We start from the raw sequence: 114,505 nt of genomic DNA on the forward strand, positions 1-114,505 counted from the left end.
CTCCGCCGTGGCCTTCGCCACCATCCTCGCCGTGGTTGCCGGCCTGGCGTTGTCGGGAGCTTCGGCCGTATCTCACGACCTGTATGCCTGCGTAATACGCCAGGGCCAGGCCAGCGAACAGGAGGAAATGCGCGTGTCGCGCCTGGCCACCCTGCTGATCGGTCTGCTGGCGGTGATCCTCGGCCTGCTGTTCGAGTCGCAGAACATCGCCTTCCTCTCCGGGCTGGTACTGGCGGTGGCCGCCTCGGTCAACTTCCCGGTACTGCTGCTCTCGATGTTCTGGAAAGGCCTGACCACCCGTGGCGCGGTGTGCGGCAGCATGGCCGGGCTGCTCTCGGCGGTGCTGCTGGTCGTCCTGGGGCCGGCGGTGTGGGTCAACGTGCTGCATCACGAACGCGCGCTGTTCCCATACAGCAACCCGGCGTTGTTCTCCATGAGCCTGGCGTTCCTCGGCGCCTGGGTGTTTTCGGTCACCGACAGCTCCGAACGGGCCAGCCAGGAACGTGGCCGCTACCTGGCGCAGTTCATCCGCTCCATGACCGGAATCGGCGCTGCTGGCGCCAGCAAGCACTGACTCCAAGGAAGAACAACCATGTCGGCTAGAACAACAACAATGAACCGCACACACTTGCTGTCGGCCGCCTGGCTGGCGAGCCTCACCCTGCCGTTGCCGGCGCTGGCGGACTTCGTCGGTGACAGCCACGCCCGCCTGGAGCTGCGCAACCACTACCTCAACCGCGACTTCCGCCAGAGCAACGCAGCGCAGGCCAAGGCCGAGGAATGGGGCCAGGGCTTCACCGCCAAGCTGGAGTCGGGTTTCACCGAGGGCCCGCTTGGCGTTGGCCTCGACGCCATGGGGCAGTTGGGGATCAAGCTCGACTCCAGCCGCGACCGCCGCAACACTGGCCTGCTACCCTTTGGCCCGAACAGCCATGAACCGGTCGACAACTACAGTGAATTGGGCCTGACCGGCAAGCTGCGGCTGGCCAAGAGCACCCTGCGTGTAGGCACCCTGCAACCGATCCTGCCGGTGGTGGTGTACAACGATACCCGCCTGCTGGCCTCCACCTTCCAGGGCGGGCTGTTGAACAGCCAGGACCTCGCCGGCCTGACCCTCAATGCCGGCCGCCTGACCCAGGCCAACCTGCGTGACTCCTCAGGCCGCGATGACATCGGCTACGGCGCCGCCAGCAGCGACCACCTGGACTTCGGCGGCGGCAGCTATGCCATTACCGCTGGAACCAGCGTCAGCTACTACTACGCCAAGCTCGAGGACATCTACCGCCAGCAGTTCGTAGGCCTGGTCGATACCCGGCCGCTGGGCGAGGGCCTGAGCCTGCGCACCGACCTGCGCTATTTCGATAGCCGCGAAGACGGCGCCGAACGTGCCGGCACCATCGATAACCGCAACTTCAACGCCATGTTCACCCTCGGCGTGCGGGCCCACAAGTTCACCGCCACGTGGCAACAGATGTCCGGCGACAGCGCATTCCCGTTCGTCAACGGCGGCGATCCGTTCACCGTCAACCTGGTTACCTACAACACCTTCACCCGCGCCGGGCTGGACTCCTGGCAGCTGCGCTACGACTACGACTTCGTCGCCATGGGCATTCCCGGCCTGAGCTTCATGACCCGCTACACCGACGGCCGCCACGCCGAAACCGCCACGCTCAGCAACGGCCGTGAGCGCGAGCGTGACACCGACATCACCTACGTCATCCAGAGCGGCCCGTTCAAGGACGTCAGCCTGCGTTGGCGCAACGTCACCTTCCGCTCCGGCAATGGCCTGACCAACGCCGTGGACGAAAACCGCCTGATCATCGGCTACACCCTGGCGCTGTGGTAACAGCGCCCCTTACCTCTGTACAGCATGGAGAACAGCATGTCTGCCGCCCCTACCCTGCAAAGCTTCATCGCCGGCCGCTGGCTCGGCCAGCACGGCGCCCAGGCCTTGCGCAGCGCCCTCGACGGCCACGTGCTTGCCTATAGCCACGAGGAACGCCCGGACTTCGCCGAGGCCGTGGATTTCGCCCGGGCCCGCGGCATCGCCAGCCTGATGGCCATGGACTTCCAGCAACGCGCCGCGCGCCTGAAAGCCCTGGCCCTGTACCTGGCCGAGCGCAAGGAGCAGCTCTACGCCCTGTCCCACCACAGCGGCGCCACCCGTGCCGACAGCTGGATCGACATCGAAGGTGGCAATGCCACGCTGTTCTCCTATGCCGGCTTCGGCAGCCGCGAGTTGCCCTCGGGCAACCTGGTCCACGAAGGCCCGGCCATCCCGCTGGGCAAGCAAAGTCACTTTGCCGGCAGCCACATCCTGGTGCCGCGCGCCGGCGTGGCGGTGCATATCAATGCCTTCAACTTCCCCATCTGGGGCATGCTGGAGAAGTTCGCGCCAACGTTCCTGGCCGGCATGCCCTGCATCGTCAAGCCAGCGACCTCGACCAGCTACCTGACCGAGGCCGTGGTGCGCCTGATGCACGCCTCCGGCCTGTTGCCGGAGGGCAGCCTGCAACTGGTGGTCGGCAGTACCGGCGACCTGCTCGACCGCCTGCAAGGCCAGGATGTGGTGACCTTCACCGGCTCTGCCGACACCGCCGCCAAGCTGCGTGTCACGCCGAACCTGGTGCGCAATTCGGTGCCGTTCACCGCTGAAGCCGACTCGCTGAACTGCGCCATTCTCGGCCCGGACGTGACCCCGGACAGCGAGGAATTCGAGCTGTACATCAAGGAAGTGGTGCGGGAAATGACCACCAAGGCCGGGCAGAAGTGCACCGCCATCCGCCGTGCCATCGTACCGGCCAGACACATCGATGCCGTTGCCACGCGCCTGCGCGAGCGGCTCGCCAAGGTGGTGGTCGGCGATCCTTCGCTGGAAGGCGTGCGCATGGGCGCCCTGGCCTCTCATGACCAGCAGCACGATGTCGCCGAGCGCGTGCGCAGCCTGTTGCAGAGTTGCGACCAGCTGTTCGGCGCCAGTGACGGTTTTGCGCCGCGTGGCGAAGGCGTGGCCGAAGGTGCGTTCTTCGCCCCGACCCTGCTGCAGGCGCGCGACCCGCATGCCGAGGGTGGGGCCCACGATATCGAAGCGTTCGGCCCGGTCAGTACGCTGATGGCCTATGACGACCTCGACGAAGCCCTGGTGCTGGCCGCCCGTGGCAAAGGCAGCCTGGTGGCCACCCTGGTCACCGCTGACCGTGGCGTCGCCGCCAAGGCCATCCCGGTCGCTGCTGCCTGGCATGGCCGCCTGCTGGTGCTCGACCGCGAAGCGGCCAAGGAGTCCACCGGCCACGGCTCGCCACTGCCGCAACTCAAGCACGGTGGCCCGGGGCGTGCCGGTGGCGGTGAAGAGCTGGGCGGCCTGCGCGCAGTCAAGCACTACCTGCAGCGCGCGGCGGTGCAGGGTTCGCCGAGCATGCTCACGGCAGTTACCGGCGAGTACGTGCGCGGTGGCGCAGTGATCGAAAGCGAAGTACACCCGTTCCGCCGTTACTTCGAGCAGCTGCGCATCGGCGAATCGCTGCTCACCCACCGCCGTACCGTGACCGAAGCCGACCTGGTCAACTTCGGCTGCCTGTCGGGCGACCACTTCTACATGCATTTCGACGAAATCGCCGCCAGGCAGTCGCAGTTCGGCAAGCGCATCGCCCATGGTTACTTCGTGTTGTCGGCGGCCGCCGGGCTGTTCGTGTCCCCGGGTGCGGGGCCGGTATTGGCCAACTACGGCCTGGATACCCTGCGCTTCATCAACCCGGTAGGCATCGGCGATACCATCCAGGCACGCCTGACCTGCAAGCGCAAGATCGACCAGGGCAAGACCAGCCCGCTGGGGCAACCGCAAGGCGTGGTGGCATGGGACGTGGAGGTGACCAACCAGCTGGGTGAGCTGGTGGCGAGCTACGACATTCTGACCCTGGTGTTGAAACAGCCGGCAGCATGATCGCTGCCACTGGTCGGCATCTGCCTCGATGCGAACGATCGTCCCCCGCGTCATCGGGTTCTGATGGCATGAGGGGTGGTCAATGGCTTCGCCTCTCACTCCTGTGTTGGCCCGCCGGCCTGGCGGGCCTTTTTTACTGCAATGGAGAAGGGCATGAACGACAAGCAGTGGCTGGGCGGCGGGAATGTGCAGGATGACTGGCCGGAACTGGCGCCGGACGAGCGCAGTGACAAAGTGGACGATCCCGATACCGACCCCAATCTGACGGATGACGAGCAGAATCGGCCTGGGGTACCCGCCAGCGATCCCGAATCCGGGGCTTGAACGGCCGGTGTATCGGCGAGCCGGTCTCAGGCGGTAGTGACAGGGTCTTGCAGCGGCTGGCCAGGCTTGCTGCCGGAGGCCCGCCAGCTCACATCCGTCACCCCATAGCGCTCGGCCATGGGTTTGCTTACCTTGCGGATCTTTTCGCGGCCGAACTTGGGAATGATGCCGATACCGGCGTCGCAGCTGGCCCAATGCCAGGCTTCGGCATTGTCCATCCGTTCCAGGCGGATGATGAAGCTGCGCTGCTTGCCATGTAACCGGTAGTCGATGATGTACAACTGCGGATTAGGCATCGCGTGGCCCTCCTCTTTTCCATGGATGACTTCGTGTTGAGTCGAGCGCGCCGCGAAGATTCAAAAAGATTGTGAAACGCTTCGCATGAAAGATGGCCCGGCGCAACGTGCGCCGGGCCATCGCTGCTGTTGCCAGCCGCTGCGCTACTGGTTGCGACCGCCGCCGTGGCTGTTCTGCCCACCTTTGCGGCCTGCTTCCGAGGCGCGTTCGCGGTCATTGGCGAAGTTGCCGCCGGAGGCCTGGCCACCTTTCTGCCCGGCGCGGGACGCTTTTTCGCGGTCGTTGGCGAAGTTGCCCGGGTTGGTTTCCTTGGTGCCGCCACGTTGGCTGGTTTGATCTTGATCGCGAGCCATGTCGTTTCTCCTTGCGGTTGGAATGGAAGTCACGGTCCGTTTACCGTGCCTTTACTCCGAACCCAAGCGGCGCTGTGCGGTCATTCCAGTTGCGGGTTTGCGGACGAGTGGCGCCAAATGACCGGTAGGTCGCAAATTGGCGCACTGCCTTTTAATCCTCTGTCCACCCCCTCGCGATTGCCGCGCCAGGCTGCCTATAATGGCATCTCACAAGCCCGGCGATGCGTCGATGGGCCTTCTGTCAGGTCTGTACAAGGCACCGCCATGAAGTCGACTGCTAACCAGCCCGCCTCGCCGCAAAATCCCAACCTGAGCCCCAGCCACCTGGACTTTCCCGTGGTCGGCATAGGCGCCTCGGCAGGTGGCCTCGAGGCCTTGTGCACGTTGTTCCGGCAAATGCCGACCGATTCGGGCATGGCATTCGTCATCGTCCTGCACCTGTCGCCCGACCACCAGAGCGTGGCCGATCGCATCCTCCAGGAAACCACCACTATGCCGGTGCGCCAGGTGACCGAGCCGGTGCCGATCGAGCGCAACCATGTTTACGTGATATCGCCCGCCAACTGCTTGTCGACCAACGACGGTTACCTGCGGGTAACGCCGGCCAATCGGCGGCGCGGTGACCATGTGGCCATCGACCTGTTCTTTCGTGACCTGGCTGACGTGCACAAGGACCATGCTTTCTGTGTGGTGCTGTCCGGTAGCGGAGCCGATGGCGCGGTCGGGCTGTCGCGCATCAAGGAACAAGGCGGCGTCACGCTGGTACAGGCGCCCGATGACGCGCAGTACGACAGCATGCCGCGGGCGGCCATCGACACGGGTATGGTCGATATCATCCTGCCGGTTGCGGAAATTCCACAGAAACTGCTGGAGCTATGGCAGAACGCTTCTCGGGTGAAGCTGCCGCGGATCGATGACGATACCCTGCCGCCGGCGCTGGGCACCCGGGCAGGCGACGCGCAGGCGTCCGAGCCGTTGCTCGAGGAGATTCTCCTGCAACTGCGCAGTGTCACCGGGCATGACTTCCAGCATTACAAGCGTGCCACCGTGCTCCGGCGTATCGAGCGCCGCCTGCACGTGACCGGGCAAGCCGACCTTGGCGCTTACCTGCGCTTTTTGGAACAGCATCGCGAAGAGGCGACTGCGCTGTTGGCCGACATGCTGATCGGTGTCACCAACTTCTTCCGCGACCGCGAGGCCTTCGAGGCGCTGGAACGCCATGTGCTGCCGCAGCTGGTCAGCCAGCCCGAGCCCGCCGAGGGCGCGAGCGAAATACGCATCTGGTCTGCTGGATGCTCCACCGGCGAAGAGGCCTACAGCCTGGCCATGCTCGCCTGCGAGCAACTGGCCATGGAGCAGCGCGACAGCCAGGTCCAGGTATTTGCCACCGACCTGGATGAGCGGGCGATCGGTGTCGCCCGCGCCGGTTCCTATCCGGAGGCGATCGTCACCGACGTTCCGCCTTCGCGACTGCGCCAGTTCTTCGTCAAGGAAGACCAGCACTACCGGGTACGCAAGGAAATTCGCGAGAAGGTCCTGTTCGCCCGGCACAACCTGTTGTCCGATCCGCCGTTCTCGCAAATCGGCCTGATCGTCTGCCGTAACCTGCTGATCTATCTCGACCGCGAGATCCAGGAGGACATCCTGCAGATGTTCCATTACGCCTTGCGGCCGGGGGGATATCTGTTCCTGGGCTCGGCAGAGTCCGCCGACCTGGCAGGTGAACTGTTCGCCGTGGTCGACAAGCGCAACCGTATCTACCGTGCCCGCGACGTGAGTGCGTTGGGTCGCCGCTCAGGCCGCCAGTTGCCGGGGCCGGACATCAACCGCCTGCCCCAGGCTGCCGGCAGGCAGGACAAACCCGGGCGCAAACCCGCCTACGCCGAGGTGCACCACCGGGCGTTGGCCCGTCGGACACCGCCCAGCCTCATCATCGACGGCGAAGGTACCATCCTGCACCTGAGCGAGGGTGTCGGGCGCTTCATGCAACTGGCGGGCGGCGAACTCAGCCGCAACCTGTTGAACCTGGTGCTGCCAAGCTTGCGCCTGGCCCTGCGCAGCACCTTGTTCCAGGCCCGCCAGGGGACTGAAGCAATAACCTCCCGGCCGGTGGAGCTGGACGAAAGTTCCGAGCGGGTGCAGGTGGAAATCACCGTGCAGCCGCACAAGGATGAAGTGAGCGCTGGCGAGTACCTGCTGGTGGTATTCGAAGCGCACGCCGCTGGCCCGTCGTTGCCCAACGCCGAGTCGATCCGCCAGACCGACAGCATGGTGTTGCACAACCTCGAGCGCGAGCTGCAGCGCACCCGCCTGCAGTTGCAGGAAACCATCGAACAATGGGAAATCTCCAGCCAGGAACTGACCGCCTCCAATGAAGAAATGCAGGCGATCAACGAGGAACTGCGCTCCGCCAGCGAAGAGCTGGGCACCAGCAAGGAAGAGCTGCAGTCGATCAACGAGGAACTGCTGACGGTCAACTTCGAGCTGAAGAACAAGGTCGAGGAAACCGACAAGGTCAACGACTATCTCAGCAACCTGATCGCCAGCACCGATATCGCCACGGTCTTCGTCGACCGCAACCTGCATATCCGCTGGTTCACCCCGCGCGCCACCGACCTGTTCAACATGCTGCCGGTCGACACCGGCCGCTCGCTGCTCGACATCACCCATCGGCTCGACTACCCCGCGCTGGCCAATGATGCCCGCACCGTGGCCCAGGGCGAACACATCATCGAACGCGAGGTCGGCGGCCATGACCAACGCTGGTACCTGGCGCGGTTGCTGCCGTACCGTTCGAGCGAGCAGGACATCGATGGCACGGTGCTGACCTTCATCGACATCAGCAAGAGCCGGGCGGCCGAGGAGCGCGTGCGCCTGGGTGAGGAGCGCATGCGCGTGGTGGCCGAGAGTACCCATGACTTCGCCATCATCCTGCTCGACGAACAGGGCCTGGTCACCGACTGGAACACCGGCGCCAGCCTGATGTTCGGCTACGGCAAGGCTGACGTGCTGGGCCAGCATTACCGCCTGATCTTCACCGAAGAGGACCGTGCCCACGGCGTTCCCGAACAGGAGCTGCATGCAGCCCGGGTCAACGAACGTGCCCAGGACGAGCGCTGGCACGTGCGCAAGGATGGCAGCCGGTTCTACTCCAGCGGCGAGATATCCCAGCTCAAGGGCAGTACCCTGCGCGGGTTCGTCAAGATCGCCCGCGACCTCACGGGGCACAAGCGCCTGCACGACGAGCAGAGCAAGCAGCTGGCCGAGTCGCAGAGCAACAGCCACATGAAGGACGAGTTCTTCGCCATCATGTCGCATGAACTCAAGCATCCGCTCAACCTGATCCAGCTCAACGCGGAAATCCTCCGGCGTTTGCCGACGGTCGCCCAGACTGCAGCGGCGAGCAAGGCAGTGAAGGCCATTCGCGAGGCCGTCAGCAGCCAGGCGCGAATCATCGATGACTTGCTCGATGTCGCACGCATTCGTACCGGCAAGCTGAAGCTGAAGACCGCGCCGGTGGATATCTGCGCCATTCTGCAGGGCATCCATGCGTTGGTGCAGAGCGAGCAACCTGCCTGTCATGTGGCGTTGGAGCTGCCGGCTGATGGTTTGCCCTTGTTCATCGACGGCGACAGCACACGGCTGGAACAGGTGGTCTGGAACCTGCTCAACAATGCGCTCAAGTTTAGCCCGGTGGGCGGGCTTATCCGCCTGGTGCTGAGCCATGATGAAGCACAGGTGTGGTTGCGCGTCATTGACCAGGGGGTTGGCCTGCCGGCGGACAGCCTGGAGCATATTTTCGACCTGTTCAGCCAGGCCACGCCGCAAATGGGCAACCACTCGCGTGAAGGCCTGGGCATCGGCCTGTCCCTGGTCCGCCAACTGGTCGAAGCACACGGAGGCAGTGTCCACGCGGATTCGGCGGGCATCGGCCAGGGCTGTACGTTCACCGTCAGCCTGCCGCTATTGGAAGCGGGTCGGCGGCCAGCCGCGGCGCCAGCGGATGCCGCAACCGACGGCCGCCTGAGTGGCATCCACGTATTGTTGGTGGATGACTCGCCGGACGTGCTGGAAGTGATGCAGCAGTTGCTGGAGATGGAGTGCGCCCAGGTCAGCGCCTTCACTGACCCGCGTCAGGCGCTGGAAGCGGCCGCGGCCAGCACCTACGACATCATCCTGTCGGACATCGGCATGCCGGTCATGGATGGCCACGCCTTGATCAAGGCCCTGCGCGGTCTCAGCCACCTGCAGACCACCCCGGCGATCGCGTTGACGGGCTATGGCGCCAGTGCCGACCAGCACAAATCACGCCAGTCGGGGTTCGACCGGCACTTGAACAAACCGGTCGGTTACGACGAGTTGGTCGAGGCGATCGAAACCTTGCATGGGTCCGAACCCTACTGACCATCCATCCTTTTTTGCCAGGGTAAACACAACGTTCATTGCGCTTCGGGTGACTAATTCCCTATAGGAATAGCGTCACCGAGGAGTGTGCATGAAACCGCTGAAAGCTCGCGCAACCGTTATTTGCCGCCACGCCAAGCACGCCCATAAATGGCTCTGGGTCAGGAAACCCAAGGCAGCGTGGACCCTGCCGGGCGGCAAGGTCGAACCGGGGGAAACGCCGCTACAGGCTGCCGAGCGCGAGCTGCTGGAAGAAACCGGCTTGCAGGCGCAGAGCTTGACCCTTTTGATGCGCCATGAAACCCCAGAACGCGTGCATTACGTATTCGAAGCCGAATTCGCCGACGCGCCGCACCCCACCGCCCAACGCGAAATCGCCGACTGTTGCTTCGCCCATATTGACCGGGTGCCGGTGCTCAAGGATGAGATCAGACTGCTGATCCGCTCGTTGCTGGCATGTGACCAGGCGACCGCCGCTTCCATTCGCTAGCACCTGGCACCGGCCTGGGCATGCTCAGGCGTGCACGCTCCACTGGCAGGCATCCGCCCCGATCGGCAATTCATCGATGGCGTGAATCATGCCGCTCTCCAGCGCCTCCTGCGGGCCCAGAATTCGTGGGTACGCCATCAGGTAGCGCGGCACGTCCAGCACCTCGCTGCTGCCCTCGGTACGCTCGGCGACAATCTGCGCATAAAGACGCAGGTCGTAATCCAGGCTCATGGCGTATTCGGCCATGCGCGAATGGTCCACCGAACCGTGCAGTGTCCAGTGGAACGGGTGGAACAGGAACTTGCTATGGGCGCAGGCAGTGCGGTGTTCGCCCGCCAGGAACAAGATGTTGCCCATCGACTCCACGGTTCCCAGGTTGTGCGTGTGCAGCGGGATCGGCAGCCCGCGCAGGAAATTGTACAAGGTGAAGCCATAGCTGCATTCACCGCCCATGGTGGCGATGTTCAGCTGCAACAGCTCGGCGCCCTGTTGCAGGGCTTTCGCACACGTGCTGATGAGGTTGCCGCAGGTGGAGGAGTTGATCGGGCCGGTAAAGTGAATGATGTGTCTGGGCATGCTTGCCTCCAGGAGTTAACGGTATTCATTCCAGTGAAATGGGCAGGCCGTCAGTCTGCGGGCGGGTCGTGTCGCTGGTCGCGGCCCTCTTCGCGCTCGCCCATGCGTTGGTATTGCTTGCGCAGTGCGTGCAGTTCGGCGGGATCCATGTCTTCCAGGTCGAGCAGCGCCTTGTGCGCGCGTCTGGTCGTGCGCAGCAGTTCGTCAATCTTGATGTGCAGCTCATCGTTGTCGCGGTTTTGCGTGTTCTGGATGAGGAACACCATCAGGAACGTGATGATGGTGGTCGACGTGTTGATGACCAGCTGCCAGGTGTCGTTGTAGTCGAACAGCGGCCCGGTCAGGGCCCAGGCCATTATCAGCAACAGGGCAATGGCGAAACTCAGCGGGCGGCCGGTCCAGTTCGCCAGCCATTGCGCGAAACGGTCGAATTTCATGGCATCGCTCCTCACCGTAACCACAGCTGTGGCAGCGTGCGCCACCTTCAGGCTGCTAAAGGGTGGAATCGCAAGGGGCGGCAAAGTTCAATCCCGGCGCTGGATACACCGCCGATCGATCCTGCTTGAACCCTCGTGCAACTGCGCCGGTCGCAATTGATGAACCGGTGCAACGAGCAATAAGGAGGCAGCGTGAGCGAAGTGCGCATTGGCATTTCAGGATGGCGCTACGGCCCCTGGCGAAAGGATTTCTACCCCAAGGGCTTACCCCAGGACGACGAGCTGGCGTTTGCTTCACGGGCGGTCAATACCATCGAAATCAACGGGTCGTTCTATAGCCTGCAGACACCAGAGCGCTATCGCAGCTGGGCCCAGGCCACCCCGGATGATTTCGTTTTCGCGGTCAAGGCGCCCCGCTACATCACCCATATACGGCGCCTGAAGAACATCGAACAGCCAATGGCCAACTTCTTCGCTTCCGGGCCCTTGCTGCTCGGGGACAAGCTGGGGCCGTTCCTGTGGCAGTTTCCGCCCAGCATGAAATTCGATGAGGCGCTGTTCCAGGCGTTCCTGCAGCTTCTTCCGCGTGACCGCGCCGCGGCGCGGCGCTGTGCCGAGGGGTGTGCCGAGCGCCTGCAGGGCAACGGCGGCACTGCCATCGAAGGCAATCAGCGCCTGCGCCATGCGGTGGAAATACGCCATGAGAGCTTCTTGTGTGAAGCCTTCGTCAAGCTCCTGCGCAAACATCAGGTGGCCCTGGTCGTCGCCGACAGCGCCGGTAAATGGCCCTATGTGGAAGACGTGACGGCCGACTTCGTCTACATGCGCCTGCATGGCGACGTAGAGTTGTACAGCAGCGGCTATACCTCGCGGGCACTGCGACGCTGGAAAGAGCGCATCCTGCTCTGGAGCGAAGGCCACCAGGCCGACGACGCCGAGCTGATCGTGCCAGGGCCGCCACCTGGTGCCGCGACACGTGACGTCTATTGCTACTTCGACAATGACCAGAAAGTCCATGCCCCCTACGACGCCCGGCGCCTGCTGGAAAAACTGCACCTGGATCACCACTTGATGACCGAACCCGGTGTGGAACCCGAGGTGGACCTGTGAACAAGACCTTGCCCACGCCCCGTTGCATCATCGACAAGATCACTGCCGTGCACCGGCTGAACGTGCTCACCCTCAACGTGCACAAGGGTTTCACCTTCTTCAACCGGCGCTTCATCCTGCCGGAACTGCGCGAGGCCGTCCGCGCCACCGGCGCCGACCTGGTATTCCTGCAGGAAGTGCATGGCAGCCACCAGCAGCATGCCGTGCGCCACCCGGAATGGCCGGACACGCCACAGTACGAATTCCTGGCCGACAGCATGTGGCCGCAGTTCGCGTATGGGCGCAACGCCGTGTATCCCCACGGCGACCATGGCAATGCCCTGCTCTCGAAGTTTCCCATCACCCGGTTCGACAACCTGGACGTTTCTGTCCACGGCAACGAACAACGCGGCCTGTTGCACTGTCAACTGGAGGTGCCCGGCCATGAGCAGGTGCATGCCGTATGCGTGCACCTTGGCCTGCGCGAGGCCCATCGACAAAGCCAGGTGAAGCTGCTGCTCGAGTTGCTGGACCGCTTGCCGGCCTACGCGCCGGTGATCATTGCCGGTGATTTCAATGACTGGCGGCTCAAGGCCGATGCGGTGCTTTCGCAGCGCCTGGTCGAGGCCTTTGGCGAGCGGTTCGGTACCCCCGCCCGCAGTTTCCCTGCGCGCATGCCGCTGTTGCGGCTGGACCGCATCTACCTGCGCAACGCCATGCCCGGCAAGGCGCAAGTGTTGTCCAACTATCCGTGGTCGCACCTGTCCGATCACGCCCCTCTGGCTGCGGAGATCACGCTGTGAAACGACCCTGGGTGGATGGCAACAGCGTAGAGCTGTTGATCAATGGCGAGGCGTTCTACCCCCGCGTATTCGAGGCCATCGGCCAGGCGCGCGAGGAGGTCCTGCTGGAAACCTTCATCATCTTCGATGACAAGGTCGGCCAACAGCTGCAACGGGTACTGATCGATGCGGCACGCCGCGGCGTGCGGGTGGAGGTGGTAGCCGACGGATACGGTACCGCAGACCTGCCAGCCAGCTTCATTGCGGCGATGACCGATGCCGGGGTGAGCTTTCACCTGTTCGACCCGCAGCCACGCCTGGTGGGCATGCGCACCAACCTGTTCCGGCGCCTGCACCGCAAGATCGTGGTCATCGACGGCGAACGGGCGTTTATCGGCGGTATCAACTATAGCGCAGATCATCTGGGCGATTTCGGGCCCATGGCCAAGCAGGACTATGCCGTGGAAGTCACCGGCCCGGTGGTGGCGCAGGTGCATGCCGTCAGCCGTCGCCTGATGTCGCCTGTGCTCGAACCGCCCAGCGAGGTACGCCCGGTCACCGCGCCGACTGGCGACATCACTGCCGTGCTCGTCGAGCGTGACAACGGCCAGCGCAGCACCGCCATCGAAGCGTATTACCTGGAAGCCTTGCGCAATGCCCGTAAACGCGTAATGGTGGCCAATGCCTACTTCTTCCCCGGTTATCGGCTATTGCGCGAGCTGCGCAATGCCGCCCGGCGCGGTGTCGAGGTTACCCTGATCCTGCAGGGCCAGCCGGACATGCGCTGGGTCCGGGCGCTTTCCCGGCTGCTGTACAACTACTTGCTGCGCGACGGTGTGCGCATTCACGAGTACTGCGAAAGGCCCCTGCACGGCAAGGTTGCCCTGGTGGACGATGAGTGGTCGACAGTCGGCTCGAGCAACCTCGACCCGTTGAGCCTGGCCTTCAACCTCGAAGCCAACCTGTTCATTCGCGACCGCCGCTTCAACCAGCAACTGCACCAGCACCTGAGTTCGCTGGCCAACCAGCAATGCAAGCCGGTGACACTCGAGCGCATGGTTCGCGGCTATTGGTGGCGGGCACCGCTGATATTCCTGTGCTTCCACGTGATCCGCCAGTTCCCGCGCATCGCCGGCTGGTTGCCTGCCCACCGCAAGCGCCTGAAATCGTTGCAGCCGGAGGTAGAGACGCAAGGCAACCTGCACGAGGGCAACACCTGATGGAGCGCAAGCGTTGGCAAACCTGGGCAAAGCGCCTGTTCACCCTGCTGTTCCTGGTTCTCATCCCGGTGCTGCTGTTCACCTTGGCACGCAACCTGGACTGGAACGAAGTGCGGCAGTCCTTGCTCGCCTACAAGCCTGGCAGCCTGGCGATCGGGCTGGCAATGGCGCTGTGCAGCTTCCTGATCTTTGCCAGCTACGACCTGCTGGCCCGCACCTATACCGGCCATAACCTGCCCGCGCGGCAGGTGCTACCGGTGGCCTTCGTGTGTTATGCCTTCAACCTCAATTTCACCACCTGGGTCGGCGGCGTGGCTTTGCGCTACCGGCTTTACAGTCGCCTCGGGCTGGACACGCCAACCATCACGCGCATTCTCACCCTCGGCCTGCTGACCAACTGGATGGGCTACATGCTGCTTGCCGGCGGTGTGTTCGCCTTGCGCCTGGTGGAGCTGCCGTCCAATTGGCCGGTCGGCACAGGCGGGCTGCAACTGATTGGCTTCCTGTTGCTGGCCATCACCGTCACCTACCTGCTGGCCTGTGGCATGGCCAAAAAGCGTACCTGGCAATGGCGCGACCATGAACTGACCTTGCCTTCCCTGCGCCTGGCGTCATGCCAGGTGGCGCTTGGAGCCAGCAACTGGGCGGTGATGGCGTTGCTGATCGACTGGCTATTGCCTGAACAGGCGTTCTACCCGGCGGTGCTTGGCGTACTGCTGATCAGTTGCGTGGCGGGCGTGGTGGCGCACATCCCGGCCGGGCTGGGTGTGCTGGAGACGGTTTTCCTCGGCTTGCTGCACGGCCAGTTCGGCCAAGGCAGCCTGGTGGCGGCCCTGCTGGCGTACCGTACGCTGTATTACTTGATCCCGCTGGTGTTGGCGGTGATGACCTACCTGATACTGGAAAAACGCGCCAAGGCCATGCGCCGGCGCGAAAAAACGGCTTGAATATCGACAACGGCCCAAGGCCGGGAGGTGATCATGCGAATTGCCTTGGTGACACTGATGCTCATGAGTCTGGTCAGTGGCAAGGTGCTGGCCGAAGCCTGCGATGTAATGACCCGCTCATCCAGCGCAGCGGTGCGGCCAGTGGAGCAGCACACCTGCTACACCTACGGCAATATGCCGCCTGAAGCGATCAACTGGTCCTGCAGCAACCAGAACAAGGACATGCTCAGTACGGAGAAGCGCAAAGTGGCGCGCTGCGCCGACGGCAGCGTGGGCAGCTGCATTGCCCCGCTGACCCAGGAAGCCTTGGCCAACCCCAAGGCCGCGGGGAATGACCAGCCTTCCACCCGCCCGACCTTGCCCAAGGATGCCCGGGTGGTGACCTACTACTATGACACGCCTAGCCTGGGCCAGGCGCGGACGGACTGCGAGCGCAGCAATGGTATCTGGCAGACCCATTGAAGCCACTAGCGGGCTGCTTGCAGCCCTTCGCGGGCGCACCCGCGAAGGAGCGGCAAACGGCCCTTTCAACGGCGCTCATCACGGCGAGATCGGATCACTCGCCGGGAAGGTTTCATCCAGCGCATTGTCGACATTGCTTTCGTTCGGCTGCGCTACCTGGGCGCAGTTGCAGCCCGGCATGCGGCAGGGTTCGCCGTTGCGATGCCCGGTAGCACAGGCCTCACAGCAGTAAGCCTTGCCATCCTGGGGCGCGGCATCGACGGTGCAGGTACATTCCTGGCAGGCACAACGTAATTCATTCATGGCTTGCCCTCCTCGTCTTCATCGATCACGTCGTCGGTCCACGGTTCGCCATCCAGCGGCGCGGAGCGGGCCAGCTCGGCCTCATCGAGACCGATACCGCCGCCGATCTCGTCGGCGTCAACGTGGCGCAGGGACTTGTCCGCCGGGCCGCCATGGCCAGGTTCGTACGGGTCACGTGCGCCCGACTCGTCGAACAGGGTATCCGGGCTGAGGTCGTCGTAGCTGACATTGTCTTCGTGCAAACTGTCGCCCAGCGTCTCGCCACCCGTCATGCCGCTTTGCGCAACGCGGCGGGCCGGGAATTCGTGGGCGACTTCCTGCGGCGGGCGCTCATCACCCGCCCGTCCTTCGCGGTCGTCGAGGCGATCATTGAAGTCCAGCTCATGCACGCTGCCCATGCGGTCTTCGGTATCGTCGATCTCGGTCGGCGTGTAGGGTTTGGGGTCTTCAGGTCTGGACATGGATTGTCTCCCTCCGTTGGCTTACTCATGGTCGACTACGCCAGGCGCCGGAAGATTCAGAGTTTCTTGCAAAACTGCAGCGGCTTTTTTGAACTCCCGCTGCCCCGGCTGCCTCCCAACGATAAGACAGCGAATCGCCCCGGAGCCTGCCATGGCCAAGCCCCTCGAGGAATACGCGCGCAAACGCGATTTCAACGCCACGCCCGAACCCAGCGGCGAGCAGAAGCGTACCCGGCGCGCCCATGCCCTGCAGTTCTGCATCCAGAAGCACGATGCCAGCCACCTGCATTACGATTTCCGCCTGGAACTGGATGGCACGTTGAAGAGCTGGGCCATCCCCAAAGGCCCATCGCTCGACCCCAAGGTGCGCCGCCTGGCCGTGCACGTCGAAGACCACCCGTTGGACTACGCCGATTTCGAAGGCCACATCCCCGAAGGGCATTATGGTGCAGGCGACGTGATTGTCTGGGATCGCGGCATCTGGGAGCCGGAGGGTGACGCCCGCGAGGCTTATGCCAAAGGCAAACTGCGTTTCCGCCTGCAGGGCGAAAAGCTCAGCGGTGTCTGGAACCTTTTCCGCACCCACCTGGCCGGGAAGAAGGAGCAGTGGATGCTGGTCAAGTCCCACGACAGCCAGGCGCGCAGCGAAAGCGAATACAGCATCGTCGACGCGCAGCCCGACAGCGTGCTCAGCGACCGTACCCTGCTGCCCAAGCGTGGCAGCGGCAAGCCGGCCAAGGCCAAGGCCAAGCCGGCAGCCGGCAAACGCTCGGCCACAGGTAAAACTGCGCCGTTGCCAGACCTGTTGCAACCGCAGCTGGCCACGCTGGTCGACTCGCCACCGGCAGGCGACTGGCGCTACGAAGTGAAGTTCGACGGCTACCGCATCCTGGCGCGCATCGACGGCGATGACATTCGCCTGTTTACTCGCAACGGTCATGACTGGAGCGAGAAAATGCCGCGCCAGGTGGCTGCCCTGCGTCAACTTGGGGTTGACTCGGCCTGGCTGGATGGCGAGATGGTGGTGAACAACGAGCACGGGGTGGCGGACTTCCAGGCCCTGCAGAACGCGTTCGACACCGCCCACGACGAACAGATCACCTATTACCTGTTCGACCTGCCGTTTCTCGGCGGCCGTGACCTGCGCCAGGTGCCGCTGCAGGACCGGCGCGAAACGCTTCGCCAGTTGCTGGAAGCCAATGAGTCGGACAACCTGCTGTTCTCGGCCGATTTCGACCAGCCGGTGGAGTCACTTCTGGACAGTGCCTGCCGCCTGGACCTGGAGGGGCTGATCGGCAAACGCGTGGACAGCACCTACGTCGGGCGGCGCAGCGCCGACTGGGTCAAGCTCAAGTGCAAGAAACGCCAGGAATTCGTGATCGTCGGCTTTACCGAGCCGAAAGGCAGCCGCAATGGCTTCGGTGCCCTGCTGCTGGCACTGCATGACAACGACAGCGGTGAGTTGCGTTACGCCGGCAAGGTCGGCACCGGCTTCAGCGCCACGACGCTGGAGAGCATCCATGCGCGGCTCAAACCGCTCGAAATCGCCAAGCCCGCCCTGCCCAAGCCTCCTACCGGGGCTGAGGCCCGCGGCGTGCACTGGCTGAAGCCACACTTGCTGGCCGAAGTGGCCTACGCGCAGATGACCCGCGAAGGAATCGTGCGCCATTCGGTATTCCACGGCCTGCGCGACGACAAACCGGCCACCGCCATCGACCTGGAGCGCGCCATGCCCGGCAACACCTTGCCCAAAACCAAAGCCAAAGCCACAGCCAAGCCCGGCAAGACCCCGGAGCACATGGCAGACCTGCGCCTGACCCATCCCGAGCGCGTCATCGACGCCAGCAGCGGCGCCACCAAGCGTGACGTGGCGGAGTATTACGCCGAGGTCAGCCAGTGGATCCTGCCGCAGCTCAAGGACCGCCCGGTGGCTTTGGTACGCGCCCCTGACGGGCTGGCAGGCGAGTTGTTCTTCCAGAAAAACGCCGGCCAGCTGCACATCCCCAATGTGCTCAGCTATGACAAAGCCGAAGCCGGCCAGGCGGCGATGATCATCAATCGTCCCGATACCCTGCTGGGCGCCGTGCAGATGAACATGCTCGAATTGCACACCTGGAACGGCACCGACAAGGACTTCGACAAGCCCGACCGCTTCGTCCTCGATCTCGACCCGGACCCCGCGCTGCCCTGGAAAGCCATGCTGGAGGCCACCCAGCTGACCTTGACCCTGCTCGACGAGCTGGGCCTGAAGGTGTTTCTGAAAACCAGCGGCGGCAAAGGCATCCATGTGGTCGTGCCGCTGACCCGCAAAGCCAGCTGGGACGAGGTGAAAGACTTCAGCCACGCCATCGTCAATTACCTGGCCAGGCTGTTCCCCGAGCGCCTGAGTGCCGTGTCCGGGCCGAAGAACCGCGTGGGGCGCATCTTCATCGACTATCTGCGCAACGGCAAGGGCGCCACCACCGCCTGCGCCTACTCGATGCGGGCGCGCGAAGGGTTGCCGGTGTCGGTGCCGATCTGGCGGGAAGAGCTTGCCCAGCTGAAGGGCGCCAACCAATGGAACATCCACAATCTGCGAGAGCGCCTGGCGGAAGTCGACGACCCCTGGGCGGACATGGGCAAGATGCGTCAGTCGATCACCGCGCGCATGCGCAAGCTGCTGGGCCAGTAGGAAGCTGGCCTGGCAACTGGCTCGGTTGAGGAAAGTCAGGACGCCTTGCGCGTGCGCTTGGCGGGCTTCTTCTCTGCCGCCGGCTTTTTCTTGCCGGGCGCCCCGCCCTTGCCGCCAAGGCTGCGCTTGAGCAGCTCGGTAAGGTCGATGATATCGGCACCTTTTTCCGTGCCGGTTGCCTCGCCTGTTTCCACCGTTTCGATCTTGCCTTTGCTGGCCTTTTCTTCCACGAGGTCGAGGATGGTCTGGCGGAAGGCGTCATGATATTCATCTGGCGACCAGGCACCGCTCATGTCCTCGACCAGCCGCTTGGCCATCTCCAGCTCGCGCTTGTCCACCTTGGCTTCGGTGACGCTGCTGTCCAGCTCCAGCGTGTCCAGCCCACGCACCTCTTCCGGCCAGCGCAGGGTAATCATCACCAGCGCCTCGTCCAGCGGCCGCAGCAAGGCCAGGTGCTGGCGGGTATGCAACACCACCGTGGCCAACGCCACCTTGCCGGTGCTGGCCAGGGTTTCACGCAGCAATGCGTAGACCTTGCCGCCACGCCGGTCGGGGCTGAGGTAATAAGGCGTGTCGAAATGCTGCAGGGGAATATCACCGGCTTCGACGAAGGAAAAGATATCGATGGTCTGCGTCGCCTCGGGGCGGGCCTTGCGGATCTCTTCCTCGCTGATCACCACATAGCGGCCCTTTTCATACTCCACCCCTTTGACGATGTTTTCCTTGTCGATTTCCTTGCCGGTGACCTTGTTCACCCGCTTGTAGCCCACCGGTTCCATGCTGCGCTTGTCGAGCCAGTCGAAGTCCACACGCTCGGTGCGCACTGCGGTATTCAGGGCCACGGGGATGTGCACGAGGCCAAAGCTGATGGCGCCTTTCCAGATTGCCCTTGCCATGAATCTGCCCCCCGGGTTGCCTTGTCGATACCACAAGTGACTGCACCCAGCCGCGAAGGTTTAGCCGGCCAGCCCTATGGCAGCGGATTGCCGCCGGTCACGCCGAACACCTCGCCGGTAATGTAGCTGGACTCCTGGCTGGCCAGCAGCACGTACACCGGCGCGCACTCGGCCGGCTGGCCAGGGCGCTTCATTGGCGTCTGTGCGCCGAATTCGGGGATTTTCTCCGGCGGCTGGCCGCCACTGGGCTGCAGTACCGTCCAGATCGGCCCCGGGGCCACGGCGTTGACCCGGATGCCGCGCTCGATCACTTGCTTGGCCAAGGCCTTGGTGAAGGCAACGATGGCGGCCTTGGTGGTGGCATAGTCGAGCAAGGTGGCCGATGGCTGGTAGGACTGGATCGAGGCCGTGTTGATGATGGTGGCGCCCGCCGGCATCAGCGGTACCGCAGCCTGGCACAGCCAGAACAGTGCGTAGACATTGGTTTTCAGGGTGTGGTCGAACTGCTCGTGGGTGATCTGGCTGATGTCCTTGCGCGCCTCCTGCTTGCCGGCGACATTGACCAGAATGTCCAGGCCACCGAGCTGTTCGTGAGCCTGCTCGACCAGTTCCTTGCAGAACTGCTCGTCCTTGAGGTCGCCGGCAATCGCAACCACCTTGCGGCCTTCGGCTTCGATCAGCTTGATCACCTCACGGGCATCGGGTTGCTCGATGGGCATGTAGTTCAGCGCGATGTCAGCCCCTTCGCGGGCAAAGGCGATCGCGACTGCGCGGCCGATACCAGAGTCTGCGCCGGTGATCAGCGCCTTGCGCCCGGCCAGGCGGCCGAACCCTTTGTAGCTGGCTTCGCCGTGGTCGGGCTTGGGCTGCATGTTGACGTCCAGGCCGGGCGCGGGTTGGCCCTGGGCCGGAAACGGTGGGTGCGGATACTGGGTCAGCGGGTTCTGCATGCTGAACTGGTCTTTGGGTTTGTTGGGCATGGGAGCCACTCCTCTGCTGAAATCGGGCTGGCCCGCAAAAGGGCCGATACCGGTTTCGAGGACAACCCCCGGTCGATGGTTTGCAAAACCTGGCGCTAGCGCCGACCAGCGGTCACACCTGGCTGAACAACACCCGCTTGAATGCCTGCGCCGCCAGGTGCACCTGCACCGCCCAGTCCCCGGCCGCATCGCTGCCGGCATCGTCGGAGATATATTTCAGGCAGACGAAGGGAATGCCTTCGCTGCGCGCGATCAAGGCCAGCACGTAGGCCTCCATGTCGACCACGTCGTACGGTGCGTCGCCGTGGTTGATCTCGAAACTGTCGCCACTACCGCAGGTTTCCAAGGGCAAGCCGGGGATCACCACGCCATGCTCCAGCAGTACCGGAATATCCGACAGCGGCGTTTCGTAACGGGCGAAGCCCAGCGGGGTCACATCCATGTCACGCTGCAAGAAGCGGTTGCAGCACACCACTTCGCCTTTGCCATGGCGCAGGCTGCCAGCAGACCCCAGGTTGACGATCAGCCTGGGTTTGCTGGTGGCGATGGCTCGTGTCAGGCTGATGGCGGCATTGACCTTGCCGATGCCGGTGAACAAGGTGTTCATCCCGGCGAACACGCTGCCCGCCTCGGCCTCGAGAGCGAAGACGAACAAGGTGTCAGCCAGTGAAATATCAGGGAATTGCTGGGTCAACATCATGCTTCGGGGTGTCCGGGTGGCTGGCAAAGGGCGCCGCCATTGTCGTTCAACCCTGCGCGATTGCAAGTGCCGTGGGGTTGCGAAGAGGGTATTTGCCGACCTCCGCCAGTACCTGGTCGACTACCAGGCGTAGCGCTTGCGACGCAGTCTTGCCGCTGCCGCGGGCGTGCTCGAAGCAGGCCAGCTGGCGGTCTGCACTGGTGCCATCGGCCACGATCCGGCGCGCATGCAGCATTGCGCGCTCGGCGTCTGCCGTGTCCACTGGAAATGCCTCTTGCAACTGGGCGAGCCAGCCGTGGGCGGAAACAGCCTGCTGTTGCCGCTGGCCGATGAAGGAACCGTGGCGGCCATGGCGCATGGCACGCCAGTAGTTTTCCTGCGCTACCCAGCGCAGCTCGCGGGTCAGTGGCTCGGGTTCGTGCCCCCTGTGCACACAGTGCTCGACGATATGCCGGAACAACCCGGCGATACACAGTGCATCTTCCAGGTCCGGGCACGCATCACAGATGCGCAGCTCAACGGTCGGGTAGCGCCGCGACGGGCGCACGGCCCACCAGAAGTCGCCATCCTTGGCCAGCGACCCGGTACGCTGCAGCAAGGCCCGGTAACGCTCATAGGCGGACCAGTCAGGCAACGGTTCGGGCAAGCCCATGTGTGGCCACTCGCCACAAATCACCCGGCGGTAACTGAGGTAACCCGTATCCTGGCCGCACCATAACGGCGACGAAGTGCTCAGCACCAGCAGCAGCGGCAGCCACGGCACCAGGCGATTGATCAGTTGCATTCGGTCGCACCCTTCCGGCACGCCGACATGCACATGCAAGCCATTGACCAGGCTGCGTCGCGCCACGTGCTGGTAGTCATCGAACAACTGCCGGTAATGCGCCGCGGTGGCCGGTTTCTGCTTCTGCCACTGGGCAAACGGGTGGCTGGCGGCGCCGTACAGGCCCATGCCGTCCTGCGCCAGGGCTTCGCCAAGGCGCTGCCGGCTGTGGGCAAGGAACTCCCGTGCCTGGTGAAGGTTGGCGAATACCGGGGACGCCACTTCGATCTGGCTGCGGAACATCTCCTGGGCAAACGACGTGCCCAGCCCTTCCCGGCAGCGCCTGGCCACAGCTGGTAGCGGCGCAACCGGAACGCGGCCGGTGGCAAGGTCTACCAGCAGGTATTCTTCTTCGATGCCGAAGGTGCAAGGCGCTGGCATAGCGGCTCAGCCATTGCGGGTGACGGTGAGGGTGACTGCGGCGATGCGCTCGACCTGTTCATAGCCGCGTTCGCCCAGTTGCTCGCCGAACACGTCCGGGTCGACCTCACGGTAGACCCAGGACCACTCAGGGCCCGCCAGGCGCAGGCGGATCGCTTCGAGCAACGGGTCCCGGCCTTCGATAATCGCCACCCCGGTATAGAGCAACAACGAGCCACCGGGGCCGAGCCGCTCGCGGGCCTGTTCGACGATGCGTAGCGATAGCTCGGCCCCCAGCGTCCCACCACCGTGACGGTAGGTGCGCTCCTGCACATCGAGCATGTACGGCGGGTTGGCGACGATCAGGTCGAACAGGCCGGTAATGCCGTCGAGCAGGTTGCTAGGCTCTACCGAGACATTGCTCAGCCCCGCCAGCGCCGCATTGATCGCGGTGTAGCGCAATGCGAGTGGGTTGATGTCCACCGCGGTGACCTGGGCGTGCGGCACGGCCTGGGCCACCAGCAAGGCACCCACACCAGTGCCGCAGCCAATGTCCACGGCATGCTCGACGCGCTTCGGGTTGCGTTGCAGGTGGTCATGGATCACCTGGGCGAAACGGTAGCTGTCCGGGCCGAAGAACACGGCGTCGCTGGCTTCGGTGGGGTAAGCCGAGTGCACCAGCAGCAAGTTTTCGATGGTGGACCAGCGCACAGTGCTCACCAACCACTCACCCCGCGTGGCCAGCACCTGAGCCTGGCGTAGCTGATCCAGCTCGTCGGCAGACACCAGCGACGCGGGAAACGGGCGGCTCCAGCCGAATACATCGCGCAGTGTCCTCGCCCGCTCCGCCCCCGGGCGAGCATTGACCCGGGCATGGGTGGCCGGGGTGACACAGGTGAAGCGGTAGCCGTCGGCACGCAGGCGCTTGCCCAACTGCAGCAAAGCCTGGTCTGCCTGGATCTGTCGTGGGTCAAGCTGCATCAGCGAGGTTCCTCCTGGGCCAGGCCGGTGGCCCGCAGGTAGCCCTGGGTCGCCAGCAATCCTTCCGGTGTGGCATGACGGTTACCGGCCATGCTGTCGATCAAGGCCTCGATGTCGGCCTCGATGTCGGTTTCCTGCGTTGTGCGCTCCAGTGGTGCATCAAGCTGCAATGACGCTTCCCAGCGGCCCGGCATCACCCGTGAGACAGGGGCTTGCCAGCCCGCCGCGATCCAGTCGTGCCACAGTTGTTTTTCGTAGGCGGTGAACACACCGTACATGGGCGCCGCCGGGCCGTCGATGAGGGCCCACCAGCGGCTGTTGCCTGGCGCCTCACCGCGGCGGATCCAGCCCTGCGCTTGCAACGCATCGAGGAACGCGGGCATGCAGCCTGGCTCGGCCAGCCACTGGTTGACGGTGCGCTTCTGCAGGCGGCAATGGTCGGAATGCATGAACTGCCCGAAGTGTCGCTTGTGCTCAAGTACTCGTAGCAGCTCGGCCTCCAGCTCGAAGCTGTTGATCAGGCTGGGCGTATCGACACCCAGGTCATTCAGGCGGTAGCCCAGGCGAACGCGTTGGTAGAAAGCGCCCACATCATCCGCCGGGCACAACTGGCGCAGCGCCTGGATGGACAGGTGCGCATGCCCGCTCGCGGCGTTGTCGATGGTCACGTGCAACTGGAAGTAATGGCCATCGATGCCCAGTTCCGCCAGTTCGTAGGTGGTGATCAGCAAATGCAGTGGCGGTTGTTCGTAGCCCAGGTTGTAGCCGATGAGCTCGGCAAGGAAGTCGTCGGCGTTCCGCCCCAGGGCCAGTTGCAAGACGCCTTGCAGGTAACGCTGGTCGTCCAGTTCAGGCAGGTCGAGACAGCCCAGCCGGCTCAGCAGGCGTTGGTAGATCAGTACGTGGTTGCAACGCGGATCGCCACCGCCCAATTCTTCCAGGTAGGTACGGATCAGGCCGTGATAACGCGGATCACGCCACTGCCGCAAGGTGCCATGCAGCCATGCCCCGTCCACTGCCTTGGTGGGGGCGACTTGCTGCAGGAACCACAATGCCTGGGCGCGATTGGCAAAGTAGCGCCGTGGGCTGCCCTGGCGGCGTTGCGCCAGATAGGCTGCGTAGGCTTCAGCGACCTGTGCAGCATGCCCGGCGCTCCAGGCTTCCAGGTGCTCAGGGTGGGCAGGCAGGCTATCCTGCATACCTTGCACCCGAGCCAATTGTTCGCGCAACCACGCGGCGCTCTCGGCGTCACTGCCGGCCAGCAATGCCTGGTAACGGGCGTGCAGGCTGGGCCATTTCGCCGAAGCCGGTACCTTCGCGGCGGTCTTGCGGGTCATCACCGTCATGCCGTATTCCTTTTGCGGGTGTTATTGGCTGGGTTTCTGCCCGGGCATCGGTTCAGGGTCTGGCGCAGGTTGCGTAGCCGGCTTGTCGCCAGGCTGCTGCATCTGCAGGGACGGTTTGCTCTGGTCGGCATCCTTCGCGGGGTGATCGCTGTCACGGTCGAAACAGCCGCCGACCAGTGTCAGGGCGCCCAGCAGGGCTATCAGGGAAGGCAATCGCATGGGGGCACTCCTTTTCGGCATAAATCGCAGTGCCAGGCTACCCCGGCACTGCGTAGCCTCACTTACGAACGGCCGCCCTTGCGGCTCGATTCACTGCTGCGGCCGCCACCGGAATGCTGGCCGCCCTTGCGCCCGGCTTCGGAGGCTTTCTCGCGGTCATTGGCAAAGTTGCCTGGGTTCTTGTTACCACCCTGGCTGCCTTGTTGATTGCCGCTACGGCTGTTCTCTTTGTTGGCCATGGTCTTAAACCTCATATGACTTTGGAATGCACAGCATTAGCTGCCGTACACCTGTTCGGAGTTCGGTCATATCGAGGGATTCGGTTTATTGCGAAGCGTTCGGACCAGCGGCATTAAATAAGCGGCAACGCCATATTTGGCGCGCCACAGAGTCGCATGGCGGGGCCTTCGGGATGGGCAGCCCAGCGGCAGCCTTGCGCGACCGCAGTGCCCCTGGTGAATGTACCAGGGGCGGGATGCCCGGCTGTCAGGCCGATAACAACAGGCGCAGGTCGACACCCGCTTCTGTCATGGGAGGGCACCAGTAATAGCCACCGCTCAGCGGCCGGCTGAAGCGGTACAGGCCGTCAATGATGCCGTCCTCCAGGCCGCTCATGCGCCGCAACTGCACCTCGAAGGCGTCGAAGCTGCGGCCCAGCGCGACGAACGCCAGGCCTGCTCCACGGGTGTCTGCCCAGGACACCGAGCGACGTACCATGAACGCCTCCGGCGCGAAGCTCTCCTGGGCGGTCCGCTTGACATGTGCAGATGCCGGCGCGTCATCCAGTTCTTCGTTGTCGCTCAGGCGGCGACCGATAATGTCGTCCTGCGCCTGCTGGGGCAGCGACTTGAAATACTCCAGGTCGTGCTTCCACAGCTGGAACGCAGCAAAGCACGAGCCGTCGAGGCCTGGCAGGCCGGCCTTGAGGATGGCGGCCTCGACCGCCGCCTCATCACGTGGGTTCTCGGTGCCGTCTTCATAACCGGTCAGGTCTCGGCCGCCCTGGTGGAGGAAGCCGTCCACGTGGTCCACCAGGCTGAACGCCGGGCTCAACAGCTGTTCCAGCGCCTGGGCGTGCAAGTACAGGTCGCCACGTTCCTCGCCGCGCAGCCACAGCCACAGGGCATGCTGGGTACTGGGGTTCTCCACCACAGCGTCCAGCTGCGGAAAAGGCCTCAAGCCATCGACAAGGCCGCCCAGGGCTTTAGCCAGTGGCGCACCGACGCCCAGCGACAGGCCCACGCCGTCAACCTGGCTGGCCAGCGCATCCAGCGCTGCCGGCACCGCTTCCAGTGTTTCGATGGCGAAGAACAGGTGACGGGCGTGAACCGGCACCGGTGTGGCAAGCAGACCTTGCTGAAACGGCATGACAGGCTAATCCTCGGTAAAACCGGGAATGCTACTGTGCCGACAGGCGTGCTGCAACGCGACATGCCGCCTCGCTGGGCGGCGGTAACGGCAACAAATGGTTACTAAAGCTGGCGCTTTGCGATTAGCTATCAATCACGGCCGGCCTACACTTCTGCAACCTATCGCCGCGGGGACCTGCCATGACTGCTTCACCGTTGCTCACTGCCGTTCTTCCGCTGGCCCTGGGCATCATCATGCTCGGCCTTGGCCTGTCGCTGACCCTGGCCGATTTCGCTCGCGTGGTGAAGTACCCCAGACCGGTGGTGGTGGGCCTGGCCTGCCAGCTCCTGCTGCTGCCGCTGGTGTGCTTCCTGATCGCCAACGGCTTCGCCCTCGAACCAGCACTGGCGGTCGGTCTGATGCTGCTGGCCGCCTCGCCGGGCGGCACCACGGCCAACCTGTTCAGCCACCTGGCCCATGGCGATGTGGCCTTGAACATCACCCTGACGGCGGTCAATTCGTTGATCGCGATCCTGACCATGCCGTTGCTGGTGAACCTGTCGCTGAGCTGGTTCATGGCGTCGGACCAGGCCATCCCGCTGCAGTTCGCCAAGGTCATGCAGGTGTTTGCCATCGTCCTGCTGCCGGTGGCGCTGGGCATGCTGGTTCGCCATTTTGCCCCCGCCTTTGCCGCCCGCATGGAGAAACCGATGAAGCTGCTGGCGGCGCTGTTCCTGGCCTTCACCATTGTCCTGGCCCTGGCCAAGGACTGGCAGACCGTGGTCGAATACGCACCGCTGGTGGGCCTGGCCGCGCTGCTGTTCAACCTGCTGAGCCTGGCCGTGGGCTACTGGGTGCCGCGCCTGCTGGCGATTCCCAAGCGCCAGGCGATTGCCATCGGCATGGAGATCGGCATTCACAACGGCACCTTGGCGATTGCCCTGGCGTTGAGCCCTTCGCTGCTGAACAACGCGACCATGGCAGTGCCGGCGGCGCTGTACAGCCTGATCATGTTCTTCACCGCGGCGGGGTTTGGCTGGTGGGTCAGCCGCGGGCTCGTGGCGCTGCAGGCCAACGGTGAGGCAGTGAACTGAAGACAGTGCCGGCGCCAGGGCCAGCCGCAATTGTCACGGCCGGCTGCGCCTGCTGCGCAACTGCCGTCTCAACTCCTGCAACGGCGGTGCGTAGAAGAACCCGAACGATACGCTCCCGGTGCGCCCCTTCACCGCATGGTGCAACCGGTGCGCGCGGTGCAGACGCTTGAGGTAGCGGTTGACCGGGCGTGGCTTGCGCGGCCAGTGCCGATGAAACAACCCGTCATGCGCCACGACATACAGCATCCCGTAGCCCGCCACGCCACCGCCAATCCACTGCAAGGGCGCATAACCGCTCTTGCCCAGGGCAACCAGCGCCGTGGCGACCAGCCCCAGGGCCAGCAGGTACAGGTCGTTGGTTTCGAGCATGCCCAGCTGTGGCTCATGGTGCGAGCGGTGCAGCCACCAGCCCCAGCCATGCATGATGTACTTGTGAGCCAGCGTGCCAACGCCCTCCATGGCCACCAGGGTGGCAAACAGCACGGCGAGATTGAACAGCATGGAACGATCCGGGTGGTGGCGAAGGGAGGCGCAAGGGTACCGATTGCCGGCATTTTTTTCCATGCAGGCTGGGCAGTTGCGAGCGTCAGGCTGATGACAACCTCTGTCACGTTTTCACCCTTGACCTCTTCTACCACGCGGCGTAAGGTCCGCAACGCAAATTTTGCATTGCCGAAACAGGAGACCGCCTTGGACAGTAGCCCCAGTGACATGCGACAGGCCCCCGTGGCCCAGTAGTCCGGCAGTGTCCGTCCCTGTCTGGCTGCCCTGGCTGGACGGTGGTTTCTCACCCCCTCTTCCCCTCCTCGTGGTCCTGCGCATTTTCTGGTTTTTCAACCGCGCCTGATGGTGGCGTTCATGCGGGCACGCGCCCGTGGAAGAGGTTTGCTATGGATTGGAAAGTATTTCTGCTGCGCGTCAGCACCGCTTTGCTGTTGGGGGCGCTGATTGGCGCCGAACGTCAACTGCGTCAACGTCTGACCGGGCTGCGCACCAATGCACTGGTCAGTACTGGCGCCTGCCTGTTCGTGCTCATGACCCAGGCGGTGCCAGGCATGGTGCCTGGTGACGCATCGCGAATCGCTGCCTATGTGGTGTCGGGCATCGGCTTTCTCGGCGGCGGCGTGATCATGCGCGATGGCTTCAACGTACGCGGCCTGAATACCGCAGCCACCTTGTGGTGCACCGCCGCCATCGGCGTGCTGTGCAGCCTGGGCTTGCTGCTAGAAGCAACGCTGGGCAGCCTGATGGTGCTGTGTGCCAACATCCTGCTGCGGGACATCGCTCAGCGCCTGGACCGCCAGGAAATGGTGCCGGCCAGCGAGGTGGAACAGCGCTTCGAAGTACGCATCGTTTGTCGCAACGAGGATGAGATCCAGGTTCGCAGCCTGATGCTGCACAGCCTGGGCGATCCGCAGTTGCGGTTGCAGTCACTCCACAGCGAAGACCTGAGCAACCCCGCCCGCCTGGAGGTACGTGCCGAACTGCTGGGCGCCGCGCAGGCGCCGGCGCAGCTCGAGCGCCTGGTCAGCCGGGTAAGCCTGGAAAAGGGGGTAAGCTCGGTGCGCTGGCAACTGCAACCCCAAGTGTCCGGGGCAGACTAGGACCTACCACTTTCGAAAGGACTGATTCATGCGTATCCGCCCTACTCTCGAGCACGATATCCAATGCCTGCCGGAGGTGGAACGCTCGGCTGCCCGGGCCTTCGCTGACTGGCCGACACTGGCGTGGCTGGCGCAGGCCGAGGTGCTGGGCGTTGATGCGCACCAAGCCTTCGTCACTGCGGGCACCAGTTGGGTTGCCGAAGACCCACAAGGGCGTGTGCTCGGTTTTGCCTGTGCCCGGCGCGAGCGGCATGCGTTGCACCTGTGCGAGGTTTCCGTGCGTCGGGAGGCCCAGGGGCAAGGTGTCGGGCGCGCCTTGTTGCGGCAGGTGGTGGACGCCGCGCGCCGGGAGGGTGCCCATGAGCTGACCTTGACCACGTTTGCCGATGTGCCGTGGAATGCGCCGTTCTATGCACGTTTCGGCTTTGAAAGGGTTGATGAGGAGCGGCTGGATACGCGCCTGCGAGACATCCTTGCCGTTGAACGTGCCCATGGCCTCGTCGGGCGCTGTGCCATGCGCCTGGCTTTAGGGCACTGACCCTTGGCGTGTAGTGCGCCGCCAGCCGCGGCGAGCAGGCTCAGGAATCCGCTTTTGCCCAGCTTTTTTCCGCCATGCAGTAGGTGTCCCGGCCCTGACGTTTGGCCTGATACAAAGCCGCATCCGCTGCCGCCATCAGCCGCTCGGCGGTGACTTCCTCCTGCGCCGGGTTCCCCGTGGCTATGCCGGCACTGCAAGATACCCGTCCAAGTGGGCTGCCGGCATGTTCCAGCATTTGCCGGCGCAACAGCTGCTGTACCTCCTGCACCAGCAGTTCCGCTCCTCGGGCGTCGGTGTCGGGCAGCAGCAGGGTGAATTCTTCGCCGCCATAGCGCACTGCCAGGTCGGCCGGGCGCTTTAGCGCCTGTTGCAGTACTTCGCCGATGCGCCGCAGGCATTGGTCGCCCGCCGGGTGGCCATAGCGGTCGTTGTAGGCCTTGAAGTAGTCCAGGTCGAGCATCACCAGGGTCAGCGAATAGCCTTGGCGCCGCGCCCGACGCAGCTCCGCTTCGAACACCGCATCCAGCCGCCGACGGTTGCCCAGCCCGGTCAGGCTATCGGTCAAGGCCAGCGACTTGAGGGTCTGGTGTGCCTGGTGCAGCGCTCGCTCGATGACGATCCGCTCGCGCAACTGGCGCAGTACCACGCCACCGAATGCCGCCAGCCCCAACAGCATGATCAGCAACACGACCATTGATTTGATTGCGTCGTGCCGCCAGGGCGCGACGATCGACTCTCGCGACAAGCCCGCCTCCACCACCAATGGGTAGCTCGACAGCGCACGATAGGCATATAGCCGCGGCGTGCCGTCTACCACCGCGACTGCCTCCACCAGGCCTTCTGCTGCGTAAGGCAGGTGGTTGCGGAATACCTCGCTGTTGGCCAGGCTGCGGCCGACCACCTGTTCGACGAAGGGCCGCCGGACCAGGATGGTGCCGTCGCGCATGGCCAGGACCAGCGCGCCACGTTCGTCGATCTTGAAGTCGCCGTAGTAATGCACGAACCAGTCGACTTTGATAGTGCCCAGCAACACCCCGGCGAAGCTGCCGTCGGCATGCTCCAGCCGCCGGGAAATGGGAATGATCAAGGCCCCCGTGGAGCGGCTGCGCACCACCGACCCGATGTGTACGTCTCGGTCGCTGTGGGCGCGGTGATAGATGAAGTAGCCGCGGTCGGCATTGTTGGCGTTGGGCGGTATCGCGGCCTGGTCGGTGACGATCCAGTTGCCCTGTGCGTCGTACACGAACAATCCATGCAGCTGGGGCATGATACTTTTCTGCTGTACCAGCAAGGCGTGCAAGCGCGGCCGGTCGATGTGGTCGAAACCATCTCCCTCCAGCCGCTCGGCCAGGGCTGCGGTGATGGCATCCACCTGGCGGATGGAGTCTTCGGCGTGTTGAGCCGTGGCCCTGGCCAGGTTGGTGACCATGTTCTCGGCATTGGTGAAGGCATACCGGTAATCGCGCCAGATGCGCCAGCTTTCGACCACGACGAAGGCCAGCATCACCAACAGCATGAACGCCAGCACCAGGCGGAACAGCGCCACGGCACGGCCCTCACCGGTTATGGCGAAAAGCCCGTCCTCGTCCTTATTCCTGGCTGCGCACATTGAAATCCCTGGCCACCCACGTTTGCCGCTGTTCACTATAGTTCACCAGCATATGGACACCGCCGGCCAGGAAAAAGATTAAACCTTTGCCCCGCATTCACCCTCAACCGTACGCGACACTGAGGTCGCGTCACGGTTTAAGGAGTGAGGCATGAGCAATCTCTTCATCAAGCGCGTCGGTTTTTCCATGGTGCTGGGCCTGGCATCGGTACATGCACTGGCGGCGAGTTCCGATGATTTTGTCGAAGCCGCCACCGAGTCCGGCATTGCCGAAGTGGTCACCGGTAAGCTGGCCCAGGAGAAAAGCCAGAACACCGAGATCAAGACATTTGCCCAGCAAATGGTCACTGACCACACCCAGGCCAACCAGAAACTCGCTGATATCGCCCGCAAGCTGGACATTTCCGTACCCGATGAGGCAGCGATCACTGACAAGGTCAAGAAAATGATCCTGGAATGGCGCGAAGAGTCCTTCGACAAGGCCTACATCAACAACCAGGTGGATGCTCACGAAAAGGCGGTGGAACTGTTCAAGAAAGAGGCTGCCTCGTCTGACAAGGCCGAGCTGAAGGCCTTCGCCAGCGAAACCCTGCCCAAGCTCGAGCAGCATCTGGAGCACGCCAAGGCACTTCAGGCCAAGCATGGCAAGTGAGGCCCGCCATGACTAACGATGCATTGAAGGCCGAGGTTCTGACCCGCCTGCTGCACGCCCACCCTCAAGGGCTCGGTAAGGAGGTGCTGGACAATTACCGCGGTGAGAAAGCGGTGGCCGGCATGCTCAAGACCTTGCAGGAAGCCGGCCTGATCCAGGACGGCAGCGTGACGGTCAGCAGCGACCACCAGATCAGCGTGAACTACCCGATCAAGCTGTCCGCGGCGGGCGTGGAGGCTGCCAGGCAAGCCGACACTTGAGTGTCGGCTTGCTCGGCCCTTGCTGTCGCCGGCAAGCCAGCGCCCTTTGGGTAGCTGGCTTGCCGGCAATTCGCCTTTAGCGCTTTTTCTCGATGTCTCTGGGGGGCTTGGCCGGCCCTTGAGGGTCGACTTGCGGGTCCTCGAGATCGGGTGAATCCGGGTCGAAGCCCAGGTCAGGCTTGTTGTCGGCCTGCTCGGACGAATGAGGCCCTTCTTTGCGTTCGGGTTGGGTTTCAGGCATGGCGCTATCTCCACCGGGAATGTATACGGAAGAAAGCCCCGGCCCGAAAAAGTTTGATCAATCTTCAACCTCGGCCAGTTGCGCCTTGCACTGCGCCAACGCTTCATCACGTTCCTCAAGCTGCTGGGCAAGCTGCTGCAACTGCCGCGCCTGTTCCGCGCACAGGTCGCGCTGTTGCTCCAAACGCTGCGCCTGAACATCCAGCTGCCGACGCATTTCCTCGCTGGCGCCCTGCGCCTGGGCCAGGATCGTGCGCAGGCCCTGGATCTGCGCGTCACGCTGCTCCAGCAATTCATCCTGCGCCCTGCAGGCGCTGGAGGCCTGGCGGTGTTCTCCCAGCAAACGCTCGTTATCACGGTGCAGGCGGGTCAGCTCGTCCTGTTTGACGATCATGCCCTGCTGCAACTGGCGCACTTCCACCTGCAGTTGCTGCAGTTGCGCTTCGTGACGGCGTTGTTCCTGCTCGCGCTGTTCGCGGCTGGCGGTGCGGTAGTGTTCCAGCGCGTCGCGGGCATGGCGGTGCTTGTCTTCCAGCGACTTGATCTGCTCGTCCTTGTCCGCCAGGCGCAGCTGCAGCTCGCCCAGTGACTGGTTGAGGCTGGCACTGCGCAGCTGTTCGGCTTGCAAGGTGCTTTGCGTAGAAAGCAGCTTTTCCGATTCGGCGGCCAATGCGGTTGCGTCGATCTGATGCTGTTGTTGCGCAGCAGCCAGCGCCTGCCTGGTGGTTGCCAACTGCGCTTCGAGCTGCTCGCGCTGTTCGCTGAAGCGGCGCTCGGCCTGCTCGACCTTCAGGTCCGCCTCATCCTGCAGTTGGTTGGCCAACTGCCCGACCATTCGGCTCAACACCTCGCTCAGCGCAAGGCCGCCAGCGGCGGCCACAGGTTGCTGACCGCTCAGCTCCTTCAGGTAGCGGTGAATGGTGGTCTTGGAACCGGTGTTGCCCAGCTCGATACGGATGGCATCGATGCTGGGGTTTTCGCCCCGGGCAATCAGCGCCTGACGCGCCTGCTGCACTACAACCTTGTTGATACCACCCCGGGCCATGTCTGCTCCTACAATTTTGTAATGTGATACGTACCATGTAATTACATAGCGATTATGCGGGCCAGCGGCCATTCCGGCAAACCATTGCTGACAAGTAATAATCACGGCTTATCGCATGTGAGTGGTAGAACAAGCGGTTTCTGGCCGCCAGCAAACGTACGCCGCGGCGCTTGCAAGACGCCTTGTGTCGGTTGTGCTTTGCATCCACCATGGTGCCTGGCACTCGACCCGCGACCGAAAATGACCCTGGAAAACTACAAGGCAATCGCCGACAGCATCGCGCTGCTGCTGTACCCGCACGCAGAAGTCATCATTCACGAACTGCGCAGCCAGACCGTCGTTCACATCGCCAACAATTTCTCCCAGCGTGAACTGGGCGACGATTCGGCGATCGACCACGAACTGGAAGACCTGCTGAACGGGGTCAACCTGGGCCCGTATGAAAAGCTCAACTGGAACGGCCAGAAGATCCGCTCCATCAGCAGTGTGCTGCGCAACCAGGCTGGTGAAGCCGAGCACCTGATGTGCATCAACCTGAATGTGTCGGTGCTGGAGCAAGCCCGCGCGGCGCTGGATGCGTTCTTCCAGATGAGCCGGTTGGTGCCGCAGCCCGATTCGCTGTTCCGCAACGACTGGCAGGAACGCATCAATACCTTCCTGCATGCCTGGCTCGGGGAACGCAACCTGTCCCTGCAGACATTGCGGGCCAAAGACAAGCGCAGCCTGGTGCAGGCATTGCATGCCGAGGGCGCGTTTGAGGGGCGTAGCGCTGCCGATTACATCGCCAAAGTGCTCAACATGGGCCGGGCGACGGTGTACAAATACCTGAAGGAACTGCGCACCTAGGCGGCAGGCAACGCCTTCAGTATTGTTCCAGGACGTTGCGAGCCAGGCAGTGGCGCGAGTGGCAGGTGCATCCCCTTGCCAGCCATGGACAATATGTCTATGGTGGACATACCTTCCATGCGCCTTCAGGAGTGCAGTCATGTTCCCCGCCACAGGTTCACCCACCGTCGATGCCACTGACCTCGACACGCTGTACCAGGCGATCAAGGATGCCCATGTGGCGCTGCGCCCAGCCGTCAGCATCACACCGCTGACCTACAGTGCCCGGCTCTCGGCCATCAGCGGCTGTCATGTGTTGCTCAAATGCGAGCATTTGCAACACACGGGCTCGTTCAAGTTTCGTGGGGCCAGCAACAAGATCCGCCTGTTGCCTGAGGAGCAGCGCTGCAAAGGGGTGATCGCCGCATCTTCCGGCAACCACGGGCAGGCGCTGGCACTGGCAGGTAAAGGCGCTGGGGTGCCGGTCACCGTGTACACCAGCAACGGCGCATCGGCCTACAAAGTACAGGCCATGCGCGCGCTTGGCGCTGAAGTGGTGGGTTTGCCCAGCGACCCGTTGGGGGCCGAACTGGAGGCTGCCAGGCAGGCCCAGGTCCAGGGCAAACCATTCGTCTCACCCTATAACGACCCGCAGGTCATTGCCGGGCAAGGCACCATCGGCTTCGAGCTGTTCGAACAGGCACCGGACCTGGACGCCGTGTTCGTGGCCGTCGGCGGTGGCGGGATGATCTCCGGTATAGCTGCGGCCCTGCGGGTACTCAAGCCAGGTACCGATATCATCGGCTGCTGGCCAGAAAACGACCCGGCGCTGGAGCAGTCGCTCAAGGCCGGCAAGATCATCGACGTGGCCGCGCGCGAAACGCTGTCCGATGGTACAGCCGGCGGCGTCGAGCCTGGCAGCATTACCTTCCCGCTGTGCCAGGCGTTGCTGACCGACACCGTGCTGGTCAGCGAGGCCGAAATCAAGGCCTCCATGCGCGAGATCGCCAGCAGTGAACGCTGGATCATCGAAGGTGCCGCGGCCGTCGCCGTCGCCGGCATGCAGAAGCTTGCCGAGCGTTACCGTGGCAAGCGCGTCGCGGTGATCCTGTGTGGTCGCAACATCGTGCTGGACGCGTTCCTCGGGGCTATCCAGTGAGGTGCTTCAGCAAGGCGCAAATCGTGGCCAGCCTCGACCCCGAGGTCGCACTGCGTGGCCTGGAACAAGGCTTCATCGCCTTCTCGGCGGGCAAGGTCCAGGTGCCACCGATCCAGGGCTTCAGCTTCCCAGGCGCGAACGGCGACTGCTGCGTTAAGTCGGCCTATATGGAGGGTAGTGCCACCTTCACGGTGAAAATCTCGGCTGGCTTCTATGACAACCCGGGCAAAGGCCTGCCGAGCAACGATGGCTTGATGCTGGTGCTGTCTGCGCAAACCGGGCAGCCCTTGGCGCTGCTGCATGACGAGGGTTGGCTGACCGGCATGCGCACCGCCCTGGCCGGGCGCATTGCCGCACGCTTGCTGGCACCGCCGCAGGTCACTGCCATCGGCATATTGGGCACGGGCATGCAGGCGCGGATGCAGCTTGAACAGCTGGGCGCCATTACCGATTGCCGTCAGGTCATGGTCTGGGGCCGGCAGGACAGCGGGCTGGCCACCTACCGTGCGTTTGCCCGCACGCTGGGTTATGAAGTGCACACCACGCAGGACGCCGCCGAGGTCGCTGGGGCGGCAAACCTGATTGTCTGCACCACCCCTTCCCGCCTGCCGCTGTTGCGCAGCGAGTGGGTCCGACCCGGCACGCACATTACCGCTGTGGGTGCCGACGGGCCCGGCAAGCAGGAGCTGGACCCGGCACTGGTGGCCAGGGCCGCGCGCATCGTCGTCGACTCGGTAACGCAGTGCAGCCAGTACGGCGAGGTTGCCCACGCCTTGCGCAGCGGCCAGATCGACACGACGCAACTGATCGAACTGGGTACCTTGCTGGCCAGCGGCGCCCCTGGGCGGGAGCACCCTGACCAGGTTACCCTGGCCGACCTGACCGGTGTGGCGGTACAGGATGCACAGATCTCAAGCTGTGCTCTGGCAGCGTTGACCGCCTGAGGCCACGCCGCCTCAGGCAAAACGCTGTACTTGCGCCGGTGTCCGCTGCATCAGCACCTTGCCATGGCGCACCGAGACCAGCGCATGCCCCTGGCTGCGTACCATTTCGTAATCGTCCGGCGCCGACAGCAGCAGCAGGTTCGCCGGCCGCCCCTTCGCGATGCCGTAGCCCTCCCCCAGGTTCAGGGTACGGGCGCTGTTGTCGGTGATCAGGTCCAGGCAGCGCTGCAGGTCTTCGTAACCGAGCATGTGGCAAATGTGCAGGCCGGCTTCGAGAATACGCAGGATGTTGCCGTTGCCCAACGGATACCACGGGTCGACGATGGAATCCTGACCAAAGCACACGTTCATCCCGGCACGATCGATCTCGGCCACGCGGGTGACGCCTCGGCGTTTCGGGTAGTTGTCGAAACGCCCTTGCAGATGAATGCTCTCGGTCGGGCAGGAGACGAAATTGATACCCGACAGCTTGAGCAGGCGAAACAGCTTGTAGCAGTAGGCATTGTCGTAGGAGCCCATGGCCACCGTGTGGCTGGCTGTAACCCGGGCCCCCATGCCGCGCACTCGGGCTTCCTCGGCCAGCACTTCCAGGAACCGCGACTGGGGGTCGTCGGTTTCGTCGCAATGCACGTCCACCAGGCAGCCGCTACGCTCGGCCAGGTCCATGAGGAACTTCAGCGAGGCCACGCCCTGGTCGCGGGTGTTCTCGAAATGCGGAATGCCGCCCACCACGTCGGCGCCGATGGCTACCGCCTCGGTCATCAGCGCCCGGCCGTTGGCATATGACTCGATGCCTTCCTGGGGAAAGGCCACGATCTGCAGGTCGACCAGGTGACGCACTTCGTCACGTACCTCGACCATGGCCTTGAGCGCGGTGAGCTTCGGGTCAGTAACATCGACATGGGTCCGCACATGCTGGATACCATGGTCCACCAGCATGCCGATGGTCTTTTTCGCGCGGCTCTTGATGTCGTCGTGGGTGGTGATTTCCTTGCGCTCGGCCCAGCGTTCAATACCTTCGAACAGGGTACCGCTCATGTTCCACTTCGGCTCGCCGGCCGTCAGCGTGGCATCGAGGTGGATGTGCGGTTCGACGAAAGGCGCCACCACCAGGTTCTGCCCGGCATCCAGGTCACTCGCGGGCGTGGGCGCCACCTCATTGGCCTGGGGCACGATGGCGGCAATGCGCGCGCCGTCCAGTTCGATGCGGAACAACCCAGGCTTGCCGCGCAGGCGTGCGTTGATAATGTTCATGCTGTTACTCCTTGCAGTGGTCTTCGCTCATACGCCAGATCAACAGGGCGACCGAAGCATTCATGCGGAAAAGCGGGTCGTCGAGCGACTGCCCGCAGAGTTGTTCGATGCGCACAATGCGCTGATTGATGGTATTACGGTGCAGCCCCAGGCGCTGCGCGGCCCTGAGCGCGTTGCCGTTTTCCATGAGCAAGGCATCCAGGGTGTGCACCAGCGCATGGGCGTGCTTGCGCCCCGGGGCAATCAGCGGCCCGAGGGTGCGGCTGACGAAGTCATCGATCAGCGAGCGGTCGAGAATTCCTTGCAGCAGGCGCAGTACACCCAGTTCGCTGAAATTGCAGTAGCCATTGGCCGGGCGCAAGTGCTGCGCCACATCCAGTGCCTGGCGCGCCTCGTTGAGGGCCTGGCGGTAGTGGGCGCAATCGTCGGCGAGGCTCGACAGGCCCATGTGCAGGCCCAGTTCACCGGTCGCGGCGCGCAACTGCCGGTACAACGCCGCCAATATATCGGGCAGGTCGTGCGTGTCGGCCAGCAACACCACGAACAGGTCGCCAGGTAATTGCGCGCTGACGCTGCCCGGGCGTTGCCGGCACCAGGCATCGAGCTGGTCCTCCAGGGCCTGGCGGGTCGCTTGCCAGGTCCGCTCGCCGCGGGCCAGCCCGTGCCGCTCGAACACGCCGTCCACGCCTGTCAGGCGTACTGCCAGCACGCGCCGCGGTGCATCCAGCGCCAATTGCAGGTGCGCTGCCCGCTGCCGGGCAATCGCCAGGCTCGGGTAGTCACCGGTGAGTAGCTGGCCGAGGATGTCATTGCGCGAGCGCCGGGCCTGGCTCATCTGCACCAGCGCCGTACCGATCAGGTGGGTGACCACCACCATCTTCAGCGCGTACGGCTGCTCGATCAGCGGCAAGCCGAGCTGCTCGGCACGGGCAATAACGGCGGGCGGGATGCTGCGTATGAAGCTGCCGCCGGTTAGAACCACCATTCCGGCAATGCCCACAGCCTCACCATCCTCCATCAGGCTCAGCAGGTTGGCCTCGCCGCGTGGATGGTTTATTCCGGTGACAAACACCAATTCACCCCCCATTACCCATTCGGCGATGCCTTCGTTCTCTGCCACATAAGGCCAGCGCACCCGCCGGTACAGGTTGCGCGCCCCGGCCAGCACGCGCAGTTCGTGCAGGCCGGGCAACTGCAGGATCTGCTCCAGCGCCAGGCTCACGGCTCGGTGCCTGCCTGGCCTGGTGCCCGGCACCGTGCGCCCAGCTCGACGAGGACGATGTAGCACAGGGCCGAGGCGCCAATACCGACCAGTGGGGCGATCCACGGCGAGGCGCAGGCCAGTGCCGCGCCCACGGCATAGGCCACCAGCCCGGTCAGGTTGTAGCGCGGCAGGCTTGCCGTGCCCAGTGCCGGGAACCTGCCGCGATGGCGATACCAGAAATCGGCCATGATCACCCCACCCACCGGCGGAATGATCGAGCCCAGCAGCACCAGGAACGGGATCAGCATTTCGTACATGCCGCCGATCGCCAGAACAATCCCGACCCCGGCTGCCGCCAGCGTTGCGCTGCGCCGACGCTCGCTGCGCAGCAGGTGGCAGGCGGCGGCCGAGACGTTGTAGATGGTCGGCCCCTGGATGGTCCACAGGTTCAGGCACAGCATGACCACCGCCGCGAACGACAGGCCCTGCAGCATCATCACCTCGACGATATCGGCCTGCTGGTAGACCATCGCGCACCAGGCTCCGGCCACCACCATCAAGCCGTTGCCCAGCAGGAATGCCACCACGCTGGCAATGACCGCCACCCGGCCGCTACGCGCCAGCCGAGTCCAATTGGTTGCCTGTGTGGCCCCACTGGCGAAGGTGCCGAAGACCATGGTCACAGCAGCCGAAAAGGTCATGGTCTCGTGCGGTAGCACCGCGGCCAGGCCGGCAAGGCCACCGGCATCGCGGGTGGCGATGTACATCGACACCAACAGCAGCACGAACATCAGCGGCACCGACACCCGCGACAGCACATCCAGCCCCTTGAAACCGATGATGGCCGTCATGCTGAAGCCCAGGCCGAACAGCACCATCAGCGGCATGCTGACGCCCTCCGCCAGCCCCAGCAGCCGGACCAGCACGATGGCCACCGTGGCCGTACCCCAGGCATACCAGCCCAGTTCGGCGAAACCCAGCAGGAAGTCGGAAAGCCGGCTACCCGCCTCGCCGAAGCAGAAGCGCCCCATCAGCACGGTGTTCAATCCGCTGCGCGAGGCGATGAACGCCAGGGCTGCGGCATACAGGGCCAGCAGGCTGTTGCCGATGGCGGCTACCCATAACATGTCGACAAAATTGAAGGCCATGCCGAGCTTGCCGCCGGCGAACATCGTGCCGGTAAAGAAAGTGAAGCTGAACAGGACCATCGCGATCGGCAGCAGGCCCTTGCGGGCGGACTGCGGGGCTTCGCTGAGCGGAAATTCGCTGGATGAGCTCATTGCACGGGGCTCCAGGTTGTAGTCGGGAGCAGGGAGAGCAAGATGCAGGCCGCTTTTACTGCGCCGGCCATGCTGCCCGGAGCAGGCGCGTCGCACTACAAGCGATGTGCAATGTGCACCTTAAAGCGCAGAACATGGGAATTGGAAGTGTGCCGCGTGACTTCATTTGAGGCGCAAGCGCACCAAAGCAGGACGGGGTTGTGTCGTTGCCGCCCAGCGAGACATGGCGTCTGGAAGCAGTCAGGCGCCATGCCCCAGACGTTGGGTAATGGGTGACCCGCGAGTGGGGGGCTATCCCCGTTTTTGACGCCGTGGCTGGCCACGCGCCCTGGACGCGCAACGGCCTGATTGCCAAGCGGTTATGTTCCTGGCACTTGGCACAAGCGTTGCTCGGGCCGTGGTAACCAGCAAAACGCCACGAAGCCGTGAGCGAGGCACAAGCCAATGAAAACACCTGTCGCGACCCGCCCTTCCAGGCATGTATTCCCGCTCTCCTCCGTCACTGCGCTGATGCTCGGCCTCGGGTTGGCCACGGCGGTAGGCGCCCCCATGGATGACAACAGCATGCCCCCGCCGACCGACCCGTCGGCCTATACCGACCAGCCAGCCGATCCGACCCAGACCTTGCTCGACCTCTACAGCATGCCAGAGGGCAACCAGGGCTCGCTCGAGTTGGCCAATGGCGCGTACGGCGATCGCAACACGGTGCTCGCCAACAATGTATTGCCACCGACCCTGCAAACTGCCAACAAGTACCCCACCAACGGCAAACCCAGCCCCTTGTTCGGGGCGCTGCCGTTTACCCAGCAGTTGCTCCTGTTCGAAGAGTTCGGCACGGAAAAACTCGACCCCACGCTGCCGCCTGCGCCCCTGACCTTCCCTGTACCCACCCTGGGTGCCGCACCGGCGCAGGACCCGGACGTGGTCGCCCGCAGCGGCCCCAGCGGCAGCGCACTGGAAGCCTTCCTCAAGCAACCGGGCCTGTACCCGTTCCCGACCCAGTATTCCAACGTGCTCGACCGCAACCCGTGGAAGGCGCAGATCGAGATGTTTCTCAACCGGCACCCTGTCGGCTCGCCGGCCGAAGGCCGGCCACCAGGAAAAGGCTGGTCGCACCAGCGCTGGAACGAGTTCTATCCGCAGGCGGGGTTCAAGACCGCCCAGGCTGGTGCGCGCATCAACCTCGGGTTGCGCGACCGTAAACAGTTGCACAACTATGCCGTTGGCGAGTTCGCCCCGGGCGGCCTGTATTACCAGACCTCCGAAATCCCGAACACGCAGGGTACCACCCGCGGCATCGACACCCGCTTCCACCCGAAAATGCCGCTGCAGAACCACAAGTCGGTGTGGACCTTCGACGGTACGTTCCCGCCCAAGTTGCTGATGGTGCGCTACGGCCAGCCAATCCTGATGCGCCACTACAATGCCTTGCCCATCGACCCTGCAGCGAACAACGGGTTTGGCCTGCACACCATTTCCACCCACGAGCACAACGGCCACTCACCCGCTGAAAGTGACGGTTTTGCCAACGCGTACTTCTTCCCGGGCCAGTACTACGACTACCGTTGGCCGTTGCAGCTGGCCGGGTATGACACCATCAACACCCGCGCCCAGGACCCACGGGCGGCGTTCCCCTGCTCGCCGGGCGACACCCTGTTTGTCAACGATGCCAGCCCAGGCCTGAAAACCTGCCAGAACGGCAGCATCAAGATTCGCGGTGACTGGCGCGAAACCATGAGTACCCACTGGTTCCACGACCACATGATGGATTTCACGGCGCAGAACGTCTACAAGGGCAACGCCGTGATGATGAACTACTACAGTGCCCTGGACCGTGGCAACGAAGCCTTGCAGGATGGCGTGAACCTGCGCTTCCCCAGCGGTTCCGGCATGCCATGGGGTAACCGCGACTACGACGTCAACCTGATGATCGCCGACAAGGCCTGGGATGCCAAAGGCCAGCTGTGGTTCAACCCGTTCAACACCGACGGTTTCCTTGGCGACCAGATCCTGGTCAACTGGCAGTTCCGGCCCACCCTCAAGGTACGTGCGCGCAGCTATCGCTTCCGTATCCTCAACGGCTCGGTGTCGCGCTACTTCAAGTTTGCCGTGGTTCGCGAAATCGCCGGCACCAGTGGCGAATTCAAAGGCCCGGTCGGCTCCAACGTGTCGTATGCACGGGTGCCGTTCCACATGATCGCCAATGACGGCAACATCATGGAACATGCTGTGCCGTTCGACGGCAGCATGGACCTCAACGGCGACGGCAACCTGCAGGACAACAACGGCATCCTGCCGCTGCAGGCCATCGCCGAGCGCTACGACATCATCATCAACTTCGCCAGGAACGGCATCAAGGTCGGCGACAAGCTGTACTTCGTCAATCTCCAGGAGCACCAGAGCGGCAAAGGCCCGGAAGGCGCCATTGCGCTGGCCGACGTGCTGTCGGAAAAGTACAAGGCGGTGATCAAGCAGACCAGCCAAGGCCCGCAGTGGGACAACGGCGACCCGGCGATCGGCAAGTTCCTGCAGCTGGTGGTTCAGCCCTACAGCGGCCAGGACCTGAGCATGAACCCGGCGGCCTACGAGCCGGCCAAGCCAGGCAAGGCTGCGGGCATGAAGATGCTGCCGCTGACGATTGACCGCAACTCGGCTACCGACCTGGCCAAGCTCAAGGATGCCCGCCACCGCGAATTCATCTTCGGGCGCTCCGACGGTACCGACAGCAAGCCCTGGACGATCAAGAGCGAAGGCGGCTTCGGCTACAGCATGGACCCCCGCCGCATAACTGCTGCGCCGCAACTGGCCAACCAGTCCACCGATGCTGGTTTCAGCGGCGACGGCACCCTGGAAGTGTGGAAAATCATCAATGGCGGCAATGGCTGGAGCCACCCGGTGCATGTGCACTTCGAGGAAGGCGTGATTCTCAGCCGCGACGGCAAGGCCCCGCCAGAGTGGGAAAAATGGGCCCGCAAGGACGTGTACCGCATCGGCCCGGAGGCCGACTCGTCGGAGGAAGTGGAAATGGCCATCCGCTTCCGCGAGTTTGCCGGTACCTACCTGGAGCATTGCCACAATACCCAGCATGAGGACACCTCGATGCTGCTGCGCTGGGACCTCGAGCACCCGGGCCAGTTCCAGGTCATGCCGACACCTTTACCGGGCTGGGACGGCGTGGAATACGTGGCTTCGGTTGGCCTGCCAACCTTCCGCACCAACAACACGGGCGACGACGATCCGGACAACAAACCGCCGGTTGCAGCCAACGACAGCGCCGCGACCACTGCCGGCAAGCCGCTGACCCTGAGCGTGCTGGCCAACGACACCGACCCGGAAAACAACCTGCCGTTGACAGTTGTCGGCCTCAGCCAGCCGGACTCCGGCCAGGGCAGTACCAGTACCGATGGCACCAAGGTGGTGTACACCCCACCGGCCGGCGTGACGACGCCGTTCACCGCCCGTTTCAACTACACGGCCCGCGACGCCAAGGGTGCCGAATCCGTGGCCCCGGCCACGGTCAGCATCGCGGTCAGCCCGGCTGCGGTGATGGACCAGATCCAGGTGACCAGCGCTACGGTGCAGGTGCTCAGCGCCAACCAGTTTACCTGGGAGGTCACCGGGACCACCACGGTGGCTGCAGGCAACAGCATCAGCGTGACCGCAGCCACCACCGCCGGCCCGTTGAACCTGGGCGTCGCCAGCATGACGGCCAGCGGCAGCGGGGCCACCTGGCGGTTGCTGGTGACCACCAGTGGCTATGGCCCGGCCACGCCAGCGACGGTGACCGTGAAATCGACACTCGGGCAGAGTGTGACAGCGCCGGTCAGGTACAAGTGATTTGCAGCCGGGCTACCGGTAACCGGAGGACCGTATCATGTCCGGCACATGGCGCATTCTGCTCGTGCTCTCGCTGTTCGCGGCCAGCATTCCCTTCTGGCCGCTACAGCCGCAACAGCCCAACGCAGCACAAACTGCATCGCCCTGGGGGGCCGACTATTTCCCCAACATTCCGTTGCTGACCCAGGACGGCGAGAAAGTGTATTTCTTCGACGACCTGATCAAGGACAAAGTGGTCGCCATCAATTTCATCTTTACCGGCTGCTCCGACTCCTGCCCGGTCGAAACCGCACGCCTGCGCCAGGTGCAGAAGATCCTCGGTGACCGGGTGGGCCAGGACATCTTTTTCTACTCCATCAGCATCGACCCCTTCAACGACACCCCCGCTACCCTCAAGCGCTACGCCGAAAAGTTCGGCATCGGCCCCGGCTGGACGCTGCTCACCGGCGAACCGGCCGAAATCGAACAATTGCGCCGCAGCCTGGGCCTGTATATCGAAGGCCTGGAAAACGGCCGCTCCAAGGATCACAACCTGAGCCTGATCATTGGCAACCAGGCCAGTGGCCGCTGGATGAAGGCTTCGCCTTTTGAAAGCCCGTACATCCTCGCTGACCGCCTGGGCAACAGCCTGCACAACTGGAAGCAGGCCATCGCCAAGCCGCTGGACTACGCCCAGGCGCCGGAGATTCGCCCGCTCAGCAGTGGCGAGCAGTTGTTCCGTACGCGTTGCTCGTCCTGCCATACCTTGGGTAACAGCGAGCCGGGGCAGCGCGGAATCGGCCCCGACCTGCTGGGCGTTACCCGCCAGCGTGACGCCGAATGGCTGGCCCGCTGGCTCAAGGAGCCCGACCAGATGCTGGCGCAAAAAGACCCCCTGGCCATGCTGCTGTATGAACAGTACAACCGCCTGGCCATGCCCAACCTGCGCCTCAGCGATGGCGAAGTCGGTGCGTTGATGCGTTACATGGAGGAGGAAACCGCGCGCCTGCAGGCTCCGCTGGCGGATAAGGGAAGTCCTTAAAGGCTATTGGCCATCAGTCATGAAGTTGTCACCTTACTGTCGTATTTTCAGGCCATTACCCAGGGTCGGGAACTGTCAGCAGTGATTCGCCGTTCGCTTTCCTCCGCCAGCCTATTGCAGCTGCTGATTCTCATGCTCTGCGCCGCGACCTTGGCCTTTCTCTGGGGGTTGCACCTTGCGCAGAAGGCTAGCGCAAGGCAGGACGCCTTGGCGGCCAAGGCTGCCGAGCACCTGAACCTGGCCAGCCTCGTTGGCGAAAGCCTGCGCCAGCTGGTCGACCGCGCCCAGGCTGTTGCTCGGGCCACCCAGGACGACATGAAGACGCTGCGCCTGGGCAATTCAGGCCTGGCGAAGCGGCTTGGCGAAGACCCGGTATTCGAGCGCATGGGCCTGTACGACCGCCAAGGCCGGCTGCTATCGGCCAGCCATGCCGACGTCGCCGCCGAGCTGCCCCAAGGCTGGTTGCAGCAGCTGCAACAACACGTCGCCGAGCACGGTTTCAAGCCGCTCCTGCCCAGCGTGCAGGCCCCCAGCCAGCCGGCCACCGCGCCCGACTGGCGGCTTTCCTTCGTGCTGCCGCTGACCAACCTGCAAGGTGATGCAATCGACACCATCCTGGTGGTGCAGCTGGACAGCGGCTACCTGGCGCGGCTGCTGCAGCACATCGACCTGAGCGGCAGCGGGCTGGTGTGCCTGCTGCAGGGCGATGGCCTGGAGCGGCTGCGCATCGACACCAGTGGCGTGATCGTGCCCGATGACGCGCTGCAGCCAGGGCTGCCAGGTAACACCAGCGAGGCCGGCATGCTCACCCAATACGCGACCGGCGTCCCGTACCAGAGCCTGTTCCGGCGCGTACCCGAGCGGGGTTTCAGCATCGTGGTCAGCCAGCGCCAGGACGAGATCCTGGCGCCTGCCACGCGGGCCGACGCCCGGCAGTTCTGGCTCACCCTGGGCATGACCCTGATGATTCTCGCCAGCCTGCTGTGGACCTTGCGCCTGCTGCGCAAGCGCCAGGAGGCCTTCAGTGCGCTGGAGCAAGCCCAGCAGGTCAACCGGCAACTGATCGAGCGCCTCGAGGACGAGCACCGGCGCAGCAGCCACGCCGCCGCCACCGACCACCTCAGTGGCTTGCACAACCGCCGCCAGTTCGTCGAGGTGGCCGGTCAGGTGCTGACTCGTCAGCGCGGCAGGCGCCGGCTGATGGCGATTCTGTTCATCGACATGGACCGTTTCAAATCGATCAACGACTCGCTGGGGCACAAGGTCGGTGACCTGCTGCTGCAAGCCGTGGCCGGGCGCATCCAGCGCCTGCTGGAGCCTGGCGACGAAGCGTCGCGCTTTGGTGGCGACGAGTTCGTGGTGCTGCTGGCCGGCGAACGCAGTGAAGCGCAGATCAATGCCTGGGTTCGTGAACTGGTGCAGAAACTCTCGGCCACTTACGCCCTGGATGGCCAGGAGGTCAATACCAGCCCCAGCGTTGGCGTCAGCATCTGCCCGCGCGATGGCCAGGACATCGACAGCCTGATCCGTAGCGCCGACGCGGCGATGTACTCGGCAAAGCAGGCCGGGCGCGCCCAGTACCGCTTTTTCGACCCGTCACTGAACCTGGCCGATATCCAGGCCTTCACCCTGGAACAGGCCTTTGGCAGCGCTTTGGCCGAGCGCCAGTTCGTGCTGCACTACCAACCGCAGATTCGTCTCGACACCCAGCAGGTGCTGGGCTACGAAGCGTTGGTGCGCTGGGACCACCCCGAGTTCGGCCTGCTCTACCCGGACCGCTTCATCGGCCTGGCCGAGCGCAGCGGTTTCATTGTCGAGCTGGGCTGGGAGGTGCTGCGCCTGGCCTGCGAAGCCTTGGCAGGTTGGGCCGCGCGGGGCGGCGAGACGCGGCTGGCGGTGAACGTATCCGCCCTGCAACTGCGTCAGGCGGGCTTTGCGGCCCAGCTGCTGGACCAGTTGCAGCAGTACGGCATCGCCCCACAGCGGCTGGAGCTGGAAATTACCGAAACCACCATTCTCGACCCCGAAGGCACGGCAGTGGCGCACCTGCACTGCCTGCGCAGTGCCGGCCTCGGTATCAGCCTGGACGACTTCGGCCGTGGTTATGCCGGCTTTGCCCACCTGCACACGCTACCGTTGAGCAAGCTGAAGATCGACCGCTCGCTGATCGCGCCGCTGTCCAACAGCCATGACGACAGCCCGATCGTGTCCTCTACCATCATCCTCGCCAAGCGCCTGGGCCTGGAGGTGGTGGCCGAGGGTGTGGAAACCCGTGAACAGGTGGTGTGCCTGAAGTTGGCCGGCTGCGATATTGCCCAGGGCTACCACTTCAGTCGGCCGTTGTCGCCAACGCAGCTGCGTGACTACCCGCCGTTCAAGCGCAGCGGGGCCCAGGCTTGCGTGTGATGCCGGTGCCTGCAGCGCAGGACAGGCACGGCGTTTCGGTTTATCGTGGTGTCCATCGCCAACCGACCCTCGCACCATGACCGACATCGAGCGCTACCTGCGCGCCGCCACCCGTGACAACACCCGGCGCAGCTACCAGGCCGCCATCGAGCACTTCGAAACCCACTGGGGCGGCTTCCTCCCGGCCACGGCCGAGACCATCGCCCGTTATCTGGCCGACCACGCCGAACAGCATGCCGTCAGCACCCTGCGCCAACGGCTCGCCGCGCTCAGCCAGTGGCACGTTGCCCAAGGCTTCCCCGACCCGACCAAGGCCCCATTGGTACGCCAGGTGCTGCGCGGCATCCGCTCCTTGCACCCGAACCCGCCCAGGCAGGCCGCGCCGTTGTTGCTGCAGCACCTGCAAAGCGCCGTGCAGTACTTCGAAGCGGAGGCCCACCAGGCCCGGGAACGGCATGACCTGGCCGCCCTGCGTCGGGCCCGCCGCGACGCGGCCCTGCTGTTGCTGGGCTTCTGGCGCGGTTTTCGTGGCGATGAACTGGCGCGGCTGCGCGTCGAGCACATCCAGGCCCAGGCCGGTGTCGGCATCACCCTGTTCCTGCCGCGCAGCAAGGGCGACCGGGAAGCGCTGGGCGTGCAACACCGCACCCCGGCGCTGAAGGCACTGTGCCCGGTGACGGCCTATCTGCAATGGCTGGAGGTGGCCGGCATCGCCCACGGGCCGGTGTTCCGCAAGCTCGACCGCTGGGGCAACCTGAGCGAAACCGCACTCAACAGCAACAGCCTGATCGGCCTGCTGCGGCGCATGCTGGAACGCGCCGGGGTGCCGGCGGCGCTGTATACCGGTCATTCGTTGCGCCGTGGCTTCGCCACCTGGGCAACGGCCAACGGCTGGGAACTGAAGGCGTTGATGAGCTACGTGGGCTGGAAGGACGCCAAGTCAGCCTTGCGCTACATCGACGCGGCGCAGCGCTTTGGCGAGCTGGCCGTGCTTCCGGCCAGCCAGGCCCAGGCGCTGCTACCCTGAAGTTGCTGGCGACCGCCTTCGCCGGCGCCATGTCGGAGCGAGCGTGCCAGTATCGCGCGGTCAGCTCTGCCTTGCACGGCGCCACAAGCGGCCGATATCACAGGCGCGCGCCCGCAGCAGTTCGGCAGCATCGGCACAGGCCTGCTCCAGGCTCATCGGCCCGCCGGCCAGGGCAAAGGCAGCGTCGACGCCATGGGCGTACAGCTGCTGGTAGCCTTCACCCAAGGTTCCGGCCAGCACCACCACTGGCACCCCATGGCGCTTGGCCAGCCGCGCCACGCCCAGTGGCGTCTTGCCGCGCAGGGTCTGGGCATCGAAACGTCCTTCGCCGGTTATCACCAGGTCAGCGTCCCGCACCAGTTGCTCCAGGCCGGCCAGCTCGGCCACCACTTCCACCCCTGGGCGGAACTGCGCCCCCATGAACGCCCGGGCCGCGAAGCCCATGCCACCGGCCGCGCCACAGCCAGGATAGTCACGCTCGTCCTTGCCCAGCAGTTGCGCACAGTGGTTGGCAAAGTGTCCCAGAGCCTGGTCCAGCGCCTGCACCTGTTGCGGGCTGGCCCCCTTCTGCGGGCCGAAGATCGCCGAAGCGCCGTTGGCGCCGCAAAGTGGGTTGTCGACGTCTGCTGCCACTTCGAACTGCACCTCGGCCAGGCGCGGGTCGAGGCCGCTGGCGTCGATGCGAGCCAGCCTGGCCAGGGCCAGGCCGCCCTCTTCCAGTGCCTGCCCGTCGGCGTCCAGCAGGCGCAGCCCCAGCGCCCGCAGCATGCCGCTGCCGGCATCGTTGGTGGCGCTGCCGCCGATAGCCAGCACCACCCGTTGCGCGCCGGCGGCCAGGGCAGCGGCAACCAGTTCGCCGGTGCCCCAGGTGCTGCTGCGGCAGGCATCGCGCTGGTCGGTCGGCACCAGTTGCAGGCCACTGGCCTGGGCCATTTCGATGATTGCCGTGCGGCTTTGTGGCAACCAGCCCCAGCCGGCTTCGATGCGTTGCCCCAACGGGCCACGCACGGTCTGCTGGCGCAGTTCGCCATGGCTGGCGGCGAGAATGGCCTGCATGGTCCCTTCGCCACCGTCGGCCATCGGGCACTCGAGCAGCTCGGCTTGCGGCCAGGCTTCGCCCAGGCCCGCGGCGATTGCGCGGGCGACACCGGCGGCGTCGAGGCTGTCCTTGAACGAGTCGGGGGCGATGACGATCTTCATGGGGATTCTCCTGTCCTGATCAGCGGCATGCTGACAGGTGGCCGCCACGCTGGCCTCGGTCGCTTGCACAAAACCTGGGACGGGTTGTTTGGGCAAATGCCTTCGGACCCGGCGCAGGCTTTTTGCCAGGAGCGGCCAGCGGTCAGTCGGCAGGCAGCAACTGCAAACCCAGGTACAAGCTGAGCATACCCTCCATGCGCAGCGGGTCCACTTCAGCCAACTCGGCGATGCGCTCCAGGCGGTAGCGCAGGCTGTTGCGGTGGATGCCCAGCGCGTCGGCACAGGCCTGGCTCTGGCCGTCATGGGCACACCAGGCGCGCAGGGTGGTGAGCAACTGGCCGTTGCCGTCCCTGGCACGGATACGCTGCAGCGGCTCCAGCAATTCAGCCAGCGCATCATCGTTGCGGTGCCGCCACAACAGCGCTGGCAACCGGTAGCGCTGCAGGCTGAGCAGGCGCTCGCCAGGTACCACCTCGCGCCCATAGGCCAGCAGGTCACGCACCCGGCGGTAGCCCCGGCGCAGTTGCTCCAGGCTTTGTGCGGCGCTGCCCAGAGCCAGACGCTCGACCACCCAGCCATGGCGTTCCAGGCGCTCCAGCAGGCGCGGCTCGTCGAGCGCCACCCCGGCGGGGCGGCACCACAGCAACGACTGGCGGGCCGGGCTGACGCACCAGCTGTCCGGGTAGCGGCTGGTCAGCCATGCGGCCAACGCCTCGCCAGGCGCCCCAGAGGCCAGTTCGAACAGGCAGGGCACACGTGGCAGCTGGGGTTTGAGCCCCAGCTGCCGGGCTTCGTCAAGCAGCCGGGGCGAGTCACCGCTGCCGCCCAGCAGCAGCGCCAGCAAGTCGTCGCAGCGCTGCCGCCGCCATTGCTGGTCGGCTTGCAAATGACGCTGGGCCAGCAGCATTTCGGCGGTCATGCGCACCAGCTCGCCGTAAGTGCGCAACTGTTGCGGGTCGCCGGTCAGGCCAAGCACGCCCATCAGACGGCCATCGAGCATCAGCGGCAGGTTCACCCCCGGCTGCACGCCCTTCAGGCATTTGGCCGCGTCAGTATCCAGTTCGACGATCCGGCCGTTGGCCAGCACCAGTTGCGCGCCCTCGTGACGGGTGTTGATACGCTCCGGTTCGCCGCTGCCAAGGATCAAGCCCTGGCTGTCCATCACATTGACGTTGCACGGCAGGATGGCCATCGCCCGGTCAACGATATCCTGTGCCAGGTCATGGTCGAGTTCGAACATTCAAGGGTCCTTGCAGTGTTAGGCTTTTGGGCTGGGGCACAGCAGTGCGGCGCAAGCGCTGTGCAAAAGCACAAAGACAGGCACGCCGCCGTCCCCGAGACTCGTCAGGGCGAGCGCCGGAACAGGCGACGCGGCGACAACCATAACAACAGAGAACCCGATCATGGCATACAGCCCCGCCCCTGACCAAGGCACGGACACTCACCGCAATGCGCTGTACCGGCGCATCACCCTGCGGCTGATTCCGTTCATTTTCATCTGCTACCTGTTCAACTACCTGGACCGCGTCAACGTCGGCTTCGCCAAGCTGCAGATGCTCGACGCGCTGCAATTCAGCGAAACGGTGTACGGCCTTGGCGCCGGCATCTTCTTCATCGGCTACGTACTCTGCGGCCTGCCGAGCAACCTGGCGCTCAACCGCTTCGGCCCGCGGCGCTGGATCGCGCTGATGATGATTGCCTGGGGCAGCCTGTCCACCTGCCTGCTGTTCGTTACCACGCCTGCCGAGTTCTACGCATTGCGCCTGCTGACCGGCGCCGCCGAAGCCGGCTTTTTCCCCGGCGTGGTGCTGTACCTGTCGCGCTGGTTCCCGGCGGCCCGCCGCGGCCGCATCATGGCCCTGTTCATGTCGGCGATCCCGGTATCCGGCCTGCTCGGCGGGCCGTTCTCGGGCTGGATCCTCGAGCACTTCGCGGCCGGCCAGCACGGCCTGGCCGGCTGGCAATGGATGTTCCTGATCCAGGGCCTGCCAACGGTTGCGCTGGGTGTGCTGGCGGTGTTCCTGCTCAGTGATGGCTACCACAAAGCCAGCTGGCTGAGCCCGGCAGAACGCCAACTGATCGCCGCCGACCTGCAGGCCGACGCCGACAACAAGCCGGGCACCACCGGCGACGGTCTGCTCGCCGTGCTGGGCAACCGGTTGATCTGGACCTTCGGCTTCGTCTACTTCTGCATCCAGAGCGGTGTATACGCGATCAACTTCTGGCTGCCGTCGATCATCAAAAACATGGGCTTCGACAACCCGTTGCTGATCGGCTGGCTCAGTGCCATCCCGTACTTGCTGGCCGGGGTGTTCATGATCCTCTGCGGGCGCTCGGCCGACCTGCGCAACGAACGTCGCTGGCATTTGGTGGTGCCGATGCTGATGGGCGCCACCGGCCTGCTGATCGCGGTGAACTTCGCCAGCAACCCGGCCATCGCCATCCTCGGCCTGTCGATCGCCACCATGGGCGCCCTCACCGGCCTGCCGATGTTCTGGCCGATGCCGACCGCGCTGCTCAGCGCCAGCGCGGCCGTTGCCGGCCTGGCGATCATCAACTCGGTGGGGCAGATGGCCGGCTTCCTCAGCCCATACCTGGTCGGCTTCATCAAGGACCAGACCGGCTCCACCGATGCTGCGCTGTATTCGCTGGCGGCATTGATCGTGCTCGGTAGCCTGGTGGCCTTGCGCGTGACGCGCGCCGGGGCGCTGGACACAGCACGGGCCAGTTGAACCCTTCTTGGGTAAACCCGCTCCTGCACGGCTTCGAATGCTCGCCGTACCTGTAGGAGCGGCTTCAGCCGGTGCACGCCATCGCGTGCGCTGCCTGCTTCGCGGATAAATCCGCTCCTGCACACGGCTTCGAGCCGACGCCAGCAGTGGCGTGCCTCTCCGATCGTCAGCCCGACGCATCCCTGCTCCAGCCCAGGCGTCAAATGGTTGCAAAGGCCTCAGGAGAACGCCGATGACCCAGCACGCCGTGGCCAGCCTGGCCCAACTTGACGAACACCGCCCCCTGCGTGTGCAGGCCGGCAGCGAAGAGCTCATCCTGATCCGCCAAGGCGACCAGGTGCACGCCTACCAAGGCAGTTGCCCCCATGCAGGCGCTCCGCTCGATGAAGGCGTGGTGTGTGGCGGCCTGCTGGTCTGCCCTTGGCACAAGGCCGCGTTCGCCGTTGACGAAGGCGCGCTGTGCGAGCCGCCGGCCTTGACCGACCTGCGCCGCTACAAGGCCTGGGTCGAAGGCGACCAGGTGTGGGTCGACGACCAGGCCTTGCCCGCCATCGAACCACCCCGGCACAGCGACGCCCGCTGCTTCGTGGTGGTCGGCGCCGGTGCTGCCGGCAGCGCCGCAGTCGCGACCCTGCTGGCGCATGGCTTCGCCGGCCGCCTGGTCTGGATCGACCAGGAACGCCAGCCCGCCTACGACCGTACCTCACTCAGCAAATTCGTGATCGCCGGGCAGATGTCGCCCGACGAAGTGCCCGCCCTGCTCGGCGTCGGCGTCCTGCGCAAGGGCCGGCTGGAACGCAAGCATGGCAAGGTGCGCCTGCTGGACAGCGAGAAGCGCCAGGTGACCCTGGCCGACGGCCAGCAGATCGACTATGACGCCTGCCTGCTGGCCACCGGTGGCAAGGCGCAGCGGCCGGATATCCCGGGCGTCGAGCTGCCCGGGGTATTCACCCTGCGCTCGCGGGAGGATGCCGCGCGGTTGCTTGACGCTGCCGAGCCCGGCCAGCCGGCGGTTGTCGTCGGCGACGGTTTCATCGGCCTGGAAGCAGCCTCGGCGTTGCGCAAGTATGGCGTGCAGGTGCACCTGGTTACCCGCCATCAGCTGCCCCTGGCCCGCCAGCTGGGTGAACGGATCGGCCGCACTGTTCGCGAGCTGCATGAGCGCAAAGGGGTCGTCTTCCATGGCCCCACCGAAGTCCAGCGCATCGAAGGCCAAGGCAAGGTCGAGGCGGTGTTGCTGGCCAATGGCGAACGCTTGCAGACGCCCCTGGTGCTGCTGGGTACCGGGGTAAGGCCAGCCACCGCGTTCCTTCAGGGTGTGCGGCTGGGTGCCGACAAGTCGCTGCAAGTGGATGCCGAAATGCGTGCCGCAGAGGGCCTGTGGGCTGCGGGCGATATCGCCACCTTCCCGCTCAGCGGGCGCCCGGTGCGTATCGAACACTGGCGCCTGGCCCAGCAGCACGGGGTGATTGCCGCTGCCAACATGCTCGGCGAACAGCGCCGCTACGCCGACGTGCCATTCTTCTGGACCTACCAGCACGGCTGCACCTATGAGGTATTGGGGCATGCGCGGCACTGGAACCGTATCGAATTCGTCGGCGCGCCGGAGCAAGGCGACTTCATCGCCCTGCAATGTGTCGATGAACAGGTCGAGGCGGTCATTGCCAAAGGCTATTCCGATGCCATGGCGACGCTGTCCCAGCGCATGAAGCGCCCCTTGAGTCTGGTGCAGGCTTTGGCCCTGATCGGCTGAGCGATGCCTTTCAATGCGCCCCGCTTGCGTGTAAAACAGCCAGTTCAGCCGACTGCAAAAGGACCACGCGCATGATCTACCGCCGCCTCGGCCATAGTGGCCTGCAGGTTTCCGCCCTGACCTTGGGCAGCATGATGTTCGGCGAACAGACCCGCACCGAGAACGCCTTGCGCATCATCGACAAGGCCTGGGACCAGGGCATCAACTTCATCGACACAGCCGACGTCTACAACGCCGGGCGCTCGGAAGAAATCGTCGGCGAAGCGGTCGCCCGCCAACGCCAGGACTGGATCGTCGCCAGCAAGGTCGGCTTCGGCCCGGCCGATGGCCTGCCCAACCGCAGCGGGCTGTCGCGCAAGCACATCTTCAATGCCCTGCACGCCACCTTGACGCGCATGGACATGGACTACCTGGACATCTACTACCTGCACCGCGAAGACCACCAGGTGCCGCTGGAGGAAAGCGTTCAGGCCATCGGCGACCTGCTGCGCCAGGGCAAGATCCGCTATTGGGGCGTATCCAACTTCCGCGGCTGGCGTATCGCCCAGGTGTGCCACATTGCCGAGCGCCTGGGTGTCCCCAGGCCGGTGATCAGCCAGCCGCTGTACAACATCGTCAATCGCCAGGCAGAAGCCGAGCAACTGACAGCTGCCGCCGCCCATGGCCTGGGCGTGGTGCCTTATAGCCCGCTGGCGCGTGGCGTGCTCAGCGGCAAGTACGCACCGGGCGCCGCACCGGCCACTGGCAGCCGTGCCGGGCGCCAGGACAAGCGCATCATGGAGGTGGAGTGGCGCCAGGAGTCGCTGGCCATTGCCCGGCAGATCCAGGCCTATGTGCAGGCAAAGGGCGTGGGCATGGTCGAGTTTGCGATTGCCTGGGTACTGAACAACCGGCTGGTCAGCTCGGCGATCGTCGGGCCGCGGACGGAAGAACAGTGGGATACCTATGGCGGCGCCCTGGCGGTGCAGATCACTGCCGAGGATGAAGCCTTCATCGATTCTCTGGTAACCCCCGGGCATGCGTCGACGCCGGGGTTCAATGATGTGGCGCATTATGTGAGTGGGCGGTTGGCCCGCAGCTGACCCTCCTGTGCTGGCCTCTGCGTGGGTCATGCCCGCGAGGAGGCCAGCCGGGTCCAGCTCAGTGTTCGGCCGTACGGCCCCCCAGGTAACGGTCGGTCCAGGCAGCCAGCGGCAACGGCGGTTGCTGTTCGACGATACGTCGCCAGATCAGCACCAGGTCATCGCCATTGAACATCGACCCCGGCCCGGCGCCCTGCCACAGCGATGGGGCATCGGCAATCCAGCGTCCCCGGCTGTCGCGATGAGCCATGCTGAAGCGGAACGTATAGTTACCGGGTATCCCCATGCGCAGGTCGGTAACCACCAGCGCATCGCCGACCTGGTCGTAACGCAGCCAGTCATCGGTGAACCAGCGCAAGCGTTGGTGCAAAGGATGGTCGGCGAGCGCTCCGGCCAGTTCAAGGTTACGCGGCAAACGCTGCATCTCCGGAGCCTGCCGGTCGAACATGCTGCTGATGCCTTCGTAGTAACCGCCATCCGGGGTCTTGGCCAGCACGCGCCAGACCAGGCTGTTGAACGCGATAGGCACCGCACGCACCTCGCTTACGACAATGCCTTGCTGGTCGAGCGCTGCCTCGAAGCGCTGCTCGGCGGCCATGCGCCCGGCCAGGCCGAAACCCAGGTAGGCGGTGCTGAACAGCAGGGCCAGGCTCAGCCACCGCGTCGCCTTGGCCGTCACCCCCCGGATGCTTGCATAGATCACTGCTGCCAGCAGCGGCAGGGTGTAGACCGGGTCGATGATGAATACCGCTGCCCAGCTCAGCGGGGTGGTCTGCAACGGCCAGAACAATTGGGTGCCGTAGACCGTGAAAGCATCCAGCACTGGGTGGGTGACCAGCACCAGCCAGAATGCCAGGAACAGCCTGGGCAAGGTATAGCCTTTGCCGGGCCAGCACCTGCCGACCAGCCAGGCCAGCAACAAGGCCAGCCCGCTGAGCACGAACAGCGAGTGGGAAAAGCCGCGGTGGTAGGTCATCTGCGACACCGGGTCGGCGTAGCGGATGATCACGTCGAGGTCGGGCAGCGTGGCCAGCGCCGCACCATACACTAGCGAACGACGGCCCTGGATGCGGCCAAGCACGGTACCTTGCAGGGCGGCGCCGAGAACGGCTTGGGTGATTGAGTCCAAGGGTGGCATTCCTGAAGGGTCGGTTTGCGAAAGCTACCTCCATCCAGCCGCGAGGCGCAATTCCCCTCTCACAAAACGCGTACACCGGTTTGGTGCAGGAGCGGCCTTGCCGGGTTCCTGTCCAGAACCATTGCCGTGTATGCCCGTACAACCGCTCAGCCGAGGTCGCCTCCCCCCACCGGCAACGTCACGCCGGTGATGTACGAGGCCTCGTCGGAAGCGAGGAACAGAATTGCGCCCACCTGCTCGTCGATGCTGCCGTAGCGGTGCATCAGGCTACTGTCGAGGGTCTGTTCGACGATCTGCTGGTACCAGCGCTTTTCCTGCTCGGTCTGTTCGGCGCTGTTGCGCGGCACGCGCCGCGGTGGCGCTTCAGTGCCGCCGGGCGCAGTGGCGTTGACGCGGATGCCGCGACCGGCCGTCTCGAACGCCAGGCAGGCGGTGAGCGCGTTGACGCCGCCCTTGGCTGCCCCGTACGGCACACGGTTGATGCCACGGGTGGCGATCGACGAGACATTGACGATGGCGCCGCTGCCACGCTCGAGCATGTAGGGCAAGGCGGCGTGGCAGCACCACAGCGTGGGGAACAGCGAGCGGCGCACTTCGGCTTCGATCTGCTCCACCTGGTAGTGTTCGAAAGGCTTGGCCCAGATGGTGCCGCCGACGTTGTTTACCAGGATGTCGAGGCGGCCGAAGGCAGCCACCGCGCTGGCCATGACCCGCGCGCAGTCGGCATGCTGTTCGAGGTCGGCAGTGAGGGTGAGCATACCCTCGCCGGCCAGTTCGTGGACCAGCTCGGAGCGGTCTACCGCGACCACTTGCGCGCCTTCGGCCTTGAGCCGCCAGCACACGCCCCGGCCGATGCCCTGGGCGGCGCCGGTGACCAGGGCGACCTTGCCTTGGAATCTGTCGTTCATCTTGCACATCTCCGCCTGCCCGCAGTCCCTGTGGGGGGGCGGGTTTACCCGCGAATGGTCCGACAACCAAAGCCGCTGTATCTGCTGGCCTCTTCGCGGGTGAACCCGCTCCCACAGGGGGCGGTGTAATGTTCGGAATAAAAGGGATCAGGCCGCCGCCGCGAACTTCTCGTAGTAGAAGTTCGTCGGGGTGATGCCCTGCTCACGCACGTACTGGCTCACCGCCTCGACCATCGGCGGCGGGCCGCACAGGTACACGTCGACATCGCCATCGTTGAGGTGGTGCGACTCGATGTGCTGGGTCACGTAACCCTTGCGTGGGTATTGGCTGTCGGGGTTGGCCACGCAGGCGCTGAAGGTGAAGTTGGGTATGCGCGCCGCCAAGGCCTGCAGGCGATCGAGCTCGACCAGGTCGAAGTCGTTGGTCACGCCGTAGATCAGGTGCAACGGGTGCGCGCTGCCCTGCTCGGCGATCTTCTCCAGCATTGCCGTGAACGGTGCCAGACCGGTGCCGCCGGCCAGCAACAGCAGCGGGCGCTGGATCGGCCGCAGGTAGAAGCCGCCCAGTGGCCCGGTCAGGGTCATGCTGTCGCCGGCCTTGGCCAGGTTGCTCAGGAAGCTGCTCATCAGCCCGCCCGGCACGTTGCGGATCAGGAAGCTGACCTCACCATCCTTCTGCAGCGAGCTGAACGAATAGGCGCGGCTCTGCCCGCTGCCCGGCACCATGAGGTTGACGTACTGGCCGGGCAGGAAAGCCAGGCGGCTGAGAGCCTCCCCCCTGAGTGACAGGGCAATGGTGCTGGCCGACAGCTGGCGCAGGTCGCTGATCGCGGCCTCGAAACAGGCCTGCTCGGTCTTGCACAGCTGCGACGAGGCTGGAATGCGGATCACGCAGTCGCTTGCGGCGCGCATCTGGCAGGTCAGCACGTAGCCATCGGCGATTTCGTCGTCGCTCAGGGCGTCTTCGATGAAGTTGTCGCCCAGCTCGTAACGCCCGGACTCGGCCTTGCACTTGCAGGTACCGCAGGCGCCGTCGCGGCAGTCCAGCGGAATGTTGATGCCCTGACGGTAGGCAGCGTCGGCCACGCTTTCATGGCCGCTGGCTTCGATGAAGCGGGTTACCCCGTCTTCGAAATTCAATGCGATCTGGTAGCTCATGTTGCACCTCGCGGGGCGAGCCGGGCCACGGCGCATCGCAGGACGCACCGGGCAGCACTGGCAAAAACCCTGGTTCAGATGTGGTAGATGTCGATGACCTGGCGCACGTAGTCGTTCTTCAGCACCACCTTCTTGGCCTTGATCAGCGGCTGCTCGCCGCGCAGGTCGAGGGTGTAGAAACTGCTGCCGAAGTAACTGTCGGTGGTCTTGTAGCGAAAGCTCAGGGTGTGCCAGTTGAAGCGCACCTGGCATAGCCCCTCTGCCTGCCCGACGACCTCGATGTTGCTGATGTTGTGCGAGGTGCGGGTGTCGGGCACGGTCGCGCTGGACCGCTCGGTCTTGATGCGGAACACGCGGTCTTCCAGGCCGCCGCGGTTGCCATACCAGATCAGCGAGATTTCGCTTTGCGGGTCTTCGGTCAGGGTGTCGTCATCGTCCCAGCTCGGCATCCAGAAGGTGGCATCGCTGGCGTACAGCTCCAGCCACTGGTCCCACTGGGCATCGTCCAGGTAGCGCGCCTCGCGGTAGAGGAAGTCGCGCACGGTGTCATACAGGCTCATTGCACGGCCTCCACGGGGATCAGTTGCTGTTCGTCCTTCAAGGCCTGGATCATGGTGTCCTGCCAATACTTGTGCTGCAGCACGAACAGGCCTTCGTCCTCGGTGCGCACGCCAGACAACAGCGGCTTGAGCTCGATCTCCCTGGCCGCCTCGTCGGCGCCTTGCACCCAGTGTGCAGCCCCACGGGACATGTCGTTCCAGCCACTGCCGCCGCCGTAGCCGGTCTGGCACGAGCGGAACTCTTCGAGGTCGTCCGGGGTGGCCATGCCGCTGACATTGAAGAAGTCTTCGTACTGGCGAATGCGCTTGGCGCGGGCATCGGCGCTCTCGCCTTTCGGTGCAATGCAATAGATGGTGATTTCGGTCCTGTTCACCGAAATAGGCCGGGCGATGCGGATCTGCGAGCTGAACTGGTCCATCAGGTACACGTTCGGGTACAGGCACAGGTTGCGCGAGTTCCCGATCATCCAGTCGGCACGCGCCTGACCGAAGTCGGCCGCCAGCTGTGCACGGCGCTCGTAGGCCGGGCGATCTTCCGGGTTGGCCCAGCGGGTCCACAGCAGCAGGTGGCCATGGTCGAAGGAATAGAAGCCACCGCCCTGCTTGGCCCAGGCACCGGCGCTCATGGTCTTGATCTCCTCGCCGGCTTCGCGCTGCTTGCGCTGGTTCTGGGTTGCGGCGTAGTTCCAGTGCACGGAACTGACGTGGTAGCCGTCGGCACCGTTTTCCGCGGTGAGTTTCCAGTTGCCTTCGTAGATATACGAACTGGCCCCACGCAGCACTTCCAGGCCTTGTGGCGACTGGTCGACAATCATGTCGATGATCTTGGCCGACTCGCCCAGGTGTTCAACCAGCGGTTTGACCTCGGCTTTCAGGCTGCCGAACAGAAAGCCCCGGTACGACTCGAAGCGCGCCACCCTGGTCAGGTCGTGGGAGCCATCGCAGTTGAAGCTGTCGGGGTAGCCAGCGTTGCCTGGGTCCTTCACTTTCAACAGCTTGCCGCTGTTATTGAAAGTCCAGCCGTGGAACGGGCAGGTGTAGCTGGAGCGGTTGCCGCGCTTGTGCCGGCAGAGCATGGCGCCACGGTGGCTGCAGGCGTTGAGGAAGGCATTCAGCTCACCGTCCTTGTTGCGCGCGATGAAGATCGGCTGGCGCCCCATGGTCAGGGTGAGGAAGTCGTTGTTCTCGGGGATCTGGCTTTCGTGGGCCAGGTAGATCCAGTTGCCCTCGAAGATGTGTTTCATCTCCAGATCGAACAGGCGTGGGTCGGTGAACATCTCGCGCTTGCAGCGGTAGATGCCCTTTTCACGGTCGTCCTCGAGCAAGGCATTGAGGTAGTCGAATCCCAGTGACATGGCCAGGGTCTCCCTTGTTATTGTTTGGACCTGGTCAGGTTAGGGACTGGTAGGCGGCGGCAATATCCGCTTTGTGCGCGGTACTATCCATTTTGTGCAGGTTGTAGTGGTGGCTCAGCGCCGATTGCGCAAGGTCTCCGAGGGCAGCTCGCCAAACTGCTGCCGATACACCTCGGAAAACCGCCCCAGGTGCAGGAAGCCATAGTCCATGGCCAGTTCGGTCACGCTGCGCACGCTGCAACTGGCATCGCCCAGGCAGGCATGCACCTGTGCCAGCTTGCGTTGGCGTACATACTGCTTGGGCGTGGTGCCCAGGTGGCGGTCGAACAGTGCATACAACGAGCGCAGGCTCATGCATGCCTGCTCGGCCAACGCTTCGGCGCAAAGCTCGAGCTTCAGGTTGCGTTCGATATAGTCGAGGATGCGTTCCAGGCTTGCACCGGGTGAACCCAGGCACTCGCGGCGGATATTGGTGCTCATCAGCGTCAACAGCTTGCTGGCGACGATCTGGCTGTAATGGCCCTGCACCCTTGGCAGCGAATCAGTGACTTCCGCTTCATGGCAAACCATCGCCAGCAGGTTGACGAAGCCGTCCAGCTCTTCCAGCCGGTAGTGGTTGCGCAGGAAGCGTACGCCGCCATCGGGCCGATGCCAGCGCTGTTCGTCACAGATCGATTCGAGCAGCCGGGACGGCACCTTGAGAATGAATTTCTCGCAGTCTTGCGAATAGGTCAGGTCGACCGGGTCATCCGGGTTGATCAGCAGCAACTCGCCTGGCACCAGGTGCTGCTCACGCTTGGGCCCGCGCCACAGGCAGTTGCCATTGAGCAGTACCTGCAGGTGGTAGATGGTTTCCAGCGCTGGCGAGGTGACCCGCACGCTGCCACCGTAGCTGATGCGGCACAGGTCGAGTTCGGCAAACTTGCGATGGCTGAGGCTGGCTTGCGGATGGGTAGTGTGGGACAGGCCGATGCAATGCTGGCCGACATGCTGGTTGACATAATCGGACACAGCATAAGGGTCGGCGTGATGAAACACGCTACTACGCTCGCTCAGCAGGCGGCTTTCCATAGGCAAGACACTCGGTATCGTTGTTGTTCTGTTCGCCGCGTGCTACGGCCCGTTGGACTGTGGTTGCGGCTGTCACGGCCAGTCTATCGGGCCGGTTGGCGGACGCGCGGGCAAGCGACAACCGGTACATCGGCTCACTTAAGCAAAATGGCCGGGGGTGGGCAATGCAGCGGCGCGAATGGATGGGCGAATGGCGCACAGTTTGCTGCCCACAGGTGTTCGGTTATCGAACGCTTTTTCTCGGCCGCCTTTCATTGCACAGGCAGAAAGTTCATCAACAAAAGGCTCTGGGCATAATTCAGACCAATCCGCCGGTAGCGCTCATCCAGCAACTCGGCAAGCAAATCCAGGCGTGCCACGATCTTGCCGAACTCCACGGCAAAGCTGAGGTTGCTGCCTTCCTCGGAGATTTCATTGGAGAATAGTAACAGCTCGCCATTGGCATCCTGCCGCTGGCTCAGCATCCAGGTAGCCTTTTCGATATTGCGTGCAGCGTTGTTGACGAACAGCGGGTCGATCGTATCGGTCATGTAGAACTCGGTACGACCGCCATGCGCGGTGATCAGCATGCTGCCGATGGCGTAGATGAACGCGCCTACCCGATCGCCGCGAAACTCGGGGCTCAGGGCATAGCTCAAGGCCGCCAGGTCGCGGCGCTGGCCCAGTTGCGGCAGTGGCTGGCGTTGTTCGATGGCGATGCGGATCTGCCGCTCGGCAGTGGCTGCATCCACGTACCCGGACAGCTTCCACTGGCTGGGGTTGCGCAGGTACAGCTTGTTCATCAGCAGGTACAGGCTCTGCAGGTTGTCGCGCATGGACAGCGTGGCCATGCGGTCGACGCTGGTCTGGAACAACTCGCTGGGCTTGCCTTGACTGAACTGGTCGAGCATGTCACGGCCCTGGTCCTGGGTGCAGGCGCACAGGCAGGTGACGGCACCGGCAAGCAGCAGGCGCGCGAGAATGTGGGTATTGCTTGCAACCATCGGCACCGGTCGATATTCGGCGGCTGCACCGGGGATCGGCGCAGCCTGGCCAAGCATAGAGCCCGGAAAGGGGAAAAAGTGCAGTGACAAGCCGTGGCAACACATCGCCTACATGGCGTGGCGCAGCATCTCCACCATCTGCGCATGCAGCGCCGGGTCACCGCAAGCCACCACGCACCCACCATGCTGCGCGCTGCTGCCATCCCACGCGGTGATCACCCCACCCGCCCCTTCGATGATCGGCATCAGCGCCTGGACGTCATACGGCTGCAGGCTGGCCTCGACGATCACGTCGACAAACCCGCTGGCCAGCATGCAATAGGCATAGCAATCGCCGCCGTAGCGCAACAGCCGCGCCTTGCCGGCAACCGCCTCGAATGCAGCCTTGCGTTCAGCGGTGTCGAACATGTCCGGGGTGGTGCACATCAGCGTGGCCGAGGCCAGGCCACTGCAGGCACGGGTGTTCAACGGCGTACCGTTGCGCCAGGCACCTTCCGGCGTGCCGACGAAGCGCTCGCCGGTGAATGGCTGGTTCATCACCCCGACCAGCGGCTGCGTGCCGTCGTTAAGGGCAATCAGTGTGCCCCATAGCGGCAGGCCGGTGATAAAGGCGCGGGTGCCATCGATCGGGTCGAGTACCCAGGTCAGCGGGCTGCTGCCAACCGCCACACCGGCTTCCTCGCCGAGAATGCCATGCTCGGGGTAACGGGCCTGGATCAGCGCGCGCATGGCATCTTCGGCCGCCTTGTCGGCCACGGTCACCGGGTCGTACAAACGCCCGCCCTTGTCCTCGACATCCAGGCTGGCGCGAAAGTAGGGCTTGATCGCTTCAGCGGCAGCATCGGCCAACTGCTCGGCAAAGGCGCGGTACTCGCCGATCTGTGCAGCACTCAGGGACATGGGACGGGCCTCGTGACAAAGATGGGGCACGCATCATACCCGACACATCGCCCCGCTGTACGCTGCACCGGTCTAGACTGAACATGACCAGATCACCCGGGGGGCTGCCACACGTGGAGGTGTGCGATGAGCCAGTTCAAGCGTCTGTTCGTCATGCTCGGCCCGCAGATGCGTCACACGCCGGCGCTGCAGCGCGCGGCGGCGTTGGCGGAATCCAACGGGGCCTTGCTGGACATCAATGTGTTCGTCGACGACGTCGACACCTTCGGCCTGATGAGCGATAGCCGCGAACGCGAACGGCTGCTCAGTGACAACCGCCAGTGGCTGGCGGACGAAGCCGAACAACTGGCCAACGCCGGCCTGGATGTGTCCACCGAGTTGCTGCTCACTCGTGATCCATTGGGCAGCGTGCTGGAACGGGTCGAACGCCTGGGGTGCGACCTGCTGATCAAGGACGTGCAGCACGAACCCGTGCTCAAGCGCCTGCTGGTGACGCCACTGGACTGGCAGTTGCTCAAGGACAGCCCGGTGGCCGTGCACCTGGTCAGCGATATCCGCCTGCCCCTGCCCCGGCAGATCGCTGCCGCAGTGGACCTGAACAGCCACGGTGCCGGCGAGCACCTGGACGAGCAGGTGATCCACTGTGCCCATGCGCTGGCCCTGCAGTGCAACGCCGAACTGCACCTGCTGCATGTGTGCGATGCGGCCAGGACCCACATTGCCGACTTCGGCGCCGGCACGGTCACCATGCCCGGCTTCGATGGCAACCTGCGGACCGCCCAGCGAGCGGCGTTCAACCGCCTGGGCGACCACCATCAGATCCCGCTGGAGCGTCGGCACTTCCTGGAAGGCTCTGCAATCAAGGCCATTGCCCAGTTCGTCGGCCACAGCCGGGCAGATGTAATCGTGATGGGCAGCCACCGGCACGACGCCCTGCAGACCTTCCTGGGCGGGACCACGGCGCATGTGCTGGAGCACCCGCTGTGCAATGTGCTGGCAATCAAGGCGGTCCGCTGAGTGCCGGCCTGCCTGAACCAGCCTGTTCGCGCCCGCCCCCACAGGTTCGTCACAAATGCCATGAGCTGTGATGGACTTGCAGGAGCGGGCGTGCTCGCGCAAGCGCCAGCGCCGATTGACCCGCCCGGTATCTGGTACACCAGTGCCATATAAAAATAATGCATTTGATAATGATTCGTAGTAGTTTTGCCTCGTTTCAGCTCCCTACCTTCAGCGCCCTACTTCAGGATCGTCCCGTCGATGCGTCGCACGTTCGTTTCGCTTTGTGTGCTTCATGCCGTCTCCCCGTTGGCCTTTGCCGAGCCAGAACCGCTCGGCACGCCGTCCCAGATCGAACTGCAGGCGCTGAGTATTACCAGCAGTGCCGACAGCGAACGTGCCGATGGCCCGGTGGAGGGCTACAAGGCCACCCGCTCGGCCAGCGCCACCCGCACCGACACCGCGCTGCACGAAACCCCGCAATCGGTCAGCGTGGTGCCCAAGGATGTCCTGCAAGACACGGGCGCCACACGTCTGCAGGACGGCCTGGACTACGCCGGCGGTGTCGGGCGTGCCAACAATTTCGGTGGTCAGGGGCTGACCACCTTCACCGTGCGCGGTTTTACCACCGGCGAGTTCTACCGCAACGGCTTCCCGATCAACCGCGGTTACCCCAACGCCCCGGACGCCAATACCGTCGAACGCCTGGAGGTGATCCGTGGCCCGGCCAGCAGCCTGTATGGCCGCGGTGATCCCGGCGGTACCTTCAATGTGGTCAGCAAGCAGCCGCTGCCGGAGTCGAAGGTTACCCTGGGCAGCCAGTTCGATGACCAGGGCATGCACCGTGCCACCCTGGACGCTACCGGGCCGCTGAACCAGGATGGCTCGCTGGCCTACCGCCTCAACCTGCTGGGTGAAGGCGGCGACAGCTTCCGCGACGACGTGGAAAGCGAGCGCTATGACGTTGCGCCGGTGCTCAGCTGGCAAGTCAACGACACTACGAAGATCGTCTTCGAAGGCGACTTCATGCGCAACAATCACCCGCTGGACCGTGGCCTGACCCGCTTGCCCGGCCAGCTCGGTACTGCCTCGCGCGACACCAACATCTGGGAAAAAGGCAGCGACAACCTGCTGCACAACGACAACAACATGGCCCAGCTGCGTTTCGAGCACCTGCTCAATGACAACTGGACACTGGGCGGCGGCATGCAGTGGCTCGACGGCTCGCTCAAGGGCAACGCCGTGGAGGCCAACGCATTGCAGGCCGATGGTCGTACACTGGGGCGCAACTTCAACTACCGCAAGCTGGAGTGGACCGACCACGACTACCAACTCAACCTCACGGGCCATTTCGACACTGGCGGCTTCAGCCATACCCTGCTGACAGGTATCGAGTACGAGGACTATGACTACAACTCAATCATTCAACGCTCCGCCAGCGGTGCCGGCGCCTATCCGATCGACCTCTTCGACCCGGTTCTGGGCCAGCCCCGCCCAGCCCTGACCCGCATCACTACCCACGACAAGGAAAACCTCAAGACCTGGGCTGCATTCATCCAGGACCAGGTGGCCCTCACCGAGCGGCTGAAAGTGCTCGCCGGGGTTCGCTTCGAGCGTTTCGAGCATGATTACGACGACAAGCTGCCGGCGAACCGCGACTTCAGCAAGGCCGAAAACGGCGTCACGCCGCGCTTCGGCGTGATCTACGATCTGACCGATACCGTCGCGGTGTACGCCAACACCGCCCGTTCGTTCAAACCCAACACTGGCACGCCCGCCGGCAACGGCAGCGGTGGCTTCGACCCGGAGAAAGGCAAGTCCTACGAACTGGGTGTGAAATGGGAGGCGCTCGATCGGCAACTGAGCGTCGACGCGGCGATCTACCACATCGTCAAGGAAAACGTACTGGCCAACGACCCGAACGACCCCACCGGTACCTACAAGATCGCCGCCGGTGAAGTGCGCAGCCGTGGCCTGGATATCAACATCGCCGGCAACCTCACCCCTGAATGGCGGATGATCGGGGGCTATGCCTACGTGGACGCCGAAGTGACCGAGGACACGACGCTACCCAAGGGCACCCACCTGGCCAATATCCCGCGCAACAGCTTCAGCCTGCTGAATACCTACGAGTTCCAGGATGGCCCGGCCAAGGGGTTGGGGTTGGGCGTCGGCGTGAAGTACGTGGATGACCGGGCCGGGCAGACAGCTGCCAGCACCTACACCATGGAAAGCTACAGCGTGGTCGACCTGTTGAGCTTCTACAAGGTCAACGAACACGTGCGGCTTAATCTGGATGTGAAGAACCTGTTCAACAAAGGTTATGACGAAGGAGCGTTCAACAACTACGTCTACCCGGGAGCACCACGGACGGTGCAGGCTGGCGTTTCCTATACCTTCTGAATCGCCGGGGCCGCTAAGCGGCCCCCGGTCTCAGAAACCTTTGCTGTAGAACAGCGAGTACGACTCGATCCCATCGTTAGGCTGCTTGAGCCCGGCATTGGAGTAATGCATCGCGCGGATCCCGACCTTCTGCTCCCCGGGCAACTTCAGGCCAAAGCCGATGCGGTCTTCGAAGTTGAATGCCGAGCCCAGGCGCTGGTCGCCGACGTCGGTCTTGGAAAACGCCGCCAGGCCAATACCGGCCTCGATGTACGGGGTGTAGCTGAACCCGCTGAATTCGTAGGTGAATACCGGGCTGAACGACAGCGAATGGGCGCCACTGGCCTCACCGCCTTCCCAGTAGGTGTAGGCGGCATCCCAATAGCCGCTCACGTAGCCGGTGCTGCTTTCCAGCCATTTCTTGTCCCAGTCGAACGACAGGCCGATACGGTAGGTCATGTCGCCTTGGCCAGTGGCGCCAATGGCGCCGGACACCTGCGCTGCCTGGGCCAGGTTGGCCCCGGCAAACGCTAGCACCGCAGCGGCCAGCGAAGCTGCTAGACGGGTTTTCATCAATAACTTCTCCTGATGGTCTACACGACAAGCGGGGTCTTGTGCCCCTCGATATTGTGGGTAACCGCTACCTGAGCATCGGTCACACGAAGTAATACTTTTCTGATTATTATCCAGATAATCCGAAAGTTGAAAGTCTATTGCCACTATTGGCTAATGACTTTGCTCAGCATCTGGCGTGCCGGGGATGGCGCCTCAGTCGTACTCCGCTTCCGTATGTTCACCCAGCAGGCGTCGTTGCCGGGGCGTGGCCGCCTCCAGCACCTGCGGATTGAAGCGCCAGTTCAGGTAAGGTGAAAACTTCTGCGCCACCATGCGACGGCCATAGTGAACCTGCAGCATGTCGCGCTCACGGGCATGGCTGCAGTTGGCGCCACCGCCATGCCAGACATCACTGCGAAACAGCAGCGCGTCCCCGGCCTTGCACAGCACCGGCTCGGCCTTGCGGCCCTGCCACTGGTCTTCGCCAGCCTGCGGCGGTCGCGCCGCGCGGTGGCTGCCGGGCACGATCCAGGTCGGCCCGATCTCCTGGTCGATGTCGCTCAGGTACAGCTGCGCCGTCAGGATCTGCACGGGTTGGAGGAAGTCGCCGCGTTCGCTGAGCCAGTCGGGCAACTGCATGGGCAGGTGGTCCAGGTGCAGGGCCATGCCTGGGTAGCCCGGGTGGCTACGCCACGCGGTCTGCCCGATCACATGGCAGTCGGCGCCCAGTGCCGCCTCGGCCAGGGCAATCAGCGCTGGCAGGTCGAGAAACGGCAACCACAACGGGTTGCGGTTGAACACGCATTTGTAGTGTTCCAACAGCCCCTGGTAGTCCCAGTGGATGGGCTGCAAGTCATCGATCGCGCAGCGCAACAAGGCGATGCGCAAGGGGTCGAGCACCGCCGGTAGCAGCACATAGCCCTGCTTGTCCAACGTTTGTAGTTGCTGCTCCAGGCTCATGACAATGCGCCTCTTGCAGGCGGGAGTACACCCGTACTCCCGCCGCGTTCGCCATCAACGCCAGTTCAGGTTGACGGTCGCCGGTGATTTGCCGTCGACTGTCACGTCCTGTTGCACCGTCTCGCCCTGGGCGGTGCCAGTGATCTTGTATTTGCCCGGCGGCAATTGTACGTACAGCAGCGGCCCGGCATCCTGGATGCTGAGCACAGGCTGCCCCTGAGCATTCTGGATATCCACGCTGGCACCGCTCTGGAACTTGCCTTCCGGGCCAGTCGAGAGTTCGACGTGAAGATCATAGCCCGGGGTCTTGCGCAGGGCATTGGCCTCGTCCTGGCCGATGCCGCCTTGCAGGTAGCGGACGCCGTTCTGTTCCTGTGGCTGCAACTGCACGGCCTGCATGTCGATCGGGGCATTCAGGTCGGCGCCGGCCGCCAGGGTCCAGGGCAGCGCCAGGCCGACCAGCAGTGCCGCGCCAAGGGCATAGTGATGTTTACGCATGTTACGACCCTCCGTTCGAGGATGGCTTACCTATTATCTGATCGTGCTGAGCAAACAGTGTTCGTGCAGATGCGTGGTCGCCTGGATGAAATTCGCTTTGATGGGCAACTGTGCGCTGCCTGGCCATCAGCTTGTGCGGCGTTCTTCAAGTAGCTTCACGAACATGCTCAAACTGCGCGACACCGTACCCCGTCGCCACACCAGCCAGGTTTTCAGGTAGCGGAAGTCCTCTGACATCGGCCAGGCGCTGACTGTGCTGCAACCGGGCATGTTGTCGAGCATGCTGCGTGGCATCATGGCAAGGCCGGCGCCGGCGCTGACGCAGGCCAGCATGCCGTGGTACGACTCCATTTCGTGGATCTTGCCTGGTACCGCCTGGTCCTGGACAAACCAGTTCTCGAAGTGGTGGCGGTAGGAACAGTTGGCGCGGAAAGCATAGATGTTCTCGCCATTGACCTCCCGGGCGCGGGTTACCGGGGCATGGTTGAGTGGTGCAATGACCATCATTTCTTCCTCGAATACCGGCATGCCCTCCAGCGTCGGGTGCAGCACCGGCCCGTCGACGAATGCCGCCACCAGGCGCCCGGACAACACGCCCTCGAGCATGGTCCCCGATGGCCCGGTAGACAGATCCAGGTCGACCTTGGGGTAGCGCTGGTTGTATGCCGCCAGCAAGGCCGGGATGCGCACTGCCGCCGTGCTTTCCAGCGACCCCAGGGCGAAGGTGCCTTGCGGGTCCTCGCCGGCCACAGTCAGGCGCGCCTCGTGAACCAGGTCGAGGATACGCCGGGTGTATTCGAGGAAGTTCCAGCCTGCCGGTGACAGGCGCAGGCGGCTCTTTTCACGAATGAACAATGCCACGCCAAGGTCTTCCTCCAGCTGCTTGATGCGTGTAGTCAGGTTCGACGGCACCCGATGGATGTGCTGCGCGGCGGCGCTGATACTGCCCTGCTCTGCTACCGCCTTGAAGATCTCCAGTTGCACCAGGTCCACAGTCATTCTCCAAACGTGAATGTTTCGCTCATTATTATTCAGTTTTCATTAAAGCCCTAGCCCACTAGTCTGGCGTCTCGGATCAACGACTACGAGAGTGTCCCGCCATGAGCGCGATCAGCAGCCTGAGCCACGCCATCTCCCTCGACCCGTACAGCGGCGAGCAGATCAGCGCCTACCCGTTCGACACCGACGCCGCACTGGAAGCGGCGCTGCAACGTGCCAAGGTTGGCTTCCGCCAGTGGCGCCAGGTGTCGCTGGGTCAGCGCAGCGAATACTTGCTGGCGCTGGCCAGCACGCTCGAAACCAAGGCCGAAACCTTCGCGCAGATGATCAGCCGCGAAATTGGCAAGCCGATCGCCCAGGCCCGTGGCGAGGTCAGCAAATGCGTCGGCCTGTGCCGCTGGTACGCCGAGCACGGCCCGGCGATGCTCGCTGCCGAGCCGACCCAGGTGGAAAAGGCCCGCATCGAATACCGCCCGCTGGGCCCGATCCTGGCAGTGATGCCGTGGAACTTCCCGGTATGGCAGGTACTGCGCGGCGCCGTGCCGGCGATCCTGGCCGGCAACACCTACGTGCTCAAGCACGCCCCGAACGTGATGGGCAGCGCTTACCTGCTGGGCGAACTGTTCAAGGATGCCGGCCTGCCAGAAGGCGTGTTCGAGGTGCTGAACGTCACCCCGGACGGGGTCACCCGTGCCATCAACGATCCGCGCATCGCCGCCGTGACCCTCACTGGCAGCGTACGGGCCGGCATGGCCATTGGTGCGCAGGCTGGCGCGGCGCTGAAAAAGTGCGTGCTGGAACTGGGCGGCTCCGACCCGTTCATCGTGTTGGCCGACGCCGACCTGGATGCCGCCGTGAAGGCGGCGGTAATCGGCCGCTACCAGAACACCGGCCAGGTCTGCGCAGCGGCCAAGCGCCTGATCGTCGAAGCCAGCGTCGTGGAAGAATTCACCCGCCGGTTCGTCGACGCCACGCGTGAGCTGAAGGTGGGCAACCCGCTGGAAGACGATACCTACATCGGCCCGATGGCCCGTTATGACCTGCGTGAGGAGCTGGATGGCCAGGTCCAGGCAAGCATCGTCGAAGGCGCTACCCTGCTGCTGGGCGGACACAAGGTCGACGGCGTGGCCAACTTCTACGCACCGACCGTGCTGGCCAACGTCACCCCGGACATGACGGCGTTCCGCCAGGAGCTGTTCGGGCCGGTGGCGGCGATAATCAGTGCCCGTGATGCGGATCATGCGGTTGAGCTGGCCAACGACAGCGACTTCGGCCTGGCCTCGACCATCTACACCGCCGACTATGCGTTGGCCGAGCGCATGACTGCAGCCCTGGATACCGGTGGCGTGTTCATCAACGGCTACTGCGCCTCCGACCCCCGCGTGGCGTTCGGCGGGGTGAAGAAGAGCGGCTTCGGGCGCGAGCTGTCGCACTTTGGCGTGCGCGAGTTCACCAATGCGCAGACGGTTTGGCTGGATCGCAACTGAATTGATGCCGCGGGGCCGCAAAGCGGCCCCAACACTCAATCCCGAACCTGGTCCTTGACCCAGTCCAGCATTCCGCCCGGCACGATCAGTTCATGCCGCGCCCGCGAACAGGCGGTGTACAACCCGGCCAGCATCCGCGCGCGCTCGTTGCGGTTCCCGGCCACCTGCGGCGCCACCATCAGTTCCGGCGACACCATGACCCGGGCAAACTCCATGTTCTTCACATCCCGTACCCGCCCCAGGAACAGCTTGGGCGCCTTGTCCCAGCGGTAACGGCTCTTGGCCCGGGCAAAGTGCTCGGGTGTATAGCCCTTGCGCAGCATATTGGCCACGGCAACGAATGCCTTGTCATCGCCTTTGTCCTGTTCCAGCGCCTGCCAACTGGCATAACGGAACAGCATCGGGTGACGTGGCCGGGTGCCATGACGATACAGCTCGATGCAGTCCTCGACGAACAGCTCGAAGTCCTTGCGTGCGCTTTTCAGCAGCACGAATGGCACGCTCAGGTGCGTCAGGCGCTGGAACCAGCCGAACAGGCCCCACTCGTCGTCGACGATCAGTGCGGTGGGCTGTTCGGGAACGCTGACCGTGTCGAAGAAGCTGACTCGGGTGTAATGCTCGGCACTGCCGCTGAAGGCGCCCTGGATTGCCGCCGGATGTGCCTGGATCAGCGGGTTGAGCACCTTGTCCATGGCCGGCCCAGCGCGCAGTGAGCGGTCGATGCAGCGTTGGCGAATGAAGCTTCCATGGTGCGGGCTGAGGCCGTTGAGGTTCTGCAACTCGTCACCCAGGGCAATGATCGACTGCGGGCTGCGGTCGAGCAAGGCGAGCATCGGCGCCGACAGTTCGTGGGCCTCGTCGACGATGACATGGGTGTAGCGGCTGTCGATCACCTCAGCGGTCAGTGACAACAGTTTGACCCGGTGATAGTCGCGTACCGGCAACTGGATTTCCCGGGCTGACGGGCGAATCAGCTCTTGCCAGTACAACCGTGCCTTTTCCAGCAGCACTTCTTGATCCAGCGGCGTGGTCCCCGGCCCGGCCCACGGCAGATGGTGCAGCTGCAATTGGCTATCGGCGCTATGGCAGAAGGTCCGCACGGCGCGAATGCACAACGTTACCACCTGCCGGGCAGCAAGCGGGCCGATGTCGGGAATGCCCAGCCAGCGGACCACCTGCGCATCCTGCGGGCGCCACGACAGCTTGGTGCGGTAGGGATCGCGCAGGCGCCAACCGTTGCTGGTGAGGTCGCGGTTGAGCAGTTCGTCGGCCAGTTGGCCGAAGGTCAGCGCCGTATAGGCCGCGGCGTCCTTGACCCGCGCCTGCAAGGCGCGCAACTGGCCTTCGGTCAACGCCAGCAACAGCGTTCGCTGGGGATCGAGCAGGCGGGCGAACTGATGAATCAGGAAGGTCTTGCCAGTACCGGCGAACCCCTGCACGGCCACCGATTCGTCGATACCACTGAGAAACTCGCGCAACAGCCGGTGCTGCTGGTCGCTGAGCATCAGGTCGCTGGCCAGCGACGGCAGGTGCACCGGGTACAGCGGTGTTGCGCGCTGGCGGTAGCTGTCGGCGAACTGGAAGTTCCACTGGCCTTCGGCGTCCAGCAGTTCGTCGGCCTGGTACGCCACTTCGCTGGACAACAGGGCGATACCGTTGTCGCCGAGCATGCCCAGGCCCATCGCGAAGGCTTCACGGTCGAAGTGCTGCCCCACCTGGCCCTGGAAACGCCCGGGTGCGGCGCTCTCGACCTCATTGGCGATGCGCACGATTTCAGCGAAACGGCGCTCCTGCGCGTCAGCCGAGGCCACGGCGGGCTGGCGCGGCAGGTTTTGCACGAACAGCACTGTAGCGGCTTCCAGCAGGCTGGCGGTACTGAAGAACTCGGTAGCGGGCTCGCTGGCGAGGCGGTCGGCCTGGTCGCTGGGCAAAGGCAGGTAGAACATCGGCACCTCGGGTGGAAACAGGCCGGCACGATAGCAATTTTTGCGCGGCAATGCAGGGCTCAGTGCTGCCTGGGCTTGCAGCCGCTTTCCGGTACCCAGCCCCTGCCCCGCTTCAATGTCTCACTGGGAAATTCCTTGAACAACTGCCGGTAACTCTCTGAAAACCTTCCCAAATGCCAGAATGACCAACGCATCGCCACCTCGGCCACGGTCGCGCCCCCGTTGCGCAACAGGTCGCGCCGCGCACCGTTGAGCCGACGCAGGCGCAACCAGTGCGCCGGTGACATTCCGGTAAACGCCTTGAACGCCTGCTGCAACTGGCGCAGGGAAACCCCGGCAACCGCCGCCAGTTCCACCAGGTTAAGGGTTTCTTCCGGGCAATCGGCCGCCCACTCGCTGACCCGCCGCATGATCGCCCGTTCCTCGTCACGCCGCCCCAGGGCCAAGCCCTGCAGGCGTTGGCAAGCGTTGTCGAGGATGAACAGGCAGTCATCCAGCAGCTGTTCCGCCAGTGCCTGCCCCTGCAACGGGCAGTCGGCCTCGCCCAGGCGGGTCAGCGTGGCGCTCAGCCAACTGCCGAACAGCGCATTCTGGCCGCTGCCCAGGGGCACCATGAACAAACCTTCGAGGCGCTGTGGGTCCAGGCCATGGCTGGCCAGGAATGCCTGGTCGAACACCACCGCCACTTCTTCGTAGTTCTCCGGTGTGATCCAGATGTTGCGGCTCTGTTCGTTCAACAGGTACAGGCTGTTCTCGCTGCGGTCGAAGCAGAACGCCAGCGAACCGCTCGGTGCCCGGAAAAACTGCTCTACCCGGGTGTTCAGGCGTTCCTCGTATACCTCAACGCCCTCCAGCCCCAGGCAACGCAACTCACCGCTGAAATGCCCGGGCGACATCTGCCGGTATTGCTGCTGCCACGCCGGGGTGACACGCACCTGTTCGATGACATCGGTGGTGTGGAAGGCCTGGACTTGCAGGGCATTGGCGGTTGTCACGCGCGGTCCTAGTTGCACTCTTCTGGTGCATTCATTTCCGGAGAAAGTGGATAGATCGGCCACAGGGGCTGCGACCAAGATAGTCTCCAGCGCGTCAACTGGGAAGCGCAACGCCTTCGAAACCCGGTAACGGGGTTCGTCGGACACCCGCTCCCCCACTGAAACCCAACCAAGAGGTCTGTATGAACGCCCCCTTCGATCAGCTGTCCAGCTGGCTGAAAGAACACCGGATCACCGAAGTCGAATGCGTGATCAGCGACCTGACCGGCATCGCCCGCGGCAAGATCGCGCCCACCGCCAAGTTTCTTCACGAGCGTGGCATGCGCCTGCCCGAGAGCGTGCTGCTGCAGACAGTCACTGGCGACTACGTTGACGATGACATTTACTACAACCTGCTGGATGCCGCCGACATCGACATGGTCTGCCGCCCCGACCCGACTGCGGTTTACCAGATCCCGTGGGCGATCGAGCCGACCGCGATCGTCATCCACGACACCTTCGACAAGCGGGGCAACCCCATCGAACTGTCGCCACGCAACGTGCTGAAGAAGGTGCTCAAGCTCTATGCCGACCAGGGCTGGCAGCCGATCGTGGCGCCCGAGATGGAGTTCTACCTGACCCAGCGCTGCGAAGACCCGGACCTGCCGCTGCAGGTGCCACTGGGGCGTTCCGGCCGTGCCGAAAGCGGCCGCCAGTCGTTCTCGATCGATGCCGCCAACGAATTCGACCCGCTGTTCGAAGATGTCTATGACTGGTGCGAGATCCAGGGCCTGGACCTGGATACGCTGATCCACGAAGACGGCCCCGCGCAGATGGAGATCAACTTCCGTCACGGCGACGCGCTGGACCTGGCCGACCAGATCACGGTGTTCAAGCGCACCATGCGCGAGGCGGCGCTCAAGCACAATGTGGCGGCCACCTTCATGGCCAAGCCGATCACCGACGAGCCGGGCAGCGCCATGCACCTGCACCAGAGCGTGGTCGACATCGCCAGCGGCAAGCCGATCTTCGCCAATGAAGACGGCAGCATGAGCCAGCTGTTCCTGTACCACATCGGCGGCCTGCAGAAGTACATCCCCAAGCTGTTGCCCATGTTCGCACCCAACGTCAACTCGTTCCGCCGCTTCCTGCCGGACACCTCGGCCCCGGTGAACGTCGAATGGGGTGAGGAAAACCGCACCGCCGGCCTGCGCGTGCCCACCTCCAGCCCCGAGTCGATGCGCGTGGAAAACCGCCTGCCCGGTGCTGACGCCAACCCGTACCTGGCCATCGCCGCCAGCCTGCTGTGCGGCTACCTGGGCATGGTCGAGCGCATCGAGCCCAGCGCCCCGGTGCAGGGCCGCGCCTACGAACGACGCAACCTGCGCCTGCCGATCACCATCGAAGACGCCCTGCAGCACATGGAAGACTGCGAGACCGTACAGCAGTACCTGGGCAAGCAGTTCGTCCAGGGCTACGTGGCGGTCAAGCGTGCCGAACACGAGAACTACAAGCGGGTGATCAGCTCGTGGGAGCGTGAGTTCCTGATGCTCAGCGTCTGAACCGGCCCCTCGCCGCTGCTACCCGGCAACACCCCACCGAACTCGAAAAACAAGACCAACGAGGTGTCCCCATGCGTCATCTTCACACCCTGATACCCGCCGCGTTCACCCTGCTGTTCGCCAGCACCGGCCACGCCACCCCCTCGGTCAGCGTGTACAACTGGACCGACTACATCGGCGACACCACCTTGGCCGACTTCCAGGCCAGCAGCGGTATCAAGGTGGTCTATGACGTGTTCGATTCCAACGAAACCCTGGAAGGCAAGCTGCTGGCCGGGCGCACGGGTTATGACGTGGTGGTTCCGTCCAACCACTTCCTCGCGCGCCAGGCCCAGGCCGGTGCCTTCATGCCGCTGGACCGCAGCAAGCTGCCCAACTGGCAGCACCTGGACCCCAAGCTGCTCAAACAGCTTGAACAGAACGACCCCGGCAACCGCTATGCCGTGCCCTACCTTTGGGGCACCAACGGCATCGGCTATAACGTCGACAAGGTCAAGGCGGCCCTCGGCGTCGATCATATCGACTCATGGGCAGTGCTGTTCGAGCCCGAGAACCTGAAAAAGCTCAAGCAGTGCGGCGTTGCATTCATGGACTCGCCCGACGAACTGTTCCCGGCCGTGCTCAACTACCTGGGCCTGAACCCGCGCAGCGAGAAGCCGGCCGACTACGCCAAGGCCGAAGCCCGACTGCTCGAACTGCGCCCCTACATCACCTACTTCCATTCCTCCAAGTACGTTGCCGACCTGGCCAATGGCGATGTCTGCGTGGCCTTCGGCTATTCCGGCGACGTGTTCCAGGCCGCCAACCGCGCCGTGGAGGCGAACAACGGGGTGAAGGTCGCCTACAGCATTCCCAAGGAAGGCAGCAACCTGTGGTTCGACCTGCTGGCCATCCCCAAGGATGCCAACAACCCTGAACAGGCCCTGGCGTTCATCAACTACCTGCTCGATCCCAAGGTGATCGCCAAGGTCAGTACCACGGTCGGCTATGCCAATGCCAACCCAGATGCCCAGGCCTACATGGATGCATCGCTGGTCGACAACCCCGAGGTCTACCCACCCCAGGAGGTGCTGGACAAGCTGTATATCTCCAGCACTCCGAGCCCGAAGATCATGCGCGTCATGACCCGCTCCTGGAGCAAGATCAAGTCCAACCGCTGAGCCGAGAACAGCCATGTCCTTCACGACCCAACACGCCGCCTCGTACTACGCCGCCACGGCACGCGATGCGGCGCCCTACCCCAGCCTGGACGGCGAACAGACGGCCGACGTATGCGTGGTTGGTGGCGGGCTGACCGGCGTCAACACGGCGCTGGAGCTGGCCGAGCGCGGCCTGTCGGTGGTACTGCTGGAAGCCCGGCGCATCGGCTGGGGTGCCAGCGGACGCAACGGCGGCCAGCTGATCCGTGGCATCGGCCATGACGTCAACGGTTTCGCCCGGCATGTCGGCCAGGACGGCGTGCGTTATCTGAAGCAGGCCGGCATCGATTCGGTAGCGCTGGTGGCCAGCCGCATCGCCCGGTACGGCATTGCCTGCGACCTGCGCTGGGGCTTTTGCGAACTGGCCAATACACCCGCCCAGTTCGCCGCGTTCCAGGATGAACTGGACGATCTGGCCGACCTCGGTTATCGCCCTGAAACCCGCCTGGTCGGTGCCGACCAGCTGCACGAGATCGTCGCCAGCGACCAGTACGCTGGCGGCCTGGTCGACATGGGCTCGGGCCACCTGCACCCGCTTGATCTGGTCCAGGGTGAAGCACGTGCCGCCCACGGCCTGGGCGTGCGCATCTTCGAGCACAGCCCGGTGCTGCGCATCGAGCATGGCCACCAGGTGGTGCTGCACACCGCCCATGGCAAGGTGCGCGCAGCCAACCTGGTGCTCGGTTGCAACGCCCACCTCGATGAACTGGAACCGCGCCTGAGCGGCAAGGTGCTGCCGGCCGGCAGTTACGTGGTGGCTACCGAGCCACTGCCTGAAACGCTGGCCACCCGGCTGATCCCGCAGAACATGGCGCTGTGCGACCAGAAGGTCGGCCTGGACTATTACCGCCTCACGGCAGACCGCCGGCTGCTGTTCGGCGGCGCCTGTCATTATTCCGGCCGCGACCCCAAAGACATCGCTGCCTACATGCGGCCCAAGGTCCTGAAGGTATTCCCGCAACTGGCCGAGGTGCGGATTGATTACCAATGGGGCGGCATGATCGGCATCACCGCCAACCGCTTTCCCCAGGTCGGCCGCCTCAGCCAGCAACGCAACGTGTATTACGCCCAGGGCTATTCAGGGCACGGCCTGAATGTCACGCACTGGAGCGCCAGGCTGCTCGCCGAAAGCATTGCGCTCGGCCACAGCCGCGGGCTGGACGTGTTCAGTGCGGTGCCGCACCTGACCTTCCCCGGCGGCAAGGCACTGCGCTCGCCGCTGCTGGCGCTGGGCATGTTGTGGTACCGCTTGCGCGAGGCACTGGGCTGAACAGCCGCGACAGATGGGCGATTTTCATGGCGATTGAACCCAGGCACTGGCCATCTGTCGTGCACCTGCTAGCGTTGTTCTGGCCGACCCACCATGGATGCATTTTCATCATGAAATCATTGCCCCGCATTACCCTGTTGTGCGCCGCAGTGCTCGCCGTTGCTGCCTGTTCCAGCAACCGCGTGGACCCCAAGGACTACTCCGGCTTCCTCAAGGACTACAGCCGCCTGGCAGAAACCAGGAGCCCCTCGGGCGCTCCGGTGATGCGCTGGATCGACCCCAAGGCCAACGTCAACCAGTACAGCCAGGTATTCATCGAGCCTAGCCAGTTCTACCCCCGGCCACAGCCGACGGAAGTCATCTCGGCGCAGACGCTGCAGGAAATCACCCGCTACTTCAATGAGGCCCTGCGCCGTGAGATGGGCAGCGTCGTGCCCCTGGCCAAGGGCCCCGGGCCCGGGGTGCTCGTGGTGCGTCCTGCGATCACGGCGGTGTCCACCCGCAACGAAGGCCTCAAGCCTTACGAGATCATTCCCATCGCGTTGATCTCGGCCGGCGTGAACACGGCCATGGGCGGTCGCGACCAGGATGTGGATGTTGGTGTGGAGGCTGCGTTCCTGGATGGTGCCAGCCAGAAGGTGCTGGCCCAGGTAGTGCGCAAGGGTGCAGGGCAGGAACTGGAGAACAAAACCACCAAGCTGACCCTGAACGACGTCAAGCCGGTGCTGGATGGCTGGGCCAGGGACATGCGCGCGAGCTTCCTCGAAGCGAAACAGAAAGCCCGCCAGTAACCGCCCGTACACAGGCCTTTTCGCGAAAAGGCCGCAAAGCGGCCCCGGTATTTCAGCGCAGAGAAAGGACACGGGGGCTGCTTTGCAGCCCTTTCGCGGCACAAGGCCGCGCTAACCGGTCTGGTTACTCAACACTCCACGAACGCAACAGCCAAACCGCCGCGCGAGGTTTCCTTGTAGTTGGCATGCATGTCCGCCCCGGTATCACGCATGGTGCGGATCACCCGGTCCAGCGAGATGAAATGCTCGCCATCCCCGCGCAAGGCCATCTGCACGGCGTTGATCGCCTTCACCGCCGCGATCGCGTTGCGCTCGATGCAGGGCACCTGCACCAGGCCGCCGACCGGGTCGCAGGTCAGGCCCAGGTTATGTTCCAGGGCAATCTCGGCGGCGTTTTCCAGTTGCGGCGGTGTCGCGCCAAGCACCTGCGCCAGGCCGGCAGCGGCCATCGAACAGGCCGAGCCCACCTCGCCCTGGCAGCCGACTTCCGCCCCGGAGATCGACGCGTTCTTCTTGCACAGGATACCGACCGACGCTGCGCCCAGAAGGAAGTCCACCACATCCGCATCGCAGGCGCCGGGGTTGAACTTCATGTAGTAGTGCAACACCGCAGGGATGATCCCGGCGGCGCCATTGGTTGGCGCGGTGACCATGCGCCCGCCTGCGGCGTTCTCTTCGTTCACCGCCAGGGCGAACAGGTTGACCCACTCCATGGCACTGAGGGTGGAACCGATCACGTTGGGCTTGCCCAGCTCCTGCAGGCTGCGATGCAAGCGCGCTGCACGCCGCTTGACATGCAGGCCGCCAGGCAGGATGCCTTCGTTGCGCAGGCCGTTGTCGACGCATTCACGCATGGCCGCCCAGATCCGCAGCAGGCCCTCGCGCACTTCGGCCTCCGGGCGCCAGGCACACTCGTTGGCCATTATCAATTGCGCCACGCTCAAACCATGAGCCTTGCACAAGGCCAGCAACTGCGCAGCGCTGTCGAATTCGTACGGTAGCTGCACCGCGTTCGCTTCGCCGGGTGGCGCATCGATCTCGGCCTGCTCGACGATGAAACCACCGCCCACCGAATAGTAGGTCTGGCGCAACAGGCTGGCCTGTCCGTCCAGGGCCTCCAGGCTCATGGCGTTCGGGTGGTAGGGCAGGTTTTCGTCGAGCAGCAGCAGATCGCGGCTGTACTCGAACGCCAGCGGGTGGCTGCCATCGAGCATCAGGCAATGCTCCTGCATGACCTGGCCAATGCGCGCCTCGATGGTGGCCGGGTCGATACGGTCCGGCCACTGCCCCATCAGGCCGAGCAGGCAGGCGCGGTCGGTGGCGTGGCCAACGCCGGTGGCCGACAGCGAACCATACAGCCGCACCTCGACACGGCTTACCCGGCCCAGCAGACCTTGCTCACGCAGGGCCTGGGCAAAGGTCGCCGCTGCCCGCATGGGGCCGACGGTGTGGGAGCTGGACGGCCCGATGCCGATTTTGAAAAGGTCGAAAACACTGATAGCCATGCTAATGCCTGACCGTGAGCGAGTATGAACCCGCAGCACGGTTCTCTGAAAAAATTGAGCGGTATTGCGATTTTGCGCGATACTGCCGCGCTGGCTCACGGATGACCAACGAAACTTTCTAAGCAAGGCTTTAGTGGTACTAAACAATGCGTCGACAACTCAATGGCCAGCTGTTCGTCTGGCTGCATGTGTTTGCCTGTGCGGCCCGGCACTTGTCCTTCACCCGCTGTGCCGAAGAACTGCACATCACCCCGGGAGCGGTCAGCCAGCAGATGCGCCAACTGGAAGAACGCCTGGGTTATCGGTTGTTCCTTCGCCGGGCGCGCGGCGTGGAACTGAGCGCCGAGGGGCAGCGCCTGGCGCAGACGGTGGCCGAAGCCTACGGCAGCATCGAAGCTGAATTGCTGCGCCTGGATGCGGGCGAAATCCGTGGCACCTTGCGCCTGCGTTCGATCCCGTCGTTCCTGGCCAAATGGCTCACGCCGCGCCTGCCGCGCTTCCAGCAACGCTACCCGGACATCGAGCTGCGGCTGGTGGCCGAAGACAGTGCCCAGGCATTGACCCCCGGTGATTTCGACCTGGCCATCGACCTGAACGACGGCAGTTACCCCGGCATGCTGTCGACGCCGCTGCTGGACGAGCAGATCTTCCCGGTGTGCTCTCCCGCCCTGCTGCGCGGACGCCCGCCACTGCACGGGCCGGCGGATCTGGCGCACTACCCGCTGCTGCACGACATCACCGCCTGGCGTGGCAGTTCGGAATATGCTGAATGGGAGTTCTACCTGGAAGGCATCGGTGCCGCCGGTCTCGATGTACGGCGCGGCCATACCTTCAACCGCAACCACCTGACCATCGAGGCGGCGATCGCCGGCAGCGGCGTGGCCATCGCGCGACGCACCCTGCTCAATGACGAATTGGAGCGGGGAGCGCTGATCGTGCCGTTCGGGGTGCCGATTGCCAACCACAAACGCTACGTGGTGCATTACCCGCCGGGCGGGTTGAACCAGCCCGGCGCACGGGCGGTGCATGACTGGCTGGTGGAAGAAGCACGGGGGTTCAGGGCGTTGCACCCGCTGGGCAAGGAGCAACCCGCCTGAAGGCAGTGTTCACAGGCGTGATTCGGCTCAATAAGCCTGCTTACCGGTGAATGCGTTCAACGTACGCAACAGGATCACGAAATCCAGCCACAGCGACCAGTTGTTGATGTACTCGATGTCCGAGTCGACGCGCTGGATCATCTGCTCGATGTCCTTGGTCTCGCCCCGGAACCCGCGCACCTGTGCCAGGCCGGTCATGCCAGGCTTGATATTGTGGCGGGCGAAGTAATCGACGATGTCCTGCGAATACAGCGTGTCATGCTGCAGGGCATGCGGTCGCGGCCCGACCAGCGACATTTCCCCGGTCAGGACATTGAACAGCTGCGGCAGCTCGTCCAGGCTGGTACGGCGGATGAACGCACCGACCCGGGTCAGCCGCGGGTCATTCTTCTGCGCCTGCCTGATCACGCCCTCCTCCGGCTGGTGCACATGCATGCTCCTGAACTTCCAGATACGGAACGCTTCCCCGGTCCAGCCGGTGCGTTCCTGGCGAAAGAACACCGGGCCCCGGCTATCCAGCTTGATCGCTACTGCCACGGCCAGCAGCACCGGCGAGGCAAACAGCAGGATCAGCGCCGCCAATACCCTGTCCTCGAGGTTTTTCAGGAACAGGCTCGTACCCGTCAGCGGCGTCTCCGACAAGGTCAGCACCGGAATGCCGGCGATTTCCCGCACGCTGTGGTTGATCAGGCGCAAGGAGAAGATGTCAGGCACCCAGTTCACCGCAATGCACTTGTCGAGCAACTTCAGGTACACATCGTTGATGACCTCGGAACCGCCCAGTGGCGTGACCAGGTACACCGTGCGGATGGCGTGCCGGGCGACGATCTCGTCCAGCGCGGCGATGTGCCCGAGCACCGGCAGGCGTTGCTTGCCCTCGGCAACCTCGCGCCCCGGCTCGTCAGGCTCGTCGATCAGCACGCAGCCCAGCACCCGCTCGCCGAACCAGGGGTTATTACTGATTTTCTGATAAAGGAAATTGGCCAGGTCACCGGCGCCGATGATCAGGGCATTGTCCAGCCGCGCATGTGCGCTGAAGCGCTTTTGCAGTTCTCGCACGGCAAAGTGCAGGAACAACTGGGCGATGTAGCCGATGAAGAACAGTTGCACGACTAGCAACCGCGAGTAGGTTTCGCTCTGTTTGGTCAGGAAGGCCATCACCACCAGGAAGCAGAAGGTCGCCGACCACGCCTTGAACAGCCGGAACGCCTTGATCGACAGGCCGACGTTGGTGCGGTAGATCGCATAGTGATCGTAGATCACCGCCAGTGCGCCAATCAGCAACAGCAACATGATCACGTAATCGGAGGTGATATAGCCGAACCGCTCGTAGATCAGGTACCAGGCGATACCGGTGACGGCTATTCCGTCGAGACCGGCCTGGATGGCGTTACTGACGCTGCTTCTTCTCTGAAGCAAGGAACGACTGCTTCTGGGTTCGAAAACCATCTCAGACCTCATCAATTCACGCGCAGCAAGTCCTTTTGATCAAACCGCAAGCCTGGAACGGCCCATGCAAAACCAGCGAAACAGCATCGTGCAGCCCACCGCCTTGCTCTCACTGTAGCAGCCAGCCGCCATCAACGTGCCAGCCCCACCGACCGCGCGGGGTCCGTCCGTCTACACGCTGCGTCCGCTGCCCCCTGCGCTGCGGCGGTACAGCAAAGCGCGCAGCAGGAACAACGGGTTGCCCGCCACATAGCGCATGAACAGGCGCTTCGGTTCGCGCGACAACCGGTACAACCATTCCCCGCCCACACGCCGCAGCCACAGCGGCGCTCGGCTGACCTTGCCGCCGAGAAAATCGAGGATCGCCCCACCACATACGATCAGGCACGGTTCACCAGTGGCCGCCAACTGCGCCGCTACCGCCTCCTGCCTGGGCATGCCCATGCCCAGCACGATCAGTTCGGGGCGCTGCTCCCTGGCCAGTTGCAGATAGGTTTCCAGGCTGGCAAATCCATCATGGACCGATACCGGCACCACCCCGAACAGGGTGGCGCTGCGCTGCGCGGCCTGGTCCAGGTAGGGTTGCCGGGTGCCCCAGAATGCCACCCGCCGCCCGCGGTAGGCAGCCATCAGCCGGGGAATGAAGTCGGTACCATTCATGTTGAGCCCGGGCTCCAGGCCGAGGTGGCGATAGAGAATCGCCATGCCGGCGCCGTCACGCAGCAGCACGTCGGCCGCCGACAATGCCTGAGCGTACGCGCCGTCGCGCACGACCAGGTTCATCGCATGGGCATTGACGAAACCTAGCACGGTCGGGCTCTGCACGACGGCCAGCCGGTCGAGCAGGCGCTGCGCGGCAGCGTCGTCAGCCACGGCTTCGAGCTTGTCGATGATGCCGGCCCAGCGCTGCTGCCATTCAGTCATCAGTCTTCATCCCGCTTCGAACGTACCCAGTCAACCTGGCGCTTGATCAGGAACCCCAGGTACATGGGGACCTTCCTTGCCGCGTAGAACGGTGCATACAGCAATACGGAAAACGGGATCAATTCACGACAGAAACGCGCCCACGCCAGCATGACGGCAAGGCCCAGCAGCGCCAGCGCCCACAGGGCGATCCACGCCGGTGCCGCGACGCCGAACAGCAGGTAAGCCGCCCAGGCCACCAGGTTGACCCCGAGCAAGGCCAGCACCAGCAATGCCAGGGGCGGCACCAGCAGGTCGAGGGTCATCGCCAGCAAGCTGCCGTTGCCTTGCCTGACGGCGGCCAGCGCACGCTTCGGAGCATCGCTCAGCATCAACCCCAGGTGGCCATGCTCCCAGCGGGTGCGCTGGCTGTTCAGGCCCTGCTGACTGGCTGGAAACTGGCTGGTGACCAACGCCTCGGGGCAGAAGACCGGGGGTTTGCCTTGCTGGCACAGATCCAGGCCCAGTTTCACATCCTCCACCAGGTGCCCATTGGCCAGGTCGACCAGGGCCAGGTCACGCCAACCGAACGCCATGCCCGCGCCCATCAATTGGCAAGGCAGGCCCAGCCGCGCCCAACCGCGCGGGCGCACCAGGTTCTTGACCCGCCAGGCGAATTCGGCGATCTGGACTTTCGTTCCGGCCCCCGCCGGGGCATGCGTCAGGTACAGCGCCTGCACCGGCCGCGCGACTTCGTGGCAACGACGCGCCAGGCGCTCGATAGCGCCTTCGCCGACCCGGCAATCGGCATCTATCACGATCACTACCTCGGGCGGCTGACGGGCCAGGTGGCGCACGCCAAAGTCCAAGGCATAGCCCTTGCCACGCAAGCGCAGGTCGTGGCGTTCGACCACCTCCGCGCCGGCCTCGCGGGCCAGTTGCGCGGTGTCGTCGGTGCAGTTGTCCGCCACTACCAGCAACCGGTCGCCGGCCTGCAATTGCGGGGCGATGCTCGCCAGCGTGGCGTGGATGATCGAAGCTTCGTCATGCGCTGGCACCAGCACTGCCACCTGCGGACGCCTGTTGCCGCCCAGGGGCTGCGCCTGCCTCGGCAGGCAAGCCAGCAGCACTTGCCCCAACAGCAGCAGTACTGGCAACAGGACGATGAGCGCCAGGATGCCGAGTAACCAAGCCAATACACTGATCATGCGGATGCCTTGAAATAATCGGCCAACCGGGCCGCCTCGGTGTCGATATCATGCCGTTGCAGCACACGCTGGCGGGCCGCCTCGCCCATACGTTGCAGCACCTCGACAGGTTGCGCCAGGCACTCGGCCATGGCCGTCACCAGCTCGTCAACGGCGCCGGCGGGAAACAACCAGCCGTTCTCGCCCGGCTGAACCAGCTCGGGAATGCCCGCCACATAGGTTGTCAGCACCGGTCGGCGCAAGGCCATGGCCTCCATGATCACCACTGGCAGCCCCTCGGCGAAGCTGGGCAGCACCAGTGCGCGGGCGGCAAGGATCTCTTCGCGCACCTGGGCACTGCTGATCCAGCCGGTGATACGTACCTGGCGCTGCAAGCCATACCGGGCAATCAATGCCTCGACCTGCCCACGCATCTCGCCGTCACCGGCCAGCACCAGCTCGAAACCGACCGGTCGGGCGGCCAATATCCGCGCGGCTTCGAGCAACAGCAGTTGCCCTTTCTGCTCGCACAAGCGCCCGACACACACCAGCCGCGGCGCCGCCGGCAGGCTGACCGGCGCCACCTCGTGGAAACTGCGCTCGAGGCCGCAATGCACCACCTTCACCTTGGCCCAGTGGTCGTGTGCCACCCAGCGCAACACCTGGCTGCGCCCATACGAACTGACGGCCGCGACGAACGCGGCACGCCGCACCTTTTCGCCCATGTGCAGAAATTGCGGTTTGTCGAATTCCTCCGGGCCGTGCACGGTAAAGCTGTAGGCCGGCCCACCCAGCACGTGGGCCAGCATCACCACCTCGGTGGAATTGGTGCCGAAATGGGCGTGCACGTGTTGTGCCTTGCCTGCCTGCAGCCACTGCAGCACCTGGCAGGCCTCGGCCAGGTAGACCAGGTGGTAGGGCCAGGCGCGGTCGGCGCGCAGGCCGAGGCGCATGGCCAGCCACAGCGCGCCGAAGAACTGCCGTGGCTGCCCACAGAGTACTTGCCAAATGGGTTTGAGCAGGCCCGCGATGCCGCTTTGCAGCACATAGCGGGTCTTGTCGCGTTCGTTTGCGTCTTCGCCGTCCTGCAGCTGCGCGTCCCAGCCGCGCAGGGCAATACGCTGCACCGCTACCCCCTGGCGCTCCAGCGCAAGGATTTCACGGCGGATGAAACTGTGGCTGACCTTCGGATACTGGTTGATGAAATAGGCAATGCGCATAGGAATCCAGATCAAGACCCGCATGATGAACCCTTGGACCTCCCACAGTACCGCCAGCGTTTACTTCAAGCTGTCGACTACCGGTGGCCGGCGTCCCGCCGATGCTCCTGCGTCAGGTGCATCCCCCTGCTTCTCTTGTAGTCCAAGGTTGTGACCGCTGCCTGCCAAAGCTGCCTGCAAACGTGCGAAAACATCGTCGAGTAGCGCCTGACGGCGGCGGTACATCGCTCGTTTCTTGGCCGCAATGTCCTGTTCCGCGCGCTGCGCCGGGGCCAGCGGCAGCTCAAAGAAGTCCGCACGATGGCAGGTCATGCCGCCATGCTCCTGCCATATCACGTCATAATTGGCGGCCAGCTCCTGACCCTTGTCGTTGCCGAAATACGGGTGCCGGTGGTGGCGACAGGCATCAGTGACGGCGTACAGGTGTTCCACGCCGAGCATCCTGGCCAGGCACTTCAACGCTTCGAGCAGCAGGCTACGCGGGCGTAGCCCCTCGAAATCCTTGGTCAGGTCACGGTAGATGGCCAGCGAGGTCTCGCTGTCGACGCCCTTGTGGATGCCTTGCACGGCGCCGATGAACAGGCACAGTTCGCCTTCGCTGCGGCACAGGGTAAATGCCAGGGAGGCCACGCGCAGGTCATTCTGGAACAGGTTCAGCACCAGTTCGCCTTCACGCTTGAACCAGATCGGCCGGTCGAGCAGCAGGCGGCAACCCGGCGAATGGCTGGTCAGCTCGCACACTACCCGGCTGTCGGCCCGGTCCAGCAGCAACAGCGACGGAAATTTTCCGGCCACCACCTCGAAATGCGATGCCACCACCTCCAGGCGCTGCGGCGCTTCCCAGCATTTGCTGATATAGGGCCATTGCACGACGCCGAGGCAATCCCCGCCCAGCCGGCGCCAGCGCCCATCGCCAAGTGCCTGGGCCATGCGTTGCAGGAAGGCATTCAGCTCGGGCCAATGCCGAGCCATCTGGCGCATCAGCCGGTATTTGTTGTTCAGCGCCCGCAACGAGTAGCCCGGTTGCAGGGTGAACACGCTTCTGATGATCGTGCCGAGCATCCGTGGTCCCTCATTTGTATTCGATCAAGGCCGGTTTGCCAGCCATGAAGTGCTGGTGCAGGAACCTCAGCTGACCGAGCATTTCCGGAAACTTGCCCAATACCAGGAACACTGCCCGTAGCCAGTTCTCTCGTACCGATCGGCCTCCGCGACGAGCCAGGCGCCAGGCCTGCAGCGGGTAGACCAGCAACAACGCCAGGCCCCAGGCGCCGAGCGCCAGGCAGGCCAGCAGGGTCGCCAGCGGTATGCCCAGGCCCCAGACCCAGGCCCGGCGTGACTCGCGCAGCCAGTGCCGCTCCGGCGCCTGGCCATGCAGGTAAGCGCCTTCTGCATAAGCATGGCCGGCACGCAGGCTGCGTCGCCACCATTGGCTGAAACGAGTCATGCCGGCGTCGTGCAGGGTCATCTCGACATCCAGGCGCCAGACCTTCCAGCCCCTGGCTCGCAGGCGCACGCACAGCTCGGGCTCTTCGCCGGCGATCAGCCCGCTGCGGAAGCCGCCAACAGCGGCGAAGGCGTCTGCCCGCATCAACGCGTCGCCACCGCACGCCTTGGCTTCGCCGATCGGGGTATCCCATTCCAGGTCGCAGAGCAGGTTGTAGACCGAGCGTTGCGGGAAACGCTCGCGGCGCCGGCCACACACCACCGCCACATGAGGGTGGCGAACGAGAAACGCCTGGGCCGTGGCCAGCCAGCCAGCGTCGACCTCGCAATCGCCGTCGACGAACTGCACCAGGCGCAGCGACGGCAGCAGCCGTTGCAAAGCGGCAAAGCCTTCATTGCGCGCACGGGCGGCGGTGAACGGCTGGCCCATGTCCAGCGCCAGCACTTCCACCCCGAGGCTACGGGCCAGGTGCGGTGAACCATCGGAAGAACCCGAGTCGACGTACAGCACCTGGTCCGCGCCATGCGCCAGCGACCGCAGGCAACGCTCGAGGCGCTGGCCTTCGTTGCGGCCTATCACCACCACGCCAAGCCCGCTCGCCATGGGTTTCACCCGGCCGGCGCCGTGGTGGCCGCCCGCCTGGCCTTGACGGTGGCCGGTACCCCCACCGCCAGCGAGTCGTCCGGCACATCCACCAGCACCACGGCGTTGGCACCGATCACCACGTTGTTGCCAATGCGAATGCTGCCCAGCACCTTGGCCCCGCTACCGATATCGACATTGTTGCCGAACACCGGTGCAATCGGCTCGTTGACGTTCTTCAGGCCCACCACCACGCCGTTGCGGATACGACAGTCATCGCCAAACCGGGCATAGCCGCTGATCACGATGCCGCCGAAATGATCGATGACGAAGTTGCGCCCAATCACCACTTCGCACGGCAGCTCCACACCGGTAATGATCTGCACGCATTTGAACAACACCTTGTACAGCATGGAACACAGCTTGCGCAGCAGCGCCGGGCGCACGCCATAGCGCCAGCGGCCGAAGCGGTACACCAGCAGTACCCAGAAGCCCTGGGCGCCCCAGTCGCCGCCATGGGCGCGCAGGTCGGCACGGATATTTTCGAACATGGCTCCCCCTACCGGGTCGGTTGCTTGGCGTACCGGGTCTTGAACAACAGGGACCAGGTCGCCCGACAGTGACGCCAGCAGGCACGGATCGCGCCCCAACCGCGTCGTTTCAACAGCGCCTTGAGTGCCAGCAGCAGGTCGCCCAAGGTCACCAGCAACATGTGCAGGGCAAGCCCTGCCCGGCCGTGATGTTTGCGGAAGTACAGCAATTCGCTTTCGATCTGGTAGGCCGAAATCTGTCGGCTGGCCGCCTCCAGTTCGGCTACCGAGCGGGAGCTCTCGCCGCCAATGTGCACCACTGTGGTGTGCGGGTAGAACACCACTTTCCAGCCCGCCGCCTTGACCCGCTTGCAGTGGTCGACTTCTTCGTAATAGAGAAAGTAGCGCGGGTCGAACAGGCCTACCTGGTCGAGCACTTCACGGCGCACCAGGTAGAAGCAGCCAGGCAGCCAGTCGCATTCGCGGACCGACGCGTGGTCCCAGTCCATCTCGTCGACCATCTTCAGGCGTGGAAAGAAGCGCCCTAGCCCGGTACGCCCGACGAAGACATTGAGTGGTGTGGGAAAGTAGCGGCAACTGGGTTGCAGGTCGCCATCGCGGCCCTCCAGGCGCACGCCCAGGACGCCGCACTCGGGGTGCGCCTCCATGTAATCGAGGGTCTTTTGCAGGGAATCGGCAGCCACGAAGGCGTCGGTGTTCAGCAGCAAGGCGTACTTGCCCTTCAAGTGCGCCAGCAGCTGGTTGTTGGCCCGGCCGAAGCCGACGTTGTGCGTGTTGCTCAACAGCAGCGCCTGCGGGCACACCTGGGCCATGCGCTGCACCGAGTCATCCACCGAGGCATTGTCCACCACCAGGTAGTTGGCCAGGCGTTCACCATCAGCCCGGCGCAGCGCATCGAACATCGGCTGCAGCAGGCCGGCCGTGTTGAAGTTGACCACCATGACATCGACCGGTTTGCTAGCCATTGCCGCCCTCCCCGAAGAAGTACTGGCGCCTTTGCGCCATCAGCAGCGGTTCCAGTTCGGGGTCATAGGCGCCGTTGCGCTGCTTGACCAGGCCGATCCACGGGTAAGCTTCGCAACGCGCCTCGACCCGTTTGATCAACTCCTCGGTGGTGCAGATGAATTGTGCCGGGTTGCCGCCGAACACCGTGCCCGGCGGCACGTCCTTGGTCACCACCGCGCCTGCGGCGACGATCGACTCGGGACCGATGGTCACACGCGGCATGATGATCGCCCCGTGGCCGATGAAGCAGTTGTCCTTGATGTCAATGAAACCGACCGAGTCCAGGTGCTTGCCGAAGCGGTGCTCGATCAGCAACACCACCCCGTCATGACCGATCAGCGTGCAGTCGGCCAGGCCCACGCTGTTGCCAATGCGCACCAGCGAAGGGTCGAGGAACTTGCTGCCCGGGTTGGCATGGAAGTGCCTGCCCACCGAATGAAAGTTGCCCCAACGGGTAAGGAAGGCGCCCCACTCAAGCGGAGTGGGTCTGCAGAACCTGCGGTAGAACGAGGCTCCTCGCCCGGTTGCATGAACATAATGCGCTACTGCCTTGCGTATCCATCCGTTCATCCTGCCAGCCTCGCAATCAAAGCAATCTGGACTGTTTCTGAGGCGCATCCGGTCTCGTTGTCATGGGTGCCGACCGCGCGCACTCAACCCGTTTCCCACCTGTATCACCCCACTGCTTGCCTGGCTCCGCTCATCCTGGCATCGAGGTGGTCGGCCAGGCGAAGGGCAAACTGCAGCAGCGGCAGGGTCGGATTGGAAGCACCGCCTGTGGCAAAGATGCTGCTGCCGGCGATGTACAGGTTTGCAACACCGAACACCTTGCAGTTGCTGTCGACGACACCGGCTTGGGCGGAGGATGCCATGCGCGTGGTGCCCATGTGGTGGGCATGCGGCGACATCTTCAGCGGTATCGAGGTGTCATAGACAAAGTCGTTGAGCTTGATGAAGCCCAGGTTCATGTCGGCCCAGCGCTTGGCCAGCTCACTGCCGATGCACTTGATGGTGTGCCGGTCATCGGCGCTCAGGGCCCAGTTGACGTTGACCTTGGCCAAGCCCAGCGCGTCCCTCTCGTCCAGCAGCGAAATGCGGCTGTGCGGGTTGGGAAACTGCTCTATCAGCGTGCTGATGAGGCCGTCGCCGGGGCAACTGAACTGGGCCACGAAGGCAATCTTGCTGGCGACCCCCATGTCACAGGCCAGGTTTTCCAGGAAATGCTTGACCTCGGCAGTGCGGCCGTAGGTCTGCACCTCGGTCAGCAAGGCGGCCCTGACATTGCCCTTGCCGGCCTTGTACTCGTCAGTGAAGGTATCGGTAGTGAAATACTCGCGCGGCTCAGGGGCCAGACCCGAGCGGAGGATGAAGGTGCCCAGGTCGATGTTCAGGTGTTCCATGAAACAGCCGCCGACCAGCCCGTCCTTGCTGACGATGCCCGCGCTGCGCAACGATTCGCTGTTGAGCAGCTGCCTGGCATTCTCGATGCCACCGGTGGCCAGCACGAAGTTGCTCGCCACCAGGCGCTGGCGATTGCCCTGGTAATCGGACAGCACCACGGCGGCCAGGCTGCCAGTGGCCTCGTCGAACGCCAGGTCCACGCAATTGCAGTTGATGAATACATCCAGGCCTTCGGTCTGCTCGAGCGCCGCAGCGTACTTCTGCGCAAAGCGGGTCGGCGGGCTGAGCAGAAAGCGGTCTGGTTCGAATTCGTCACCGACCAGTCCGCTGTTGATTGCCGTGAAATCCGAGCCAGGCGGCAAGTCGACGATCTCCATGGCGGCCGGCAGGTAGGCGGCAATTTCCGAATAAGGGATGGGCCAGCCCGGCAGGCCGCCAATGGGCGGCGTGGCGAAATCCGAGGCGGTGAACGGCCGGCAACGGCCGGCCCAGTGGTTGGATGTGCCGCCCAGGTAACGCAGGCGGGACACCTGGGCATACAGCTCCAGGCCGGTGGATTTGCAGGCATACAAGTCTTGCGACCGCGACGAGTACTCACGCCCGCCACCCTCGGCAAGCAGCACTCGCCAGCCGGCGGCCGCCAGGCGCAGCCCCAGGGTGATGCCCGCCGGGCCAGCGCCGATGATGCATACGTCATAGACGTCGCGCAGGGTCTTCTGCGACTGAAAATCGTTGATCATGCTTGCTCGTTCCGGAAGTAACGGGACGGCAACACCCAGCCATTGATCAGCACGTACCCGTGCCTGTCGACACGGTCACCCGCACTGGCCGCTGTAACACCGAACACTGCTCCCCCGACACCCAGCAAGACACAACTCTGGATAAAGCGCCTGCGTCCCGGCTGCGCAGCACAAAAAGTCAACTTACCCATGGTCCAATAGCCTGTGTCCGTTGAAATCTCACCCGGCAAGCCGCATCACAGCCAGTTGAAAAAGGCTGTCAGCAGCGCCCCGCAAAGCGCCCCGACCAGTAGCATCGGCAGCACAATCAGTTCACGTTTGAGGCTGAAGATACCCAGCTTGCAATTCACATACACGATCAGCACCAGCGTTGGCAGGGTGTGCAACGCCACGCCCCAGATCGCCCAGTCGACACCGCCAAGCGCCAGCAACAACGGCAACAACCCCCACAGCGAGACCAGGCGGATGATGTTGTCGATGGCCTGGTACTTGGTCAGGCCCAGGGCAATCCACACCTGGTGTGCCAAGGTATAGCGCAAGGTGAGGAACGACAGCGAAAGAATCGCCAGCATCGGCCCGGCTTCACGGTAGCGGTCGTCGTACAGCCAGCCGATCAGCAGCGGGCTGGCGGTGAGGAACCCACCACAGATGAACAGCACCAGCAGGTCGACCAGCAGGCGAAAGCGGTGGTAAAGCGCCTTCAGGCGCTCCTTGTCATCGGCCCTGGCCGCTTCGCTGAAGGCCGGCAGCGCCACCGCCCCGAAAACCTTCATCAGCGCGGTCTGCACGGCACCCAGGATCAGCACGGCAATCGAATAGACGCCCAGTTGCGCTGTCGTCATGCTGGCACCGAACCAGATGCGGTCACCGTACATGGCCAGCACGCCGACCATCGACGACAACAGGATCCAGCGGCCAAACACGATCAGTTCTTTCAGCGCATTGCGCTCCCAGTGCAAGCGGTTGTGCGGCCCCTCGAGCACGGTGTGGCCAAGCAGGGTCCAGGCCAGGGCCGACACCAGGCCGGCGATGACCAGCGCCCAGACCGAGCGGGTCAGGTAGCCCAGCACCAGCATCACCACCAGGCCCATCACTTGCGAGGCAAGGTCGACCAGCACCACGCGCTTCTGTTGGAAAGTTCGTACCGCCACATCTATCTTGGTGGACTGGAACCCCCAGATCACCGCCGACAGCCCGGTGGCTGCCAGTACCCAGGGCAACACGGGTTCGGCATAGGTTGCGTCTGCCGGCCACACGTCAGCCAGCTGGGCAAACCAGGCGGCCAGGGCCAGCAGCAAGGTCAGGACAAACAGCACGAAGCCGCGGATGATCTGCACCGTCCATGCGGTATCGAGAAAATCCGGGTCGTCGCCGCGCGGGCTCTGGACGATGTTCTGCCGCAGGCCGACATCGGACAACAGATGCAGCAGTACCGAAACGGTGTTGGCAATCACCATCACCCCGAACATTTCCGGCACCAGCAAGCGGGCCATGAGCAGATTGCCGCCGAGGCGCATCAGCTGTGACGCCACCTGCGAGACCAGGTTCCACGACCCGGCCCTGAGGGCCCGCTGGCGCAGGCTCGCGGTGGCTGACACATCAATCGACGGCATGACTTCGATCTCTGACTGACTAAAAAGTCACTATAGTTTCAATTAGCCACGACGCTAGCCGATGTCCCACCGAGGGAAAGGTGCACTTAGCCGATGCCTGAACATTTTCGCGCCTTGATCGTCATCCTGTTCCTGGCTAGCGTGGTCTTCCTGCTGGCCCGGCGGCCTGCTACCGAGCTGATCCCGCCTGGCGACTTCAAGCGCAGGCGCAACCTGTGGTTCCTGCTGACCGTGCTGGCCTTCGTCTCGCACAGTTTCTGGCTGTACCTGGGTGCAGGCGCGGTGATCCTGTACCTCGCCGGGCGCCGCGAGCACAACCCCATGGCGCTGTTCTACATGTTGCTGTTCGTGATCCCGCCGGCTTCGCTGCAGGTGCCGGGGTTTGGCCTGGTCAACTACCTGGTCGACCTCAACCATATCCGCTTGCTGACACTGTGCGTGCTGTTGCCGGCTGCGCTGGCCCTGCGCCGGCAAGGTGACACCCTGCGTTTTGGCCGCACCTGGCCCGACCGGCTGCTGGCAGCCGGGCTGCTGCTGATGAGCGCGCTGTACCTGCGTGAAACCACCCTGACCGACACCCTGCGCCAGACGCTGTACCTGTTCATCGACGTGCTCCTGCCGTATTACGTGGCCAGCCGTGGCCTGCGCCAGATCAGCGATTTCAAGGACACCCTGCTGGCCTTCGTGCTCGCGTCGTTCGTGCTGGCCCTGATCGGCGTGGCCGAATACGTGCGCCATTGGCTGTTGTACAGCGCCCTGATCGATGCCATGGGCGTGCCGTGGAGCATGTCCGGCTACCTGAGCAGGGGCGGTTCGTTGCGCGCCAGCGTCACCACCGGCCAGGCCATCGTCCTGGGTTATGTGATGAGCGTGGCCATCGGCCTGTTCCTGTTCCTTCAAGGTTACCTGCGCCACCCCTGGCAGCGGCTGATGGGCGTGCTGCTGCTGGCCGCCGGGCTGTTCGCGCCGCTGTCGCGCGGCCCGTGGATCGGTGCCATGGTCATCGTGGTGGTGTTCATCGCCCTGGGCAGAGGTGCGCTCAGGCGCCTGGTGCTGCTGGCCGCGGCCGGCATGCTGGCCCTGCCCCTGCTGACTGCCGTGCCGGGTGGCGACAAGGTACTGGACCTTTTGCCGTTCATCGGCAATGTGGACAGGGAGAACATCACCTATCGCGAGCGGTTGATGGACAACTCATGGATCGTCATCCAGCGCAACCCGCTGTTCGGCTCGTTCGATTTCCGCAACACACCGGAAATGCAGTCGATGATCCAGGGCGAAGGCATCATCGACATCGTCAACACCTACATCAACCTGGCGTTGCGGGTCGGCCTGGTCGGGCTTGGCCTGTTCGTGGCGTTCTTCGCTGCCGTGCTGCACGGTATCCGCAAGGCCATGCGCAGTTTCCCCGACAAGGACGACGAGCGCCGCCAGCTCGGCCGCGCATTGCTGGCGACGCTGGTCGGCATCCTGGTGATCATTTTCACTGTCAGCAGCATCACCTTCATCCCGGTGGTGTACTGGACCATCGCCGGGCTGGGCGTGGCTTATGTCCAGATGGTGCGCCGGCTTGACGACAGCCAGGTCACCGCGCTGGCCGACGCGGATCTTCAAACCGGGTAATGCCTATGAACCTGCCCCACCTGCACCGCTCAATCGTTCAAACCCTGCGGGCCTCGGCCATGGCTGGCCTGGCCTTGCTGCCATGGGCGGGCTGGGCATCGGAATGGCAAGCCAGTGTCGATGAACAGAATGGCCTGCCCACGGTCACCCACGGCGGTGGGCCGGTGATGAAAGCCAGGTTCGACTTCTGGGCGGCCAACTGGAGCTGGACGGGCTTCGAGACCACGGTCAAGGTCAACGGCCCCTACCACTACACCCTTCAGGGTAAGAACAAGGCACTGGATTTCGACCTGACAGCGGATATCCGCAAGCCGCAGGCGCAAACCCTGAGCTGGGTCTTCGACCTCGACGCCCACAGCCGCCAGGCCGGGGTAATGGGCGGCGGCCTGGTGTTCCAGTTCGACCCGGCGCACATTGCCGGGGACATGGGCGCCCCACAGCTGCTGCCCGGCAAGCGTGGCTGGTCATGGGGCAAGCCCGACCAGGGCCGACGCATCGAGATGCGCTTCGATCCGCCGCTGGCCAGGTTGTATTTCGAACGCGGCAACCCATCCGAGGTGCGTGCGTTCATCTACGACGACCCGATCAATGCCGGTCGGCAGCAGATCAAGGCGGTATTGAACATTACCGGCGACATCGACCTGGGGCCAACCCCCAGCGAGCGCTTCGGTCTGGCCGACCCGGCCAGCTGGCCCGATGACCAGCTGGACTGGCGCACCTCGCCGGTAGACCTGTCATTTCTCAACGCAGCGGAAAAGCCCGCAGGCAAGCGCGGCTTCGTCAAGGCTGTCGGCGAGCAACTGATGTTCGCCGACAACACCCCGGCGCGCTTCTGGGGCACCAACCTGTCCGCCTATGCATTGTTCAAGAGCCCGGACGAAGAAATTCGCCTGCAGGCCAGGCGCCTGTCGGCCCTGGGCTTCAACCTGGTGCGCCTGCACCACCACGACTCGCCGTGGGTCAGCCCGAACGTGTTCGGCGATGGCACCCTGGTGCGCACTACCCGCCAACTCGATGCCGAGTCGCTGCGCAAGCTCGATGTGTGGATCAAGGCGCTCAAGGACGAAGGCATCTATGTCTGGCTGGACATGCATGTACAGCGGGCGCTTACCGCCAACGACAACATTGACGACTTCGATGAAATCGCCAAGGGCCAGGACCGTGTCGACCTGAAGGGTTACGCCTATGTGAACCGCAGCATCCAGCAGGCCATGCAGCGCTTTGCCGAGCAGTACCTGAGCCACGTCAACCCCTACACCGGCCTGGCCTACAAGGACGAGCCGGCCATTGCGGCGCTGCTGATCACCAACGAGAACGACCTTACCCAGCATTACGGCAACGCCTTGCTGCCGGACAAGGACGTGCCCCGCCATAGCGCGCGCTACATGGACGCGGCCAGGGCGTTCGCCCGCCAGCATGACTTGCCGGGCGACCTTGTCTGGCGTGCCTGGGAGCACGGCCCGTCGAAGCTGTTCCTCAATGACCTGGAGCAGCGGTTCAACGTCGAGATGATTGCGCACCTGCGCAACCTCGGCGTGAAAGTGCCGATCGCCACCACCAGCACCTGGGGCGGCAATGGTCTTAGTGCGCTGCCGGCACTGAGCACAGGCGATGTGATCGATGCCCACAGCTACGGCGCCAACGGCCAGCTGGAAAAGAACCCGCTGAGCAGCGACGGCATGATCGACTGGCTGGCCGCCGCCCAGGTGGTCGGCAAGCCAATGACCGTCACCGAGTGGAACGCCGAACCCTTCCCCCTGCCCGACCGCCATTCGCTGCCGCTGTACGTGGCCGCTACTGGCAGCCACCAGGGCTGGGACGCCATGCTGCAGTATGCCTACAGCCAGCAAGCCTTCAATCCCGGCTGGCGCACGGCGGATAACTGGCACGCCTACAACGACCCGGGCATGCTCGCCACCCTGCCTGCTGCCGCCCTGCTCTACCGCCGCGCAGACGTGCGCCAGGCCACTACCCGCTACGTATTCGCGCCGACACCCGCCATGCTGTACAACCAGGAGATCACCCCGCGCAATTCGCCACTGTTGCGCACGGCCATGGAAAAGGGGCAACTGCAGATCGCCCTGCCCCAGACGCCGCAACTGCCCTGGCTGCAACCGGCGGCCATCCCGGCCGATGCACAGCTGCTGCAGGACCCGGGGCAAGCCTTGCTAGCGGCCAACGCCAGCGAAGCGGTGACCGACACCGGTGAACTCAGACGCAACTGGCAACAAGGCATCTACACCATCGACAGCGCGCTGACGCAAGCCGCCACCGGTTGGCTGGGTGGCCGCTCGATCAGCCTTGGCGCTATCCAGATGCAGGCAAGGACACCCTATGCCAGCGTCGTGGTGCAAAGCCTGGACGGCCAGCCCCTGGGCCAGTCGCGCGAATTGCTGGTGTCGCTGGGCACCCGTGCCGTGCCCAAGGCCGATGCAAATACACCGTTCAACGTCGAGCCGCTTGCCGGCACCCTGACCATCAAGGCGCCTGCCGGCCTGAAGCTGTTCGCCCGCGAGGCGCCGGCCCAGCTGAAACCTTTGCCGGTGGCTTACCAGGATGGGCATTACCGCATCACGCTGGACGGCCAGTACATGTCCAATTGGCTGTTCTTGAAATAGGGCATATGGCCATCTACCCTCAAACAGACCTGTAGCTGAAGCGCCCGCCCGGTCTCGACCAGGGATGATTCACTGCGGCTGTACAACAGCAGAGTCCGGGAGGCATGGATGAAGTTTCTGGTTGTCGGTGGCGCAGGCTACATTGGCTCGCACATGGTCAAGCACCTGCTCGGCACTGGCCATGAGGTGGTGGTCGCCGACCTGGTCGCGCCCGGCCCAGGCGTGCAGTGGGCGAAGCTGGACATCGCCGACGAGCCCGCGCTGGACGTGCTGTTCGCCGTTTGCCATTTCGATGCGGTGTTCCACTTTGCCTCGTTCATCCAGGTGGGCGAATCTGTCAGCGCGCCCGGCAAGTACTACCAGAACAATGTCGCGGCGACCCTTACCCTGCTGCAGGCCATGGTCAACGCCGGTATCCGCTACCTGGTGTTTTCTTCCAGCGCTGCCGTTTATGGCAACCCGCAGTATGTGCCGATCGACGAAGCGCATGCCAAGGGGCCGATCAACCCGTATGGGCTGAGCAAGTGGATGGTCGAGCAGATTCTCGAGGACTTCGACCGCGCCTATGGCCTGAAGTCGGTGTGCCTGCGCTATTTCAATGCTGCGGGCGCCGACCCGCAGGGTGAGCTGGGTGAGCGACATGACCCGGAAACCCACCTGATCCCGCTGATCCTGCAGGCCGCTTCGGGCCGGCGTGACGCAATCACGGTGTATGGCCGCGACTATGACACCGCAGACGGCACCTGCATACGCGACTACGTGCATGTCAGCGACCTGGCAGCGGCCCATGCGCTGGCGGTGGACTACCTGCTGGCCGGCGGCGAGCGCACCGCGTTCAACCTGGGCAATGGCCTGGGCTTTTCCGTGCAGCAGGTAATCGATATGGCCCGCGCCGTGACCGCCCGGCCGATACGCAGCCTCGATGCCCCGCGCCGTGCCGGCGACCCGCCGCGGCTGGTGGCGGATGCCGGCAAGGCCATGCGTGTGCTGGGCTGGCGCCCGGAATTTGCCGAACTGGAGCAGATCGTGCGGCATGCCTGGCAATGGGAACTGCAGTATCCGTGGCCGGTGCGCCAGCGCTAGGGCGCACCGGCGCAGCCGTGGCCCTGTATTGGGTCGCCTGCTGCGCGGGCAAACCCGCTCCCACAGGGATGCGCTGGTTTGCTTGCAGGCAAGGTTCAGTAATAAGTTCGCGGTTGCTCATCTGCCTTGTTCAGCACCGTGCCGACCAGGTTGACCCTGGCCAGGTGGTGCAGGCAATCCTCGATTTCCTTCTTGTTGTTCATGCCGTTGGCCACCACCAGCAATACACAGTCGAACTTGGGTATCACGGTGATTGCATCGTCAGAGCTGAGCAACGGTGGCAAATCGAAAATGCAGATCCGCGATTCATAGCGGTTGCGCAGGTCGCTGATCAGGTTGCCCACCTTCGGCGAGGACAGCATTTCGGTAGACATCGGCACCGGCACCCGGGTTGGCAGCACCACGAACCGGGGCAAAGTCGGGTTGACCAGGCAGTCCTGCAACTCGGCCTGGTCGCTGAGGAACTCGTTCAATGACTGCTCCATGGGCAAACCCAGGCTACTGCCGACTTTCGGCCGACGCAGGTCGAAATCCACCAGTAACGCGGTCCGGGTAGTGTAGTGGGCGATACTCATGGCCAGGTTGATGGCCAGCACGGTCTTGCCCGCTTCAGGCGTTGGCGACGTGATGGCCAGGGTCCGCCAGCCGTTTTCTTCCATGGTCCTGAGCACTTGCGTGCGCAGCAGGTCGATCGGCCCGTTCATGTTGGAGTTCTTGTTGTACGCCACGATGCGGTGGCGCTCCAGATGCTCCGCGCGCAGCGGCACCACCTTGGTGTTGACGTAATCGAACTGGCCAGGCACTTCCGCCAGCGCCGTGCCGGGGGCGGGTGACAAGGCCTGGGGGGTACCCGGGGTCACCGGGTGAAGATTGTTGCCCACAGCCGGCTTGGTCCTGTCCATCACTGCTTCCTTATGCAAACCGAGACATGACTTTCAACAGCAGCACATCCAGTGGCATGTAGAACACGTGCACCAGCACTATCAGGATAGCTACCAGCACCAACGCCGCCAGCAACAGCCAGTTGCGCCAACGCCTGCGCCGGGCCACGTCGGCCTTGGTGTCGATATACGGCAGCGCCACCAGCACCCGTCGGCCCAGCAGGTTCTCCAGAGCACCGACGCCGCGAATGCGCTGGTTGAACATTTCCAGCAACATCACCAGCGCCCCAGCGCCCGCCGGAGCCAGCACCAGGCCCAGCGCGGCGATCTTCTTGCGGTTGGGCTTGACCGGCTTCTCCGGCAGCAACGGTGGCTCCAGCAGGACAAAGCGCTCGGCCTTGTTTTCCTGCTCGAGGCTTTCGGTAATCTTCGCGCCCATTTCCTTGGCACGGATTTCTTCATACTTCTTGCGCGCGTTGTCATGGTCACGCATCAGCGTGACCAGGCCCCGCTCGACCTGCGGCGCCTCGAGAATCTCGGCCTCGTAGCCTTCCATCTTCCTGGTCAGTTCGCGTTTCTGCTCGGCCAGTGAAGCGATGCGCACCTGTGCCGCGCTGATCCTGGCCCGCACACGGGCAGCGTCGAGGCTGCTGGTGGAAACCGCCGCCGTGGCATTGCCGCTGGCTTCGAGGGCCTGGATCTTGCGCTTGACCGCCACCACATCGGGGTGAGCTTCCTTGTAGCGGCTCAGCAGCCGGGCATACTCGGCCTTCAGGCTTGGCAGGTCCTGGGCTTCATCGGCAGCGGCCATCCGCGGGCCATCGACGGCCTTGGTGGCCAGCCCGGCATTGGCCGCAGACAATTCCAGTTCCAGGTAACGCAACTCTTCCTGGGCGGCCTTGTAGTCACGGTCGACCTCGCGGAATTCCAGTTCCGAGCGCGACAGCATGTTCATGCGCAGGGTCTGGTGCTCGGGCAAGGCATTGGCATGGGCCTGCTTGAAGTCCGCCAGCTGGTTCTCCAGGCTGGCCAGCTCGGCCCCCAGCTTGTTCGCTTCCTGGGTCAGGAATTCGGTGGTTTCGTTGGCGCGCTCGGTGCGCTGCTTGAGGTTCTCGTTGAGGAACAGCGTGACCAGTTCGTCGGCGACTTCCTTGGCCACTTCCGGCTGGCGGTGCTCGAACGACACATTGAACGCCACGGTCGCTTCACCGCGCCCGCGTACATAGGTGGTGAGGCTCTGGACCACGGTGGCACTGCGCATCTGCTCGATCCGGTCGCTTTCGCTGAAGCGGTGGTCGGCAAACAGGTTGTACTTGCCGATGATGCGCAACAGGTTCTCGCGGGTCATCACCCGCTGGCGAATCACCTCGATGCGTTCATCGGCAAAACTGGTGTTGTTGGTCGAGACCAGTTCGGGTGAAATCTGCTGCGACTCCACCAGGATGGTGCCGGTCGCCTGGTAAATGGGTGGCACCATCACGGCAACTGCGACGGTCGCCGCCAGAATGACTACGATGCTGCCCCCCAATAGCAGGGCCCGGTCCTTGATTATGGCGATGTAATCTCTGAGGGACAGCTCGTAATCGGACTTCATGGGGCCACCTGCCTGAAGTTCAGATGTCGGGGTACCTGTACGTCAATGTCAAACCCACGATCGTAGCGCTCGCATCGGCTTCGTGATCCTGCTGCCGTTCCTTGTACATCAGCGACAGGCGCAGGTCCCAGTACGGCGAAAACTCGCGGCTGGCCCACACGCTGTAGGTCTGCAGGGTGTTGGGCGTCTGCCCTTTGCTGTCCTGCCAGGCGGCATCGGCACCTACCCGGGTGCGCTCACCGAGCGCATAGCTCCATACACCGCGCACCTGGTCCAGTTCCGCGAAGCCGCCTTCGGCGCTGGCTACCGTGCTGCGTTCGGCGGTGAAGCTGGCAAGCGCACGCACTCCGGTGTACAGCAACGCGACACCACCCTCCCCGCGCCCGCCACCTTCGCTACCAGAGACCTGAGTGGCCCCCACGTGCGCATCGGCGCTGAAGCTTTCGGACAACTGATACTTCACCCCGACCGCCGGGCTGTAACTGTTCGAGGCCGTCGCCGTCTGGTCCTGTTCGGGCTCGTAACGCCGGACACCGAAGCGGCTATACACATCAGCCCGCTCGCTCCAGGCGTAGGTCCAGGTGAACACGTTGCCCAGTTCCTCGTAACCCGTCAGCGTACTGATGTCATAACGGGCACGGTTGTAGGTGGTCTCGTTGCTCAACGTGCTGCGCTCGGTAACGGCCTGGCTCCAGTTGCCGCTCAAGGTATAGAGCTTCTGCGTGCCATCGGTGGTGACCACGCCGGTATCCAGCACCGTTCCCGACAACGTCGAGCTTTCGTTGTAACGTGCCAGCAGGCCAAAACGCCCGCGTTCGGTCTGGCGTTGCCAGCCCAGGCTCACATCAGGGTCCTCACGGTTGTCCACCACTGCCGTATCGGACGAGCGCATCACATGCATGCCCAGCCCCAACCGCAGTTCGTCACGATCGAAGGTGCCGATCAGGGTGTAATCGGGCGCGATGATCGTGCGCGTTATGCCCTTTTCTCCCGACGACAGCAGCAACGGGTTGCTGTCATATTCGACCGAAGTTGGTACCACTACCGTCGACTGCCAATTTGCCGCCAGCACCGCGTCCGTAAATGGCAATACCAGGATTGCAGTTGCAATGCGAGTTGTTCTAAGAAGAGGCATCAAATGTTCTTATTAAAGGCGAGATCAAGGAACGACCAGCGTATCGCCAGCCTGAAGTTGGATGTTGGTAGACATATCCCTGCCAGACACCAGGTCTTTATATCGCACAGGCAGTATTTTTTGGGAAGTGCCGGTACCGCGCACCACCTTGATTTCGCTTTCATCGGCAAACTTGTCGAGGCCACCCGACATGCTCAGCGCCTGCAGCACTGCGGTAGGGCCGGCCATTTGTACCGGCCCGGGCTTGATGACTTTGCCTTGTACATAGACCAGGTTGCCGGCGATGCTCTTGACGACAACGCTGACGTTCGGGTCGGGGAGGAATTTTTCGAGTTTGGCGGCAACTTGTTTTTCAACCGCCGTCACATCCAGTCCGGCAACTTCGATGCGCCCGGCCAGAGGGAAAGTGATACTGCCATCGGGCAATACGGTGGCTTCCTGACGCAGGCTGTCTTCCTGCCACACCGAAACCATCACCACATCGCCGGGGCTGAGCAGGTAGGTACTGTTCGGCTCGGCATTGCCGGCACCAGACCAAACCGCCAACAGGCAAAGCACGGCAAACATTGAACGCAGCATGAGGGTCCCTCCGGCCCAAAGGCCCGACGAAGAGCACTGAATGAGAACAGCCCGCCAACTCTCGCTCCGCTTTGCGGCCTACACCCGCCGCGACGGCCTCACCTTCCTTGACGCCCTTACCTTGACGCTGTGCAGCCTGAGTTGCATTGTTTGCAACCATGGACCTTCAGGGGCTACTGGCAATATAGCAACGGTTGGCAAATTGACAAGGAAGCCCGCGGCAGGCTCAGATTTTCCTTCTATTGGCGACCGCCACAAAACCCACGACAGCAAAGGCAAACAACCAACCTGCGGTTGAAACAGGCATGATACTGTTCTGGTTGATGTACAAATCCGCAGCGCGCGCCGCGCCACTTAACAACGCCAGCAAAAACATCGCCTTGATTATCAGAGCCGTGCGCATACGCCCCTCCTTTAAAGAGGAAATTCAATGAGTTATTGGCGTGGTGTTGCGGGAGTTGTTGGGCTGTTGAATTGAGCTTATGAGCACAAACCCACTGCGTCAATGATCCGACACAATAATAAAATTCAATGAGCACATGGTCGACTCGTCAAAATACCGACAGGCAGATTGTGCGTGAGCGTGTGCCCTAGCTGGCGGCAACGTTTCATCGGTGAGAACAGCCGAAGCCTGGACACAAGGCCCCGTCGTTCATTCCTCGGTGTGGTGTACAACAACCAGCAATTGCGCCGGCAGTGGCCCCACCGAGCGTAACCGGTGCGGGGTCTGAGCGTTGAAATGCAGGGCATCGCCTTGCTCCAGCAGGACCCGCTCGTTCATGAAATCCACTTCTACCTGCCCACTATGGACAAACAGGAACTCCTCGCCCAGGTGTTCCTTGAATGTGGGGTCGCTGAACTCGAGCGGCGGCTGGATCAGGAACGGCAACAGGCTGCGTTGCCCCACCTGGCTGGTCAGGGCCGCGTAGCCCGGCCCGGCCCCGTCGCCCACCAGGGCCTGACGCTCGGCATGGCGCACCAGGCTGTAGCGGCCCGGGCCGGCCTGTTCTTCGGCGAACAGTTCTTCGACATTGACGTTGAGCGCCCGCGCCAGTTTCAGCGCGGCGGCGATAGACGGTGTGTTCAGGCCACGCTCGACCTTGGACAGGTAACTCTTGGTCATGGCGGTCTTTTCGGCCAGTGTTTCCAGGGTCATCCCCAGTTTCTTGCGCAGCAGTTTCAATCGAATAGACATGTGACGCGGGTTTCCCAGGCGAAGGCGGCCTGGCAATGATACGTGTACTGCCGAGGAAATGCTGGGGCTGCTACGCAGCCCCACACCTGCTGTCGAACTTCATGGCATGACCGGCGGCACATATTGCAGTGTGGTACCCAGCGCCCACAGCAGCACCAGCACCAGCGGCACATGCACCAGCAACTGCACGAACGAGAAGCCGATCAGGTCACGTGCCTTGAGCCCCAGCACACCCAGCAGGGGCAGCATGTAGAACGGGTTGATCAGGTTCGGCAACGCCTCGGCGGCGTTGTAGATCTGCACCGCCCAGCCGAGGTGGTACTGCAGGTCGTTGGCCACCAGCATCACGTAGGGTGCCTCGATGATCCACTTGCCGCCCCCGGAGGGGATGAAGAAGCCCAGCACTGCCGAATACACCCCCATCAGCACGGCGTAGGTGTCATGCGTGGCAACCTGGGTGAAGAACACGGAAATGTGGTGGGCCAGGGTCTGTTCATCGACGCCCTTTACCTGGGTGAGGATGGCCGCGATCGAGCCATACAGCGGGAACTGGATCAACACCCCGGTGGTAGTCGGGACCGCACGGGCCACTGCATCGAGGAAGCTGCGCGGGCGCCAGTGCAGCAAGGCACCGAGCATGATGAACAACAGGTTGTAGGTATTCAGCCCGGAGATGGCGGTAATTGCCGGTTTGCTGGCGAACTCCTGGTACAGCCAGCCGGCAGCCAGCGCCACCAGCAGCAGGATCAGGATCGGGCTGTGCTCCAGCCACTCGCCCGGACGGGTGCGCTGCGGCGCCGGTGGCGCGCTGAAGCTGGGGTCGACCCCGCAGTCCTGGGCGCTGCGCGCGCTGTTCGGCCCTGGCGCGGTGGCGTAGGCGATGACCAGCGAGACCACCACCAGCGCGGCCAGCATCACCCCGGACTGCCAGAGAAAGATGGTTTCGGTGAACGGGATCACCCCGGTAATCGACAGGATCGAGGGTGGCAGGCTGGCCGGGTTGGCCTGCAGTTGCGCAGCCGAAGACGACAGGCCCAGTGCCCAGACGGCGCCCAGCCCCAGGTAGGCGGCGGCGCCGGCAGCGCGGTAGTCCATCTGCAGTTCGGTACGCCGCGCCAGAGCGCGCACCAGCAGGCCGCCGAACACCAGCGACAGGCCCCAGTTGAGCAGCGAGGCCAGCATCGAGATCAGCGCCACCCAGCACACCGCAGAGCGGCCATTGCCGGGAATGCGCGCCAGGCGGTCGATCAGCCGTGCGGCGGGCGGCGAACTGGCCACCACGTAGCCGCCGATGACCACGAAGGCCATTTGCATGGTGAACGGGATCAGGCTCCAGAAGCCATCGCCAAAGGCCTTGGCGGTATCGGTCGGTTTGGCGCCCATGGCCAGCGCGCCGATGCACACCAGCAGCACTGCCAGAGCAGCAAACACCCAGGAGTCAGGGAACCAGCGTTCGGCCCAGTTGGAGCAGCGCAAGGCAAAGCGGGCGGAGCGACTGTCTTGGATTTCAGCGGCCACGGTTCAATTCCTCTTGTTGGTATTATCGGAAACATCAGCAAACGCAAAACCCCTGTAGCAACGGCCTTGTGTCGCCAGAGGGCCGCGAAGCGGCCCCCTCGATCTCGGCGTCGATGCCAAAATCGCGGGGCTGCGTCGCAGCCCTCTGGCGGCACAAGGCCGCTGTTACAGGGGCAATGTGCGGCGAATGCCTAGAAGGTCATTTCCTTCACGTCATCCGGTACGATCAGCTTGCCTGCGGTCTTCTCGATGATTTCTTCAACGCTCACCCCCGGCGCGGTTTCGCGCAGGATGAAGGCGCCGTCTTCGATTTCCAGGTAGGCCAGGTCGGTCAGCACCTTGCGGATGCAGCCGGCACCGGTCAGCGGCAAGCTGCACTGCGGCAGCAGCTTGGACTCGCCGTCCTTGGAGGCGTGGGTCATGGTGACGATGATGTTCTCGGCACCGGCTACCAGGTCCATGGCGCCGCCCATGCCCTTCACCAGCTTGCCCGGAATCATCCACGAGGCGATGTTGCCGTGCACGTCCACCTCGAAGGCACCGAGCACGGTCAGGTCGACGTGGCCGCCACGGATCATGGCGAAGGATTGCGCCGAGTCGAAGATCGAGGCGCCACGACGGGCGGTGACGGTCTGCTTGCCGGCGTTGATCATGTCGGCATCCAGGGTGCTTTCAGTCGGAAACTCGCCCATGCCGAGCAGGCCGTTTTCCGATTGCAGCATGACATCCATGTCGGCGGGCACATAGTTGGCCACCAAGGTCGGAATGCCGATACCAAGGTTGACGTAGTAGCCGTCTTTCAATTCACGGGCGACGCGTTGCGCCATCTGTTCGCGGGTCAGTGCCATGGTCAGGGTCTCTTTGTTGTTCTGCTGGACGGCGCTCAGGCCTTGACGGTGCGCTTTTCGATACGCTTCTCGAAGGTGCCGACGATGACGCGGTCGACGTAGATGCCCGGGGTATGGATTTCGCTGGGCAGCAGCACGCCGGGTTCGACGATCTCTTCCACTTCGACCACGGTGATCTTGCCGGCGGTGGCTGCCAGCGGGTTGAAGTTTTGCGCGGTGTTGCGGTACACCACGTTGCCATAGTGGTCGGCCTTCCAGCCCTTGACGATGGCGAAGTCACCGGTGATGGATTGTTCGAGGATGTACTTGCGGCCGTTGAACTCGCGCACTTCCTTGCCTTCGGCTACCGGGGTGCCGTAGCCGGTGGCCGTGTAGAAGGCCGGGATGCCGGCACCGCCAGCACGCATCTTCTCGGCGAGGGTGCCTTGCGGGGTCAGTTCCACTTCCAGCTCGCCGCTGAGCAGCTGGCGTTCGAATTCGGCGTTCTCGCCTACGTACGAGGCAATCATCTTGCGAATCTGCCGGTCTTCCAGCAGCACGCCAAGGCCGAAACCATCGACGCCGCAGTTGTTGGAGACCACGGTCAGGCCCTTGACGCCACGCCGCTTGATTTCGCTGATGAGGTTTTCCGGGATGCCGCACAGGCCAAAACCGCCTGCCAGTACCGTCATGTTGTCGGTCAGGCCTTCGAGGGCCTGCTCATAGGTTGCAACGCGCTTGTCCAGTCCGGCCATGCTGATCCGCCTTTTGTAGTTGTTGAACCGACGAGGCTGTCGGTGAGCGTGTGACGACATCTTCACCGCAAGCGACTGATTTGTTAATTTTGTTTTCATCATCGATTGATAATTTTTGCAAAACAACCAGCAGGCCAGTCATGAACGTCAAGCAACTGCGTGCCTTTGTCACGGTGGCCAAGTACCAGAGCTTCGCCCAGGCCGGTGAACACCTGCATGTCTCGCAACCGGCCCTGAGCCTGACCATCAAGGCCCTGGAAGAAAACCTGGGGGGGGCCCTGCTCAGCCGTACCACCCGCAGCGTCAGCCTGACTGCCGAGGGCGAGGTGCTGTTGCCGCTGGCCCGGCGCCTGCTGGCCGACTGGGACGACACCGAAGAGATGCTGCGCCAGCGCTTCACCCTGCAACTGGGCCGGGTGTCGGTGGCGGCCATGCCGGCCTTCGCTGGCAACCTGCTGCCGCATTCGCTCAAGGTGTTTCGCCAGCGCTACCCGAAGGTCAACGTCACCGTGCACGATGTGATCAACGAGCAGGTACTGGAACTGGTGCGCCATCGCCGCGTCGAACTGGGCATCGGCTTCGAGCCGGACAACATCGATGGCCTGGACTTTCACCCGCTGTACATGGACCGCTTCGTCGCCGTGGTGCCTGCCGACTCGCCCCTGGCCCGATTGCCCCAGGTCAGCTGGGTGCAACTGCTGGCCGAAGACTTCGTGGCCCTGCAGCGCCCATCGGCGGTGCGCCTGTTGATGGAGCAGAACGTGGCGGCACGGCACGGCAAACTGGCGGTGGCGTTCGAAAGCCACCAGCTTTCGACGATCGGCCGCATGGTTGCCAGCGGCCTGGGGGTAAGTGCCGTACCGGCGCTGTGCATCAACCAGATGCAGGAGCTGGGTGCCCGCTGCGTGCCCCTGGTCGAGCCGACGGTCGAACGCCGCATTGGTGTGATTGCCCTCAGCGAGCACAGGCTTTCCACGGCGGCGCAGGCGCTGCTCGAGGTGTTGCTTTCCAATACCCGCATTCCGGAGGTGACATGCGTTACATGACACTGGCAGGTTCGAGCGTTCCGGCCATCGGCCAGGGCACCTGGTACATGGGTGAAGATCCAGGCCGCCGGGCGGCCGAGGTGGCGGCGCTGCAACAAGGCATCGAGCTTGGCCTGAGCCTGATCGACACCGCCGAGATGTATGCCGAAGGCGGCGCGGAAACGGTCGTTGGCCAGGCCATTGCCGGGCGCCGTGACCAGGTGTTCCTGGTCAGCAAGGTCTACCCGCACAATGCCAGCCGGCGCGGCATGGCAGCCGCCTGCGAACGCAGCCTTGCGCGCCTGGGCACCGATTGCATCGATTTGTACCTGCTGCACTGGCGGGGCCAGCACCCGCTGGAAGAAACTGTCGATGCATTCGAGCGCTTGCGCGAGCAAGGCAAGATCAGGCGCTGGGGCGTGTCCAACTTCGATGTCGACGACCTGCGCGAATTGCACAACCCCGATTGCGCGACCAATCAGGTGTTGTACAACCCGGCCCAGCGCGGCATCGAGTTCGACTTGTTGCCGTGGTGCAAACAGCGCGCCCTGCCGACCATGGCTTATTGCCCGCTGGCCCAGGCTGGGCGCCTTTTGCAGCACCCGGTGCTGGCGCAAATCGGTGAGCGACACGGCGCCACGGCGGCCCAGGTCAGCCTGGCCTGGGTGACCCGCAACGACGGGGTGATCGCCATCCCCAAGGCCGTGACACCCGAGCATGTGCGGCTGAATGCGGCGGCGGGTTCGCTGACCTTGAGCAGCGAGGACCTGCGGGCGATCGACCGCGCGTTCCCGCCGCCGACGCGCAAGCAGCACCTGGCGATGGTCTAGCGACAGGCATGAATCGAACGCGATCCTTGTAGGAGCGGTCACCACGTCACCTGCTTCGGGGATAAATCCGCTCCTACGGGGTACCCGTAAAGTGCTTTAATGGAAATCCCGGCTGCGCACATCCAGCCCCTGCAGCAACTGGCTGACATCTTCCAGCCGCCGCGCAATCAAGTGGCGCACCCCATCGGCCTGCTCCAGCCGCCCGCTGACCTTGAGCAACTGCGACCCCACCAGCGCCCGCCGCTGCCGCTCGGCCAGGTCGCGCCACACCACGACATTGACCATGCCGTGCTCGTCCTCCAGGGTGACGAAGGTCACGCCACTGGCCGTCTGCGGCCGCTGGCGGCCCACCACCAGCCCGGCCACGGCAATGTTGTCGCCATGCTCGACACCTTGCAGTTCGTGCGAACTGCGGCAGCCCAGCGCCCTCAGACGTGAACGCAACAAGGCCAACGGATGCGGCCCAAGCGTGGTGCCCAAGGTCTGGTAATCAGCCATCAGGTTCTCCGCCAGGCTGGGGACAGGCAGTTCGACGTCGCCTTCCGGCACGGTTTCCACGTCGGCGAACAAGGGCAGCTGCGGCTGCACCGCCGCCACCTGCCAGCGCGCCTGATGGCGATCACGAGCCAGGGCGCGCAGCGCGCCAGCATCGGCCAGCTGGGCGCGGGCACGCGCGTCGAGCCTGGCGCGCAGGCACACGTCCTCGACATCGCGCCATGCCCGCTGCGCCCTCGCCTGCACCAGGCGCCTGGCATCGGCCTCGGCAAAACCACGCACCAGGCGCAAACCCATGCGGATGGCCAGGGCCTCGCCCGCGTCAGGTTCAAGCGTGCAGTCCCAATCACTGTGGCAGACATCCACCGGCCTGACCGCAATGCCCTGGCGCCGGGCTTCTTGCAGCAACTGGTCGGGGCTGTAGAAACCCATGGGCCAGCTGTTGACCAGCGCACAGGTAAAGATCGCCGGTTCATGGCACTTGAGCCAGCTGCTGGCATAACACAGCAAGGCAAAGCTGGCCGCGTGCGATTCCGGGAAGCCGTAGCTGCCAAAGCCCTTGATCTGCTCGAAGATGCGCTCGGCGAACGCCAGCGCGTAGCCATTGCGCAACATGCCCTGCACCAGCCGCTCGCGGTGCGGCTCCAGGCCGCCATGGCGCTTCCACGCAGCCATGCTGCGACGCAACTGGTCGGCCTCGCCGGGGCTGTAGTCGGCGGCGACCATGGCCAGCTCCATCACCTGCTCCTGGAACAACGGCACCCCCAGGGTGCGCTCGAACACGGCCTTGAGCTGCGGCGAGGGGTAGGTCACCGGCTCCTGCTTCAGGCGTCGGCGCAGGTAAGGATGGACCATGTCCCCCTGGATCGGCCCGGGGCGCACAATCGCCACCTCGATGACCAGGTCATAGAAGGTTACCGGGCGCAGCCGAGGCAGCATGGCCATCTGCGCACGCGACTCGATCTGGAACACGCCCATGGTCTCGGCGCGGCTGATCATTGCGTAGGTGGCCGGGTCTTCGCCGGGAATGGTCGCCAGGGTCAAGTTCCGGCCACGGTGGCGTTGCAACAGGTCGAAGCAACGGCGCAGGGCGCTGAGCATGCCCAATGCCAGCACGTCGACCTTGAGCAGGCCGACCATGTCCAGGTCGTCCTTGTCCCACTGGATCACCGTACGCTCCGGCATCGCGGCATTTTCCACCGGCACCAGTTCGTCCAGGGGTTGCTGCGAAATGACGAAACCGCCCGGATGTTGCGACAGGTGCCGGGGGAAGCCGATTAAATCACCGGCCAGCACCAGCACCCGCCGCAGCGCAGGGCTGCCCGCCTCGAAACCGGCCTCGGCCAGGCGCTGGTCATCGGGTATGCGATCGCTCCAGCGGCCACAGCACTTGGCCAGGGCATCCACTTGGTCGGCCGGCAACCCCAGCACCCGCGCTACATCCCGCACCGCACCGGCGGCATGGTAGGTGTTGACCACCGCGGTGAGTGCCGCGCGGTGCCGGCCATAGCGACGGAACACATACTGGATCACTTCCTCGCGGCGGTCATGCTCGAAGTCCACGTCGATATCCGGCGGCTCGTTGCGCTCGCGCGAGAGGAAACGCTCGAACAGCAGGCGGTGCTCCATGGGGTCGAGTTCGGTGATGCCGAGGACGAAACACACCACCGAATTGGCAGCCGACCCCCGGCCCTGACAAAGAATGCCCTGGCTGCGGGCGAAGGCGACGATGTCGTGCACGGTCAGGAAATAGCTCTCGTAGCCCAGCTCCTCGATCAGCGCCAGCTCCTTGGCCAGCACATCCCGTACCTTGCCACTCGGGCCCTGCGGCCAACGCAACGGCAACCCCTGCTCGCACAGTACCCGCAGCCAGCTCGCCGGGGTATGGCCCTGGGGTACCAGCTCGCGAGGGTACTGGTACTTCAACTCACTCAACTCGAACTGGCAGCGCGCCGCGATGGCCAAGGTCTCGGCCAGCAGTTCGGGGGGATAGAGTTCGCCCAGTTGCGCCTGGCTGCGCAGGTGCCGCTCGCCATTGGCAAACAGAAACCGCCCGGCCTCGGCCACCTGGCAGTGCTGGCGGATGGCGGTCATGCAATCCTGCAAGGCGCGGCGGCCACGCACGTGCATGTGCACGTCACCGCAGGCCACGGCACGGATGCCGACCCTTGCGGCCAGGCTGCGCATGCGTTCGAGGTGCAGGGCATCGTCACTGCCGCGGTGCAGGTGCACGGCCAGCCACAGGCGCTCAGCGAACACGCTGTACAGCCATTGCCCCGTGGCGGTATCGGTGCCGTCATCGGCCACCCACAAGGCCAGCAGGCCATGCTGGTGCTGCAGCAGGTCATCGCGAAACAGCTGGTATTCGCCCTTCTGCGCGCGCCGCCGGGCCCGGGTGATGAGCGCGCAGAGGCTCTGGTAGCCCGTCAGGTCCTGCACCAGCAGCACCAGTCTGGGGCCGTCCTGCAACTGGACTTCACTGCCCACGATCAACTGCAACTGGTGTTTCCTGGCCGCCTGCCAGGCCCGGACGATGCCGGCCAGGGTGCATTCGTCGGTGATCGCCAAGGCCTGGTAGCCCTGCTCGCGCGCACGGCGGAACAGCTCGTCGGCGCTCGACGCGCCGCGCTGGAAGCTGAAGTTGGACAGGCAATGCAGTTCGGCATAACCCGGAGTGCTCATGCGAACCAGCCTTGCAGCCACAACGGGCCAGCCTGGCTCAGGTCGCGGTAGGCCCAGCCACGCAGGCCATCGCGGGTTTCGATGCGGTAGTAGTCACGGCGCACGTCACCGCCATCCCACCAGCCCGACTCGATACGCTCGGCATGGCCCTGCACGCGGTAGCAGGTTTCGTCCAGCCTCATCGGCGCCGCCAGCAACCAGCCCGGGCGGCTGCCAGGGGCCACCGGCAAGCTGCCCGGGCCGCCCTGCTCTACCCGCTGCCAGGCGCATTCGGGGCGGTGGTCGGCGGCCACGCTCAGGCTCTTGACCGCGTCATCGCCAAGGCGCGCGCGCAGCCGTTCACGCAATTGCTCCCAGGGTTGCGCCTGTTGCGCCCGTGGGTCGAACAACGCCTGGTGCTGCGGCACGAACGGTGGCAAGTCCTCAGCCACCAGCCGCAGGTTGCGCACCGGCGCGGGAATGCGCAGCGGTTCCAGGCGCCCGCGTGCCAGCTCGAACAGCATTGCGGCATCGCGTTCGGCGGCCAGCAGGCCCACCTTGAGCAAGGTGTCCGGCCCGTCGGCGTGCTCCAGGTGCAGGCAGAACCGCTGCACGCCGCAATCACGCCCGGCGAGGAAGGCGGCCAGGTCGTTGAGCATGCGCCGCAACGGAAACAGCAGGGCCTGGTGTGATTCGACGTCGAAGTTCAGCTCCAGCCGGGTTTCGAAACGGTCGGGTGGCTGGTAGAAGGCCAGGCCCAGGTTGCGCAGGCCAAGCAACTGGTCAAGGTGCAGCTGCACCTGGGCCGCAAAGCGCCTGGCCAAGGTATCGCGGGGCAAGGCCAGTACCTGGCCCAACTGGCGCAGGCCCATGCGCGCAAAGGCCTCGGCAGCCTGCGCCGGCAGGCCGATACGCTCGATCGGCATGCCCAGCAGCGCCGCCCGGGTGGCATCGGCATCGCCAACAGCCAGGCCATCGTGGCCGTTGGCAAGCATGCGCGCCGCCACCGGGTTGCTGGCCAGGACGATGCGTTGGCGCAGCCCCAGCTCCGCCAGTTCCTGACGCAGGCGTGCCTCGAACGCCGGCCAGGGGCCGAACAGTTGCAAGCTGGAGCCCACCTCCAGCAACAGCGCGCGTGGGTAGTGCAGGCTGACCTGGGCACTGAAGCGGTAGGCCCAGGCCGCCAGCAACTGCTGCACCTGGTCGATGCGCCTGGGGTCGGCTTCGACACAACTGAAGCCCTCGGCCAGGGCGCGTGCGGCGGTCAGGGTTTGCCCGGCACGCAAGCCGAGGGCGGCCGCTGCCGGGTTGACCGCCTGCAGCACCCGGCGTTGGGTCGGCCCGCCAAGCAGCACCAAGGGGGTATCGGGGTCGTCACGCTCGCGCAGGACCGTGTCCAGCGCCAGCTGCGGAAACAGGATGCAGGCCCAGAGCATGATGCATCAGCCCCGCCCCGGGCAGGCGATGGGCAGCGCCGGTGGCATGCCGCCCCGGCTTTTCAGCACACGCCATTGCGCCGGGCGGGTGTCGATGGCAATGCGCAGCGCGGCGGGTGAAGGGTTGTGCGCTGCCTGTTGCGGCCGGCAGGCAAAGGCCAGTGCCTGGCCGGTTTCGGCGGCCACCTGCAGGCGCCGCAGGGCGCGGTCATCGGCCCGTTCCGGCCAGCACAGCACCGCCGCACAACTGCCGGAGCGCAGGCACTGTTCGGCAGCCCACAAGGCATCGGCAGGTTCGGCGTCCACCTGCACCAGCCAGCGCAGGTCCACCCCGGCAGCCTGCCAGGCCGGGGCGTAAGGAATGAAGGGCGGTGCCACCAGCACCACCCGGCCAGCGTCGGCACTCAGGCGCGCCAGCGTTGGCCACAGCAATTGCAATTCGCCACAGCCGGGGCTGGCTAGCAACAGTTCGCTGAGGGCCGCTGCCGGCCAACCACCTTCCGGCAGGCGTTCGTCGAGAGCGGCATGACCGGTGGGCTGCAGCCCCTGCGGCCGCGCCTGGGCCTGCCGGCCGCGCCATACCCGGCGCTGGTCGAGCAGCCGGTCGAGGTCGACCACCGCGCCCATCAGTCACGCCTCAGCAAGCCGCAGAATACGCCTTCGATGAAGAACGCCTGTTCAGGG

General features: G+C 64.1%; 102 protein-coding genes and 1 pseudogene (1 of these 103 only partly in view). 40 read left to right on the forward strand and 63 right to left on the reverse strand.

Annotated elements, in window-relative coordinates:
- The 4 genes from B4L76_RS14525 to B4L76_RS14540 all read left to right on the forward strand — a co-directional run.
- On the forward strand, positions 1-574 hold a 574-nt coding region (locus B4L76_RS14525), incomplete at its 5' end, for a sodium:solute symporter family transporter (RefSeq protein WP_414707194.1).
- A gap of 39 nt (positions 575-613) precedes the next feature.
- Positions 614-1,846 carry an OprD family porin gene (locus tag B4L76_RS14530; protein ID WP_296233407.1) on the forward strand — a complete coding sequence of 411 codons (1,233 nt, stop codon included), beginning with the start codon at positions 614-616 and terminating at the stop codon, positions 1,844-1,846.
- Between the two features lie 36 nt (positions 1,847-1,882).
- Positions 1,883-3,940: a phenylacetic acid degradation bifunctional protein PaaZ gene (paaZ, locus tag B4L76_RS14535; protein ID WP_296233408.1), complete on the forward strand. Its 2,058-nt coding sequence runs from the start codon at positions 1,883-1,885 to the stop codon at positions 3,938-3,940.
- A 153-nt stretch (positions 3,941-4,093) separates the two neighbouring features.
- Positions 4,094-4,264: a hypothetical protein gene (locus tag B4L76_RS14540; protein WP_296233410.1), complete on the forward strand. Its 171-nt coding sequence runs from the start codon at positions 4,094-4,096 to the stop codon at positions 4,262-4,264.
- 26 nt (positions 4,265-4,290) lie between these two features.
- Here B4L76_RS14540 and B4L76_RS14545 read toward each other — a convergent pair whose 3' ends face one another.
- A complete protein-coding gene (locus tag B4L76_RS14545; protein WP_296233412.1) occupies positions 4,291-4,560 on the reverse strand; it encodes a DUF6555 family protein in 270 nt (89 codons plus the stop codon).
- Positions 4,561-4,704: 144 nt separating this feature from the next.
- Positions 4,705-4,914: a general stress protein gene (locus B4L76_RS14550; RefSeq protein ID WP_114170448.1), complete on the reverse strand. Its 210-nt coding sequence runs from the start codon at positions 4,912-4,914 to the stop codon at positions 4,705-4,707.
- 264 nt (positions 4,915-5,178) lie between these two features.
- Between B4L76_RS14550 and B4L76_RS14555 the strand changes: the two genes are divergently transcribed.
- Positions 5,179-9,318 carry a CheR family methyltransferase gene (locus tag B4L76_RS14555; protein WP_296233414.1) on the forward strand — a complete coding sequence of 1,380 codons (4,140 nt, stop codon included), beginning with the start codon at positions 5,179-5,181 and terminating at the stop codon, positions 9,316-9,318.
- A gap of 91 nt (positions 9,319-9,409) precedes the next feature.
- Positions 9,410-9,808: an NUDIX hydrolase gene (locus tag B4L76_RS14560; RefSeq protein ID WP_296233417.1), complete on the forward strand. Its 399-nt coding sequence runs from the start codon at positions 9,410-9,412 to the stop codon at positions 9,806-9,808.
- Between the two features lie 24 nt (positions 9,809-9,832).
- Here the strand turns inward: B4L76_RS14560 and B4L76_RS14565 are convergent, their stop codons facing one another.
- Together B4L76_RS14565 and B4L76_RS14570 are read right to left on the reverse strand one after the other, a co-directional pair.
- Positions 9,833-10,384 carry an ATP-dependent Clp protease proteolytic subunit gene (locus B4L76_RS14565; RefSeq protein WP_296233421.1) on the reverse strand — a complete coding sequence of 184 codons (552 nt, stop codon included), beginning with the start codon at positions 10,382-10,384 and terminating at the stop codon, positions 9,833-9,835.
- A gap of 50 nt (positions 10,385-10,434) precedes the next feature.
- Entirely contained in the window at positions 10,435-10,821 is a 387-nt protein-coding gene (locus B4L76_RS14570) for a low affinity iron permease family protein (RefSeq protein WP_296233423.1), read from the reverse strand.
- 192 nt (positions 10,822-11,013) lie between these two features.
- On the opposite strand from B4L76_RS14570, the gene B4L76_RS14575 reads away from it, so the two are divergent.
- The 5 genes from B4L76_RS14575 to B4L76_RS14595 are packed head-to-tail and all read left to right on the forward strand — an operon-like array spanning position 11,014 to position 15,321.
- Positions 11,014-11,931, forward strand: a complete 918-nt coding sequence (locus B4L76_RS14575) for a DUF72 domain-containing protein (RefSeq protein ID WP_296233425.1) — start codon at positions 11,014-11,016, stop codon at positions 11,929-11,931.
- A complete protein-coding gene (locus tag B4L76_RS14580) occupies positions 11,928-12,713 on the forward strand; it encodes an endonuclease/exonuclease/phosphatase family protein (RefSeq protein WP_296233427.1) in 786 nt (261 codons plus the stop codon). The genes B4L76_RS14575 and B4L76_RS14580 overlap by 4 nt, the downstream gene beginning before the upstream one ends.
- Entirely contained in the window at positions 12,710-13,912 is a 1,203-nt protein-coding gene (gene clsB / locus B4L76_RS14585; RefSeq protein WP_296233429.1) for a cardiolipin synthase ClsB, read from the forward strand. Before B4L76_RS14580 ends, clsB begins: the two co-directional genes overlap by 4 nt.
- A complete protein-coding gene (locus B4L76_RS14590) occupies positions 13,912-14,859 on the forward strand; it encodes a lysylphosphatidylglycerol synthase domain-containing protein (RefSeq protein ID WP_296233430.1) in 948 nt (315 codons plus the stop codon). The genes clsB and B4L76_RS14590 overlap by 1 nt, the downstream gene beginning before the upstream one ends.
- Before the next feature lie 33 nt (positions 14,860-14,892).
- Positions 14,893-15,321, forward strand: coding sequence for a hypothetical protein (locus B4L76_RS14595; RefSeq protein ID WP_296233431.1), 429 nt, complete (start codon positions 14,893-14,895; stop codon positions 15,319-15,321).
- Positions 15,322-15,399: 78 nt separating this feature from the next.
- Here the strand turns inward: B4L76_RS14595 and B4L76_RS14600 are convergent, their stop codons facing one another.
- Both B4L76_RS14600 and B4L76_RS14605 read right to left on the reverse strand, forming a co-directional pair.
- Positions 15,400-15,624 (reverse strand): metallothionein, encoded by a 225-nt coding sequence (locus B4L76_RS14600; protein WP_296233433.1) that lies wholly within the window; start codon positions 15,622-15,624, stop codon positions 15,400-15,402.
- Positions 15,621-16,085 (reverse strand): phosphotransferase system, HPr-related protein, encoded by a 465-nt coding sequence (locus B4L76_RS14605; RefSeq protein WP_296233435.1) that lies wholly within the window; start codon positions 16,083-16,085, stop codon positions 15,621-15,623. Before B4L76_RS14605 ends, B4L76_RS14600 begins: the two co-directional genes overlap by 4 nt.
- Before the next feature lie 151 nt (positions 16,086-16,236).
- Between B4L76_RS14605 and ligD the strand changes: the two genes are divergently transcribed.
- Complete coding sequence (ligD, locus tag B4L76_RS14610) at positions 16,237-18,756, forward strand: DNA ligase D (protein ID WP_296233438.1); 2,520 nt, start codon at positions 16,237-16,239, stop codon at positions 18,754-18,756.
- Positions 18,757-18,791: 35 nt separating this feature from the next.
- Here ligD and B4L76_RS14615 read toward each other — a convergent pair whose 3' ends face one another.
- From B4L76_RS14615 to B4L76_RS14655, 9 genes and pseudogenes are all read right to left on the reverse strand, one after another.
- The gene (locus B4L76_RS14615; protein WP_296233440.1) at positions 18,792-19,652 is read right to left on the reverse strand and encodes a Ku protein; all 861 of its coding nucleotides are present in this window, start codon (positions 19,650-19,652) and stop codon (positions 18,792-18,794) included.
- A 74-nt stretch (positions 19,653-19,726) separates the two neighbouring features.
- Positions 19,727-20,632, reverse strand: a complete 906-nt coding sequence (locus tag B4L76_RS14620; protein WP_296233442.1) for an SDR family oxidoreductase — start codon at positions 20,630-20,632, stop codon at positions 19,727-19,729.
- Positions 20,633-20,744: 112 nt separating this feature from the next.
- Complete coding sequence (locus B4L76_RS14625; RefSeq protein ID WP_296233443.1) at positions 20,745-21,332, reverse strand: nucleosidase; 588 nt, start codon at positions 21,330-21,332, stop codon at positions 20,745-20,747.
- Between the two features lie 46 nt (positions 21,333-21,378).
- Positions 21,379-22,536: a carboxylate-amine ligase gene (locus B4L76_RS14630; RefSeq protein WP_296233444.1), complete on the reverse strand. Its 1,158-nt coding sequence runs from the start codon at positions 22,534-22,536 to the stop codon at positions 21,379-21,381.
- A 6-nt stretch (positions 22,537-22,542) separates the two neighbouring features.
- On the reverse strand, positions 22,543-23,496 hold the full coding sequence (locus tag B4L76_RS14635) for a class I SAM-dependent methyltransferase (protein WP_296233446.1): 954 nt from the start codon (positions 23,494-23,496) through the stop codon (positions 22,543-22,545).
- Positions 23,496-24,842 (reverse strand): iron-containing redox enzyme family protein, encoded by a 1,347-nt coding sequence (locus B4L76_RS14640; RefSeq protein ID WP_296233448.1) that lies wholly within the window; start codon positions 24,840-24,842, stop codon positions 23,496-23,498. The genes B4L76_RS14635 and B4L76_RS14640 overlap by 1 nt, the downstream gene beginning before the upstream one ends.
- Positions 24,843-24,863: 21 nt before the next feature.
- Positions 24,864-25,061 carry a hypothetical protein gene (locus tag B4L76_RS14645; RefSeq protein WP_296233449.1) on the reverse strand — a complete coding sequence of 66 codons (198 nt, stop codon included), beginning with the start codon at positions 25,059-25,061 and terminating at the stop codon, positions 24,864-24,866.
- Positions 25,062-25,123: 62 nt separating this feature from the next.
- A pseudogene (locus tag B4L76_RS14650) lies at positions 25,124-25,243 on the reverse strand (KGG domain-containing protein); the annotation flags it as partial.
- A 304-nt stretch (positions 25,244-25,547) separates the two neighbouring features.
- Positions 25,548-26,429 carry a Dyp-type peroxidase gene (locus B4L76_RS14655; protein WP_296233451.1) on the reverse strand — a complete coding sequence of 294 codons (882 nt, stop codon included), beginning with the start codon at positions 26,427-26,429 and terminating at the stop codon, positions 25,548-25,550.
- A gap of 182 nt (positions 26,430-26,611) precedes the next feature.
- On the opposite strand from B4L76_RS14655, the gene B4L76_RS14660 reads away from it, so the two are divergent.
- On the forward strand, positions 26,612-27,505 hold the full coding sequence (locus tag B4L76_RS14660) for a bile acid:sodium symporter family protein (protein WP_296233452.1): 894 nt from the start codon (positions 26,612-26,614) through the stop codon (positions 27,503-27,505).
- A 33-nt stretch (positions 27,506-27,538) separates the two neighbouring features.
- Here B4L76_RS14660 and B4L76_RS14665 read toward each other — a convergent pair whose 3' ends face one another.
- The gene (locus tag B4L76_RS14665; RefSeq protein ID WP_296233454.1) at positions 27,539-28,006 is read right to left on the reverse strand and encodes a sterol desaturase family protein; all 468 of its coding nucleotides are present in this window, start codon (positions 28,004-28,006) and stop codon (positions 27,539-27,541) included.
- A gap of 389 nt (positions 28,007-28,395) precedes the next feature.
- Here B4L76_RS14665 and B4L76_RS14670 point away from each other — a divergent pair, with 389 nt between their 5' ends.
- Entirely contained in the window at positions 28,396-29,109 is a 714-nt protein-coding gene (locus tag B4L76_RS14670) for an MgtC/SapB family protein (RefSeq protein ID WP_296233456.1), read from the forward strand.
- Between the two features lie 28 nt (positions 29,110-29,137).
- Entirely contained in the window at positions 29,138-29,647 is a 510-nt protein-coding gene (locus B4L76_RS14675; RefSeq protein ID WP_296233458.1) for a GNAT family N-acetyltransferase, read from the forward strand.
- Between the two features lie 40 nt (positions 29,648-29,687).
- Here B4L76_RS14675 and B4L76_RS14680 read toward each other — a convergent pair whose 3' ends face one another.
- A complete protein-coding gene (locus B4L76_RS14680; RefSeq protein WP_296233460.1) occupies positions 29,688-31,256 on the reverse strand; it encodes a sensor domain-containing diguanylate cyclase in 1,569 nt (522 codons plus the stop codon).
- Between the two features lie 151 nt (positions 31,257-31,407).
- On the opposite strand from B4L76_RS14680, the gene B4L76_RS14685 reads away from it, so the two are divergent.
- Positions 31,408-31,908 (forward strand): DUF4142 domain-containing protein, encoded by a 501-nt coding sequence (locus tag B4L76_RS14685; RefSeq protein ID WP_296233462.1) that lies wholly within the window; start codon positions 31,408-31,410, stop codon positions 31,906-31,908.
- A gap of 8 nt (positions 31,909-31,916) precedes the next feature.
- Positions 31,917-32,168 carry a hypothetical protein gene (locus B4L76_RS14690; RefSeq protein ID WP_296233464.1) on the forward strand — a complete coding sequence of 84 codons (252 nt, stop codon included), beginning with the start codon at positions 31,917-31,919 and terminating at the stop codon, positions 32,166-32,168.
- Between the two features lie 76 nt (positions 32,169-32,244).
- On the opposite strand, the gene B4L76_RS14695 is transcribed toward B4L76_RS14690, so the two are convergent.
- Both B4L76_RS14695 and B4L76_RS14700 read right to left on the reverse strand, forming a co-directional pair.
- Positions 32,245-32,409 carry a DUF6021 family protein gene (locus B4L76_RS14695; RefSeq protein WP_296233465.1) on the reverse strand — a complete coding sequence of 55 codons (165 nt, stop codon included), beginning with the start codon at positions 32,407-32,409 and terminating at the stop codon, positions 32,245-32,247.
- Positions 32,410-32,466: 57 nt separating this feature from the next.
- Positions 32,467-33,453, reverse strand: coding sequence for a DNA-binding protein (locus B4L76_RS14700; protein ID WP_296233467.1), 987 nt, complete (start codon positions 33,451-33,453; stop codon positions 32,467-32,469).
- A 240-nt stretch (positions 33,454-33,693) separates the two neighbouring features.
- On the opposite strand from B4L76_RS14700, the gene B4L76_RS14705 reads away from it, so the two are divergent.
- The 3 genes from B4L76_RS14705 to B4L76_RS14715 all read left to right on the forward strand — a co-directional run bounded on the left by B4L76_RS14705 (position 33,694) and on the right by B4L76_RS14715 (position 36,381).
- Positions 33,694-34,299, forward strand: a complete 606-nt coding sequence (locus B4L76_RS14705; RefSeq protein ID WP_296233469.1) for a helix-turn-helix transcriptional regulator — start codon at positions 33,694-33,696, stop codon at positions 34,297-34,299.
- 139 nt (positions 34,300-34,438) lie between these two features.
- A complete protein-coding gene (locus B4L76_RS14710; protein WP_296233470.1) occupies positions 34,439-35,437 on the forward strand; it encodes a threonine/serine dehydratase in 999 nt (332 codons plus the stop codon).
- A complete protein-coding gene (locus B4L76_RS14715) occupies positions 35,434-36,381 on the forward strand; it encodes an ornithine cyclodeaminase family protein (RefSeq protein WP_296233471.1) in 948 nt (315 codons plus the stop codon). Before B4L76_RS14710 ends, B4L76_RS14715 begins: the two co-directional genes overlap by 4 nt.
- A gap of 12 nt (positions 36,382-36,393) precedes the next feature.
- Here the strand turns inward: B4L76_RS14715 and codA are convergent, their stop codons facing one another.
- From codA to codB, 3 genes are read right to left on the reverse strand one after another with little or no spacing between them, the layout of a single operon-like run.
- Positions 36,394-37,635, reverse strand: coding sequence for a cytosine deaminase (codA, locus tag B4L76_RS14720; protein ID WP_296233473.1), 1,242 nt, complete (start codon positions 37,633-37,635; stop codon positions 36,394-36,396).
- A 4-nt stretch (positions 37,636-37,639) separates the two neighbouring features.
- The gene (locus B4L76_RS14725) at positions 37,640-38,857 is read right to left on the reverse strand and encodes a PucR family transcriptional regulator (RefSeq protein ID WP_296233474.1); all 1,218 of its coding nucleotides are present in this window, start codon (positions 38,855-38,857) and stop codon (positions 37,640-37,642) included.
- Positions 38,854-40,119 carry a cytosine permease gene (gene codB, locus B4L76_RS14730; RefSeq protein ID WP_296233475.1) on the reverse strand — a complete coding sequence of 422 codons (1,266 nt, stop codon included), beginning with the start codon at positions 40,117-40,119 and terminating at the stop codon, positions 38,854-38,856. Before codB ends, B4L76_RS14725 begins: the two co-directional genes overlap by 4 nt.
- 444 nt (positions 40,120-40,563) lie before the next feature.
- On the opposite strand from codB, the gene B4L76_RS14735 reads away from it, so the two are divergent.
- The 4 genes from B4L76_RS14735 (at position 40,564) to B4L76_RS14750 (ending at position 48,410) form a co-directional block, all read left to right on the forward strand.
- Positions 40,564-43,956 (forward strand): Ig-like domain-containing protein, encoded by a 3,393-nt coding sequence (locus B4L76_RS14735; RefSeq protein ID WP_296233477.1) that lies wholly within the window; start codon positions 40,564-40,566, stop codon positions 43,954-43,956.
- Between the two features lie 37 nt (positions 43,957-43,993).
- Complete coding sequence (locus tag B4L76_RS14740; RefSeq protein WP_296233479.1) at positions 43,994-44,977, forward strand: SCO family protein; 984 nt, start codon at positions 43,994-43,996, stop codon at positions 44,975-44,977.
- Between the two features lie 81 nt (positions 44,978-45,058).
- Positions 45,059-47,383 carry a putative bifunctional diguanylate cyclase/phosphodiesterase gene (locus B4L76_RS14745; protein WP_296233481.1) on the forward strand — a complete coding sequence of 775 codons (2,325 nt, stop codon included), beginning with the start codon at positions 45,059-45,061 and terminating at the stop codon, positions 47,381-47,383.
- A gap of 76 nt (positions 47,384-47,459) precedes the next feature.
- Positions 47,460-48,410: a site-specific integrase gene (locus B4L76_RS14750; protein ID WP_296233483.1), complete on the forward strand. Its 951-nt coding sequence runs from the start codon at positions 47,460-47,462 to the stop codon at positions 48,408-48,410.
- Positions 48,411-48,470: 60 nt separating this feature from the next.
- On the opposite strand, the gene B4L76_RS14755 is transcribed toward B4L76_RS14750, so the two are convergent.
- Both B4L76_RS14755 and B4L76_RS14760 read right to left on the reverse strand, forming a co-directional pair.
- On the reverse strand, positions 48,471-49,610 hold the full coding sequence (locus B4L76_RS14755) for a glycerate kinase (protein ID WP_296233484.1): 1,140 nt from the start codon (positions 49,608-49,610) through the stop codon (positions 48,471-48,473).
- Between the two features lie 142 nt (positions 49,611-49,752).
- Positions 49,753-50,850, reverse strand: a complete 1,098-nt coding sequence (locus B4L76_RS14760) for a sugar diacid recognition domain-containing protein (RefSeq protein ID WP_296233485.1) — start codon at positions 50,848-50,850, stop codon at positions 49,753-49,755.
- A gap of 163 nt (positions 50,851-51,013) precedes the next feature.
- Between B4L76_RS14760 and B4L76_RS14765 the strand changes: the two genes are divergently transcribed.
- From B4L76_RS14765 to B4L76_RS14775, 3 genes are all read left to right on the forward strand, one after another.
- Positions 51,014-52,342: an MFS transporter gene (locus tag B4L76_RS14765; protein ID WP_296233486.1), complete on the forward strand. Its 1,329-nt coding sequence runs from the start codon at positions 51,014-51,016 to the stop codon at positions 52,340-52,342.
- Positions 52,343-52,574: 232 nt separating this feature from the next.
- Positions 52,575-54,095 (forward strand): FAD-dependent oxidoreductase, encoded by a 1,521-nt coding sequence (locus B4L76_RS14770; protein WP_296233487.1) that lies wholly within the window; start codon positions 52,575-52,577, stop codon positions 54,093-54,095.
- Positions 54,096-54,166: 71 nt separating this feature from the next.
- Positions 54,167-55,177, forward strand: a complete 1,011-nt coding sequence (locus B4L76_RS14775; RefSeq protein ID WP_296233489.1) for an aldo/keto reductase — start codon at positions 54,167-54,169, stop codon at positions 55,175-55,177.
- Positions 55,178-55,235: 58 nt separating this feature from the next.
- Here B4L76_RS14775 and B4L76_RS14780 read toward each other — a convergent pair whose 3' ends face one another.
- From B4L76_RS14780 to hisN, 8 genes are all read right to left on the reverse strand, one after another.
- Positions 55,236-56,306, reverse strand: coding sequence for a metal-dependent hydrolase (locus tag B4L76_RS14780; protein ID WP_296233490.1), 1,071 nt, complete (start codon positions 56,304-56,306; stop codon positions 55,236-55,238).
- Between the two features lie 155 nt (positions 56,307-56,461).
- Positions 56,462-57,223 (reverse strand): 1,6-dihydroxycyclohexa-2,4-diene-1-carboxylate dehydrogenase, encoded by a 762-nt coding sequence (locus B4L76_RS14785; protein WP_296233492.1) that lies wholly within the window; start codon positions 57,221-57,223, stop codon positions 56,462-56,464.
- A gap of 147 nt (positions 57,224-57,370) precedes the next feature.
- The gene (gene benC, locus B4L76_RS14790; RefSeq protein ID WP_296233494.1) at positions 57,371-58,381 is read right to left on the reverse strand and encodes a benzoate 1,2-dioxygenase electron transfer component BenC; all 1,011 of its coding nucleotides are present in this window, start codon (positions 58,379-58,381) and stop codon (positions 57,371-57,373) included.
- A gap of 74 nt (positions 58,382-58,455) precedes the next feature.
- Positions 58,456-58,941, reverse strand: a complete 486-nt coding sequence (gene benB, locus B4L76_RS14795) for a benzoate 1,2-dioxygenase small subunit (RefSeq protein WP_296233496.1) — start codon at positions 58,939-58,941, stop codon at positions 58,456-58,458.
- The gene (benA, locus tag B4L76_RS14800) at positions 58,938-60,296 is read right to left on the reverse strand and encodes a benzoate 1,2-dioxygenase large subunit (RefSeq protein WP_296233498.1); all 1,359 of its coding nucleotides are present in this window, start codon (positions 60,294-60,296) and stop codon (positions 58,938-58,940) included. Before benA ends, benB begins: the two co-directional genes overlap by 4 nt.
- A gap of 114 nt (positions 60,297-60,410) precedes the next feature.
- Positions 60,411-61,367 carry a helix-turn-helix transcriptional regulator gene (locus B4L76_RS14805; protein ID WP_296233499.1) on the reverse strand — a complete coding sequence of 319 codons (957 nt, stop codon included), beginning with the start codon at positions 61,365-61,367 and terminating at the stop codon, positions 60,411-60,413.
- A gap of 251 nt (positions 61,368-61,618) precedes the next feature.
- On the reverse strand, positions 61,619-62,350 hold the full coding sequence (locus B4L76_RS14810) for a hypothetical protein (RefSeq protein ID WP_296233500.1): 732 nt from the start codon (positions 62,348-62,350) through the stop codon (positions 61,619-61,621).
- 108 nt (positions 62,351-62,458) lie between these two features.
- Entirely contained in the window at positions 62,459-63,250 is a 792-nt protein-coding gene (gene hisN / locus B4L76_RS14815; protein WP_296233501.1) for a histidinol-phosphatase, read from the reverse strand.
- A gap of 126 nt (positions 63,251-63,376) precedes the next feature.
- Between hisN and B4L76_RS14820 the strand changes: the two genes are divergently transcribed.
- Entirely contained in the window at positions 63,377-64,267 is an 891-nt protein-coding gene (locus B4L76_RS14820; protein WP_296233502.1) for a universal stress protein, read from the forward strand.
- Between the two features lie 240 nt (positions 64,268-64,507).
- Positions 64,508-66,649, forward strand: coding sequence for a TonB-dependent siderophore receptor (locus B4L76_RS14825; RefSeq protein WP_296233503.1), 2,142 nt, complete (start codon positions 64,508-64,510; stop codon positions 66,647-66,649).
- Between the two features lie 30 nt (positions 66,650-66,679).
- On the opposite strand, the gene B4L76_RS14830 is transcribed toward B4L76_RS14825, so the two are convergent.
- The 4 genes from B4L76_RS14830 to ptrR form a co-directional block, all read right to left on the reverse strand.
- Positions 66,680-67,201, reverse strand: coding sequence for an acyloxyacyl hydrolase (locus B4L76_RS14830; RefSeq protein WP_296233504.1), 522 nt, complete (start codon positions 67,199-67,201; stop codon positions 66,680-66,682).
- A 195-nt stretch (positions 67,202-67,396) separates the two neighbouring features.
- Positions 67,397-68,143, reverse strand: coding sequence for a phytanoyl-CoA dioxygenase family protein (locus B4L76_RS14835; RefSeq protein WP_296233505.1), 747 nt, complete (start codon positions 68,141-68,143; stop codon positions 67,397-67,399).
- Between the two features lie 54 nt (positions 68,144-68,197).
- Entirely contained in the window at positions 68,198-68,641 is a 444-nt protein-coding gene (locus B4L76_RS14840) for a carboxypeptidase regulatory-like domain-containing protein (protein ID WP_296233506.1), read from the reverse strand.
- 126 nt (positions 68,642-68,767) lie between these two features.
- Positions 68,768-69,634, reverse strand: a complete 867-nt coding sequence (ptrR, locus tag B4L76_RS14845; protein WP_296233592.1) for a putrescine utilization regulator PtrR — start codon at positions 69,632-69,634, stop codon at positions 68,768-68,770.
- Between the two features lie 107 nt (positions 69,635-69,741).
- Here ptrR and B4L76_RS14850 point away from each other — a divergent pair, with 107 nt between their 5' ends.
- Positions 69,742-71,127: an aldehyde dehydrogenase family protein gene (locus B4L76_RS14850; protein WP_296233507.1), complete on the forward strand. Its 1,386-nt coding sequence runs from the start codon at positions 69,742-69,744 to the stop codon at positions 71,125-71,127.
- A gap of 35 nt (positions 71,128-71,162) precedes the next feature.
- Here B4L76_RS14850 and B4L76_RS14855 read toward each other — a convergent pair whose 3' ends face one another.
- Together B4L76_RS14855 and B4L76_RS14860 are read right to left on the reverse strand one after the other, a co-directional pair.
- Positions 71,163-73,073, reverse strand: coding sequence for an AAA family ATPase (locus tag B4L76_RS14855; RefSeq protein WP_296233508.1), 1,911 nt, complete (start codon positions 73,071-73,073; stop codon positions 71,163-71,165).
- A gap of 59 nt (positions 73,074-73,132) precedes the next feature.
- On the reverse strand, positions 73,133-74,068 hold the full coding sequence (locus B4L76_RS14860; protein ID WP_296233509.1) for a helix-turn-helix domain-containing protein: 936 nt from the start codon (positions 74,066-74,068) through the stop codon (positions 73,133-73,135).
- A gap of 182 nt (positions 74,069-74,250) precedes the next feature.
- On the opposite strand from B4L76_RS14860, the gene B4L76_RS14865 reads away from it, so the two are divergent.
- From B4L76_RS14865 to B4L76_RS14880, 4 genes are all read left to right on the forward strand, one after another.
- On the forward strand, positions 74,251-75,609 hold the full coding sequence (locus B4L76_RS14865; protein WP_296233510.1) for a glutamine synthetase family protein: 1,359 nt from the start codon (positions 74,251-74,253) through the stop codon (positions 75,607-75,609).
- A gap of 71 nt (positions 75,610-75,680) precedes the next feature.
- A complete protein-coding gene (locus B4L76_RS14870; RefSeq protein WP_296233511.1) occupies positions 75,681-76,769 on the forward strand; it encodes a polyamine ABC transporter substrate-binding protein in 1,089 nt (362 codons plus the stop codon).
- 13 nt (positions 76,770-76,782) lie between these two features.
- Entirely contained in the window at positions 76,783-78,078 is a 1,296-nt protein-coding gene (locus B4L76_RS14875; RefSeq protein WP_296233512.1) for an NAD(P)/FAD-dependent oxidoreductase, read from the forward strand.
- Positions 78,079-78,188: 110 nt separating this feature from the next.
- Positions 78,189-78,869, forward strand: coding sequence for a DUF3313 domain-containing protein (locus B4L76_RS14880; protein ID WP_296233513.1), 681 nt, complete (start codon positions 78,189-78,191; stop codon positions 78,867-78,869).
- A 128-nt stretch (positions 78,870-78,997) separates the two neighbouring features.
- On the opposite strand, the gene B4L76_RS14885 is transcribed toward B4L76_RS14880, so the two are convergent.
- Positions 78,998-80,374: an L-serine ammonia-lyase gene (locus tag B4L76_RS14885; RefSeq protein ID WP_296233514.1), complete on the reverse strand. Its 1,377-nt coding sequence runs from the start codon at positions 80,372-80,374 to the stop codon at positions 78,998-79,000.
- Between the two features lie 146 nt (positions 80,375-80,520).
- Here B4L76_RS14885 and B4L76_RS14890 point away from each other — a divergent pair, with 146 nt between their 5' ends.
- Positions 80,521-81,471 carry a LysR substrate-binding domain-containing protein gene (locus B4L76_RS14890; RefSeq protein WP_296233516.1) on the forward strand — a complete coding sequence of 317 codons (951 nt, stop codon included), beginning with the start codon at positions 80,521-80,523 and terminating at the stop codon, positions 81,469-81,471.
- Positions 81,472-81,498: 27 nt separating this feature from the next.
- On the opposite strand, the gene B4L76_RS14895 is transcribed toward B4L76_RS14890, so the two are convergent.
- The 11 genes from B4L76_RS14895 to B4L76_RS14945 form a co-directional block, all read right to left on the reverse strand.
- Complete coding sequence (locus B4L76_RS14895; protein ID WP_296233517.1) at positions 81,499-82,920, reverse strand: undecaprenyl-phosphate glucose phosphotransferase; 1,422 nt, start codon at positions 82,918-82,920, stop codon at positions 81,499-81,501.
- 171 nt (positions 82,921-83,091) lie between these two features.
- A complete protein-coding gene (locus B4L76_RS14900; RefSeq protein ID WP_296233519.1) occupies positions 83,092-83,844 on the reverse strand; it encodes a WecB/TagA/CpsF family glycosyltransferase in 753 nt (250 codons plus the stop codon).
- Positions 83,844-85,031, reverse strand: coding sequence for a glycosyltransferase family 2 protein (locus B4L76_RS14905; protein WP_296233520.1), 1,188 nt, complete (start codon positions 85,029-85,031; stop codon positions 83,844-83,846). Before B4L76_RS14905 ends, B4L76_RS14900 begins: the two co-directional genes overlap by 1 nt.
- The gene (locus B4L76_RS14910) at positions 85,028-86,230 is read right to left on the reverse strand and encodes a glycosyltransferase (RefSeq protein ID WP_296233593.1); all 1,203 of its coding nucleotides are present in this window, start codon (positions 86,228-86,230) and stop codon (positions 85,028-85,030) included. The genes B4L76_RS14905 and B4L76_RS14910 overlap by 4 nt, the downstream gene beginning before the upstream one ends.
- 60 nt (positions 86,231-86,290) lie before the next feature.
- Positions 86,291-87,292, reverse strand: a complete 1,002-nt coding sequence (locus B4L76_RS14915; protein WP_296233522.1) for a VirK/YbjX family protein — start codon at positions 87,290-87,292, stop codon at positions 86,291-86,293.
- A 10-nt stretch (positions 87,293-87,302) separates the two neighbouring features.
- Positions 87,303-88,280, reverse strand: coding sequence for a glycosyltransferase family 2 protein (locus tag B4L76_RS14920; protein WP_296233523.1), 978 nt, complete (start codon positions 88,278-88,280; stop codon positions 87,303-87,305).
- Between the two features lie 5 nt (positions 88,281-88,285).
- A complete protein-coding gene (locus B4L76_RS14925; RefSeq protein WP_296233524.1) occupies positions 88,286-88,810 on the reverse strand; it encodes a serine O-acetyltransferase in 525 nt (174 codons plus the stop codon).
- 8 nt (positions 88,811-88,818) lie between these two features.
- Positions 88,819-89,775 carry a glycosyltransferase family 2 protein gene (locus tag B4L76_RS14930; protein WP_296233525.1) on the reverse strand — a complete coding sequence of 319 codons (957 nt, stop codon included), beginning with the start codon at positions 89,773-89,775 and terminating at the stop codon, positions 88,819-88,821.
- Complete coding sequence (locus B4L76_RS14935; RefSeq protein WP_296233526.1) at positions 89,768-90,385, reverse strand: acyltransferase; 618 nt, start codon at positions 90,383-90,385, stop codon at positions 89,768-89,770. The genes B4L76_RS14930 and B4L76_RS14935 overlap by 8 nt, the downstream gene beginning before the upstream one ends.
- A 104-nt stretch (positions 90,386-90,489) precedes the next feature.
- Positions 90,490-91,956 (reverse strand): FAD-dependent oxidoreductase, encoded by a 1,467-nt coding sequence (locus B4L76_RS14940; RefSeq protein WP_296233527.1) that lies wholly within the window; start codon positions 91,954-91,956, stop codon positions 90,490-90,492.
- Positions 91,957-92,192: 236 nt separating this feature from the next.
- Entirely contained in the window at positions 92,193-93,569 is a 1,377-nt protein-coding gene (locus B4L76_RS14945; RefSeq protein WP_296233529.1) for an oligosaccharide flippase family protein, read from the reverse strand.
- Positions 93,570-93,662: 93 nt separating this feature from the next.
- Here B4L76_RS14945 and B4L76_RS14950 point away from each other — a divergent pair, with 93 nt between their 5' ends.
- From B4L76_RS14950 to galE, 3 genes are all read left to right on the forward strand, one after another.
- Complete coding sequence (locus tag B4L76_RS14950) at positions 93,663-95,189, forward strand: O-antigen ligase family protein (RefSeq protein WP_296233530.1); 1,527 nt, start codon at positions 93,663-93,665, stop codon at positions 95,187-95,189.
- Between the two features lie 5 nt (positions 95,190-95,194).
- Complete coding sequence (locus B4L76_RS14955) at positions 95,195-97,807, forward strand: cellulase family glycosylhydrolase (protein WP_296233532.1); 2,613 nt, start codon at positions 95,195-95,197, stop codon at positions 97,805-97,807.
- A 108-nt stretch (positions 97,808-97,915) separates the two neighbouring features.
- A complete protein-coding gene (gene galE, locus B4L76_RS14960; protein ID WP_296233533.1) occupies positions 97,916-98,890 on the forward strand; it encodes a UDP-glucose 4-epimerase GalE in 975 nt (324 codons plus the stop codon).
- Between the two features lie 95 nt (positions 98,891-98,985).
- On the opposite strand, the gene B4L76_RS14965 is transcribed toward galE, so the two are convergent.
- The 9 genes from B4L76_RS14965 to B4L76_RS15005 all read right to left on the reverse strand — a co-directional run bounded on the left by B4L76_RS14965 (position 98,986) and on the right by B4L76_RS15005 (position 107,374).
- Positions 98,986-99,792 carry a CpsD/CapB family tyrosine-protein kinase gene (locus B4L76_RS14965; RefSeq protein WP_296233534.1) on the reverse strand — a complete coding sequence of 269 codons (807 nt, stop codon included), beginning with the start codon at positions 99,790-99,792 and terminating at the stop codon, positions 98,986-98,988.
- Positions 99,793-99,802: 10 nt separating this feature from the next.
- Positions 99,803-101,365, reverse strand: a complete 1,563-nt coding sequence (locus B4L76_RS14970) for a GumC family protein (protein WP_296233536.1) — start codon at positions 101,363-101,365, stop codon at positions 99,803-99,805.
- 19 nt (positions 101,366-101,384) lie between these two features.
- Positions 101,385-102,500 (reverse strand): hypothetical protein, encoded by a 1,116-nt coding sequence (locus tag B4L76_RS14975; protein ID WP_296233538.1) that lies wholly within the window; start codon positions 102,498-102,500, stop codon positions 101,385-101,387.
- 24 nt (positions 102,501-102,524) lie between these two features.
- On the reverse strand, positions 102,525-103,079 hold the full coding sequence (locus B4L76_RS14980; protein ID WP_296233540.1) for a polysaccharide biosynthesis/export family protein: 555 nt from the start codon (positions 103,077-103,079) through the stop codon (positions 102,525-102,527).
- 226 nt (positions 103,080-103,305) lie between these two features.
- Positions 103,306-103,482, reverse strand: a complete 177-nt coding sequence (gene eppA / locus B4L76_RS14985; protein WP_289135584.1) for an EPS-associated small membrane protein EppA — start codon at positions 103,480-103,482, stop codon at positions 103,306-103,308.
- Between the two features lie 249 nt (positions 103,483-103,731).
- The gene (locus B4L76_RS14990; protein ID WP_296233542.1) at positions 103,732-104,274 is read right to left on the reverse strand and encodes a helix-turn-helix domain-containing protein; all 543 of its coding nucleotides are present in this window, start codon (positions 104,272-104,274) and stop codon (positions 103,732-103,734) included.
- 99 nt (positions 104,275-104,373) lie between these two features.
- On the reverse strand, positions 104,374-105,792 hold the full coding sequence (locus tag B4L76_RS14995; protein WP_296233543.1) for a short-chain fatty acid transporter: 1,419 nt from the start codon (positions 105,790-105,792) through the stop codon (positions 104,374-104,376).
- A 191-nt stretch (positions 105,793-105,983) separates the two neighbouring features.
- Entirely contained in the window at positions 105,984-106,640 is a 657-nt protein-coding gene (locus tag B4L76_RS15000; RefSeq protein ID WP_186674200.1) for a CoA transferase subunit B, read from the reverse strand.
- Positions 106,641-106,675: 35 nt separating this feature from the next.
- Positions 106,676-107,374, reverse strand: a complete 699-nt coding sequence (locus tag B4L76_RS15005) for a CoA transferase subunit A (protein WP_225777952.1) — start codon at positions 107,372-107,374, stop codon at positions 106,676-106,678.
- 140 nt (positions 107,375-107,514) lie between these two features.
- Between B4L76_RS15005 and B4L76_RS15010 the strand changes: the two genes are divergently transcribed.
- Complete coding sequence (locus tag B4L76_RS15010) at positions 107,515-108,420, forward strand: LysR family transcriptional regulator (RefSeq protein ID WP_296233547.1); 906 nt, start codon at positions 107,515-107,517, stop codon at positions 108,418-108,420.
- Positions 108,408-109,229, forward strand: coding sequence for an aldo/keto reductase (locus tag B4L76_RS15015; protein WP_296233548.1), 822 nt, complete (start codon positions 108,408-108,410; stop codon positions 109,227-109,229). Before B4L76_RS15010 ends, B4L76_RS15015 begins: the two co-directional genes overlap by 13 nt.
- A gap of 96 nt (positions 109,230-109,325) precedes the next feature.
- Here B4L76_RS15015 and B4L76_RS15020 read toward each other — a convergent pair whose 3' ends face one another.
- The 4 genes in view from B4L76_RS15020 to lexA are tightly spaced (at most 6 nt apart) and all read right to left on the reverse strand, a layout consistent with a single transcriptional unit that may run on beyond the window.
- Positions 109,326-112,406 (reverse strand): error-prone DNA polymerase, encoded by a 3,081-nt coding sequence (locus B4L76_RS15020; RefSeq protein ID WP_296233550.1) that lies wholly within the window; start codon positions 112,404-112,406, stop codon positions 109,326-109,328.
- Complete coding sequence (locus tag B4L76_RS15025) at positions 112,403-113,821, reverse strand: Y-family DNA polymerase (RefSeq protein WP_296233551.1); 1,419 nt, start codon at positions 113,819-113,821, stop codon at positions 112,403-112,405. The genes B4L76_RS15020 and B4L76_RS15025 overlap by 4 nt, the downstream gene beginning before the upstream one ends.
- Positions 113,822-113,827: 6 nt before the next feature.
- Entirely contained in the window at positions 113,828-114,448 is a 621-nt protein-coding gene (gene imuA, locus B4L76_RS15030) for a translesion DNA synthesis-associated protein ImuA (protein WP_296233553.1), read from the reverse strand.
- On the reverse strand, positions 114,448-114,505 hold the final stretch of the coding sequence (gene lexA / locus B4L76_RS15035; protein WP_296233556.1) for a transcriptional repressor LexA. 560 nt of this gene lie beyond the right edge of the window; the window shows 58 of its 618 coding nt (coding positions 561-618); the start codon falls outside the window, past its right edge — the gene reads right to left on this strand; its stop codon occupies positions 114,448-114,450. The genes imuA and lexA overlap by 1 nt, the downstream gene beginning before the upstream one ends.

This window comes from Pseudomonas sp. UBA4617 (genome assembly GCF_002386445.1).
GTDB lineage: Bacteria > Pseudomonadota > Gammaproteobacteria > Pseudomonadales > Pseudomonadaceae > Aquipseudomonas.

Excerpts from the sequence above, each read along its gene's own strand:
- B4L76_RS14695 (WP_296233465.1), bottom strand. The coding sequence starts at position 32,409 with ATGCCTGAAACCCAACCCGAACGCAAAGAAGGGCCTCATTCGTCCGAG.
- B4L76_RS14825 (WP_296233503.1), top strand. The coding sequence starts at position 64,508 with ATGCGTCGCACGTTCGTTTCGCTTTGTGTGCTTCATGCCGTCTCCCCG.
- benC (WP_296233494.1), bottom strand. The coding sequence starts at position 58,381 with ATGAGCTACCAGATCGCATTGAATTTCGAAGACGGGGTAACCCGCTTC.
- B4L76_RS14685 (WP_296233462.1), top strand. The coding sequence starts at position 31,408 with ATGAGCAATCTCTTCATCAAGCGCGTCGGTTTTTCCATGGTGCTGGGC.
- B4L76_RS14750 (WP_296233483.1), top strand. The coding sequence starts at position 47,460 with ATGACCGACATCGAGCGCTACCTGCGCGCCGCCACCCGTGACAACACC.
- B4L76_RS14710 (WP_296233470.1), top strand. The coding sequence starts at position 34,439 with ATGTTCCCCGCCACAGGTTCACCCACCGTCGATGCCACTGACCTCGAC.
- B4L76_RS14870 (WP_296233511.1), top strand. The coding sequence starts at position 75,681 with ATGCGTCATCTTCACACCCTGATACCCGCCGCGTTCACCCTGCTGTTC.
- B4L76_RS14900 (WP_296233519.1), bottom strand. The coding sequence starts at position 83,844 with ATGACTGAATGGCAGCAGCGCTGGGCCGGCATCATCGACAAGCTCGAA.
- B4L76_RS14865 (WP_296233510.1), top strand. The coding sequence starts at position 74,251 with ATGAACGCCCCCTTCGATCAGCTGTCCAGCTGGCTGAAAGAACACCGG.
- B4L76_RS14765 (WP_296233486.1), top strand. The coding sequence starts at position 51,014 with ATGGCATACAGCCCCGCCCCTGACCAAGGCACGGACACTCACCGCAAT.
- hisN (WP_296233501.1), bottom strand. The coding sequence starts at position 63,250 with ATGTCCCTGAGTGCTGCACAGATCGGCGAGTACCGCGCCTTTGCCGAG.
- B4L76_RS14885 (WP_296233514.1), bottom strand. The coding sequence starts at position 80,374 with ATGGCTATCAGTGTTTTCGACCTTTTCAAAATCGGCATCGGGCCGTCC.
- B4L76_RS14990 (WP_296233542.1), bottom strand. The coding sequence starts at position 104,274 with ATGTCTATTCGATTGAAACTGCTGCGCAAGAAACTGGGGATGACCCTG.
- B4L76_RS14875 (WP_296233512.1), top strand. The coding sequence starts at position 76,783 with ATGTCCTTCACGACCCAACACGCCGCCTCGTACTACGCCGCCACGGCA.
- B4L76_RS15015 (WP_296233548.1), top strand. The coding sequence starts at position 108,408 with ATGCGTTACATGACACTGGCAGGTTCGAGCGTTCCGGCCATCGGCCAG.
- B4L76_RS14630 (WP_296233444.1), bottom strand. The coding sequence starts at position 22,536 with ATGCCAGCGCCTTGCACCTTCGGCATCGAAGAAGAATACCTGCTGGTA.
- B4L76_RS14740 (WP_296233479.1), top strand. The coding sequence starts at position 43,994 with ATGTCCGGCACATGGCGCATTCTGCTCGTGCTCTCGCTGTTCGCGGCC.
- B4L76_RS14690 (WP_296233464.1), top strand. The coding sequence starts at position 31,917 with ATGACTAACGATGCATTGAAGGCCGAGGTTCTGACCCGCCTGCTGCAC.
- B4L76_RS14775 (WP_296233489.1), top strand. The coding sequence starts at position 54,167 with ATGATCTACCGCCGCCTCGGCCATAGTGGCCTGCAGGTTTCCGCCCTG.
- B4L76_RS14855 (WP_296233508.1), bottom strand. The coding sequence starts at position 73,073 with ATGTTCTACCTGCCTTTGCCCAGCGACCAGGCCGACCGCCTCGCCAGC.
- galE (WP_296233533.1), top strand. The coding sequence starts at position 97,916 with ATGAAGTTTCTGGTTGTCGGTGGCGCAGGCTACATTGGCTCGCACATG.
- B4L76_RS14760 (WP_296233485.1), bottom strand. The coding sequence starts at position 50,850 with ATGTTCGAACTCGACCATGACCTGGCACAGGATATCGTTGACCGGGCG.
- B4L76_RS14640 (WP_296233448.1), bottom strand. The coding sequence starts at position 24,842 with ATGACGGTGATGACCCGCAAGACCGCCGCGAAGGTACCGGCTTCGGCG.
- B4L76_RS14935 (WP_296233526.1), bottom strand. The coding sequence starts at position 90,385 with ATGAACGGATGGATACGCAAGGCAGTAGCGCATTATGTTCATGCAACC.
- B4L76_RS14655 (WP_296233451.1), bottom strand. The coding sequence starts at position 26,429 with ATGCCGTTTCAGCAAGGTCTGCTTGCCACACCGGTGCCGGTTCACGCC.
- B4L76_RS14625 (WP_296233443.1), bottom strand. The coding sequence starts at position 21,332 with ATGATGTTGACCCAGCAATTCCCTGATATTTCACTGGCTGACACCTTG.
- B4L76_RS14970 (WP_296233536.1), bottom strand. The coding sequence starts at position 101,365 with ATGAAGTCCGATTACGAGCTGTCCCTCAGAGATTACATCGCCATAATC.
- B4L76_RS14810 (WP_296233500.1), bottom strand. The coding sequence starts at position 62,350 with ATGGTTGCAAGCAATACCCACATTCTCGCGCGCCTGCTGCTTGCCGGT.
- B4L76_RS14835 (WP_296233505.1), bottom strand. The coding sequence starts at position 68,143 with ATGAGCCTGGAGCAGCAACTACAAACGTTGGACAAGCAGGGCTATGTG.
- B4L76_RS14895 (WP_296233517.1), bottom strand. The coding sequence starts at position 82,920 with ATGGTTTTCGAACCCAGAAGCAGTCGTTCCTTGCTTCAGAGAAGAAGC.
- B4L76_RS14890 (WP_296233516.1), top strand. The coding sequence starts at position 80,521 with ATGCGTCGACAACTCAATGGCCAGCTGTTCGTCTGGCTGCATGTGTTT.
- B4L76_RS14540 (WP_296233410.1), top strand. The coding sequence starts at position 4,094 with ATGAACGACAAGCAGTGGCTGGGCGGCGGGAATGTGCAGGATGACTGG.
- B4L76_RS14980 (WP_296233540.1), bottom strand. The coding sequence starts at position 103,079 with ATGCTGCGTTCAATGTTTGCCGTGCTTTGCCTGTTGGCGGTTTGGTCT.
- B4L76_RS14705 (WP_296233469.1), top strand. The coding sequence starts at position 33,694 with ATGACCCTGGAAAACTACAAGGCAATCGCCGACAGCATCGCGCTGCTG.
- B4L76_RS14680 (WP_296233460.1), bottom strand. The coding sequence starts at position 31,256 with ATGTGCGCAGCCAGGAATAAGGACGAGGACGGGCTTTTCGCCATAACC.
- B4L76_RS15020 (WP_296233550.1), bottom strand. The coding sequence starts at position 112,406 with ATGAGCACTCCGGGTTATGCCGAACTGCATTGCCTGTCCAACTTCAGC.
- B4L76_RS14820 (WP_296233502.1), top strand. The coding sequence starts at position 63,377 with ATGAGCCAGTTCAAGCGTCTGTTCGTCATGCTCGGCCCGCAGATGCGT.
- B4L76_RS14545 (WP_296233412.1), bottom strand. The coding sequence starts at position 4,560 with ATGCCTAATCCGCAGTTGTACATCATCGACTACCGGTTACATGGCAAG.
- B4L76_RS14560 (WP_296233417.1), top strand. The coding sequence starts at position 9,410 with ATGAAACCGCTGAAAGCTCGCGCAACCGTTATTTGCCGCCACGCCAAG.
- B4L76_RS14755 (WP_296233484.1), bottom strand. The coding sequence starts at position 49,610 with ATGAAGATCGTCATCGCCCCCGACTCGTTCAAGGACAGCCTCGACGCC.
- B4L76_RS14930 (WP_296233525.1), bottom strand. The coding sequence starts at position 89,775 with ATGGCTAGCAAACCGGTCGATGTCATGGTGGTCAACTTCAACACGGCC.
- B4L76_RS14555 (WP_296233414.1), top strand. The coding sequence starts at position 5,179 with ATGAAGTCGACTGCTAACCAGCCCGCCTCGCCGCAAAATCCCAACCTG.
- B4L76_RS14950 (WP_296233530.1), top strand. The coding sequence starts at position 93,663 with ATGCCTGAACATTTTCGCGCCTTGATCGTCATCCTGTTCCTGGCTAGC.
- B4L76_RS14595 (WP_296233431.1), top strand. The coding sequence starts at position 14,893 with ATGCGAATTGCCTTGGTGACACTGATGCTCATGAGTCTGGTCAGTGGC.
- B4L76_RS14925 (WP_296233524.1), bottom strand. The coding sequence starts at position 88,810 with ATGTTCGAAAATATCCGTGCCGACCTGCGCGCCCATGGCGGCGACTGG.
- B4L76_RS14645 (WP_296233449.1), bottom strand. The coding sequence starts at position 25,061 with ATGCGATTGCCTTCCCTGATAGCCCTGCTGGGCGCCCTGACACTGGTC.
- B4L76_RS14530 (WP_296233407.1), top strand. The coding sequence starts at position 614 with ATGAACCGCACACACTTGCTGTCGGCCGCCTGGCTGGCGAGCCTCACC.
- B4L76_RS14700 (WP_296233467.1), bottom strand. The coding sequence starts at position 33,453 with ATGGCCCGGGGTGGTATCAACAAGGTTGTAGTGCAGCAGGCGCGTCAG.
- B4L76_RS14565 (WP_296233421.1), bottom strand. The coding sequence starts at position 10,384 with ATGCCCAGACACATCATTCACTTTACCGGCCCGATCAACTCCTCCACC.
- B4L76_RS14975 (WP_296233538.1), bottom strand. The coding sequence starts at position 102,500 with ATGCCTCTTCTTAGAACAACTCGCATTGCAACTGCAATCCTGGTATTG.
- B4L76_RS14920 (WP_296233523.1), bottom strand. The coding sequence starts at position 88,280 with ATGGCGAGCGGGCTTGGCGTGGTGGTGATAGGCCGCAACGAAGGCCAG.
- B4L76_RS14880 (WP_296233513.1), top strand. The coding sequence starts at position 78,189 with ATGAAATCATTGCCCCGCATTACCCTGTTGTGCGCCGCAGTGCTCGCC.
- codB (WP_296233475.1), bottom strand. The coding sequence starts at position 40,119 with ATGAGCTCATCCAGCGAATTTCCGCTCAGCGAAGCCCCGCAGTCCGCC.
- B4L76_RS14570 (WP_296233423.1), bottom strand. The coding sequence starts at position 10,821 with ATGAAATTCGACCGTTTCGCGCAATGGCTGGCGAACTGGACCGGCCGC.
- B4L76_RS14830 (WP_296233504.1), bottom strand. The coding sequence starts at position 67,201 with ATGAAAACCCGTCTAGCAGCTTCGCTGGCCGCTGCGGTGCTAGCGTTT.
- B4L76_RS14590 (WP_296233430.1), top strand. The coding sequence starts at position 13,912 with ATGGAGCGCAAGCGTTGGCAAACCTGGGCAAAGCGCCTGTTCACCCTG.
- B4L76_RS15000 (WP_186674200.1), bottom strand. The coding sequence starts at position 106,640 with ATGGCACTGACCCGCGAACAGATGGCGCAACGCGTCGCCCGTGAATTG.
- benA (WP_296233498.1), bottom strand. The coding sequence starts at position 60,296 with ATGTCACTGGGATTCGACTACCTCAATGCCTTGCTCGAGGACGACCGT.
- B4L76_RS14675 (WP_296233458.1), top strand. The coding sequence starts at position 29,138 with ATGCGTATCCGCCCTACTCTCGAGCACGATATCCAATGCCTGCCGGAG.
- benB (WP_296233496.1), bottom strand. The coding sequence starts at position 58,941 with ATGAGCCTGTATGACACCGTGCGCGACTTCCTCTACCGCGAGGCGCGC.
- B4L76_RS14955 (WP_296233532.1), top strand. The coding sequence starts at position 95,195 with ATGAACCTGCCCCACCTGCACCGCTCAATCGTTCAAACCCTGCGGGCC.
- B4L76_RS14785 (WP_296233492.1), bottom strand. The coding sequence starts at position 57,223 with ATGAACGACAGATTCCAAGGCAAGGTCGCCCTGGTCACCGGCGCCGCC.
- B4L76_RS14660 (WP_296233452.1), top strand. The coding sequence starts at position 26,612 with ATGACTGCTTCACCGTTGCTCACTGCCGTTCTTCCGCTGGCCCTGGGC.
- paaZ (WP_296233408.1), top strand. The coding sequence starts at position 1,883 with ATGTCTGCCGCCCCTACCCTGCAAAGCTTCATCGCCGGCCGCTGGCTC.
- B4L76_RS14600 (WP_296233433.1), bottom strand. The coding sequence starts at position 15,624 with ATGAATGAATTACGTTGTGCCTGCCAGGAATGTACCTGCACCGTCGAT.
- B4L76_RS15005 (WP_225777952.1), bottom strand. The coding sequence starts at position 107,374 with ATGGCCGGACTGGACAAGCGCGTTGCAACCTATGAGCAGGCCCTCGAA.
- eppA (WP_289135584.1), bottom strand. The coding sequence starts at position 103,482 with ATGCGCACGGCTCTGATAATCAAGGCGATGTTTTTGCTGGCGTTGTTA.
- B4L76_RS14550 (WP_114170448.1), bottom strand. The coding sequence starts at position 4,914 with ATGGCTCGCGATCAAGATCAAACCAGCCAACGTGGCGGCACCAAGGAA.
- B4L76_RS14735 (WP_296233477.1), top strand. The coding sequence starts at position 40,564 with ATGAAAACACCTGTCGCGACCCGCCCTTCCAGGCATGTATTCCCGCTC.
- B4L76_RS14620 (WP_296233442.1), bottom strand. The coding sequence starts at position 20,632 with ATGCCCAACAAACCCAAAGACCAGTTCAGCATGCAGAACCCGCTGACC.
- B4L76_RS14915 (WP_296233522.1), bottom strand. The coding sequence starts at position 87,292 with ATGCTCGGCACGATCATCAGAAGCGTGTTCACCCTGCAACCGGGCTAC.
- B4L76_RS14945 (WP_296233529.1), bottom strand. The coding sequence starts at position 93,569 with ATGCCGTCGATTGATGTGTCAGCCACCGCGAGCCTGCGCCAGCGGGCC.
- B4L76_RS14910 (WP_296233593.1), bottom strand. The coding sequence starts at position 86,230 with ATGCGCATTGCCTATTTCATCAACCAGTATCCGAAGGTCAGCCACAGT.
- B4L76_RS15025 (WP_296233551.1), bottom strand. The coding sequence starts at position 113,821 with ATGCTCTGGGCCTGCATCCTGTTTCCGCAGCTGGCGCTGGACACGGTC.
- B4L76_RS14940 (WP_296233527.1), bottom strand. The coding sequence starts at position 91,956 with ATGATCAACGATTTTCAGTCGCAGAAGACCCTGCGCGACGTCTATGAC.
- B4L76_RS14605 (WP_296233435.1), bottom strand. The coding sequence starts at position 16,085 with ATGTCCAGACCTGAAGACCCCAAACCCTACACGCCGACCGAGATCGAC.
- B4L76_RS14770 (WP_296233487.1), top strand. The coding sequence starts at position 52,575 with ATGACCCAGCACGCCGTGGCCAGCCTGGCCCAACTTGACGAACACCGC.
- B4L76_RS14840 (WP_296233506.1), bottom strand. The coding sequence starts at position 68,641 with ATGCGTAAACATCACTATGCCCTTGGCGCGGCACTGCTGGTCGGCCTG.
- B4L76_RS14965 (WP_296233534.1), bottom strand. The coding sequence starts at position 99,792 with ATGGACAGGACCAAGCCGGCTGTGGGCAACAATCTTCACCCGGTGACC.
- B4L76_RS14635 (WP_296233446.1), bottom strand. The coding sequence starts at position 23,496 with ATGCAGCTTGACCCACGACAGATCCAGGCAGACCAGGCTTTGCTGCAG.
- B4L76_RS14615 (WP_296233440.1), bottom strand. The coding sequence starts at position 19,652 with ATGGCAAGGGCAATCTGGAAAGGCGCCATCAGCTTTGGCCTCGTGCAC.
- B4L76_RS14665 (WP_296233454.1), bottom strand. The coding sequence starts at position 28,006 with ATGCTGTTCAATCTCGCCGTGCTGTTTGCCACCCTGGTGGCCATGGAG.
- B4L76_RS14905 (WP_296233520.1), bottom strand. The coding sequence starts at position 85,031 with ATGATCAGTGTATTGGCTTGGTTACTCGGCATCCTGGCGCTCATCGTC.
- codA (WP_296233473.1), bottom strand. The coding sequence starts at position 37,635 with ATGAACATTATCAACGCACGCCTGCGCGGCAAGCCTGGGTTGTTCCGC.
- B4L76_RS14850 (WP_296233507.1), top strand. The coding sequence starts at position 69,742 with ATGAGCGCGATCAGCAGCCTGAGCCACGCCATCTCCCTCGACCCGTAC.
- B4L76_RS14670 (WP_296233456.1), top strand. The coding sequence starts at position 28,396 with ATGGATTGGAAAGTATTTCTGCTGCGCGTCAGCACCGCTTTGCTGTTG.
- B4L76_RS14805 (WP_296233499.1), bottom strand. The coding sequence starts at position 61,367 with ATGGAAAGCCGCCTGCTGAGCGAGCGTAGTAGCGTGTTTCATCACGCC.
- B4L76_RS15010 (WP_296233547.1), top strand. The coding sequence starts at position 107,515 with ATGAACGTCAAGCAACTGCGTGCCTTTGTCACGGTGGCCAAGTACCAG.
- imuA (WP_296233553.1), bottom strand. The coding sequence starts at position 114,448 with ATGGGCGCGGTGGTCGACCTCGACCGGCTGCTCGACCAGCGCCGGGTA.
- ligD (WP_296233438.1), top strand. The coding sequence starts at position 16,237 with ATGGCCAAGCCCCTCGAGGAATACGCGCGCAAACGCGATTTCAACGCC.